The sequence below is a fragment of the Virgibacillus sp. LDC1 genome (assembly GCF_025792345.1).
In the GTDB taxonomy this organism is placed as follows: Bacteria; Bacillota; Bacilli; order Paenibacillales; family Paenibacillaceae; genus Paenibacillus_AQ; species Paenibacillus_AQ lautus.
This window is the reverse complement of record NZ_JAOXLZ010000001.1, coordinates 1,095,759-1,211,101: the sequence shown is the minus strand read 5'-3', so window position 1 is coordinate 1,211,101 and position 115,343 is coordinate 1,095,759. Positions and strand designations below refer to the sequence as shown.

The following is a 115,343-nucleotide window of genomic DNA, read 5'->3' as shown; positions in this document are numbered from 1 at the left end:
AGTATTTTCATAGATTCATGACGAGGCAAAACTACCGCGCAGAAAAAAAGCCGCACGTGTGCGGCTTTCTCGAAATCATACACTTTTAAATTTATAAACCCGTTGCGACGTGTCTCCTCCCTAATTCTCCAATGACAGATCGACGTCAATCGTACAGGCAGAAGGCGTGTGTCTACGTTACACGTTCAGCGAATAGGACGACCGAGCGATCTCCGTTGCTTGGACCATGTTACGGAGAGATGCGACCGTTTCTTCCTTACCGCGTGTTTTGAGACCGCAGTCCGGGTTGATCCAGAACAGCTTCGGTTCCAGGACCCGCAGTGCACGCTCGATCATACTTGTCATCTCTTCCACACGAGGTACCCGTGGACTATGGATATCATACACGCCAAGTCCAATCCCTAATCTGTAGGTATTGACTTCGAAGCTATGGATCAGTTCGCCATGACTGCGCGAAGTTTCAATCGAGATGACATCGGCATCCATCGCCTCAATCGAATCGATCATGTCATGGAACTCGCAATAACACATATGCGTATGAATTTGCGTGGTCGGCTGAACCGTGCATGTAGTCATACGGAAGGCTTTAACAGCCCATGCAAGATACTCCGCTTGGTCTTCCTCCTTCAGCGGCAGCCCTTCGCGGACCGCAGGCTCATCCACCTGAATCATTCCGATGCCCGCCTGCTCCAGCGCCTCAACTTCCCGTCTTAAGGCATAGGCCAGTTGATAAGCAATCTGTTCCCGCGAGATGTCTTCGCGGACGAACGACCAGTTCATGATCGTAATCGGGCCGGTAAGCATCCCTTTCACGGGCCGGTTAGTCTTCGATTGTGCATATTTCGTTTCCTTCACCGTCATCGGTTTCTCGAATGCCACATCCCCGAAGATCACGGGCGGTTTCACGCAGCGTGAGCCGTAAGACTGAACCCATCCAAACTGAGTGAAGGCAAAGCCCCCAAGCTTCTCTCCGAAAAATTCAACCATGTCCGTTCTCTCGAACTCGCCGTGCACAAGCACATCCAGGCCGATCTCTTCCTGCAGCTTGATCCAAACATCGATTTGCTCCTGAATGAATCGCTCATACTGCTCATGATTCCATTCTCCCTTACGCCACGCCTGGCGTGCCTTGCGCACCTCGGCTGACTGAGGGAAGCTGCCGATCGTCGTGGTCGGAAGAATCGGCAGCTTCCACTTATTCTGTTGAGCGACATGACGCTCTGTGAACGGCAGACTGCGAGCCGGATTCTGAGCACTAATCTCGGCAACTGTCTGCTGAATGTCATGTCGATTGCGCTCTTCGGATTGTTTAAGTGCCTGAAGCGCAGCCTCGCATTCCTCCAGTTCCTTGGAGATTCGGGCTGTGCCTGTAGAGATTGCTTTTGTCAAAAGTACCAGTTCATTCAGCTTCTCGTCGGCAAAGGCGAGCGCCCCTTTTAGTTCAGGCTGCAGTTTCGTTTCATTGTTCACCGTCACTGGAACATGCAGCAAGCTGCACGAGGATTGAACGATCAACCGTTCAGCGGCTACGTATGTCGTCAGCTCTTCCAATTGCGACAGCTTCTCGCGAAGCGACGCCTTCCAGATGCCCCGTCCGTCGATCATACCGGCGCCCAACACTTTATTCGCAGGAAACCCTGACTGTTTAATGGCTTGCACATTGCCTTGGTAACCATGCACCAGGTCAAGTCCGATGCCGCTAACCGGAAGCTGAATGATATCCTGATAGTTTTCTACGGATTCAAAATAGGTTTGCAGCATGATGTTTAGGCCAGGCGCCGAAGTCGCAAACGTTTCATAGATGGTTGTTAAGCGCTTCAGATCGGCTTCGCTTAATTTCGTTACCAGGATCGGCTCGTCAATCTGTACCCATTGAACGCCTTCTTGAGTGAGCTCCTGAAGGATCTGAACGTACAGCGGCAGTAATTTATCAAGCCAGGCATCCGTTTCCGAGGCTTGGTAGCCTTTGGACAACTTCAGGAAAGTGAGCGGACCGACAATAACCGGCTTGCCTTCTATCCCGAGTTTCTCCTTGGCCTCTCGATAAGCTGCCAGCGGTCTGTTCTCCGTCAAAACTGGAGCCGCCCCATCCAATTCTGGTACGATATAGTGGTAATTGGTGTTAAACCACTTGGTCATTTCACTTGCTGTAGCGTCCTTCGTTCCGCGAGCTATACCATAATATACTGACAATGGCACAACACCGCCCTCGTAAGCGAAGCGCTTCGGTACGATACCGAACATCGTCGCGGTGTCCAGAACATGATCGTAATAACTAAAATCATTGACGGCGATCAAATCAATTCCGCTCTCCTGCTGCTTGCGTAAATGATTCAACCGAATCTCCTGCAGCTGCTTGTGAAACTCCGATTCTTCGAGCTTGCCCGCCCAGAATGCTTCCAGGGCTTTTTTCCATTCCCGATCAGCGCCAATACGCGGATATCCCAGTACACTGCTCTTTGCCATCTATGTAACACTCCTATACAAATTGTTACAAGAAAGATATCACGTATTGATCGGTATAGTGTAACTCATATAAGCTATATCTAGTTATAGCCTACGGCTATAGCTAGACAGGAGTATATGTAAGCTTGTTTCACGCCAATAAAAAAAACGTGATATGGACACGTTTTTTTTCATAAAAGTGTTTCTATGGCTATTAAAGGCGATTTAAGTCAATCACATGCGATTAAATCACGAATGTTGGAGTCCGTTCGCAAAAATTAGTCCTATTCTCTGATCCAAGCATCCAATAAACGGAAAGTTTCTATAGCCGAGTTAATAACCACGTCCGAATCCTCCGTGGCATTGGAAAGCAGTACTTCCCGGAATTCGGTCCATCTTAACTTGGTCTCTTGACCATATGCATAAAAATAACGGCTGCCCGACTCGGGGCCCAGTGGCAAGAACTTCATCAGCTGTTTCGTAATAACTTGGCCACCAAGTGTAGATCCCTCCAAAACGTACAAATACCCCAATATTTGCGCACGGGTTCTCAGCTCGGGCAATCGGCTGCACGGCGGCAAATGTGTAATCTCATCAGGAGTCATTCCCAGATGGATAAGATCATCTTCCAATAGCTTCGACTTCATCCGAATCCCCATATCCAATCCCATATGGTTCAGGGCTTCATCCTCCATAAGCTGCTCTTCGACTGGTTTAATGAATCCGTAAAACTTTGCTAAATAAGACCGATATTGATCAATGGTCAGGGTCTGATCGAATGCAGCTTTGGCGTATGGATTCTGTTCGATTCGTTCATGCTGCGCTGCCGTCTCTTCTCGTAACCGTTCTAAAATCCGTGTGCTCATGGATAACCCCCTCAATGTTTCGAGCTGTAATACCAGGACAAGCACATCTGTAGCAAACCGCGAGTTTTAGGTGCCGGTCAGTCGATGAACCCTGCGATTAATATATCATAACGAGAATAATATGAATACTTAGCAGGCTTAACGGCAGCCCTGGTGATCCTTTCTAGACCAGAAACTCAAACTCTACCTTGCAGTCTCTCGGATGCGAACACCATGGATCGGATACGGAGATAGTATTTGTTATGCATGTTGAAACACCCTATAATGGGTTTACTTAGGACCGCAAAGGAGCTTATCTATGAAGACGATTGGACTTATCGGGGGAATGAGCTGGGAATCCTCCATTGAATACTACAGAATCATAAATGAGCAGGTGAGATGCCGCTTCGGCGGCCTCCACTCGGCCAAATGCCTTATGTACAGCGTGAATTTCGAAGAGATTGAACGCTATCAATCTGAGGGGAACTGGAAAAAAGCCGGTGAAACATTGGGCGAAGTTGCGCTTTCTTTAGAAAAGGGCGGCGCCGATTTTGTTGTGATATGTTCGAATACGATGCACATGGTACTAGAGGATATCGAAGAAAAAATAAATATCCCTGTGCTGCACATTGCCGATGCCACGGCAAATCAAATCCGTGAACAGGGAATTCGCACAGTAGGCTTGCTTGGAACCAAATATACGATGGAGCAGAATTTTTACAAGCAAAGATTAGAATCTAATCATATCAAAGTGCTTATTCCCAATGAACAAGATCGAGAGATCGTAAATAAAGTGATATATGAGGAGTTATGTCTCGGTAACATCCAATCGGATTCAAAAGCTTACTATAAAGAGGTTATTGAACGGCTGATTCAAGATGGAGCCGAAGGAATTATTCTAGGCTGTACGGAGATCGGATTATTAATTAAACCCGAGGATTCCATAGTTCCTCTGTTTGATACAACCTTCATACATGCCATTGAAGCTGTTCATACATCGTTGGAAGGCTGACTCTTCATGGGCTGACCTTCCCGATTTCGAGAAAGGGCGCCGATGCTTCTCGGCCCTCTCTCATCCAGCGAGTTCTTCATTCAAAATCGGATTTCTTTACAAGTTATCTATGCTGTTCAGCAACAAGATCAGCCCGGCAATGCACAGCACCCATGACAGAATCGATCCGGAGCTCTTCGCGATTCTCAGGCGCAGCTTCTCCAGCGGACGCTGCATCATGCGACCTAATACGAGGTGTAAACCGAGCAAAATGAATGGAGGCAGCACCATCACGATATTGTATGCAGCCAGGATGGGCATCCATTGAACTGTAGTTAACTGCGCCTTAGTCATGAGTCCGATGGCCGCAAAATACGGAAGGGCTGTTGCTACCTCCAGCAGGGAGGTCGTGAAACCAAGCCCGATCATGGCCCCGAAGCTGTTGGATCTTGGACGGCGCGGCTCGGACGATTTTTTTGTTGGGATAAAGAAGCTGGCAACAAACAGGACTCCGCCGATCACGGCCATGACCCAGCTGAGCGTTCGATTCTGAAAGATGCCGGTTACGGATTGCAGAACAGCATCCAAGCCCAGCATAAGCGCTGCTCCAACAAGGAAGTAGAAACCCGCCACTGTGAATAAATAAATGAATAAACGCGGGATTAACCGGTCCCGTTCGGTCATGAGCAAATACACCGTTACGCCAAGCGTGGCTGGACTCAGCATGTCCAAGAGTGATAAGGCTCCAATGGAGAGCAGCAGTTCCAGCGTCAAGTAGTCTCCCCCTCTTCAACTTGTTTTTTATCCTTTTGCAATACATAAATTTCAAAAGCCTGTTCCATGAATTGAAGAAGTTCATCCTCGATGGGATATAACCCCATCTGCTCCGACTGTGCCCGGGATTTACGGATTTCCCACAGCTTATCTACGAAGGGATCTTCATCTTCAAATACCTCCAGTCGTTTCTCATCCATCCGACGTACAATTCGTTGTACATCCGGTGAGTCGGGTCCGTCCTGCATCCGCCGTTTGAGCTGCCCCAACAGCGCAATCCACTCGAGAGAGTCGGGATCGGTGCTGTTCATATTGGGAAGCAGACTAAACAACTCTACTTCGCGCTTCTCAAACATTTGTTGCCTTAATGAATGCTTTAACGAGGGGTCTCTTCCGAAGAGGTGTATTAATTTCTGAATAACATCCCAGCTTGTCTCACCTTCCACCGCGATGCTATGAAGCACAGCCCGCAGCGCCGATTCCATCTGGTTCAGCTTTTTTTGTTCGTTCAACACGAAGTCCAACTGATTCATCAAACTGGTGGACCAGTTCCATTCCGGATTTGAAATCATATCCGATATTTCTTGCAAACTGAAGCCCAGCTTTTTTAGAAACTGTATTTGCTGCAGCTTCTTTAATTCATCATCACTGTATATACGATGTTTGCCCGGTGTTTTGGCGGCAGGAATCAGCAAGCCAATCTGGTCATAATAGCGCAGCGTTCTTACCGTAATCCCCGTCTGTTTGGATAATTCTTGAATGGGAATCGACTTCATCACCTGCTTTCTTAATCGTCTTTGATACTTTCAGTATATAAGATGACGTTACGTCACTTTCAAGCTTTTTAATTAAAAAATAGTACATTTATGATTCGATGCAGCCGGCACAAAAAAAGCCCGAGGGATCGGGCATGGTTCTAAAACAATCTGAAATTCACTTCGATTTGAGGATTTTCGTTCTGGTTAACCCGATCAGATAAAGACCCATGGGAATCACCAACAAGTGGAGAAGGGCGTAACTCGACCACACATTCTGAATGATATCAGCAACATAAACAGTGTTGATGTATGTATTCCAGGCCACGATGATAAACAGCACGGACAACGGATAGATCAGCGGATTTTGTTCCTTCAGTCGGAACACAGTCTTCATTCCTTGAAGAATGGAAAGATACAATAGAGAGATCTTGATAAAAAAAGTCAGGATCCAAAGCGTAATCAATATGCCTTCAACACGTTGAAAGAAGTTTCCTAGGTTAATCGTCTTCGCGAGTGCAAATGCCGGAAACGTGCTATTCTCCGTCTGTTCAATTCCCAGAATCAACACACTGAGCAGGACGATGATGCTCAGCACGAATCCGCCTGCAGCAGCTCCCCCCATCCATGCCCTCTCCCCTTTTTTCTCCCCCTTGACCAGAGGCAGGAACACCATCAGCACAATCAGTTCCTGAAACATGGAGGCATGATATCCGGCCTTGGCAACAGGCATCCAGCCTTCCTCAAGCATAGGTTTGATATGGTTCCAACCGATCTGGGGAGTGAGCGAGAGGACAAGAACCATAAACAGAAATACAATCCACGGAAACATTAATTCACCGACACGGGCCAAAAGAATGATGCCCATCCTGGCACACATGACGGCCGCTATCAAAAACAAGATTTGAATGGCTTCGATCGGCGTCTCCGGCATCATTTCGCTGCTCAGAAAAAAACCCAAGTTGCCGAGCAATGTGCCCGTAAGAATTAAAAAGTAAAATAGATAAATCAGCGAGAGGATCTTTCCCAGCAGCTTCCCGAGCACCTTCTCATGGATCTCGAAGATCGTTTGGCCTGGATAGACACGCGCGATGGCTATGTACAGCCCAACCATAAGGAGGTTGATGAAGATACTGAAGAGGGAGGCTATCCACGCATCTTCCCGTGCGGTATGTGCTAACCCGGAGGGGGTAACCAGGATCGAGGTTCCGATGGTCAAGCCGAAAGTCAGTATAAAAAATTGCCGTGCGGCGATATCCTTGTATTTGATCACGTGTTACCATACCCTTCTTCATTATGAGATTAACCTGTTCAGCGGCTGCATCAAGGCGCGGATCCAGTCCAGCGGCCTTAAATAAGGGACCTCCATCATATCCCCGAACAAGGCCAGCAAGGTTACTCCCCATACCGCATAGAACACGATCGTGTCCCTAAGGGAGCGCAGCTTCATAAGATGCCGGGTTTCCGTAATGAATACGATGGATAGGAACAATATGAATAACCAATGCCAATTCACGGCTCATCCACCTTTTGGTTTAAGGGTTGTATGATGGATCCGATCCGGCGGATCGCTACATCGGTATCCACGCGGATCCTCATCGTTTTAAAGGTTTCTCCCCAATGATTCCGGTATTTTTTCCAAATGTCCGGATATTTTCGGTGCAGGACCTCGCCGAATCCAAAAACATCGGATCCATAACGCTGCTGCACCAGCCCGATGTGCTTCCGAATGTTGGTGCTGTATTTATCCTCGATATCCTTCTCTAATTCGTCTATGACAGCTGGTTGACTGATATCAATCGGACATTGAACGGCATTCACGTCGGCCTCGACCTCCAGCTCGGCTGAAAATTCGGGAATCCCCTCCGCATTGAGCGTAACATCAAGCGTTGTGTCTGCCCGGTTCACCGCGAACCCGACAATGCCGCCATCCGGACATGAAATATATCCCGCTGTATTGTCGACTTTATTGAGGACATAATTGACGGCCTTGCTGGGCGGTTCCCCCAGCCATCCTACAAGCCGGTCCCCTTTAAACACGCCGAGGCCCGTATGTTGAAGAAGCGTTGAGGGATTGATTTCCTTCACATTCTCCATAGACTGTCCTTCGGCTAAACTGCCGTTTAATTGGACACCGGATAATACAGGATCTGAGCCGTTGCGTTTTAACTCCGTCACAAACTGCTGCAAGGTGACTTTCCCCGTCGCTGCCCATTTTTTTTCCGATATCAGAATGGAGGAATAGAGCGAGTTCGCCGGAACATACTCAAATGGCGTAACGACCTCCAGGATCTCCGCGGCCTTTCCGTTCTTGGCAACGAGCATGAAGAAATCCGTTCGAAGCTCATGATTTCGGGAGATATAATCGAGGACATCGCTGACCCCTGTCCGGGCCATCTCTTCGCCAAATACCAACACGCGAACGTGGGACAGATACAGTCTCCGAGGTGCCATGCTTAACATGCGCTGAAGGGCGTCGGGGATGGTTTTGCCGACTGACTTATAGGTGACGACCGGAAGACTCCCCATCGATCCGCCTTTTTTGGAGCCCGCCTCTGCGGAATTGAGCACTTGAGCAGAAATGGCATACCCATTCTCATGCGTATCAATTCCAAGTGCCATGACGACGGCAAGCTCATTCAATTCTTTTCTGCTCCAGCATCCAGGTGTTACGGCCAGGCTTAATATGAGCAGGACTGAAAGTATTTTTCTTTCCAACATACATAACCAGTCCCATCTATATGAAATAGAGAACTCAAGTCATAGCTAATTGACGGCTCATGTCTTGGATTTGGTTAAATATTTCTTCATGCTATGACGCGACATTCGCAGCAAAGCATCCTTTTGACTTCGCCAATGTAAAGGCGCAAAAGTAGACATATAAGGAACCCCCATGGACTGCAGGCTGCATAGATGAAGGCCAATCATAATCATGCCGATAATCATCCCGTACAATCCAAACGACGCTGCTATTCCCATTAGTCCAAATCGCAATATCCGCACCGAGATTCCAATATTGAAGGATGGCAGCGCAAAATTGGCAATCGCTGTCATGGACACAACGATAACCATCGCAGCCGATACGAGACCCGCTTCGACAGCGGCCTGCCCAATGACCAAAGTGCCAACGATGGAAACGGATTGGCCAATCGATTTAGGCAAGCGAATGCCGGCCTCACGCAGAATCTCGAACGTGATCTCCATGATCAGCGCTTCGATAAATGCGGGAAAGGGCACCCCTTCCCGCTGGCCGATTAAGCTGGTCAGCAAGTTGGTCGGCAGCATTTCCTGATGAAACGTGGTAATCGCAATATATAATGAGGGTGTAAGAAGCGCTATTCCGAAGCAAAAGTATCGAAGAAGTCGAACAAGGCTGGCAAAATCCCATCGCTGGTAATAGTCCTCACTCGATTGAAACAGTTGAACGAACAGCGCCGGAACCACCAGCACAAAGGGCGTTCCTTCCACAAAAATCGCAATTCGTCCTTCCAGCAAAGCGGATGCAATGACGTCAGGCCGCTCTGAATTATATACCGTCGGAAAAGGGCTGTACCGATGATCCTGAATCATCTCCTCGATATAATTGCTCTCAAGGACGCTGTCCAGCTTGATTCCATCCAATCTTCTGCGCAGCTCATCAAGGACATCGATATCATATAATCCATCCACGTACATCACCGCCACTAGCGTATTGGTGTGCTCGCCTACCGTTCTTTCTTCAATACGAAGCTTAGGGCTTTGAATTCTTCGCCGGACTAGAGCCGTATTCTCGCGGAGTGATTCGGTAAAGCCTTCCCTCGGCCCTCTTACTACGGATTGTGAGCTGGCTTCCTCAACTCCGCGCTGCTTCAGCGCTTCAGTACCAACGTACAGTGAGGTTGATGTTCCATCCATGAAAATGATTGTATTCCCGGACAACAATTTCCCTTCCACTTCTTGAAAGGTGTTGGCTTCTCCCACTTTCCCCATTGTGATCGTGAGTTCTTTGAGCATGTTCATGCGTACTTCCGGTGACTGGTTTGGAAATTCAATAAATAGAGGTAAATCTGCATGAATCGCTTCGATTAGCAAGCGGGGATCTCCCATCCCTTCAATATAGACCATCACAGTAGGGAAAGCGCCCAAGGTCAACTCCCGGTAGATGATATCTCCGCTCTGCCCGAATCGATTCTTCATATTTTCGATAAATTCCGCTATGGAAACCGGCAATTTTTCTGGTGAAACATGATTGCGCGTGGTTTTATTCGTCATGTAAACGACTCCTCGTTTTTCCCTCATGGCCAGCTTTGCCTTACAAGGAATTCAATGACCTTCATTTATCTTTTCCTTTACTGTTCCCGCAGCTGGATATTATATACTTTTTATACGGACTACTGATTTTCATTCGATATTCAGAATGAACTTTCAAATAACAAATAACGCCTACCGAAGACTCGGGGAGTCCGCAACAGGCGTTAATTTGATCAAAATTTTCTACCACTTTAAAGTTGTTAATTGTTAATGTGTCTGCCCTTTTGCCTGCAGATACGCTCGCTTGTATTCGGCCGCTTTTTGGGCAATCAAGCCGTAGTCCTGCCGCTTCAAAGCTTCGCTTGTCAGATCGGAGCCAATTCCGACGGCTATCGCCCCGGCCTTGATCCATTCGCCAAGGTTGTCGAGTGAGACACCACCGGTCGGCATGATATTCGCCTGCGGCAGCGGACCCTTGATCGCCTTGATCATGGATGGATCATACAGGTTGCCAGGGAACAGCTTGACAATGTCCGCCCCCAGTTCCAGTGCTTCCTGGATTTCCTTGATTGTCATTACCCCCGGCATGACCGGAATCCGATAGCGGTTGCACAACATCACGGTATCCCTGCTCAGGCACGGCCCAACAACAAACTGGGCACCGCTCAATATCGCAGCACGCGCGGTTTCCGGATCAAGCACTGTACCTACCCCAATGATGGCGTAGGAGGAAGGGTCTTGGGCGTTCCATGAATATTTACGCGACAGCGTTTCAATAGCCCGGAGCGCAAACGGTACGGTCATCGTCACCTCAATCACTTTGATGCCGCCGGCAATCGCCTGCTCGGCCATCTCCACAACCTGCTCCGGCGTATCGCCGCGCAGGACGGCGACCACGCCTTCTTCCGCAATTTTTTGAATCAGCTGCAGTTTCTTCATCTTAACTCCTCTTTTCTATTCGATAACTACACAGAATACAATTCAAACGTACACTCCGCCCCATTTATCGTTCTCGCTGAGCTGCCTGAAGCCATAACCTTCAGATGTAGCCGATCCTCGGTCATCCATCCTGTATACACAACCTCATGCCCGCCGTCTGTTTTGAATTCCGGTCTGTGTTCGGACATCCGCCGCGCAAACGCCGCTAGCTGTCCGATGCCCCTGTGCTCCGCTTCTTGAACGGACACCGCCTCTACGGTAAGACCGATTCCTGCTCCCTGACAAACAACCAAATGACAGCCGGACTGTTCCCTAATATCATAAATAGTCCCGTCACTCAAATGAACGGCAAAATAAACATCATCTACTTTGCCGTACAAAGCTTCTGCCTCATACAACCATTCCCCTTCCGGTAGAACGCCAACAACTTCTCCGCCCCCATCATCAGCTGATTCCGGCAGCGGATAAACCGCAAGCACCACATTTTTGTGGTACAGCACCTCCATCCACTCGCTTTGGTGACGGGGATCGCCTCCAGAAGGATCATATCCCTCTCCCGGGTGAAAAAAATACAGCTGATTGGCCTTGCCGCCGGTGCGGACAGGGAGGCTGAACATCCAGCGCAGCTGCTCATTGTCGAACTCACGAACCCGCTCCCACAATCCGCCCGCCGCAAAATATGCCGTCACATAAGCATAAGAGTGCAGCTGCCTCATCTCGCCGTCAACCGATTTCATCATAGCCTTGCGCACTTCCGTCGGTTCGCCTCGATTGAGGGCTAGGCGCCGTTTAGCTTCCGGCGCTTCGTGGAACAGAAAACCGGCATACTCCGTGCGCGGCATCTCCTCCGGGAGGCTGAAATCACCGAACTGCACATAGTCGTGAAGCACATTGGCATCCCTCGGCGCATCATGCGGCCATCCCCTGGAGCGGGCTCCTACCCAAGCCCCTTTCAAATAATAGGCCGTGCGCAGGCTCCACAGCTCATCCAACAGTTCATTAAGCTCCCGCTTCAATTCCGGCTCCTCCGCTAATTCCAGCGCACAGGTGAACGCCTGTGTCCAATGCCAGAACCACGGCAGGCACCCATACTCAGCCATACCTTCCCGGCGGAGCAGACTCAGAGTATCCCGAAGACTTTGTTTTCCGTCTTCCAGAAGTTCCGTATCGCGAAAGAGCTGGCCGAATATTAACTTGGCCGCTGTATATTTAGCCTCATGATGATTGCACACGGTGAGCGGCTTGCGAAAAAAACCTCCGTGGTAGATGTGTTCCAGCGCAGCCTCAAACTCCGCCGCCAAGCTCTCGCTCATCTCACTTTCAAACTTACGATGGAACAAAACCATCAAGCTCCCCATCAATTCTACCGGCAGCGCATGCGGACTCGCCTCTTCCGGCTTCGGCCCAAGGTTCAGCGGCCAGTGTCCGTACATTGGACTCTTCGCGTCCCTGTTCTGCAGCCGAAGCACACGACCCAGAACCTCCTCTGCCATCCCCTTGCCTTCCCGCCGGTTGAACCGCGGATCATTCTCAAAGTCTACCGAAGCAGCAAACAGATAGGAGGCATAATAGAAGTTATCACGCACATCCCTATGAAACCACAGTCCGCTGGATTGCAAAGGCTGTCTCCATGCTTGTTCCGCAACGTTCTGGACAATCCGGTTCATTCTATCTTTATAATCGTTCATGTGTTCTCCTTTCCCAATCCGATAGGTAAAGCTGCGTCCCAACATAATGTAAAATTAAAACGAACATAAAGAAACATCATTTGAACCTATATAAACATTAAATACCTAAATAAACAAAAAAGGAAGCTATATTTCAGAACCCATGCCATCATTTATCTTATTTGCAGCAAAAACCCAACCAGAGAGATTCTCTGACCGGGCTCGTTGAACTTGGTGAACCGTACGATATCGGTGTCTTTATGGACTATTTGTCTTCTCCGTCCTGTACGAAATTGAGCACAGCTTCGTCCACCGCCGCGGTCTGTCCGAGGTCCGGTTGATCCGACAGTTCTACTTCGCAAGATTCGGGACGGCCATGCAGTTCGAAAAGAACCAGTTCGTTGTTCCCTTTACGCAATAAAGGGCCGGGAATATACAATGCCTTTTGCGGCCCCGCCTTCCAGTACCGGCCGAGATTGAAGCCATTGATCCAGGCAACACCCTTAGTCCAGCCATCAAAGCGAAGAAACGTATCGCCGATGTCCTCCACCTCAAAGCAGCCGCGGTAAAATCCTGGCAGGCCCGCGTTTACTGACTCCGGCATGGACAGCTCTTCTTGCTCCGCCTGCCCTTCATCCATAACCGGTTTATAAGAGAGTGAGGCCAGCATTTCGGGCTCCAGCGGCAGGGGCCGGATCGTCCAATCATACAGGAACTGGTTATCGATTCTCACACCTTCCGTGATTCCCTTGGGATCACGGATAAGCGGCCCATAATTGATCCGGCCCATGTTCTCGACGAGAATATCCAGCCTTGCTCCGTTTGCGGGAACGGTAATATCGAGCGGCTCTGAATTCCAACGTTCAATCACGCCGAGCGGCCGACCGTCCAGAAATACCTGGGCGCGATCTCGGACCTCCTGGATATGCAGCTGCTGTCCTTGCCGCGGTCCCTGAAGAAAGGTGCTGTACAATATAAAGCCATAGGACTGTCCGAATTTTTCCATCGGCTGGATGCATACGCTTTTTATCGGTTCTGAGAGATGCTGTAGATTGGCTTCCGTAAATAGACCGGCCATTTCAGACAAAGCAACCTTTCCGTAGGCTGCCTTAGGAACGGTCTCCGGGAAGACACCACCTGGCGCAAAACCATGCTTGCTGAGGACCGACCGTACCGCCTCATATTTCTCTGTCTTATCCCCCCATTCCGTCAAAGGGGCATCATAATCATAACTTGTCGTTGTTGGCTCATATGCCTGGATGTGATTCGCTCCACTGTAAAAGCCGAAGTTGGTTCCACCATGGAACATATACATATTGATCGAGGAGCCCTTCTGGAGCATTTCATCCAGTACGCCGGCGACATCCGCCGCATCCCGCACATGATGGTCCTCCATCCAGTGATCAAACCAGCCGTTCCAGAATTCCATGACCATCAGCGGCTCTTCCGTTCGATATTCCCGGTATTTGCGGAAGGATTCTTCTACCCTGGAACCGAAATTCACAGTCGCATGCACATCGTCAAGTGACCCGCCTAGCAGCATTTCGTCGGTTGGTCCGTCGGAGGTAAAGAGAAGCACATCAACGCCCCGCCGGACCAGCCCTGCGCGCAAATACTCCAGATAGGCGTGATCGTTGCCATAACTACCGTATTCATTTTCGACCTGCACGGCCAGAATCGGCCCGCCGTTTGTGGACAGCAGAGGAACCAGTCTCGGGATCAGCTCATCGTAATAATGATCCACCTTGCTCAAATAGAGCGGGTCACTGCAACGAAGCTGGACTTCTCCATAACCTAGCAGCCAGCCCGGCAAACCTCCAAATTCCCACTCCGCACAGATAAACGGGCTTGGTCTGACAATAACGTGAAGGTCTAATTTCCCGGCTAATTCGATAAACGATACGACGTCGGCCATACCGCTAAAGTTAAATTTCCCTTCTTTGGGTTCGTGCACATTCCAGGCGATATATGTTTCAACGGTATTAAAGCCGCAGGCCTTTAATTTTAATAGCCTGTCCTCCCAATATTCAGGAACGACACGGAAATAGTGAATCGCCCCCGATATAATCCGGTACGGCTGCCCGTTCAACAAGTATTGTCCGTTCTCCCAAGTGAGCATTCCCATTACAGATCCCCTCCACCTCATGTTTAAAACCCCAAATTTATTGCCCGCAGCGATAAACCGCTATATTTTTGATTTTCGGACTTGCTGCATATTGCAGTACCCGTAAACGCACCTTGTCGGCAGATACTGGAGAGAACGCATCGATTTTTTTGTGACCGATCGCGCTGCCGCGTGTAAGCTCAAGCCACTCTCCATCGATGAGGGCTTCCAGCACATATTGACTTACCCGTTCTCCGTAAGCAATGTCCTCCATGACAACAACATGATCGATCACGCATGCTCCAGGAAGGGGGAACTCAACGACCTCACCCGATCCCGAGCTTTCAGCCAGGGCATGACCAAACCGACGCTCGATCTCTCTGCCAAATGCCAGCAGCCGCTTTACATCGGCTTCCGGGAGCAGCCCTCGATGGTCTGGAGCGACATTAAGCAGCAAGGTCGCCCCATGTCCGACCGATCGATAATAGATTTCCATTAACTGATCAACGGACAACAACAAGTGTTCTTCGTCTGGATGCCAGAACCAGCGGTCTTTGCGAATGGGAACATCACATTCCGCAGGTACCCAGCCGGGCGTCTCCGGCAGCCACTTCAGCGATTCTTCGCTGAACATGCTGCCCCGCGAAGAATCGGCCGTGTTCCAGCAAGGATACGGAGCTACACCATCCTCATTGCCGACCCAACGGATCGTCGGCGCGCCCATATTAAACACCATGGCGCTGGGCTGATACCTTTTAACGAGATCCATGATTCGGGGCCAGTCATATTCGCGGCCTTCCGACCCCGCACCGTCAAACCATATTTCTACCAGCGGACCATAGCCGGTTAAGAGCTCCTCCAATTGTTTGCAGTAAAAGTCATCATATTTCTGCGGGTCGGCATAACATGGCTCATGCCTGTCCCAAGGGGATACATAAATACCGAATCCGATCCCCTCTTCCCGGCAAGCATCTGCGCATTCTTTTACGACATCGCCCAGCCCATCCTTCCACGGGCTCGAGGCTACCGAGTAATCCGTTGTCGCCGTCGGCCACAGGCAAAAGCCGTCATGGTGCTTGGCCGTCAATATGAAATAACGGAATCCCGCTTCCTTCGCGGATCGGACCCACTGTTTGGCATCCAGGCGGTCCGGATTAAACAAAGCCGGAGCATCCCTCCCTTCCCCCCATTCCTGGTCACAGAACGTATTGATTCCAAAATGGCAGAACATCCCGAGCTCCATGTCTTGCCAGACTAACTGCTCTGGGGTCGGCAAAGCCGCAAGATCATCCGTATGCTGCTTCAAATCATCATTCATCTGTATTCACTCCCTCACATGAGTTTTGCTTCAGTATGAAACTTAGATCCAATAGATTAAATGACATGGTTCATTATCTTTTTAAAACAATCTGATAGGTCTCTCCCCCCTCAGCCGCAAACGTATATTGATAACCCAAGCCTGAGCTTAGGCATGTTATAGGTACAGGAACATGCGTGGAATCAAGTATTACAAGCTGCTGCCCGCTAAATAAAACACAATCCCGGAAATTCTCCGAATAAATCTCAGCCGCTTCAAGCTTGCCTTCTTTCCAGCAAATATTTACGGTATAACCGCCCCTAGCACGCAGTCCCTTCACCGAACCACTTGCCCATGAGGACGGCAGAGCAGGAAGCAAACGAACTTCGCCGCCATGGGATTGCAGCAACATCTCCTGGATCGCGGCCGCTCCGCCGAAATTGGCATCAATTTGAAAAGGGGGATGGTCACCGAACAAATTCGGATGTACGGCCTTGACCAGCAGCTCGCGAAGACTGTCATGTGCTTTCTCTCCCTCGCCAAGTCTGGACCAGAAATTCGTGATCCACGCTTGACTCCAACCGGTATGTCCTCCGCCATTCTTCAAGCGCCGTTCCAGCGTTGCCTTGGCAGCCTCTCCTAACGCGGGCATTTGATGGGGGATAATCTGTTCTCCCGGGTGCAGAGCGAATAAATGTGAGATATGGCGATGACCCGGCTCAAACTCTTCATAATCAACAGCCCATTCCATGACCTGTCCGTATCGGCCGATTTGAGGCTGAGGAAGTTTCGCCCGCGCACCACTCCATTGTCTACTCCACTCCTCATCCAGCTCCAGGATCTCCGCTGCTTCAATACAGGCGGTAAATAACGCATATAAAATTTGTGAATCCATCGAAGGACCAGAGCATAAGGAACCGATCTGTCCTTTCTCGTTAATATAGCTGTTCTCCGGTGAGAGCGAAGGCGAAGTAACCATATAGCCGTTCTCATCAAAAACAAGAAAATCAAGAAAGAACAAGGAAGCCTCCTTCAGAACTGGATAAGCCCGTTCACGCAGGAATGACTCTGACAGGCTATAGCGGTAATGCTCCCATAAATGAAGTGCCAGCCATGCCCCGCCCATCGGCCAGAAAATAGCGGGTGTCCATGCTCCAAACAAGCCGCTCTCTGCCCACAGATTTGAAGAAGTGTGCGCCGTAAAACCTCTCGCCCCATACAGAGATTTCGCGGTCTTCCGCCCGTTGATGACCAAACGATCGATAAAATCGAACAAAGGCTCGTGACATTCTGGCAAATTACCTGTCTCGGCAATCCAATAGTTCATCTGCAAATTAATGTTCAGATGATAATCACTCTCCCAGGGTGGCGTGAAACTTTCATTCCAGATTCCCTGCAAATTGGCAGGTAAACTCCCCGGTCTCGAGCTTGCCATCAGTAAATACCGGCCATATTGGTAGAACAACGCCTCAAGCCCAGGATCATTAACCCCTTGCCGATAAAGCTGTAGTCTCTCCGAAGTAGGTTTATCAACAAGTGCATCTTCTGCCTCTGAAGCGCTCTCGTCCGTTACCGGAGTTATCCATGTATCAGCCGCTTCGATTTCCAGACTTACTCGCTCAAATAAAGCGCAATGATCAGCAATATGCGCTTCCAGCAATGAGCCATATGGCAGCAATATAGCGGATTCCACTTGTCGCAGCGCCTCCCGGTAAGGCTCATCACAGCGGAACGATGTTTGAGCGGCGAGCAGCAAAGTAACGACATCCGCAGACTGGATATTGAGGTAATTGCCAACCGTTTGACATTTGCCGCCAATCGTATAAGCATGAAGTACTGCCGCGTAATTAACACCATCCGGCCCACATATGCCCTCCATCGCCAATGTACGTTCATTTTCTCGCTTTATGTTTCCATCGAAGGGTCGCCTGCTTAACCGGGCTGATACATGAATAGCTGCAGGTTCCGATGCGGAAATACGAACGACCAGCACTTGATGAACAGCGCTAGCAAAGACTTCTCGATCATAGAGAATGCCGTTGTCTTCCCAGCTTACGGAAGCAACGCCCGTCCTCAGATTCAGCTCCCGCCTGTAATGATTAACTTTTGACGTGCCGGATTTGAACTGAAGCAGCAGCTCCCCCAACGGTTGGTAAGGTCCAAAGTATTGCGGAGCATTCGTAAAATGTGTAAGCGCCAGCTGCTCCCCCTCTTGCAGCTCCCCACAGCGAAGAAGAGATCTGATATCATCCAGCTTTTCTAACGCCTCTGGATTGTCATGCTGTTTCGGTCCGCCATACCAGACGGAATCTTCATTCAAACCGATCCGCTCCGTGGAGACACCACCAAATACCATCGCTCCGAGTCTCCCGTTGCCGATGGGAAAAGCCTCCGTCCAGAGCTGTGCAGGCCGTCGTTCTACAAGCTTTCTATTATCGTTGATCATCGCTTTGCTCCTATTTTTGAATATCACAATAGAATAAGGGCTGCCTCAGATGTATGATCACTGAAGACAGCCCTTCCAATCCATAGCTAAGCATCAACCTTGCGGTTTTTGTCAAGGCCCGATTATTTAACTAAGCCTTTTTCGTTGATGATCTTCGTTGCTTCGTCAACCATCCATTTCTGCACTTCATCAATCGGCTCATTACTGAGCATGAATTTCGCAAAGCCGTCATCAATGATCTTGGTCAATTCCGAGGTAGCCGTCATCATGACTTTGGCTGCATCCAGATACTGGATATCATCGCTGAACAGCGTATATTTCAAGGAATCCATGTCGTACTTATCCTCTTTACCGGCAACCAGCTTCGTCAGTAATTCTTCGTTATTCGCCTTCTTGTAGCCAGAGAACTCAAGTCTGTTGTCTGAATCGGCTGTTGTCATGAATCTCATAAGCTTGAAAGAAGCTTCCTTGTTGGCGGAATTGGCGCCCATCGCCAGCATGCTGCCGCTCGTGAAGTATTTGCCTTCATACTCTTTAGGTTCCCAGCCAGCAGGAGGCACAGGTACAGGAGCAAAGGCTGTTTTGAAATCATGTGGATATTGCTCTGTGTTGCCTGGATCCGCTATCGTAAAGTTGCCTGTAAGAATCATAGCGGCTTCTTCATTGAAAAATTCAGTACGGTAGTTCAGCTTCGCGGCAAGCACGTCACTGTAAGGTTTGGCCGACTTGTCCGTCTCCTCCATATCTTTGCGGAGCTGGAAGAAATACTTGTAAGTCGGATCGGAGAGAATGGTCGTTCCGTCCTCGTATACGAACGGATCTTTCATCATGGTTTGCGCCGGAGCATTCATATAAAGCTCCCACGTGTGGAAGTAAGACCCATAACGCTTGTCAACGCCTTCGCCCTTGGTCAGCTTTTTGGAGTATTCGCGGTAATCATCCCACGTCCAGCCGAATTTCGGAACTTCAAGTCCCGCTTCATCCAGAGCATCCTTGTTGAGCATCACATAGTTCATGCTCTTGGTGTACTGCATGCCATAATACTTGTCATCTACCTTGGCATTTACGAAGTACTCGTCTTCCGGAACCAGACTTTCATGCTCATAGAACTCGTTCAGGGGAGCAAGAGCTCCGCGTGTAGCCCGTTCGAGAACTCCGCCCAAGCTTGGGAATTGAATAACGTCGATCGCTTCACCGGAAGAAATCAGGAAATCAAGCTTTTTCAACATTTCCACGGAATCGCCGGGAACCAGAACCACGTGTTCGACCTTGATATTCGGATTCTGGTCCATAAATTCCTGGAGCATGGCGTCCGTACCCGCCTGTTGGGCTTCGTTATCCCAGTTGTAATACTTGACGGTAACCTGCTTGTCCGTCTGACCGTTTCCGGCGTTTTTGCTGTCACCGGTTTCTGATCCGGACTTCCCGCAGCCGCTTAATACCAGGATGCTCGCCAGGATCGTGCTAAGAATGACGGATAATCTGTGTTTGCTTTTTTTCTTCATCTTACTTCCCCCTGCACAGATAAATTAGTTGTCGTGCTGTTTTCATGTTCATTATAGGCACCAGCAAGGCCGATCAAGTGCAAAATTTTGAGGTTCTAGGATTACATTTTTGACTTTCCGCAAACTTCTGATTTTTGACTTTAGACATAGTATCAACCTTTTACCCCGCCTAAAGCAATGCCGTTTATGACCTGCTTTTGCAAAGCAATGAACACAATGACCAGCGGAATGATCGCCGATACCGCCGCCATCATCATAATGGCATAGTTGTTGGTGTAGTCATCACGGAACAGCGTCATACCCAGCGGAATCGTGTATAAGTCCTTGTCCAGCAGGAAGATCAGCGGATTCTGGTAATCGTTCCAGGTCCAAATGAACTTAATAATCGCTACCGTAGCAAGCACAGGCTTGCACAGCGGAACCATAATGGAAGCAAATGTCCGCAGATGACCCGCTCCGTCAATTCTGGCCGCTTCCAAATACTCATCGCTGATCCCGATCATAAATTGTCGCAGCAGGAACGTGAAATAGATCGAGAACATACTCATGAAAATGATGGCCGCATGCGTATTGTAGAGACCAAACCAGCGAATCAGCAGAAATCGCGGAATCAGCGTCGCCTGATCCGGAATGATCATGAACGAGAGCAAGGCCATAAAGACCAGATTCCGTCCTTTGAATCGAATCTTCGTCAGCGCATAAGCTGCCATGGACGAGATAATCAGCGTGATTAAGGTCGTAATAATCGCTATTTTAAAAGAGTTAAAATAGAAATCATAGAAGGGAACTCTTCCCATCCAGACCATCTTGAAATTGTACGCCAGATTCACCTTTTCCGGTATCCATTGAATCGGGAATCGCATAACATCCTTCTCATATTTAAAAGCCGCGGAAATCATCCAGATGAGCGGAACGAGAAACACGATGGACAATGCCCCCATGAAAAGGGTGATTACCACTTTGGACATGTTTTTTCGAAGCAGCTGCATGTACATTCCTCTCCCTCCTTATTCTTCATTTCTCATTTTCCAGGTGAGCGCGGTAATCAGACCGATTATCGCGAACAGCAGCCAGGAAATAGCCGAAGCGTATCCCATATTGTAGTATTTAAAGCCTTCCTCATAGATGCGGAATACCAGCACGGTAGAAGAATTGTTCGGGCCGCCTTCCGTTAAAAAGGCAATGATGTCAAACACTTTAAACGAGCCAATCAGCATCGTAATCAACAGGAAGAAGGTCGTCGGACGGAGCATCGGAACCGTGATCGCAAAAAACTTTTTAATCGCACTGGCACCGTCAATATCCGCCGCTTCGTAAATTTCATTCGAAATGTTCGTGAGCCCCGCCATATAGATAATGATCGTGTAACCCAGGCCCGCCCAGGAACTGATAATCGAAATCGCCAAGAGCGACGTTTTCGGATCGACCAGCCATTTCGGCGGACTGCTGATCCCGAGTTCCATCAGAAACTGGTTGATCGGCCCCAGCGATGGATGGAATAATGCGCTCCACACCGCCGCAACTGCGATGATCGATGAGATATAAGGAATAAAGAATGCAACTTTAAAATAACTCTTGAAGAACACGCTGTTGTGAATCAATACCGAAAGCACCAGAGCGATCGCAATCGGGATCGGCACTGTAAGAACCATATAAATCAAATTGTTCTTTATCGCTTGAATAATGGTCGGATCATGGAACATCTTGATGTAATTATCCAGTCCGGTAAACTCAATACCCTTGACGCCCGACAGCATATCCCAATCGGATAAACTCAAATACAAAGAAAATCCAAGGGCGAATACGTTTAATAGCAGCATCCCGACAATCTCCGGGGCCAGAAACAGCCACCCGATCAAAGCCTCTTTCCGTTTGGGAGTCCAAAACTTCCGCCGGCTCTTGGGCACTGGTTGTTGTACAGCCTCCATGTAGCATCACCTCAACAATTTGTAAGTTGTCATTATAGTAATACATCCGCCATCGGCAAGAAGGAGGGATTATGACCAGCCCTGTGCAAGATTTTGACCTAAAAAATGCCCCACAAAGTGGAGCCCATGCCTCGATGCTGATTCTAAAAACTTAAAAAAACCGCCCTTGTCGGGCGGCTTACTGCCGTATATGTTAATTGGGCTGTATCGGTCCTCTTATTTTCGCGCGGTGTACTTCGCTTTATATTCGCTGGGCGTGGTCCCCACGTATTTTTTAAACACCTTTGAAAAATACGTCCGATCCGAATAACCTAATCCCATGGCCAGTGACTCCAGATTTTGTCCGGACATTCTGAGCATTTTGGTGGCCATCTTCATTTTGTATTGATGCACGTAATCCGTGAAGGTCAACCCCGTCATCCGTTTGAAATATCGCGAAAAATAGCTCGGATTCAGAAACAAATAGCGTGCCATGTCGATCGACGTGATGTTATCGTCAAGATGCTGATCGATATATTGCTGGATCACCTGCAGCTTCGGCTCATTCGGGGAGCTTCCCATTCCCGTATGCCGGGTTCCGATCATCTGGGTCAGCTTTCTCTCCACCAATTCCATCATATCCTCCAGGGTGCGAGCCAGAGCAAGATAGGCGAACAGATCCTCATCGAATTTCAGACTGGAAAACATCAACTCGATACCGCGAAGCATGGAGGATAGATCCCTGGTAAAGTCGCCCGGATCAATCGACAGCTCTTTTGCGGTCCCGGCGATCTTCTGCAGCGTGGCGCGTATACCATCTAGATCCTGCTTGATAAGCATCCGTTCCAGCTCTGGAACATAACCGTCAAGAAACCCCTGAGGTGCGGCTTGAAACCACCGCGCCCTTATTTGCGAAACTTCGGATATCGTATAGTCGGTATTTTCGTAGAACTCGCACTTGCCATGAAGGATTTCCTGATAGATGGAGCCAATCGAGCTTAATTCCATTTTGTCCGTTACCGTGGTAACGCTCGGTTGAATTTTAAGAAAGTGGACGCACTGATAACGCAGCCGCTGCAAATAATTATGCAGATGCAAGCTGGCATTCTGTGCGAGATTCACCCTAAAGTTATGCAGAATCACAATGTTCCCCTGCTCCATGAACGGCGTAATTCCTTCATACGATTCGGACAATTCCATCGCGATATTGTAGACAGCGTATAAAATCAGCGGAAATTCCGTTTGCCTGAAACGCTTGTCAAAGCTGGAAAGCTGAATGCTGACCAGCCCCAACATAAACCACGGATAAGTCCATGAGATGCCGATCTGCGAAGCGTAAGCCAACGTGGCCTCGGACGGCGAGCCCTTGATCACCCTTTGCAGTAAATCCTGCCGAAAGAGCTGGCTGTTGTAACTCGCCGCCTCGCGATGAATCAGACCGGCCCGAGTCTTTAACAAGTTCATGGATTTGCCAAGGCTCTGTTCCAGCTGCTCAGCTGTAAGCTGATCTTTGATCAAATAATCATCCGCTTGCAGTTTTACGGCTTGCTGGGCATAATGAAAATCCTCATGACAGGTCAGGAAGATAATCCGAACCTCCGGCTTCATGCGAATAAAATGGTCCGCCAGCTCCATGCCGTTTTTCTGCGGCAGTCCGATATCCGTAATGACAATGTCCGGCCGGACTTCCTCAAACATATGCAGCGCTTTCGCGCTGGAATACGTACTGCCGGCAATCTGCAGATTGTTTGCCTCCCAGTCAATCATCTGTTGCAGTACCTTGAGCATAGGAACATCATCGTCAATGAGCATTACTCTATACATCATTCTTCCTCTCCCTCCGGTAAAAAACCATGATGATGACTTAGGGGCAAGTACAGTGAAACTGACATGCCTCCCTGCGGAAGGTTGGCGAGTGTCAAACTTGCTTCCTGTCCAAAGGTCAATCGGAGTCTTTGGACCACATTCATAAGACCTACTCTCTCATAAGCCCCATCCTGCTCGCCGCTTGCTGTTCCCAGCCTACGGTTCAGACATTGGAGCATTTCTTCTTCGGCCCCGGAGCCGTTGTTTGCAATCTCAATTATGATTCCGTCCGGGTGGCTTCGGGAACGGATCTCGATGCGTGGAGTCTGATGATCGACAAGCCCGTGGACGATGGCATTCTCAACGACAGGCTGCAAAATAAGTTTCGGCAAAATGAGCCCTTCGGTTTCCGGATCCAGATCAACCTTTAAATGAAGCGGGATTTCATTGCGGATTTTCATAATGTCGACATAATGGCCGAGCAGCTTGCATTCCTCGCGTAAAGTGGCAGGCTCATTGACCTTGAGATAGGCTCGGAGCAAACTCATCAGTGAATCTATAATTCCGCTGTGAAGCGTATCCTTCGTCAAGATCAGGCTGCATTTGATCGAATTCAGCGTGTTAATCAAAAAATGAGGACGAATTTGCATAAACAAGGCTTCGAGCTCCATCACCCGCTTCTGTTCCTGCTCCTGTTCGATATCGTGAATCAGCCGCTGTAATTGATCGAGCATCGTATTCAGCGTCTGCCCCAATTCGGCGATATCATCCTTCCCCTTGACCTCCAGTCTGACATCCAGGTTTCCCATTCCGAACTGGCGAACAACCCGCTGCAGCTTGAGAATCGGACTGTGCAGCCTTTTGGCGATCAGGATGGACATCCCGGAGAAAACGAGAAACAGCAGAAGAACCCCTGCAAGACCGGTATAAAAAGTCCGGGATATCTGCCCCGACCACTCTTTTTCCGAAGCCTCATAGGACAGCTTCCAGTGCGATTTCAAAATGGTCCTGTCCGTTCGGACACTGCCCTTAGTCTCCGTATGATGCGGGATCAGCCCCGAATCGCCTGCGATGAATTCCCCGGCTGTATCAAAGAGCGCCACCTTGCCAAAGTCGACCGTACCGAGCAGCCTGTTGAAGTACGAATCGGAAATGGCGCTGAGCAGAACGGACACTTGCCTCTTCTCGCGGCTGTCATAGATGACCCTGGCGATATAGTAACTTTTCCCCTTTCCTGCCGAGTCGCCGCCCGCCATCCCAAGCCATTGCAGGCTTTCCGGTTTATTGAGATCGACGCGCTCCATGAGCTTGTCGACACTTCCGTTAATGGCGGTTAAATCCTCCGTACCGGAAGAGATGACGAAATGCTGACGGTTGACCAAGTACATGCGGACGTTATTGTTCAGCGGCTTGGAGTTAATCAGGGAAAATACATCCTGAATTTGTCTAAAATGCACATAATCCTGATAAGTAGCCAGCCGTGTTGTGTCTGCAAATGACTTCAAGATATTGCGCACATTCGTATCGTTCACGATAAAATGGGAAGCAAACGTGACATCGTCAATGGTCTTGCTCAGCTCATCCGTCATGACGTTCAGGACATTCTCGTTGCTGAGCTGCAGCTTCTCTACCATCGTATCCCGGATCAGAACAAACGAAATGATAGAAACCGCAATCAGCGGAATAAAGATCAGCAAAAGAAACGACAGCTGGATGCGTTTGTAGTAGGTAAATTTAAACATTTTTCTCTGCGCCTCTCTTATGCTCTTGTCCTCTTTATTCTATCAGTCCTCTGTGTCGGAAGCATTCATTAAATGATCACGGTTGCTTGCTTTTTTCTGTCTTGAAGGATTATCAGCACAACCTCTCCGAAGATCTGCATGCCCTCCACTACATAAGAATCATAATGGCCGGACGGCGCACGGTGACTAACAACGAGAATAAACTCCACTTCCATACCCGGGAGCTGCACCCCGCATGCCTCAGCTTGTCCGTCATGAACCCGCTCGCCCGTATGACGATATACAGACACTTTACGGACTCGAGGTAGGACCGTTTCGCCTGGACGATGTGGATACAGTACCTGCATGATGCTGATGAGTCCTTTCCCTGTCCGGGAGTATGAGACATTCGAATTTGGGTCCAGCAGGTTATATTCGCGGGATATCACGCCCTCGCCCACTTCCGCATTCAGGCCGTCTGTGGTTACCGGGATAATGGATAGATTCGCCTCCCCGAGGGTGTTTGTACGGCATATCAATGACTCCGCTTCCACCCCGACTTCTCCGGGCGGGTGCGGAAAATGAAAATGCTGAGTAAAGGTATGCTGCTCAAGGCACACCAAGCTGTCGATCAGCAGCCAATAATACGGCTTGATAAAGATGATCCTTCGGCGCGGGTATAACGGTTCATTCCCATAGAGATAGCCGTCATGCGCCCCCTCGACATAGTCAAACTCCGGTCTGCTGATCCATTTGCAGCCTAGCGGCCCGGCAATCCGGTCGAAGGACCAGGTGTCCTTGACCCCGGTAAATCCGATTCCGTCGACAACCGTTGTGTTATGGGCTGCGCTCTCCTTTAATGCTTTTCTCAGCGGTGTATGATCGCTATAATTGTATCTTCCTACATCGGTGAGCAGATCACGGCCGTAGGCATGGAGATCCATATGCAGCATATCGGCATGCCCGTGGCCTCCCCCGAGCGGACCGCAGTGAAAATAAAGGTACAGTGCTTCTTCGTCCCAGCCCGTTCGCATCGTATAATGACCGGAATGGGTAAAAGCTCGGCTCAGGTATGGCGGCTCCGCGGGAGCCATCGCTTGGTAATCCCGGATTCCCTCTATGCCGAACAGCCAGGCATTATCATAATCGGGCCGGGCATTACCGCCAAAGCGCAGAACGGAATCCCCAAATAACCACGCAGCATAGGTCAGAATGGAACGGATATCGCTGTCGTCGCTGTCTCCCAGCATCGGCTGCCTGTGATTCGGCTTCGCCCAGTACAAGGAGGCTCCGGCCATCTCGCGGACCGTACGCCGAAATGGACCATCAAGCTCCAACCCGTTGAGATTGGCGAGGTGAACGCAGTCAAGATAACAAGCCAGCACCTCATGATGGTACGTGGGCGATTGCTCCCAGTGAATGCCATCCGCCATGATCTGGAGCCGTGCCGTTTCCTTCAGTCTCTCTTCCCCCATTTCCCGCCACCGTGCCGACTTGCCGAACTCGGGGAAGAACAGTGCAATATGGTATAAACCGCAAGTTTCCAGAACACCCCAGTTGCTGATATGCTTCCAGCTGGTGAAGGAAGCAGCCAGATACTCCCCATGCTCGTGAAGCGAAACCAGCGCTATACCGAGCAGCGACGGAGTCAGGGATGGACTGCCGATCATGTATCGAAGTGCCTTGATCCAGTTCACGCTGCGCAGACCCGCTTCGATCGGGCGCCATGTCAACGTATCCGTCGTAGGTTCTCCAGGAACAGGATTCCGATTGATCCAATCTTCAAGCTGGCGGCAAAATGCCGCCGCATACTCCTCATCGCCTGTCATCGCATACGCTTGTCCCAGCGCCACCCAATAGCGGTGGCGATTCAGCATGTAAGCCCACTCCACGTCTTGATCGGGAATATGGCACCAGTCTATATCACCGTCAAATGTAACCGGAATCACGCTCCGTTCCATATCCCATGGAAAGCGGAACAGGAACGTCTGCCGCACCACCTCATCCGCCGTCTTCATCACGGTTTCCAGCTCATCTCCACAGTATTGCTTCACATAATCCGTGATTTTCTGCTTATCCTCACTGCTCATCCACCATCCGGGTGTCCTCCGGCAAGAGAAGTGTTGATGCAGCTTACACAGGATATCGTACCGATGGCCTTGATCGTCTCCAACTTGCATCGGACCCATAGCGGGATCCTCCAGATTCATTATCGCCAAAACGGCATCCACCGAAGCTTCCGTGGCATCAGCGTTCATACCAGTACCCCTTGCGCCCGGTCTCCATCCGAATCAAAGCTTCCAGGTAAAAATAATCCCCCCAGATCATGAAATCATCCGGGGACAATCCGCCGCGCACATGATAAGAACCATGCTGCAGCAGGCCCTCCGCCTCTTTGCCGATCGTGGAATAATCTCGTACCAGCGAGGTCATGGAATCCTTCAGTCCTTGTTCGAAGCCCTCTCTTTCGGGATCCTCTTCTTCCAGGTGTCCAATCAGTTCCAGCAAGCCTGCTGCCACAATGGCGGAGGCCGAGCTGTCGCGATAGGTTTCGGCGGTTACGGGAGCATTAAAGTCCCAAAGGGCGACATGATCCTCCGGTAAGTGCTTCAAGAAATACCTCGCCATTCTTTTAGATGTATCGAGGTATACAGGATCTCCTGTATATTGGTAAGCCAGCGCGAAGCCGTACACCCCCCAGGCTTGTCCCCGCGTCCAAGTCGAACCGTTCGTATAGCCCTGATGCGTGGCACCTCCGATCGGCTCCCCGGTACGCGGATCAAAGAAAAAGGTGTGGTATGAACTGTCATCTCCCCGCACCAGATAACGTCTTGTCTTCTCCGCCTGCATAATTGCAACCTCCCGATATACGGGATTGCCGGTTTGCTGTTCCGCCCAGAACAGCAGCGGCAGATTCATCAAACAATCGATGATGATCCGACCACCCTCCTGTTCATCTCCTTCAGGACCCCAGGCCTGAATATAACCTCCGCCCGGACGCCAGCGTTTCAGCAGCAAGTCCGCAGCCTGAAGCGTCAACTGGCGGGCACTCTCGTTCTTCTCAACGATCCACTCCGCTTTGGAAGACAAGGAATACAGGAATCCGATATCGTGATGATCAAGCACCTTCTTATCGGCAAAGCGTTGGCGGAAATCTTCTACCGTTCGCACTGCCCCCTGTCTGAAAGCCTCGTCACCTGTGTATTCATAACATAGCCAGAGAAGGCCGCTCCAGAAGCCGTTCGTCCAGTCGTCATTGTCATTCAGCAAATAAGATCCGTCCCTGCTGACGTGGGGAAATCTGGTCCCGAAGGTATCCATGTTTTTTCGGATTTTCTCTACGGCATCTTGAATCGCACTGCTCCACATAACCTCTTACTCCCTTCAAATCGATTCTGATTACGATTCATGATAAGGAGAGTCACCCGGTTCTTGTAGAGCCGATTTTTGCCTTGATGTGCAATATTTTGACTTCTGTGTCCCAAGGGCGGTAAAAAAGGATTAGATCTGTCCCTTTTCGCTGGAAACCGACTAAAAAAAGGGGCTATTCCAAAGATCCTAGATCTTGCGGAAGGCCCCCTTCTTGCTGTTAGAAGACGCTCCATGTACGAATCGTTCCTCCCATCGCTGCTGCCCCCAAATTTCTTGGAATGGTTCTGAGCAAGGACGAAATGTAGGGACAAAGGCGAGCGCTGACGCTTGTCCGGAATCGATTCAATATACCATGGACCAACTCTATCTGATTAAACTGAAGCCATAGCGGTGTGGGAATAACATCCTGAGCACCACCATGGCTTTATTTGACACACTTTTTGTTTATGAGAGCCGTTCATCAGGCAACTAAATCTATATAGGACGGTCCCATATGTCGCCAAGCGATATGGTCTAGCCGTCGTACTTCTTCCACTTTCTGATTTGGGTTCTGAAGCTTTTGAAAGGGGCGACTGAATTGATATGCAGCCATTTCCACATCGGCCAGTTGGCACTGGTTACCGTCCATTTTCGAACGCCCGGACGAAACAACTCTTCCTCGGTCAACCGGTTGATCCATTCGCACCATTCATCCGTCCTCTGCTTCAGCATGAAACGCAATTCTTCCAAAGAATAGGCGTCATAGGCAAGGTAGAATTGCTGATACAACGCTCCCAATTGGTTCCATTTATAGTCAGGGGTTGGCGTCGTGACTTCTTGGCCCGCTAATTCATCCTTCTCCCAGCTCATCACCAGCGTTAGCCATCCAAGCTGATAGGCGATCATCTCTTGCGGCGTTCTATCGACTTCGCCAATGCGATGATTCTTTTTATCCTCCGGGACATCATCAAATTCTTGGTCAAACAGCTTATACGTTTTTTGAATTTCTGCGATGAAAGCCTCTTTGCTCTGATACGTTTGCAATGTACCCTCTCCTCCATCATTTACATGTTCCACTTAACAGGCACATCCAAATTATACCATGCCCAGGAACCATGTACGGTGATGGATATCATCTATGCGCTTTTCCTCCGGTAACACTGTAAACCTAAGCATATATAAGCGACGACAGCTACTAAACCACTTACTCCAGCAGAGATTGAGAAGGACTTTTGACAATCTTCTATTCCACTTACAAAAGATTTCACCGCTCAAACAATAGCTTCATTCAAACAGCTGACAGACCTCTTCTTATTTCCTAGACTCTATCTCGTTCCGAAGCCGTTCGATTACTTGATCTATGGAGCTTTCACCAAGTTCGCCCTCGCCCCGTTTACGGACCGATACGTGATCGGAGTTCATTTCCTTCTCCCCAAGGACCAGCGTGTATGGCGTTTTCAGCAAACCCGCTTCACGGATTTTATAACCCAGCTTTTCATTTCTTACATCGACGTTCACCCGGATGCCGGCATTCTCCAGACGCTTCTTCACCTTTAACGAGTAATCGATATAATGGTCCGATACCGGTATAATCATAACCTGTACGGGAGCCAGCCACATCGGGAAAGCCCCGCCGTAATGCTCTGTAAGAATCCCGATAAATCGCTCGATGGATCCAAATACCGCCCGGTGAATAACAACCGGCCGATGCTTCTGGTTATCTTCTCCGATATACGAAAGATCGAATTTTTCAGGGAATTGGAAATCCAGTTGGATGGTGCCGCATTGCCAGCTTCGCTTTAAGGAATCAAGGATATGAAAATCGATTTTCGGTCCGTAAAACGCCCCATCCCCTTCATTAATCCGGTACGGCAGCCCTAGTTGATCCAGCACCTGCTGCAGAGAGGACTCCGCCTGCTCCCACAATTGTTCAGACCCCATGGAATCTTCCGGCCTTGTCGATAACTCGATTGTATATTCAAAGCCAAAGACTTGATAAACCTGGCTGATAAAATCGATAACCAGCTTAATTTCTTCCTGGATCTGATCGGGTCTTACAAAAATATGTGCATCATCCTGACAAAACGTACGCACCCGCATCATGCCGTTAAGAGCGCCTGAGAATTCATGTCGGTGCACCTGACCAAATTCGGATATACGAATAGGCAGCTCTCTGTAGGAATGCAGCGAATTTTTGTAGACTAACATATGCCCTGGACAGTTCATCGGCTTCAGCGCGTACTCCGTCTCGTCTACCTGTGTGAAATACATATTGTCTTTGTAATGATCCCAATGACCGGACATTTCCCAGAGCCGCTTGTTCATCATCAGCGGCGTGCGCACCTCATCATAATCGCGATGGAATTGAAGTCCTCTTGCGAATTGCTCCAGCTCATTGCGGATGATCATCCCGTTCGGCAAAAAGAAAGGCATGCCCGGTGCTTCCTCCGAGAACATAAAGAGCCCCAGCTCTTTTCCCAGCTTCCGATGATCCCGTTTCTTGGCCTCTTCAAGCAGTAACAGATGTTCCTCGAGCTGCGACTTCTTAGGAAACGCCGTTCCGTATATCCGTTGCAGCATTTTATTATCCGAGTTCCCCCGCCAATAAGCTCCCGCCACACTCATTAATTTGAATGCCTTGATTCTACCCGTTGATGGAAGATGCGGCCCCCTGCACAAATCAACGAATTCCCCCTGCTCATACACCGAAATGACCTCGTCCTCCGGCAATTCACATATCAGCTCCATCTTGTATGGGTCATCTTTGAAAATACGTTTGGCCTCCTGACGACCAACCTCCCTGCGAATAATCGGCAGGTCTTCCTGAACGATCTTCTGCATTTCTCGCTCAATGGCAATCAAGTCATCGGTTGTAATCGAATGCCCCAGATCCATATCGTAATAAAAACCATCCTCAATGACAGGTCCTACCCCAAAATGGACAGATTGGCTGCCATACATCCGTTTAACGGCCTGGGCCATCAGATGAGCCGCGCTGTGCCGATACACGTACAACCCATCCTCTGAATCCAGCGTGATGATGCTTACTTCCGCATCCTGACGCAGCTCATGATTCAAATCCACGAGTTTCCCATTCACTTTGGCTGCAACAGCCTGTTTCCTCAGACCTGAATGAATGGATTCCGCGATCTGGCTCATCGTCGTTTGTGCGGGATACTCCCTTTTACTTCCGTCCGGCAGCGTTACTATAATTGACATTGTTATCCCTCCATCAAATTTTGATTGAACGCAAAAAAGCACTCGATCCCTAAGGGACGAGTGCGTTCAGCTCGTGGTTCCACCCTAATTTGATCGAAAGTTGCATTCGCTCATACGGCCAGCGTGCTCTTTTCGATCCTCATTCAGACATCCGATAACGGGGATGACTCGGTGTTTTCTAGTTCCATATCTCGATAGTCAAACGACCGATCAGGGTTCAAAAACACAGCTACAAAGGGGTAATTCAAGAAGCAAGCACGGAGGAAGCTTTCACCAATCGCTTCCCTCTCTGGGCAGGTTGTTCCAAGAATCATGTCTTTGATCGTTGCTGATAGTAAAGTACTATAAGTCAGTTTTTTCTAATTGTCAAACAATAATCTGACTGCTATATCCATGTTAACATGCATAACTTAATGTCTCCTCTAATACAACTTATGTCAACATCTCTATCATGGTTCCTTTTCTTCATTGTTCAAAGATATTTTAAGCAAATACCCAACACCTAAACCGACCAGAACTCCTGGAAATGCACTGCCCAGCGCTAAACCGATCCCCGCTCCAATGATGACGCAAGCGTAAATAATGACATCTCCCTTGTTCATTCCGACCATCTCCCTCTGTATGTATTTATGACGTAGACCGTAATTTTCTATGACAAATACATCTTACAAGATGACGTCGCGTCGCTTTCAAGGGGTTAGCGTAAAAAATTTAGGTTCATGAATGAATCCATTGCTGAACAGATCAAAAAAAGCCGCTGCTAACAGCGGCTTTCGTTCATTACAGATGATCACGGGATGTTGTTTATTACACCGATAAATTGTTCTTGACTCTGGGAGTTATAATGCTGGGGTAGTTTCTCCAACAACTGATCGACGCTGCTTTGCAGCGCGATGAACCGGCCTATCCCACTGTCTTCTAACAAGTACACGGACATTTCGTTGAACATCGATTCTTCAATTGAAGAAAGTATGATTTCAACACCATTCATATTCAAATTCGTAGTAGACATCGAATATTTGAATTCTATCAATGATCTGCTTGCCAGATGTAATCTCTCATCTGCATTAATCAATAGATTCATATTTTTCTCCTTCACCTGATCGTCATCCAATTGACTAAGAAATTGACTATAAAACTTTAGTCCGTGAATAAACGTTCTGTATGAACTATTATCTCCCACAGCATGTTTGTTATGATCCGTTATGTAATGGTTACCGAAAACCAAGACTCCTAGAATATTAATCATAGCTGATATAATCAATACCGTTCTCAAAAAGCGATTCTTCACGATTCCCATCCCAGTCCATTAAAAACTCCCGTTTCCCGGTGCTCCGGCCAGCTGAATATACCAGAGAGACAGTGCGAGTCATCGTATCACAAGCGGATATTCCTTATCAACAGGAAAGGTTTCCCTATCCGGTTAAATCTCCCTTGTTTCTGCTTGAAGCCAAAGCGTTTAATATCTTACCATATTACATTAACGCTGAAGGAGGGTTGTCCATGGATATGTTTATCGATTTAGGAGTCAAACTGATCATCAGCTTTTTCGGGTTATGGATCATCACGTTTGTTACGGGGAGAAAAACCATCAGCCAGCTTACACCGCTTGACTTCTTATCTTCCTTAATTCTGAGTGAAATCGTCGGGGCAAGCCTTTATGATGATAAGGTAAACATATATCATTTGTTATTCGCTCTTGCGCTTTGGACGACGATGTCTTACCTCTTCGAGAAGGCAACCACCCACTTTGTTAAGTTCGGATATTTAACGGAAGGCCGGGCGGTACTTCTGATCGATAACGGTAAACTCAACCAAAAATTGTTGAATAAATACGATATGGAATATAAACAGCTGTTATCCATGCTGAGACGGCAAAGCATTTTCTCGTTAACTGAAGTTAAATACGCCATTCTGGAAACGGACGGATCGCTGTCTGTCATGCGCAAACCCGAGTACGAGCCGCCAACAGCCCAGGATATGGGCATGGAAGCCAAGCCGGACACCTTTACGGTAGCGGTCATCGACAAGGGAAAGCTGCTCGAGGAATCGATGCTCGGCATGCACATTGAACACAGCGTGATCCAATCGAAAGCGCGGGAACAAGGTTTTGACTCCCTGGAAGATATCGCTTACGCGGAATATGGAGATGACGGGAAGCTCTATGTTTATTCCAAGCGGGAGGTTCAGGATTGAACCTGTACGCTCCGCTAAAAAACAAAAAAGCCTGAGTTGTCAGGCTTTTTTTGTTTCGTCTCTACTAACTACAGTGCGAATTCAACGATAGATTGTTTGCACACCGTAACATATCCCAGGGACTGATATAAACATATCGCGTTTACGTTCTTCTCCAGCACTTTCAGATACACATCGGGAGTGATTGATTGCACGCCCCTTACGGTTCAATTCCGCGCACACTTTCTTGCCGTCCCCTTGTCTTCTCCACGCCGTATCCGTGCCGATATTGCCAAGCTCCACATAATCATCGCTCCGAGAAGGCGTAGAAAGCTCTCCATATTCTGAGAACTGCCCATAGTGAACGGTATGTTTCTTCCGGAACGCCAGGTAGGAATAATATAAGAAATGCTGCTCTCGGTTTATCGTTTCTAAGAGACGCCCCAGTTCTTCAGGCAACAGTCTGCGAATCACCAAGTCTTCTCCCTTTCTCAAAAGAAATCCATGAGGTAGGCTTGACCCGCAGGAATCATCGTCTCCAATTGTGTTATGGCCTTTGGATTTCCTGATAGCCGATGAATGGCATGCAGCGCCTGCGGCCTTTTGTATCCCGTAAACAGCGCCGATAACGTCTGAATATCGGTGGACAGGTCAGGCTGCTCCCCATGATCAGACGGAAGCTCCGACAACTCCGCTTTCCCCTCTTGATTAACGGACAACCTCCATCTGCCCGCATTCCAAGGCGCAACGGAATCTTCCACCTCTATGGTCATTACGGCTTCCTGATGCGCTTCAAAAGTGTACTGCTCCACAAAGGATTTCAAATCTACGATACGGGCCATGAAGTATGGGACGATTTCCTGGGTAACGCGTGGATCCGGCAGCATGAACGGCAGCTGATCATCCCCAGGCACCATTGTCATCGTAACCTGCTCAATCCTGGAATCATGGTTTCCAAAGAAGGTCCAGATTGCGCTTCGGGCTTCTTCATTCAGGTATACAAATTCGTCGCACACGAGATCTTTGTCTTTGAGCTCATATAACGCGTAGCCCGTTGGTTTGCCCTCAGCTGAATAATAAACAACGCTGTGACTGTCCCCCTGCAGCACGAATCTTGTCCACCAAGTGTCATCCCGCACAAGCGTGCCGTTATAGCGGCTGGCATAGGCTTGATACATGCCGTCCAGTGTTGGAATATCGGTTACGCCTCTTACAATGCGGCCAGGCACTTCCACCTTACGTGGGAATTTAGGGACCGGAATGATGTACTTTTTATATTCCGCGTAAAGTTCCCAGCCAAATTTACGATAGAACGGGATCGAAAACGGATGCAGGAAGGAAAGGGTCTGGCCTTTGCCCTTCATCTCCTGCAATGCATGCTTGAGCAAGGTGGATACATGCCCCTGTCTGCGGTTCTCGGGCCAGGTTGCCACACCGGCAATACCGCCCATCTCGAAAAGGTTTCCATGCAAATAAACTTGCAGCGGGATGATGGTCAGTTTCGCTTGCAGCTCTTCTCCGTCAAAAACCCCCCAGAAGCGTTCAGGTTTAAAATGCTTTTGATTGGACTCTCGCTGTTCTGGTGTCAGTGTATATTGAAAGGCATATTCGGATAATTTTGTGCTGATCTCAAACTCGTCGGACCTTAATTGTCTCAGTTCCATACTTGCTTCACCTCTCCAATCTTTATATGTACTATAAGTGCTGAATTACGCGTGTTTTCTCTGCACGGGAATTTTATTCCAGGGCACATGATCAGTATAACATTGCTGCTGCCTATACGGTACAAAACACGTCCGAATCAGGCACATATCCAACCGTACTTGGAAGCACAAAAAAATCGGAATATTTTACACAAACTTTTTGTAAGCTACTTGACAAAGTTAACCCCCTAAGATTATGATTAGCTCATGCAAAATAACAAACACATCACGATAAAAATATATTCAGAATGATCGGGAGGTAAGAACAGTGTCCAAATTGAATATCGGTATCATTTTAGGCAGTACGCGTCAAGGCCGTTTAAGTCCACAAGTAGGTGAATGGGTTAAACGTATCGCTGATGAACGCGGAGATGCAAACTACGAAATCGTAGATATCGCTGATTACAAGCTCCCGCTTTTGGGCGAAGCTGATGCTACAGAGCAAGCTACCGCTTGGAACAATAAGCTGAACAGTCTTGATGGCTTTGTCTTCATCGTACAAGAATACAACCACAGTATTTCTGGCTCTTTGAAAAATGCACTCGATTTTGCTCGAGAGCCATGGAACAACAAAGCTGCAGGTATCGTGAGCTACGGTTCTGTTGGCGGCGCTCGTGCTGCCGAACATCTGCGTGGAATTCTGGGCGAATTGTCCGTAGCGGATGTTCGTGTACACCCGGCGCTCTCGTTATTCACGGATTTTGAGAACGGTTCTGTGTTCAAACCAGCTGATCTGCATCTCGTCAACCTGAATGGTATGCTTGACCAAGTGCTTGCATGGAGCGGAGCATTGAAAACACTCCGTTAATCTCTGATCCAAGGACTGTCCCCTTCATCTTCCGATGAGTGAGGGCAGTCCTTTTTATTTTTCGGGTACCATAGGTCTTTCAGCGACCATAAGTCTATACCGCAGCCCGTTCCCCGTTCCTACTCCATATCAATCTGGAATGTTTCTTTCAATCCCTTCTTGCCTTCAGGCGTGATGGTTATGGCCCTTGTTCTTGGCAGGCGTTGTATCCAATTTAACTCCAATAACCTTTCAAGCAAGGCATGGCCTAATGCGCCGGCAAGGTGATGACGTCTTTCACTCCAATCCAAGCATCGATGCGTGAAGGAGCGGCGTTTTCGCTTGACTTGTTCCAGATCAATCTGAAATGCCTTAAAGAATACTTCCCCTTTTTCTGTAACCGTAAATTGATTTTCCGTTTCGGATATGACTCCTGCGTTAAGCAGCGAATTCGTCAGTTGGATTCCCAAGCTCCCTGCAAGATGATCGTAACAAGTTCTTGCCTGACGTATGGCTTCATGCTCCGTAGCTTGGTTTAATGATCTTATTTCGACAGGAGGCGTAATCGACAGAAGGGTTTCCAGGATTTGCGCAACCTCCTGGTTTCGTATTCCGTAATAACGATGCCTTCCCTGTTCTTCGACGGTGACCAGATTCGCCGCTACCATTTTCGATAAATGGAAGCTTGCCGTTTGCGGTTTGATTTTTGCCATGTACGCCAGCTCGCTTGCCGGATGATATCGCCCATCCAATAAGACGGTTAATATAGCCGCTCTCGATGCATCGCTTACGAGTGAAGCTACTTGTGCTACGTTTGGATTCGCATTCATCTTCATTCCTCCTGATGTAATCCATATTTCGATGTGCATCGAATCTTTTCTATTTTACAATGATTTGAGATAGAACAGCTACTTAGGAGGACATTTCATGAAGGAACTTACTGGCATGATTAACACGGACATCATTAAACCGACAATTCTTTACTATGGAACCCCGGTTATTTTACTCAATACGCTAAATGAAGATGAAACCGTCAATATTAGTCCCATATCCTCTTCATGGGCGCTCGGGGAATACATTATTTTAGGAATCGGACTCGGGGGTAAAGCGATAGAGAACTTGGAAAGGCATCCTGAATGCGTCATCAACATTCCCGACCCTTCCTTATGGGAGAATGTTGAGCAATTAGCCCCTCATACAGGAAAATATCCGGTTCCTGATTATAAGGCAAAGAACGGATTTACTTATGAAAAAGATAAGTATGCGATAAGTGGATTAACTCCTGCGGATTCCGTCGCCGTAAAGCCTACTCGCATCATGGAGTGTCCTATTCAAATCGAGGCGACAGTGAAAAACATTCGGGTTCCTGACTATTCTTCCATGTTTGCCATTGTCGAAACACAGGCGATCCATGTTCACGCCCATAGCAACATCATCATGAATGATCATCACATTGATCCCGGCAAATGGAGTCCGCTTATATATAATTTCCGGCATTATTATGGCCTCGGCAACCCGTTAGGCAAAACATTCCGGGCCGAAACATAACCATCGTGATGATGAATGAAAGAGAGGCCCGCAGCATATGCGGGCCTCTCCCTCGTACACAACCGGCTCGTGTTGATAGCGTCGCTATCGCAGCTACAGCTTGGGATAACTCTTAACATAATTCAAGAATCGCTTCGTAGCTGGAGATATCTCCCGCATGGAGTTTACGGCAATGCCGAGCGATCTAAAGCTCTTCTCCTTCAATTCGATCAACCGTATATTCCGTTGCTGCCCTCGCAGCACAAGTTCTGGAAGAATACTGATGCCAAGGCCCTTTTCGACCATGGCCATAATGGCATAATCGTCACCAAGCGTATATTTGATATCCGGCTTGATCCGGGCCTTCTCCAGCATTCGGTTCACATCATAATCGGAACCTTGGCTGGGCATAATAAACGGTTCATTCTCAATCTGGGACAAGGTAATCGAATCCTCCGAACGGAGCGGATGTTCCATCGGCAGCAATACAAGCATCGGGTCTTGGTGCAGGGGAATCACATCGAATAAATCCGACGTTGGAAGTGACAGGAACCCGCAATCAATCTTGCCTTCCGCGATCCAATCCTCAATTTCCCGATAGTCTCCTTCAACCAAACGAATCTCGATATGGGGATAATCCCGCTGGAAATCCTGAATAATGCCCGGCAGCCAGTGAACGCCAACGCTGGTGAAGGTCCCGATGTGTATGGTTCCCAGCTCGATTCCATGAATGGAAGCCACCTGCTGCTCCAAATGTTCGTTCCATTTCAATATTTCCCGTATCGTCTTCAGAATCTCCTCGCCATTGGTTGTCAACTTGGCGCCCGACCGGTTCCGGACCAGCAACGAGAAGCCGAATTCATCTTCCAGGCTGTTGATCATATGGCTGACACCGGACTGCGTAAATCCCATCACTTCGGCAGCTTTGGTCAAGCTTCCGAGCTCGACGACCTTTAGTAGAACTTTAAATTTATTGATACTCACGGGAATTCCTCCTGATCGCTAATGCATGAATTTTTCTCATATATATTATGAAAAACATTCGTTTTACTTGTCTATTGTACGTGAGTATACTGATTCTGTTCAATCACTTGAAGGAGGAAAAAGAACTTGAAACCGCTGAAGGCCGATCTTATGATTTTGTTCATCACCATTTGTTGGGGCTCGTCCTATCTTTTTATGAAAATGGGACTGGATTCGCTAGGAGAGTTTAATTTGATAGCCCTACGCTTTGGATTGGCCTTTCTACTTGCAGGAGTGATTTTTCTCCCTCGCTTGCGCCAGGTTAACGTACAAACGATTCGGTATGCCATGCTCCTGGGCTTTATATTATTTATTATGTTCACGGCGCTTACCTTCGGTCTGAAGACCACGACCACATCCAATGCCGGGTTTCTGGTCAGTCTAACGGTGGTGTTTGTCCCCTTATTACATACGTTTCTATTTAAGAAAAAAATAGAGAACAAAGTGGTTGTCAGTATTTTGCTAGCCTTAACCGGCATCGCGCTGTTAACCATCCAGCTTCCTTTCACATTGAAGATTGGTGATCTGTTCTGCATAGCGGCGGCATTATGTTATGCGCTCCATATCAATATGGTAAGCACTGCCGCGCAGAAGGTTGATACGCTAAGCCTTGGCATCCTCCAGCTAGGGTTCACGGGATTGTATGCGTTCATCTCATCCCTGCTCTTTGAAACTCCAGTATGGCCAAGCACGACCAACTCGTGGATTGCTGTCCTTGTTCTTAGCGTGGTATGCACCGCAATCGGGTTCATCTTCCAGACGATCGCCCAAAAATATACAACCGCTACCCGGACGGGACTTGTATTCTCCCTGGAGCCTGTATTCGCGGCATTGGTCGGGTTCTGGTTTGCTCACGAGATCATGAATTCCAATCAATATGTAGGTGCTGCCCTTGTGTTCCTTAGTGTTGTATTATCGAGCGTTAATGTAAAAGTGAGACAACGGTCTACCATCAAGAATAGACCCGTTCCAATGGAGACGTATTCTGCTGAATTCAAGTAAAAAAGCTTGACTTATTCCTCAAAAATTTATATCTTTATATCACGGCTTAACTGATGACGATATCAGTTATGCAGGAACGTGATTAAAGGGGAGTAGCTGACACAACAAAGTCGTCATTCCGGGAAAATTCCCCGGCTTTGTTGGCAACGATACGTTGTTTGCGAGACCTTTACCACACTCTGTGGTGAAGGTCTCTTTTTGATTATGGAGGGCCTTCACCTGCCGGTGGAGGTCCTTTTTGTGCCTTCAATTATACAACTAGGAGGAATTGGTATGGAGCTTTTATTGGAGTATGGGTGGGTACTGTTGGTGCTCATCGCACTGGAGGGGTTACTCGCAGCAGATAATGCGCTGGTCCTTGCCATTATGGTAAAGCATTTACCTGAGACTCAGCGTAAAAAGGCTTTATTTTACGGGTTGCTCGGAGCGTTTGTCTTCCGCATCGGATCGCTGTTCTTAATCTCGTTCCTGGTGGACGTATGGCAGGTGCAAGCTATTGGCGCACTCTATCTTCTCTACATTTCGATCAATCACACATTGAAACACTTTATCAAAGGCAAGAAACCAACGGAAGACGCCAAGCCGCTACCGGACAAACCTAAGAAGCAATCCGGCTTCTGGATGACCGTCTTCAAAGTGGAAGTTGCAGACATCGCGTTTGCTGTAGACTCGATACTTGCAGCCGTAGCACTGGCTGTGGCACTGCCGCCAAGCGGTCTGGCGAACATCGGCGGCCTGGACGGAGGTCAGTTCATCGTCATCTTCCTGGGAGGATTCATTGGTCTGATCATCATGCGTTTTGCGGCATCCTACTTCGTGAAGCTGCTGCAGCAGCGCCCCGGACTTGAAGTGGCAGCATTCCTCATTGTCGGTTGGGTTGGGGTCAAACTTGCAGTCATCACCCTTGCGCATCCGGATGTGGCCCTTATCGACCATCACTTCCCGGAAAGCTCGATCTGGAAGGCATCCTTCTATATTGTTCTTGTGCTGATTGCCGTTATCGGATGGTTTAGTTCATCGAAGGAGAAAGTGCAAGACGAGGACAATGCAATCAAGGAAGTGGAAGACCAACAGCCTGGGAAAACGCTTCAAGGATAAATTCGGTTTCGGATTGGAACAGGACAACGCAACAACGCAATCTATAGATTGATCCAACTACAGACAAAGGCGATTTGCTGACGGTGCATAAACCGTTCACAAATCGCCTTTCTTCCTGCTTATATGGTTAATTGCATATTATATAAATTCGCATAAGCGCCTTGACGGGCAATTAATTCATCATGCGTGCCCTGTTCCTCAATTCCGTCCTCGGATAACACGACGATTCGCTGCGCATTCCGTACCGTTGTCAGGCGATGAGCGATGACAAGCGTTGTGCGATTATTGCTCAACCGTTCCAGCGACTCCTGGACGGCTCGCTCGCTTTCATTATCCAGGGAACTGGTCGCTTCATCAAAAATAAGAATCGGCGGATTCTTCAGGAACACGCGTGCAATGCTGAGCCGCTGCTTCTGTCCTCCGGACAGCTTGACGCCGCGCTGCCCGATATCCGTATCATAACCGTCCGGCAGTGCCATGATGAAATCATGGGCATTCGCTCTTTTTGCCGCTTCAATGATTTCCTCCTCGCTGGCCTCCATATTGCCATACCGGATGTTATCAAAGACGGTTCCCGCAAACAAATATACATCCTGCTGAACAATCCCGATATGTCTCCTTAACGAGTGCTGCGTGATATCCCGGATATCGCGTCCATCCAGCATAATGCATCCTTCACTTACTTCATAAAAACGCGGAATCAACGAACACAATGTCGTCTTGCCGACGCCGGAGGGACCTACCAATGCCACATACTCTCCGGGCTTAATGTCCAGCGATACCTGTTTTAGCACATAGCCATAGTTATCTTTGTATCGAAAGCTGACGTTCTGAAATGTAATATTCCCCTGAACCTGCGTGATGGCCGCAGCATCAACGGAATCCTCGATATCCGGCTCTACCTCCAGAATCTCCATGAAACGGTCGAACCCCGTAATGCCCTCCTGATACAGCCTGGCGAAATTAACCAGTCTCTGGATCGGTTCGATCAGGATGCCGATGCACAAGAAAAAGGTCAGCAAATCCGCCAGTTCCAGCGAGGCATCCACGATTGCGGCTCCGCCAAACACAATGACCGCTATCGTAATAAGTTGGGTAAACCCGACCAACCCTTCGTGAAAGTAGGTTTCACTCTTATACCCTTCCCTTCTGCTGTCCACGAACCGCCCGTTAGCATAGGCGAACTTTTTCCTCTCCACATGTTCATTCGTAAACGACTTCACCACGCGGATACCCGATAGAGAATCCTCCACCTGGGCGTTGATATCCCCGATCCGATCCTTGCTAACCCGCAGCGCCACATTCATCTTCTTATTAAAATAAAAAGCAAACACAGCCATGACCGGCAGAAAGAGAAATACGATCAAGGTAAGCTTCACGTCAATATACATTAAGATGATGAATGCACCCAGGAACTTCAGAACGGAAATGACGATATCTTCGGGCCCATGGTGATACAATTCGGTTAGCGATAGAATGTCATTAGTTGTGCGGGTCATGAGCTGTCCTGTTTTGTTCTCATCGTAGAAACCAAAAGACAGCTTCTGAAAATGGTCAAACAGCTCCCGTCTCATGTCACTCTCCATATAAGCCCCCATCATATGTCCTTTATAGGAGATGAACATATCGCAGAAAGTATGAATGAGGACCATGGCCAGCATGATCGCACCCACCGCATAGATTTGGTTCAGCGGATTCGGGGAATTCCCTTCCAACACGTTAATGGTGATATACCTTATACACAGCGGAAGCATCAGTGTAATTGCCGAAACAACAAAAGCGCATGCCAAGTCTGCAACTAACAACCCCAGATACGGTTTATAATAGGACAAAAATTTCTTGGTTCGAGAATTCAAATATATCTCCTCCATAATGTCGGAGGGTTAAATGCTCATATCCCTCCAAACTTGATTCATGATGTACTCGATTGTTTTTCTCATTCCCAACACCCTTCCTTTTACTTGATGACTCCATCATACCCAAAAACGGTACCACCCCGGAGTGTAAGAATCATTTATAATCAAAAAATCCCCTAAGGGTATAAAAAAGGCAGACATGGATTCTAACCAAGCCTGCCTTTCGCATATTCATGTTTTAACGATTCCAGCGTTCGTTAAGCAGCTCACCATTGATGGCTACAGCAGCCATAGCTCCCATCGAAGCCGCGGCTATGACTTGATACATTTCGGTGGCTGCATCACCGGCGCTGTAGACGCCTGGCACGCTCGTTTTGCCGAAGGCATCAATGACCACGTTTCCGGCTTCATTGATATCACAGCCGATGGCGCCCGGCAATTCAGAGCCGGAGACCAGCTTCGGCGCGAAAAAGATACCCGTGCAAGGAATAACCTTTCCATCCTCCAGCACGACTTGCCGTACCATCCCTTCGTTCGACTCAATGCGATGAATCGGGGAGCTGAATACGGGGATGTTATGCTCCTCCAATTCTTGTCGTTGTTCATCCGTCAGTTCATCCGGTCCATGGGTACAGATTGTATAATGATCACTCCAACCTGCAATGACTTTGGCAAGGTGCGCTGCACCCGCACCCTTGGCAATCACGACAAGCGGCTGATCCCGCAGTTCCCATCCATCGCAATAAGGACAGACGAAGGCACTTTTTCCATATACGTCTGCCAATCCGTTAATATCCAAGGGGCTATCTTTCTTCCCGACGGCAAAGAGGAGCTTTTTACTGCGGTATACCGTCCCTTGCCCTGTTGTAATTTGAAAATCACCATCAACACCTGTAACCGAAGCGGCAGTATCCTCTACAAAACTTACAGAGGGATAAACGCTAATCTGTTCCCTTGCGATCCTGCGAAATTCCGATGGGCTGACACCGTCTCGGGTAAGAAAACCATGGGACTCGCGGGTAACCCTATTTCGCGGCTTCCCTTCATCAATCAGCACCACATGTTTCCTCGCTCTCCCCAATACCAATGCAGCATTCAAGCCTGCCGGCCCCCCGCCAATAATAAGGACATCATGCATTTGTTCACTCATTTATACCAACACCTTTCTGGATCTTTAATGTCCATAATAAGAACGCAAGAAGACAAGACTTCTTGTTTCTTTCTCCGCGCCCAAGGAAGATTGCCATGGACAAATATCATTATAGACTTATGACATCCATTATAGACAAACAAAATCTATAATGCAATCCAATTTCTTTATTACGATTTAAGAAGCGAATAAAACCTCAGCCATTCGTCGTAACCTGAACGGTTTCCGCAATCAAACGCTGTAGATCATGCATTCGATTGGGTGTGGCCAAGCTGGAATGGGTTAACATATCGCACAAGGCAACCAGATCCTCAAGCTTGGATAGGATTGTCCAGTGATCATGCAGAACCGCTCCTCCCTCACGATATGCACGAATAAAGTTCGTTTCAAATACAGATCCATTGCGTTCGTATCGAAGCATATTGGCAATATCTACGTATCGGTTCCATGAAAAAGCCTCCTCCCAATCAAGCACTGCCGAAACCTCACATCCTGCAGCACCATTCCGCATCAATATATTTAAGCCGTTATAGTCCGAATGAACAAGAACGGGTGTATCTTCAATCTCCGACAATAAATGACTATACGTTCGGCTGAAGGACCATACCGATTGAGCCAACTCTTCCCCGAGCCATTGGCCGCATGGATCCTGAAAGAGGCTTTGTTCCATAAATACGAGAAACCGTTCCCCGTCCATCCTCATCGGATCCTGGACTTTCATGTCCCCATTGATGAAACCGGACTCCGTAAATGTGTGCTTGTGTATGTTGGCGAGAATGCGTCCGGCGGAGGCTGCGGCGGCGATGAGATCCTGCTCGCTTCCGTCGCGCATCACATCACGAAGAAGAACGCCTTCCTTCCACTCCATTACCGCCCATGGTTTATCGAATTCGCTGCAGGTCATATCGGCATAGAGATAATCAGCAACAGGAACGGTTTGGCGTACCTTTCGAATGATAGCCAGTTCTTTGTCGGCAATCTCACGACCTTTCCTGAATAAGCGCAGCACGTAAGGCTCTGCACTGTCTTCCAGACGAATTTTGTAGTTGGTATTGCTAAGTCCGGTACCGATCCGTTCAGCGGCTGCTACTTTTTTACCGGGGAATACGGGTGCCATCATATCTTGAATTTGTGTGATGTCTAGTTGCATCGGGGGAACTGAGCGTTCCCATCCCTCTTTCATCTTGATGCCCTCCTATTATGAAAAATTTAACAAACCGCAAGGCGTATCCGTTATTACCTGTACCAATCGCCCTCTCGCCTTACCAACAAATGGCCAACAAGCATCGAAACATACAAATTCTGGCGATCAGGTTCTGGCGTGTAGTTTACATAACTGAATCAGAAGAATAGATAAGAGCCACTCCATCAAGTGGCTCTCATTCATACAAAGCGAATGGTTGTCTCATTTCACATAAACACCGTAGTCCAATATGACATTCCCCTGTTCGTCCGGCGTCATGAAACGGATATGGTGATAGCGTTCGAAGAACCACGGGTTCTCGTCCAGGATCCAGCCTTGTTCGGCGATTTTAGCCATACATGCGTTATGGGGTTCCATACCGAAGAGCTCACCGTTATCCCTATTGCCGTATAACCAACAGATCCCCACATCGCCTTCCGCCAGATCCGCATAATCAAATCCGTCCGGAGCTTCCGTGTGCTCCGGGAACAGCATCCCGATCCAATATTCAAACTGATTTCCGCTCATTCGCATGATTCCGTATGAAGAACCCTCAGATTCAGGCAGTGCGCCAAGCTTCCCGATCTCTTCGAACCAGCCATTGGCGGACCATTCATCCCATCGGTCCGCGAAGCTTCCTGCCGCATTCCGGTGCTCATCGGAATACCGTTTGCCGATCAAGCGTGTTGACGGGATATGTTCTTTATATACTTTGGTTACTTCTGCTGTCACGATCCTCACCCTCCTGCTTCATTTTTCGTTATGTACATCTAATTGAATTCTCGCGCTAGCCTGAGAATCCTGCAAAGGATAGACCCAATATTTCAACTCGAGATGGGCTAGTCTTTAGACATGGGAGTAAAAGCTTGGTTTGTTCAAATCGGATGAGAACGGGTAAACAGAACCATCGGCTTTCAATCTGATCTATTCGAGACGCGTCTATTGGGGGAGCGAGCGATCTGCATGCGCGGAGAAGAAGCGGCCAGGCTTTTTTATGACCAGGAGAAGTTTGTTCGAAGCGGTGCAGCGCCGAAACGCGTGCTGAAAACCCTGTTCGGTGAAGACGGTGTACAGACGCTGGATGACGAAGAGCATCATCATCGCAAAGCGATGTTCATGTCCTTGATGTCCAAGGAAGCTCTTCGCAGCATGAGAGAAATCACGCGTAAACATTGGGAACTGGCTGTAAGTCGATGGGAATCCGAGGATAAGGTCGAGATGTATGAGGAAGCTCAAGAAATGTTATGCCGGGTGGCCTGTGAGTGGGCGGCTGTGCCGCTTCCTGAAGCTGAAGTGAAAGAGAAAACGGGCTGGCTAGCTGCTATGATCGAAGCAACAGCCGCTTTTGGAATCAAGCATAGGAAAGGAAGAAATGCCCGTGCCAAAGCGGAAAAATGGATACAAGAGCTCGTAGTTGACGTGCGCAGTGGAACAATAGACCCGAAGCAAGGCAGTACCCTGCATACGATGTCCTGGCACCGCGATCTTAGGGGCGAGCTTCTGGATAAGGAAACCGCAGCGGTAGAAATCATTAACATTCTCCGCCCTATCGTAGCGGTTGCCATTTACGTATGCTTTACTGCTCTAGCTGTCATTCAGCAGCCCGAAGAGCGTGAACAATTGATGACGTCCGACGAGAAGCAGCTCAAGAATTTTGTTCAGGAAGTGCGGCGGTTCTACCCATTCTTCCCCTTTGCGCCTGCGCGCGCACGGAAGGATTTTACCTGGAAGGGATATGCATTTGATAAAGGTGTGCTCACGATCCTTGACTTATACGGAACGAATCATCATCCCGGTCTGTGGGATCAGCCGGAGCTGTTCAAGCCGGATCGTTTCGATGATTGGAACGGGAGCCCCTTTAACTTCATCCCTCAAGGAGGCGGAGATCATCATACGGGACATCGCTGTGCCGGGGAGTGGATTACGCTTGAGATCATGAAGGAGAGTCTGGACTTTCTGGCGAACAAGATGAGTTATGAAGTGCCTGTACAGGACGTAAGCTTCAGCTTTCACGATATGCCGTCTCTTCCCCACAGTCGAATCGTTATTCGGAAAGTCAAAGCGTTGTAATAAAAACTACTAGGATATGAAGCGGTAGTCAGGGGTGACATCATGCGTGCCTACTTAAGCATTCCAACTACCGCTGACTTTTTCCTTTAGGCGTTAATGGTTATGGTTTAACCGACCTTATCCTCATCGCTCAATCCGCTGGCTTGAAACGCTTGTTCTTTCCCATCATAGCGAGCCAGGGAATGCACCTTGCGGTCTTTAACGCACAATACCGTAAATACGATCGCTTCCCCCTTGATACGGCCATCCTCATCAAGCCAAGTCCCATGCTGCTCCAGTACGATCCATTCATCCTTGGCGTAACGATTTAGCGTAGCCATCTGCAGATTCGCTCGTTCCAGCCACTCTTCCAAGTCCGCATTATTCATGAACCCGGCGCCTCGTGGACCTGCAATCTCAATTTGGGGTGCGGTTAAGCCAAGCAGTCCTTCCAGATCTTTATGGTTGGATCGATCCACCCATTGTTCCGCCGTTTCAATCGTCATCAACGTCTGATGGTGTGCCGAATTACATTCCATTCCAATATCACTCCTTATGCTCGGATGCCGTTCAAATAATGAAGCGTAGTATACTTCACAAAATCTGCATGTGACATGCTATCTTCCCTGACCAGGATGGAGTACACAAGAGGATCCAGTAATTGCATAAGCTGCAAGGCAGAGAAATGCGTCGGCAAATCTTCGGTGAATACCCGCTCCTTCTTCCCTCGCTCAATGATTCGCTCCAAACAGTCGATCACTTCATCCTGAACGCTCTGGAGCTCTTTAGCCTTTGCATCCGCGAAGATGGCACCCATATCCGGAAAACTCGTCAGCACAAAGGTAAAAAACGAGCTGGATAAAGCTTCGTCTATGATCCGTTCCACCTGTTGAACCGGATGGAAATCCTCGCTAACCGTCGATTCCACGATCTGCCGGAATTCCATTATTTTAGGTTTAATGAGCTCAAATACAAGCTCCTCTTTGGATTTATAATGCAGATACAATGTACCTTTTGCTATCTCTAACGCATCTGCGATGTCACTCATTTTTATGGCATAATAACCGTTGTCCGTAATTAGCCGCTCAGCTGTTTGAAGGATTAGCTCTTGCCTCGCCTCAAATTTCTGTTCGCGTTTACTCAACACATCACCCAACTTCTCATTGAAATTGACCCTTCAGTCATTTATGACTCGTGGGTCATTTTATTTCAAACGAACTCTCTTGTCAAATTTAAGCTTGTACACCTTGCCCCCTGCATGTCACAATAAACTAGAGACTGACAGCACAATCAACCTATTTTGAACGGGAGGACCTTAATCATGAAAACGATGAAGCTTGGAAGCAGTTCACTGGAAGTACCTGTTGTAGCCGTTGGTTGCATGCGTATAAATTCGCTGGAAAAAGCGGAAGCCGAGCGTTTCGTGTCATCCGCACTGGAGGAAGGCGCTAACTTCTTCGACCATGCCGACATATACGGCGGCGGAGCTTGCGAGGAAATTTTTGCAGATGCGATACATATGAATGCAGAAGTCCGCGAGAAGATCATTCTGCAATCGAAATGCGGGATTCGTCAGGGCATGTTCGATTTCTCCAAAGAGCATATCTTGAATTCCGTCGATGGCATACTGAAAAGACTCAAAACCGAGTATCTCGATGTACTTCTTCTTCACCGTCCGGATGCGTTAGTTGAGCCTGAAGAGGTGGCTGAAGCATTCGATAAACTCGAAAGCTCCGGTAAAGTGCGTCATTTCGGCGTATCCAACCAGAATCCGATGCAAATCCAGCTTCTGAAAAAAGCAGTGAAGCAGCCGCTCGTAGCCAACCAGCTGCAGCTAAGCATCACGAATACCACCATGATACAGAGCGGGATCAACGTCAACATGGAGAATGACGCCGCAGTTAACCGTGATGGCAGCGTGCTGGATTTCTGCCGACTTCACGACATTACGATTCAGCCTTGGTCTCCTTTCCAATACGGGTTCTTTGAAGGCGTATTCCTTGGAAGCGACAAGTTCCCTGAGCTTAATCAGAAGATCGATGAAATTGCGGAAAAATACAACGTAACGAATACCACAATTGCCATCGCATGGCTTCTTCGTCACCCTGCACATATGCAGCCGATCATTGGGACGATGAACATCAGTCGTTTGCAAGACTGCATTAAAGCCGGCGATGTAACGCTCACCCGCGAAGAATGGTATGCGATTTACCGTGCGGCAGGCAACATCCTGCCTTAAGGCCCGTTACAACACAGCCTCCTATCGACTACGATAGGAGGCTGTTTCATTATAATGCCGCGTTGTTTGAGGATGACGAAGGTTTGCGCTTGTTCACCGAGCTTAGACAAACAGGTATCATCACCAGCGACAGCAAACCTCCCGCAATCGAGAGTGTACCGTAACTGGTATGGGCAACCACCATACCGGATAAAGCGCCGCCCGATGCTCCGGCCAAAGCAATCAAGACATCCACCGTTCCCTGTGTTCTGGCGCGGGCGGAAGGATGGGTAGCATCTATGATGAGCGCCGTTCCGCTGATGAAGCCAAGGTTCCAACCCAGCCCCAGCAAAGCCAGCGCCGTTATGATCAGCGCCATGGATTCGGCCGGAGCCAAAGCGGCTAGAATCCCGGAGCTCAGAAGCACGGCTCCGGAAGCGATTGACATGCTGATGCGGCCAATTTTGTCCACGAGGAAACCTGTGATTAACGAAGGCAGGTACATCGCTCCGATATGAATGCCTATCACCAAACCGACCGCACTCAGGTCATGGCCGTGATGTTTCATATGGACGGGCGTCATGGTCATGATGGAGACCATGACCACCTGAGTCAATATCATCACGCAGGCTCCAACCAAGATTCCCCGTTTGTTTCGTTCTGATCCGTTTACCGTTCCGGCCGAAGAATCACCGGAAATTTTAATTTTAACTTCCTCAATCGCTTGGGCAATCGCATAGGGGTCCGGGCGCAGGAATACTAGCAGGATCAGGCCTGCCAGAATAAAAGCCACGGCTGCCAGAATAAACGGTCCCGCCAATCCAGGAATCCCGAAGGATTCCGCAACGTTCCCCATAACCCCCACCAGATTCGGACCCGCAACGGCACCAAAGGTGGTGGAAACCATCGCCATGCTGACCGCTCCCGCCCGCTGTGCAGGTTTAGCCAAATCCGTGCCTGCATAACGAGCTTGCATATTCGTTGCGGTACCTGCACCGTATATTAACAACGAAGCGAACAGCAGATAGATATTTTGATAAACAGCAGCCAATATGACTCCGATCGCGGCAATCCCACCCGCCAGGAATCCGGCAGCCAAACCCGGCCCTCTACCATATTGCTGGGTAAGCCGGCCAATATACCAGGCACCCAGAGCGGAACCGACCGTGATTAGGGCAACAGGGATTCCTGCATAGCTGTCGGTCTTGAGCATATCCTGTGCCAGAAGCGCACCGACCGTCAATCCAGCAGCCAAGCCAGCCCCACCGAATATTTGCGAGAGGATCACAACGATAAGGGTCTTTTTATACAGCTTGTTCTGCAAATCTGGCAAATCTATGTAAGATTGAATATGGGATAGCCGTTTTGTCTTGGTTTCAGCAATATCCTGATCATGGGACATGGACATTCTCCTTTCATGTGCTACCAAACAGAATACCATAAACGATCTTACGATAAGAAGAAATTTTCATTTCACTTGGCAAGATAGGAATTGCCCGCTAAATTAAATCTGCCGTGCGTTAACCGAAACATGAATGCCCTATCACCAGAGCCTCGCAATGCTCCGGCCCGCCTGTCTCCCTGTGAACAGACAGCCTCCCAGAAACGTTCCCTCCAATGCACGGTATCCATGAACGCCTCCCCCTCCGAATCCCGCAACTTCTCCAACCGCGTAGAGTCCGGGAACCGGCTCGCCGTTTGCATTCAGTACCCGGCCAGATAGATCCGTCTGCAGCCCGCCCAACGTTTTCCTGCTAAGAATATGTAAGCGTACCGCGATCAAAGGGCCATGGGCCGGATCCAGAAATTTATGCGGCTTGGCTACGCGTACCAGACGATCGCCGATGTAATTCCTTGCACCTCGAAGCGCCGTAATCTGCAGATCCTTGGTAAATGCATGGTCCATCTCGCGGTCTCTCGCAGCCAGCTGACGCTCCATGTCCACCTGCTTGATCAGATCGCTGCCTGTCATTTTATTCATGCCATCCACTAGCTCGGGCAGTGAATCGGCAACAACAAAGTCCTCTCCATGATCCAGGAATGCCTGCACCGGCCCCGGGATACCTGAACCTACTCTGCCTAACACCTTGCGGATGCTCTTTCCGGTCAAATCCGGGTTTTGCTCTGATCCGGACAAGGCGAATTCCTTCTCTATCACTTTTCTGGTGAGAATGAACCAGGAATAATCAAAGCCGGTATCCTGAATGGCTTTCAGGGTTCCCAGCGTATCGAAGCCCGGGAAATTCGGGGCAGAGAGCCTTTGCCCTTTGGCATCAAGCCAAACAGAAGAAGGGCCCGGCAGTATCCGGATTCCGTGCTTTGACCAGACCGGGCTCCAATTCTTAATCCCTTCGGTATAGTGCCACATCCGGTCTCTATTGACGACCCGCCCACCTGCTTTCTCCGTTATTCCGAGCATCCGTCCATCCACATGCTCGGGAACGCCAGAGAGCATCGTTTGCGGAGGATGACCGAGCCGAGATGGCCAATGCTGCCGGATCAGCTCATGGTTGGCACCGATTCCTCCGCTGGAGACAACGACGGTCTCTGCAAAAAACTCATAGTCGCCGACCACCTCCCGCGTGCTTGCTTCGCCGCGATAAGCCGAACTCGGAGCAAGGACTGAGCCTCTTACGCCTGTAACGGCACCCTCCTGCGTGATAAGTCCATCCACTTGGTGACGGGGGCGATAATCAACCATTCCTGAGCGTATGGCGTCTCTGACCCTGGACTCGAATGGTTGCACGACTCCAGGACCTGTTCCCCACACAATATGAAAGCGCGGCACGGAATTGCCATGCCCCTCCGCGAGATACCCGCCACGTTCGGCCCAGCCTACAACGGGAAAGAATCGGACCCCTAAAGAATGCAGCCATGCCCGTTTCTCGCCGGCCGCAAAATCAACATAGGCCTCTGCCCATTTCCGCCCCCATCGATCCTCGTCATCCTCCCGATCGAAACCAGCGGCTCCCAGCCAGTCCTGCCACGCCAGTTCACGGGAATCCTTGATGCCCAGTCTTCGCTGTTCCGGCGAATCAACAAGGAATAACCCGCCAAAAGACCACCATGCCTGCCCGCCCAGCGAGCTTTCCGGTTCCTGATCAAGCAGCAGCACCCGCTTGCCGGCCTCGGCTATCTCCGCGGTTGCCACAAGACCGGATAACCCCGCTCCCACCACGATTACGTCATATTTCATACGTGCACCCCCGTTTATCGGATATAAACAAGCAGGACCTGCAACACTCTGGCAATAGCACGTCTGGTTGTTTAAACATGATATTCTCCGAATTGGAAGCGTTTCCCTCTTGCTGCGAATCGGAATCGCAGAACCTCATGTCGTATTCATATAGTGTATGCCTTCCCTGTGCCACAAACTTGTTTAACACCAAAAAAAGTGAACCCCAAATGGATAAGGGTTCACTTTATGGTTAGCGTATCTGCGTTTCGTTCCAATGGATTAAACGATGTTCATGCTTCGTCATGCGATCGTCCTCACGCCTGCATAAGCTTTATCCTGTCCGTTCCTCCGCCTCCGCAGCCAGTTTCAGGAGCTGATCCCTCACTCGTACAACTTCGCCGATGATCAGAAGCGCCGGATTCTTCACGTTCATAAGATGGGCAATCTTGTGGATGGTTCCGAGCGTTCCCGTTATGGTTCGCTCCTCTGCCCTTGTCCCCTGTTCAACGATAGCAACGGGAGTTGACGACGGCTTGCCATGAGCGAGCATCTCCTTGCAGATGTCGTCCATTCTGCTGACGCCCATGTACACCACAAGTGTATCCACACTGTGAGCCAGCAAGTCCCACCTCACGCTTCTCTCGTTTCCATGGCAGCTCGTTCCGCTGACAAAAGCTACCGAAGTGCTGGCTCCACGGTGGGTCAGAGGTATCCCTGTGGAGGAGGCTGCTCCCAATGCCGAGGTAACGCCGGGCACGATCTCGAAGGGAATGCCTCGCGCAGCCAATTCGCACGCCTCTTCGCCACCTCGTCCGAAGATCAGCGGATCACCTCCCTTGAGTCTTACGACATCATGACCGGCAAGGGCATAAGTCACCATGTTCTCGTTAATTTTCTCCTGCGGAAGGGAATGGCTGCCGGGGGCCTTACCGCAGAATACGAGCAAAGCATCCTTTTTTGCGTAACTCAACAGCTCATCGTTCACCAGTCGATCGTACATAATGACGTCCGCTTCCTGAATACGCCGAAGGGCTTTCAGCGTAATCAGCTCCGGATCTCCCGGACCTGCGCCAACAATATACACCATGCCCGGCCTCATCGTCTTTTATCGACCGGAACTGCCGTCGCCTCCATAACCCTGAGTCCATGATGGGCCTTCGCAACCGGATTAACCTCGCTGCGCTTTCCGAATCCGAATTGGGATAAGTGCAACATCGCCCCGGTAAATACCGCTCCGCCAATAAAATTACCTATTAGTACGGGGATTTGGTTCCAGAGCCACCAATCGGCCACACTGACATCCGCCCCGAGCATCATGCCCGCCGGTATCACAAACATATTTACAACCGCATGCTCGAATCCTTGACCGAAAAAGATCAGGATGGGCAGCCACATCGCAGCGATTTTTCCTATCGTTGAGCTTGATGTAAACGCCATGACAACGCCTAACGCCACCATCCAGTTGCAGAGCATAGCCTTGATCACTACCAGCAGCATGCCGCTCACGCCCAGCGCCTTATAGCCGAGTGTCTTTGTCTCGCTCGTGTCGACAATCATCTGAATAAGCGGATGGCTCATATCCGTCCCCATCTTGGTCGCGGTAAGCGCATAGAGCCCCCCATAAATCAGACAGCCTATCAGATGTCCGAGAATAACCCATCCATAATTCGCAAGCATGGAGGCACTTGAAGCTTTCTTTTGCAGGACGGCTAATGGCAAGAGCGCAAAGCTTCCAGTTACCAACTCTAGGCCCAGCAGGACAATCATCACAAAGCCAACCGGAAACAGGACTGCGCCCACCATCGGGATATTCGTTTGGTTCGAAGCCGTAAAAGCTAGCGTGGTGGCGCACGCCAGGATGGCGCCTGACAGCATGCCGCGGGTGAGCATTTGCGAAGTCTTCAGCCGAGCTTTCGCGGCTCCGGCCTCGATCATGTCATACATGACCTGATTCGGTTTCACATAATCCATATCGTGCACCCCCTCTTATGGAATCCATCTTTCGCGTTTAAGCCGTACGATCCTGAAGGTATATCGCGCCGCTTACTGGATCAACTTCAACCTGATAGGTGTTTACGTTGCCCGTATCCGGCTCTTGAACCTGCCCGCTGCATAGGTCGATCTTCCAATCATGCAGAGGACAGTGCACCTGCTTCCCGCACACCATTCCCTCCGAAAGCTTGCCTCCTTTATGCGGGCACTTGTTCTCCACGGCCAGTATATCCCCATCCGATAAACGAAACAGCGCGATTTCCGTTCCGTCGATCTCAATGGTCCTTGAGCCCTTATGATCAATTTCGTTCACGTATCCTACATGAAGTTTCGTCATTTTTGGATTCCCCCTATTTCGTCACAGGTTCAGCATCAGGCAAAGGCACGAAGTTTTTACGAAGCCCGCTGTCCGACGTAATTTCCTTCCACGGATCCTTCTGCTTGCTTAAAGCCAGCTTTATTCTCGAGAAGAGCGCGACGCGGTCCTCCTTCTTCTCTAATGCTTTTTTCACATGGTCCAAGCCTACTCGTTCGATCCAAACCGATGTCCGCTCATTCCACTGCGCGTTTTCCCGATAGTATTGGATAAATGCCCCGGCCCATTCGAGCACCTCATCTTCCGTCTTCACGATGCATAATAACTCTGTTGCCCGAACATGAACGCCTCCATTGCCGCCGACGTGCAGTTCCCATCCGCCATCAATCGCTACGACTCCAAAATCCTTGATGGTCGCTTCTGCGCAGTTGCGGGGACATCCGGAAACCGCGAGTTTTACTTTGGCCGGTGTGCTCAGCCGCTCAAACTCTTTCTCCAAGCGAACACCCATGCCAATGGAATCCTGGGTGCCGAATCGGCAAAACGTGGACCCCACGCAAGTTTTAACGGTACGGAGGGCTTTACCGTAAGCATAACCGGAAGGCATATCCAGCTCCTCCCACATCTTCGGCAGATCCTCCTTCTTAACGCCAAGCAAGTCGATCCGTTGTCCGCCTGTAATCTTGACCATCGGGACATCGAATTTTTCCGCAATCTCTGCGATTTTCTTTAACTCCGAAGGTGACGTTACCCCGCCATATATTCTGGGAACAACGGAATAGGTGCCATCCTTCTGAATGTTGGCATGGTACCGCTCATTCGTGAAGCGGGATTCCTTCTCATCCACGTAGGATTCCGGAAACAGCATCCCCAGATAGTAGTTCAAGGATGGCCGGCATTTGGAACATCCCTCTGGATTGTCCCATCCCAGCACATTCATCACTTCTTTGACGGTTCCAAGTCCAAGACGGGTTATCTCGCTAATAATTTCATCCCGTCCTAGCGATGTACACCCGCATATCCCTTCTTTCACGGGCTCCCCTGCTGCATCTCCGGCGTATAACTGAACCAGTCCCTCAACGAGCGGTTTGCAGCCGCCGCAGGATCCCGATGCTTTTGTACAAGCTTTAACGGAAGCCACGGTGTTGCAATTTTTCGTAAGAATGGCATCTTTTATCGCTTCCTTCGATACGCCGTTACAGCCGCAAATGATCTCATCATCCGCCAGCTGAGCCAGCCGCTGTTCCGTCGATACGGTACCGGCATGACCCGTGAAGCCTAACAGAAGCTCCTTCTCTCGGCCCTTGATGGATTCGCCGCTTTTCATCAGCGAGAACAGCTTGGGTCCATCCCCTGTATCTCCGAACATAACGGCTCCGATGAGCCGGTCTTCGCGAATCACGATTTTTTTGTATACTCCTTCAACTTCATCTTGATATCGCATCGATCTTGTTCCTTCCGGTTCAGCAAAATGACCTGCAGAGAACACATCCACGCCGGATACCTTTAATTTCGTTGACGTTACGGATCCGGCGTACCCGCTCGTCTCCACACCCGCCAGATGCTTGGCTAGCACAGCCCCCTGTTCGTATAGCGGTGCCACAAGACCATAAGCGATTCCGCGATGCTCTGCGCATTCACCCACCGCATAGATGCCGGGAATATTCGTCTCCATATAGTCGTTAACAACGATTCCGCGCTTGACTTCAATCCCGGAGGATTGTGCCAAGGAAACGTTCGGCTTGATTCCGACGGCCATCACGATCAGATCGGTCTCGACACGGCTCCCATCCGTAAATTGGAGTGCCTTCACCCGCTTCCGCCCTGAGATGGACTCCGAATTTTTATTCAGCAGAAATTTCATTCCTTGGGTTTCAAGTTCACGCTGCAGCATTCTGGCCGCCGTTTCGTCCAATTGTCGTTCCATCAGATAGGGGTTAAGGTGAACCACGGATACATCCATGCCCAAATGCAGAAGCCCTCTAGCAGCCTCCAGACCCAGCAGACCCCCGCCGATAACCACCGCTTTCTTGTATTGCTTCGATGTCTTCACCATCGTTTCACAATCCTTGATATCCCGGAATGCGATAACGCCTTCCTTGTCGGCACCAGGCAAAGGCAGCATAAATGGATTGGAACCGGTGGCTATAATCAATACATCATAGTCAGCAGCAGCTCCTTGATCGGAAAAGACTTGACGATTCTGGGTGTCGATCCGTGTCACCGTATGACCCGCATATAACTGGATCCGATTCTCCTTATACCAATCCCAATCATTAATGATGATTTCCTTCATATCGGTGCCTCCTGCGAGGACAGATGACAGCATAATCCGGTTGTAGTTCGGATGAGGCTCCGATCCGAATATCGTAATCTCATAAGCATCCGGCGCAAGCTTGATCAAATGCTCGATTGCCCGTACCCCTGCCATACCATTCCCGATCATTACTAATTTCTTTTTTGTCATGGTTTGCGCTCCCCTCCGTCTAACACCTTAGAATATACTTGTTCATTCATCAAAAGCCTTAAAAACCAAAATAGCCTGCATTCGCTCCAGTAGAGTAGGCACACTCTTACCGGGAACGAAAGCAGGCTTCTTTGCCGCTAATGGGATACACCGTTGTATCCGGGAGATATAAAGTTTCTTGAGGGAAATATACACCACATCCGATCTGTCTGTCAACATATTTGACATGAAACGGAGAAATTTAATTAAATATCGACATCACCCTGTGATATATGTTATATAATTTAACATAATAACTGCTTTGTGCTAACTGCTTAAACCCTGAGAGGATATCATTTATGAAAGGAGCGTCAATCCATGCGTTCATTGCTGGTTATCCACCATCCGGTCCCTGCTTCAGAGCGAAGCGACACAGATGCCAGGGCGCTTCTTCCGGAGTTTATCCTTCGTTCATACGGCTACAAGGTCCACCTAGCCCGCAGTGAGAAGCAAGCGCTGGCCGGCATCATGGAAGCAGACGGAACGGTTCTCCACCTCCCGGTTGCCGCAATTAAATCGTGGTCCCGCACGCTCGAACAACAAAAGCGCGTTCCCGTTCTGTGGTGGTGCAGCGATCATGCCGCTTCGCAATCTCTCGAAGCATGTGAAGATGATGTTATAATTGATGGACTTTTATTCCCCACCATGAAGGAGCATGAGCTGCATTGGACACTGCATTTTAGTTCCAAGCATTTTTACGAACGAGAGCAGTGGCATAATGAAAGAACGCAGCTTCTTGCCCGCATTGAAGAGCGAAAATGGATTGATATGGCCAAAGGCATTCTGTGCAAGATGAAAAATATTTCGGAATCCGAAGCATACGATGTCCTGCGCAAACAGGCGATGAATGAAAGAAAAAGAATGGTGGATGTCGCAACCTCGATCGTCAAGTTGTATCAATTGCTTCAGGAGACCGGCTCAGGAGGTGCAAAAAAATCATGATCCACTTATTAAAAGAAGTCGGCCGCGGCAAACGGGGTGCACGGGACCTGACTTACGAGGAAGCGCTGCAGGCTGCAGAATCGATTCTCGGATTGCAGGCAACCCCTGCACAGATCGGTGCCTTTTTCATTGCGGAACGCATCAAAATGGAAAGCGTGGAAGAATTGGAGGCATTCGTGAAGGTCGGCCGTGAATATGCAGACCGTTCATTTGTACATGAGGGTATAGATTGCGCAGGACCTTATGATGGCAGAAAGTCCTCCTTTTTCTCTACGTTAGCCACCTCGTTTGTGCTGGCAGCCGCCGATCTGCCTGTCACTCTGCATGGGACCGCATCACTGCCCCCGAAGTGGGGGATCACATTGTCGGATATACTTGCGGCCAAGGGGATAATCGGACCGTTACTGGCAAAAGCATCATGCGTCCGCGCTGCCCAGCAATCGGGCGTATTATATGTACATGCTGAAGAGTGGTGCCCCCCGCTTAAGAATCTTCGCCCGATCCGGGAGGAGCTGGGTATGCGGACCGTGCTTAATACGGCCGAAAAGTTTGTGGATTACTCTCATTCCCCTTTCTTAACCTTCGGCGTATACCATAATACGGTCTTTGACCGTTTAAGCCGACTGATCATGAAACTCGGTTATCGGAAAGCGATCATCATTCAAGGCAGTGAAGGCTCGGATGAACTATTCATTCACCGGCCCACGCGGACTTACCGAGTTGAGAAGGGTGAAGCCAGCCTCCAGATCATCGACCCGGAAGCGTACGGACTCGATACGCCTGTTCCAGACATAAGCTGGACCCCCTCCGAACAAGCTGACGTTACCGAGCAGGTTCTGCAGGGTACGGGGGACATCGCTTTTATCTACCAGGTTCTGCTAAATGGAGCCGTTCGCTTACAGTTGGCGGATAAGGTCAGCTCCGTCGAGGAAGGGATCTATACTTGCAAGGCTCTGCTGGACTCGGGTAAACCGTGGGAGTTATATGACAAGTGGCTGTCCTTGCTGTTAGAACCCATCCCGAATGACGGTTGGACTTCACCCATCGTCAGACATGTTTCGCATTGAACAGAAGAAACCCGCACCGGGCAAGCGGTGCGGGTTTCTTTTACATTACCTATTAAACTCCAAATCCAAATCCGAACGCAGAAACGATGATGACCAAGAGAATAAAGAGAACCAGTACTGCTCCAACGGATCCATATCCTCCGCCACCGTATCCAGCAACTTCACCCATTGTTCCAACCTCCTTTACTTTTCCGAACACAACATCCTATGCTCGTAATATCAAAGAGCGTAGACTCTTGAGGAAAAAATAAAAACAGACAGGAATTGGGTCAACATAAATCTGGATTTTTTAAGAAGAAGCCTTATTTCGCAATCATTTTCTTGGCATAGTTCAGCACATCCGATTTGGCGCTCTCCGCCCAAATGCTGTACCGAATCTGCTGCTCTTCATCCACCCAATCCAGGTGATCCCTTCCCTTGGAGTCGGTTGTGTAGATGCATTCCACTCCGTTAATGGCGATGGTTTCCTTTTTCTCGTTCGGTTTCTTCTGCGGCACTGGCGTTCCGCCCATTGGCTGTTCAGGTACAATATAACTCGCAACGACCTGAAGCTTTACTTTTCCCTTATCAAAATTCAGGATGGCTGCGGATGCTTCATTCGACTTCATGATGTCGGAGTACACGAACTTCTCCCCGCTTGCGGCCTTCGCTCTCAATTCCTTGTCCAGCTTCTCGTATAGACTCGACGTTCTTTCAGGACTCTTTAAGTATATAATCGCGTTCTGGAATGAATAACTCTTCGGCAAGTCAGAAGGTTTGGTTAGCGTTGGAGCGTTCAATGCCTTCGCCTTCGCCACATAGTCCGCATACTTGGTATTAACAAAACCCATGGACGTAAAGTAAATTTCATCTAGCCGGTTATATTCCTGGTCCGCAACATAATACGCAACCATCTGCCCTGCTTTAAGTTTGTTACTTAACTCCTTGATACGATCATCAAACGAAACGGATGTCTTCTCCGGTTTGGCAGTAGAAACCGCTACCTTCGCCTGTGGAACAGACGTGCTTGCATTGCTTGCTGCGTAAACATTCGCGGATCCGACCATCATCGTTGCTGCGAGAAATAAAGCGACCTTCATCTTGTTTTTCATCATGGTAAAATTCGTACTCCTTTCGGCGGTAAGGCCTTTTATGTTAATTTATAAATACATCACATATAACACCTTACCGACAACAAAAGGGACATTTTGTAAAAAATGAAGGGAAACCGTTTATTCCGATATAAGACCGGCTGCAATCTTCGCAAACTCATCCTTGGACAGTGGATCCTTTGGATCATCTGTAATCACATACAGAATCTCTTCACTGTCGCTAAGCCAAGTCAAGCTGCGAGTTTCAGTAGTCGAATTGGCGGACAGTATCATTTCTTTCCCGTTCACCGTCAGTTTTACGGCTTCGTTTGTGAGCACCCCAGCTTTTGAGCCTTTCTTTCGGGCAAAAGCCAGAATCGTGATCCGATTTTCGCCTTTACGATATTCCATTCCCGTAGAAGCAATCTCGAACCAAGGGACAATCTTATAGAACAGTCCCTGTTCTTCATCCGACTTTCCAGCCTGCTCTTTGAGTTCATTCAGAAGACTTTCATACTCCGGTGTTCCCCATACAGGTTCATTTCTAATTTGAATCCTTCCAAAATCAAATCGATACCCTTCGGGAACATAATCAGGTTCTCGAAGTAAGGGCGCACTCTTCTCTTCGATTTCTTTTGCGAGTTCTTGATAATTCGGATGCTTTGTCGCCATATAAAAATAGTTCAGTGGATATTTTTTAGTGGATGAAGTTAGATGCTGGTCCTTGATATAATATACCGCCTGTTCACCCGGCTTTAACCTCTTGCTCAGCTCTTCTTCCGTCTCTTTTATACGTTTGGCGTTATATTCCGATTCGGAATATTTCCATGGCTTCATGGTAGACAGAATGACTTCGCCTTCCTTGTTCTTGATCTGAATCAAGTAATTACTTGCGTAAACACTAAGAGACGAAAGAATCAAAATCGCAGTAAGCATTGCAATAATCAAGGTTTTCTTACGATTGCCGGTATGTCCCCTGTGGTTCTTCTGGTGAATTTGACGCACCTTGTGCATGATGGCGGGGGTCACGTCCAACTCTTCTTCCACGGAGTGCAATTCCATGCTTCTCAGAATTCGATCTTGCTCCGGCTGTCCCGAATCTCGCATAACCCCGTCCCCTCCTTCTCCTGGATCAGCTTGATGACTTTCTGTTTCATCCGAGCATACTTTTTCTTCACTGCACTAAGATTCTTATCCAGAATCTGTGCGATCTCCGTGAACGGTTTATCTTCGAACACCCGCAGCACGAGCAGATTCCGCTCCTCCACCGAGAGCTTCGTCATGGCATATTCCAGTGGTTCGCTGAACCACCGGCGCTCCAGCGACTGTTCCACGCTATCAGCATGCCCTGTCGATCGAATGAGTCGGCTCACTCGCATGCGAACTTGTCGCTTGCGAAGCAAATTAAGACAATGATGATAGGCAATCTTGTATAACCATGATGAGAACGAAACCTTCGCTTCATAGGTATGAAGCTTGGTGAATGCTTTAATGAAGACATCCTGGACGGCATCCTGCGCGTCCTGCTTGCAGCCGAGCATCCGGCAGCAATATATGTAGATTTGTTTTTTGTACGTTTCGACGATAGGCTCGAAACCATCCACCTCACCGGCCTTAACGCGCCTCACGCACTCCTCTATCGAATCCAATTCGAAGACGCACCTCCGCGTAAATCTTATTTACGTATGTATAACACCTCTTCTTCCAAAAAAGGGACTCTATATTAAAAATAAAAAAACAACCCATACCTTAAGTATGAATTGTTTTGTTGTAATGTCGATCTTTTCTTTTATCAGTAACGTCTTGATTATCCCACGTCTCGCTTATATACCTGAGGGCATATACTCCTGCCATAAAATATATTTTTAATTATATTTCTTACCATCTAAAATGAAATTACAGATATCAATGGATAGGATGAAGAGGTCTCGGCCCATAATGCAGTACAAATAACAGGAGGTTATATGCAATGTCCAACATACATGAAATTCACAAGGGACTAGAGGAGCAGGAAGGTCGCATCATTAGACAAACGATTGCCGAAATGGAAGCTGCATTTAATCAACATGATGCCGATGCCTTGGATCGTCACTTTAGTCAAGACTCCACTTGGGTCAATGTCATAGGGGAGATGCTCTCAGGCTGGGAGCAAATAAATAACGCACATCAAGTTGTTTTAAAGGGGCCGCTTCTTCATGCATACGCAAAGTATTTCATTGAGAAACTTGTATTCTTGCACCAGGATGTGGCCATCGCGCATATACGTCAGTATCCGGCTACATCGAAGGGGGAACTCATCGAAGACGGACAAGGAAGTCTGGCCATCTATGTGATGGTCAAGAACCAAGACACATGGCTCCTGGCTGCTGGTCAGAATACTTTAATCCAAGCGCACCGTAAAGGATGATCACATTAAGATGGAGTCTATCATCCAAGCAGCTTACACATCATTCCCATGGTAAAACCCAGGTTCTCGATCAATAGAATCGGGGACCAGGGCCATCATCTATGCCCGCGATGATTCAAACTGAAAGATCAACTTCTCACTGTCGTCCCTCGTAGCAATAAATTCCTGCACGCGTGAGTCCGAAACATACTTGTTCATCGTCTTTCTCCAGAATGCTTGCGCCCGCTTATTGCGATCCGTGGCATTCGTCTGGACTTCCCAGCTGCCGGCATGCTTGTTGAACACTTGTGATGCAGCATTCTCCGCAACATGTTTGCCTCGGAAGGGTTTCATAACAAAAAACTCATTCATGTAAAATTCACTGCCAAAAGTGTACGGCGGGGTTGCTACCAGAGCAAATCCTGCCGGGATGCCATCCACCCGAATCAGGTAAGGAAACAAAATCGAGGGCTTCTCCCACCATATATCAAAAACTTGGATCTGGTCATTCAAGGTTTTTGTGTCATCATCCTCATAGACGCCATATCGATTCGGCTTCCATCCCCATATCCCTGATAAATCATGCAGATACAGCGGATATATATTATTAATGATAAATTTGGTGGAAGTATCGCTTAACTCCACGGTAACTTTCATATGTTTTCCTCCGTCCTAGACATAATCCAATCTCTTGAAATCCTGCATTTTGCTATCTATAAAACCTTCATTGAAGTCGGCAATCCCCACAAACTCCGAATCTTGAAAACATAGACCTAAGAGCCATAGCTGCCGAATGGCAACAAAAACTGGGACCGCAGCAAGATCATTTTCGCTGAACGATCTGACACTACAATACCCTCTCAGAAAGGCGTCCCATAATCTTTCCACTTCCTCCGGGTCATGTCCGCTGTGTAGTTCTCTGGCAAGCCTAAACTCCGCAACATCGTAAGCTCTCCAGCCGTAACCGCAAAAATCAAAATCATAATGGGTCAGCTTTCCGTCCTCTGTAAATGCAGCATTCGTATTGCCATGCAAATCTCCGTGGCACACGCACCAATCTAAACCACGAACCTTGAGTTCCGAGGTTCGTTTCTTTAGTTCCTTTACCATTTGACTTAGGTAGTTATAATCCGCCAACCGATGCTCCATATAGGGTCTGATAATGGATAAAGGCTTATCTATTAGAAACTCCATATCCAGCTGCTCCCTTGCATGACGACTTTCAAAATGATCCATCGCCTTATGCATGTGGCCGATGGATTCACCGAATCGGTAACTGTCGACTGCGATGTGAATCGGTCTCTCGTGCCCTTCCGCATATTGAAATAGGACCCCGTATCGAATTCCCTCCATAACGTTAAACCCTCTAAGGTATGCTCCGTCTTTTCCCGGAATCGGCTCTGAAACGATGATCCCCTTCGCACTGAGAAACCGGAGCAACTCCAATTCAAACTCGATGTCAGACCCGCTTCTTCGATCAGCCCTGTAGATACGGAAGATATACTTATCAACATCCGTTTCTACTTCGTACGCATCGTTCATGCCCCGCAAAAAATACTGAATTTTTACAACGGAACCAATCTCATAATTGTGTTGAATATGTAACCCTACCGCTTGTTTAGACAAAAGCGAGTAAGTGACAGGAAATAAACGCAACCCCAATCCCTCCTTGCACTCAAGGGTATCATCCTCGACAAACTCTTACATATAGGCTGTATGATTATAATTATTTTTTATATAAACCACGGTACGTTGTAATTTACAAAAAAAAGCAATAAGCTCTGTCTTCTTTAAGACAGGCTTACTGCTTAAAATCAATTAGTCTTCAATCATGATTTGCTTGTAAATCCCATAAGCTCTTTCACATGCAGGGTATTTTCCAAAGATGTCAGCTTTTCCAGCAAAGTGAAAGCCACATCAAAAGCCGTTGCCGGGTTACATGAAGTGATCAGATTCCCATCAACAACGATTTGTTGTTCCATGACATGGGCACCGAATTCTCGCAGCTGTGATTTTCTGATGCTGGTTGGGTGATCATAAGTCGTGGCTTTTCGTCCCTCCAGCACGCCGGCTTTGCCAAGCGTAAGGGCTGCAACGCAAATCGTAGCAATCCATTTGCCCTGCGCATGAAACTCCTGAATGATCTTGGAGAACCTGGAGTCGTATGCATCGTTATAAAAGCCAGCTTCCTCGAACCCGCCGGGAATCGCCAGCGCATCATAATCGTCCACATTAACCGAGTCCAGCGTGATCTCAGGAATAACGGTAAAGTTCCACGTGCACTTCAACCGGTCATGCAGTCCCGCGGTCACAACCTGGGTTGTCCCATCCCCCTCCAGCTTGTTCCAACCCAGTACATCGGTAAACACACTAGCCTCCACAGCTTCAAATCCATCCGCCAACAGTAAAAGCACTTTCTTCATAAGCCATCCTCCCCCGTCCTTGTCACTCTATTATCATATGAAGAGACATCCCGATCTTTTGGATTGTGTACTATCATAACTACACTTATCTCTAAATTCAACTGAAAAACAAATGAATAACAAAAAGAAGCAGCCCGATGACTGCCTCTTTTTGTTCAATAACCTGCATATCGGAACGGATGCTGAATTAATGATTTAAATCATATAACCCAGGTGCGTGCTCGTTCGCCAGCTCAGGCATTATAGGTAACGGAAACCCTTCCGGAGGTTGAACCACTTGCAGCTCTCCGCCATTTCTGCTTGGTGTTTGACCGCTAAAAATCTCGCCGATTCGCGTATCATCCAGCCTGAAGTTGAACTGTGCGTTATGGAAGCCCATATCTACGTATTTTTGGCATTCCGGATATTTATGGATGTCGTAATTCGGAACAGGGAATATATTACCCCATTCAACGCCCAGCGTCTCCAGTGCTTTGGCAAACGCATTTTGATGCGCATTATCCCGCACAATCAGAAAAGCCAACGTCTCACGGAACGTTTTGTTTGTGCTCATCTCATAGATTCGCGTTTTTTGAAGCACTCCCGTTGATTCGAGAACAACGTTATCGAGCAAGTTACTAACCAAATTTCCGTGATCATAGACGTAATTTCCCTGCCATGGGTTTCCTGCGGCATCAACAGGTAAAGAACTTTGGGCTCCCATGATAAAGTGATGCGGATTCGCATGCTTGATCGCTTCATCGAGCGGGGCCTCGTCCATACCGGAATTACCAGCGCCTTCAGCGCCAGCGCCGGTAAGCAGCTGATTGATTGTATGTTGAACCAACTCGACATGGCTTATCTCTTCCAAGAAAACGCCACGGATCAGGTCGCGATATGGAATGGCATTCCCACGGAAATTGTTGCTCTGGAAGAAGAATTGCATCATCGTCCGCATTTCGCCGAATCGGCCGCCTAACGTTTCCTGCAGCACCTTTGCAGCTGCTGGATCAGGTTGATCTGGAACGATCAGATTGATCAGATCCTCTTTATAAAAATACATGTAATATCCTCCCGCTTCCTCAATATAGTCACGAATCCAGTTTGCGTTTACATCCCATTTTCCATGCACTGCACTCGTCACAATAATTTCTTGGAAATTGCTAGGTGCCTATTCTGCTTATTTCGAAAGAATTAAACAACTATCTCTTGCACATAATGACTCTGTTTGAATAAATCTTAAAGGAGCGAATAAGATTGGGAATTTTAAGCGGTAATCCTAAAAATGAGCCCATGCATTATGGGGAAATATTTAGCGTATGGTCAGCATCCATGTTGGCAAAAGGCATGGTATCCTGCTACGAGGCTTATTTGAATCATGCAGGCGATAAAGATCTCAAAAAAATTCTGAATGATCTGCTGGATCAATCCAAGCTTGAGATTAAAGAATGTGATGAATTGCTTACCGACAACGGAATCGCCCCTGCACCGGGACTTCCCGAAAGACCCCCGGTTAAACTCGAGGATATTCCGGCTGGCGCAAGATTCACGGATCCGGAAATAGCAGCCAAAATCGCAGCTGATACATCACTCGGATTGGTATCATGCAGTCAAACCATGGGACAATCCATCCGGGAAGATATCGGCGCGTTATTCGCTAAATATCATCTCACCAAGACGGCGCTGGGTGTGCGTATCCTTCAGATGAATAAGGAAAAAGGCTGGCTCATTCCGCCGCCGCTTCAACTCAAGAGACCTGAATGAGTATAGTGTAATCAATCAAAAAAACACTCTGATCTGATGTGGCTCAGAGTGTTTTTTTGATTTAATCATGTATTCGCACATTGAGCTTCTACTCGCTAAGCCTGCTGCTTCTTAACAGGCTGATGATCTCGAAGGAGCCAAATGTGGAAGAAATATTCAAAGATTCCAGATAAGAAGCAACGCCTATCCCCAGTGCAGCAATCACAGCTGATGCAAACGTGGCATTCGAAAGCCCGACGATGATGGCCGTAATCATGGCGCCATGGACCAAAAGCTTAACCAGTAACTTCTCCATCCTGATCACTCCTATTATTGGTGTAACAACATCTGCTTGTATAATTTATAACCCCATTTTATCCTTTCAAACTTTTCCTTTTCTATCTGTCCTTGGATGCTGCTTCTTTTTTGTTTTTAACTCATTCCCTGACCCTCGCCGATGATTCCAGGTTCCGGCGGGAGTTGTGGGGCAACGGGTTGATTGCAACCTGTTGCCTACCAATGAGGAACATGCCTAGGATGACCAAGATGCCGCCGCACCATTGCTCCCATCCTGCGGATTCTTTTAATACGATGACCGATAACAACAAAGCCGTGAAAGGCATCATGCCGGAAAAAGCAGCAGCTGTTGATACATGGCAGCGCTTAATGCCGGCATACCACAGCATGAAGGCCACGGCCGTCACGATCGGTCCATACCAAAGCAGCGCAAGCCATTCCTGCAATCCTATTGCTGCCAGTGAAGCCACCGGATCCTCGAACCATGCGGGGATCAAGCATAGCAACAAGGCGATCACCGAGACCAGCGTCGTCTGGACCATAGGATGAATGGCTTTGTTTGGTGAAGCCGTTCGCTGCATCGAACCGATGCGGGAAAGCAGATTAAAGCCGGATTCACTCCATGCAGCGCAGAGCACAAGCAGGTTACCGTACAGATGTTGTGCCTCGAATGCATGGCCCGGCGTGAGTACCCCTTGTATGATCATAATGCCTACCACCGTGGTAACAATGCCTACCAGCTTATTGCCGTTCACCGATTCTCTCAGGAGCCCAAATGCCAGCATGACGGTAAAGGCGGGTGTAGCGCCTGTTAGAATTCCTGCTTCTGCCGTGCTGGTATGAAGAAGTCCTTGCAGCAGCAGCATCCGAAACAGAAACATTCCGAGTATCGCCTGAAAGAATAGAACCCCCCAGTCTCGGAATGTTAACTGTCGAACCGTCTTCACCAGCTCCTTCCTACATAGAGGAAGCAGACATAGCAGAGCCAATACCAAGCTGGCGGCTGTTATCGTAAATGTCCCTAATTTCCCGTTCAAAAACCACGCCGTGATGACAGAAGTCCCTGCAAGCGTGAAAGCCCCGCATAAATAAAGCATCCCTTTCCATCGTTCCAAAAAAATCACATCCCCCAGTTATTACAGATCGACAGCGACTGAATCTATGCTACAATCATAGGGAAAATACTGGTATGGTTACAGATCCAGTTAAGCGCAAATTTATGCAGACCAGTTGGAGGATGCTCTTATGTTGGGAATAAGACTGCACCGTAGCAGCGAAGTATCGCTTAAACGACAAATTTATACAGCTATAAGGGAGAGGATTGTTCAAGGAATCCTGCAGCCAGGAGAAGGCCTGCCCTCATCCCGTCAGTTGGCGAGAGAACTCATGGTATCTCGTAATACGGTCAATGAAGCGTTTGACATGTTGAGCGTCGAAGGCTACGTTATAAGCCGACAAGGGGCACCTACACGGGTCGCTAAAGGCATTGCACTGGATATCCTGGCTAACCTTGAACCGCCGCCGCGGAAAGAAGCTCCTCCTGATTTCGCAGCAGATTTCCGCACGGGACAGCCTGAACTCCGGCTATTTCCACGGTACGCATGGCAGCAGATTTCAATGAAAACCCTTGGCGACATGAGCTCTGCTCTGCTAGGTTATACGGGTCCTCAGGGGTTGCCTGCACTTCGAGAAGAAATCTCATTGTGGCTTTATCGTTGCAAAGGCCTTAAGGTATGCAGCCAGGATATATTCATAACGGCAGGTGCAACACATGCGCTGAAAATCCTTGCCGACTTACTCTATCAGGAAAATCAGGAAATTTGGTTTGAAGATCCCTGCAACATCGAGATGCTGCAGACGTTCATCAACAAAGGATATCGAATCCATCATGTTCCCGTAGATGAACACGGGATTCAGACCGATCACTTGACCGACAAGTCTGGATGTCCCGTTTATGTTACACCCTCTCACCAATTTCCGCTTGGAGGCATTCTGCCGGCGGATCGGCGTGCTGCGCTCATCCGCTACGCCAGAAAAAACGGCAGCTATATCATCGAGGACGATTATGACAGCGAGTTCCGATATAGCGGAGATTCGGTCGCACCTTTATATGCCATGGATCCCGATAAGGTCATTTATGTCGGCACGTTCAGCAAAGTTCTGTTCCCGGCGCTTCGGATCGGGTATGCGATTGTGCCCCGTAAGCTTCAACAGCGCTGGGGGCATTTGCGTACCCATACGGATGTGCAGAATCCCCCTTTTGAGCAAGCTGCCTTAGCCGAGTTTTTGCGCACCCGGAAATTTGACAGGCATATCGGGAAAATGCGAAAGATCTACGGCGAACGGAGGCAGGTCCTGTTATCTTCGCTACATGAGTATTTCGGAGATACTTGGCGTTCCTGGGGCGATGCAGCCGGTCTGCATCTGGCTGTAGAATTTCCAGGGGCGATCTTTGACGAGGCTTTCAGGCAGAGGACCCGGCAGGATCGGATACGCATCACGCCACTGGACTATCATGGTATTCAAAAAGGGATCCATGCAAACAAGTTATTGTTCGGCTACGGTCACCTGGAGGCAGGCGAAATCCGCGACGGAATATCCCTGCTGCATGCTTATTTGAAGGATCAAGGCTGCTTATAACATCTTCAAGATTTCTTTATGCTTCCATCCAAACAGTGAAGGCTGCCATCAGGCAGCCTTTTTTATGCTTCGTCACCGTACTCCATACATCCCATTCCTATTTAATCTTTATCGCAGCCTCCGTGCTCGCCAGCCGTTTCGCAGCTTCTTCGGCTTCCAGAAAGGCCTGTTCCAGAACTTGGTTCCGATCCAGAATCGCATTTCCCTGTGCCCGAATGATCTGATAATCCATTACTCCCATAAAGTTAAACATGGACTTAAGGTATTTATGCGAGTACTCCACCTCGGCGTACCAGTCATGATTTGTGTAAATGGCGTCACTTGCCTGAATGACCAGCAGACTGCGGCCATCGGTTAGCAAACCTTCCGAGCCGTTCTTCGTATATTGGAATGTCTCACGCGCAATGAGGATATTATCGATATAATCTTTAAGCTTGGACGGAACGTTGAAATTGTGCATCGGCAATACGATGACATACTTCCGTGCCGCCTTAAATTGCTGCAGAATGGCGGACATGCGGTCCGATATCTGCTGCTCCTCTTCGTTAAGCGGCTCCCCTCTACCCTGTTTGTTCCAAAGCTCTAAAACCATATGGTCTATGGCAGGTATAGAATCACGGTATAAATCGATTTGTTCTATAGCACCTGCCGGGTTGCATTTCGTGTACGCCTCCAAAAAATGCTGAAGCACCCGCAAGCTGACCGAAGTCGCTGACTCCACCCTCGGATGTGCGTTGATAATGAGTATGTTCTCCATCTTATATCTCTCCTTTTTCGACTATTTCATAATGTAGACAAACAAGGCGGTCCAAGTGTGACATCAATTCTGATTTTATGCATAAATCAAAGGCTGCGATGGAAAGGATATCTAATATATGTGTCGGGGGAGTGAAGTTATGGATCTCAAAGAAAGCCTGGCTGAGTATTTCAAAGCGAATGCTGATTTTTTCAATGTTGAAATTCAATTGCTTCAGTATCAAGTTCAAGTGATCGGTTTAGATTCTTTAGTTGATCTTCCCCAGAGTATCGCTTCACTGCAAATCCAAACCTCAAATATGATTGAAAATTCCCTGTCGCCCGCTTCACTTCTTAAAAATCTAGGCGAGCTTGTCGAACCCAAACTGGAAGCGGTTATTCCTGACATCATGAAGGGCAACCTGATCGTCCTGGAACCCTTGTCTGGAACTTGCAGCGCCGTCCTTCCGATATCGAAAAGTGTCACCCGCTCAGTCTCATCGCCAGAAACGGAAAATACGTTATACGGCTCAAGCAGCGCTTTTCTGGAAGATATCAATACGAACATCGGCATTCTTCGAAAACATTGCACCGGATCCTCCTTGCAAGTCGAAACGTACACCGTCGGGAAGAGTCATCCCAAATCCTTATTGTTAATCTATCAGGAAGACCGAATCGACCCCCGGTTACTGCAATCCATTCAAGCGAAAATCAAGGCGGGTCTGGATCAGGAAGTTCACCATATTCAGCATCTCGAGAACATGCTGGGCGTAAACACGTGGTCGCTCGTAACCAACTTCACCATGACGGAATTGCCGCAAAATGCGGCTCACTCCCTTCAGCAAGGCAAGGTTGTGTTCATGCTGGACCGTTATCCGTTCGCAATTATTTTACCCAGCCTTGTCATGGATATGTTCTGCATGAAGGACGATCATAATTATCCTCTCCCGTTCATGTACCTGATCCGACTCCTGAGAGTTGTCGGCGTCTTGATCGCGACCATTATTCCCGGGCTTTATGTGGCCTTGGTGTCCGTCAATCCTGAAATTCTGAGGCTTCAGCTGGCCTTATCGATTGCGAACAGCCGGCAGGACGTCCCTTATCCCGCCTTTGTCGAGACGCTGCTGCTCCTCATCGTTCTGGAGCTCATCTTGGAAGCGAGTGTCCGTCTTCCGAAAAGCGTGGGACCCACCATTACGATGGTGGGCGGTATTATACTGGGCCAAGCTGCCGTATCCGCCAAACTGGTCAGCAACCTGCTAATTATCGTGCTGGCGGGTACAACCATTGCTTCTTCCACGGTAGTGGGATTTCAGAACTCTGTATCTGTTCGCGTGTTCAAATATCTGCTGATCATTTTATCCGCCATCTATGGCATGTTAGGGCTGCTTGCTGGAATCGTTGTCGTCTGCGCCTATATGGGCCATCAGAAAAGTATGGGGATTCCTTACTTATCATTACCTACATTAAATCAGAAGGATGAGCGAAATGGATAAAAGTGGTTATCATGCAACCATCCTGTACGTGGTTTGTCATATGGGGCTTATCTTTTTTCTCTATCCCTCCGATTTGTTTTCAGGCATGAAAATGGGGCACTGGATCGGAATCTCCATAAGCTATGCGCTGCATGCAGTCGCCCTCTTCATGTACATTAAAGGCCTGCAATGGGCCGCCCAGCGGAATGTCGTGAATATCGTGGATGTGTTCCGGAGCGCCGGCAAATATCTCGCGTGGATCTTTTTGCTTCCTGCCTTCTTTTACTTTGGTATCGCTATTATCATCACGCTTAGGGCCTATTCCGAGATGTTGAACCTGGTCTTTTTATCAACCACGCCGCTGTGGGCGATCCAGTTGTTATTGATTGCTATTGCTTTTCTCATGGCTTGGCAAGGCATGGCCAGCATGGCCCGAACCAGCATCCTGCTGGTCATTCTGTTCACATTCCCCATCATTTTTGTTCTCTGCTTTAGCTTTCAAAACGTGGATTGGTATTATTTGATGCCGATCATAGACCCTGAACAATCGTTCCATTTTCTTGCGAAACCCGATTTTCTAGTCAGTTTATTCGTCTATGCTGGCGGCTTCTTTTTCCTGGGACTGTTACCGCCATCCATACATATTAGCATCAAGAAAATGATGCTGGGCTGCCTTCTGCTGCTTCCCATGTTCTTGTTATCGGTATATTTGCCGCTTCTGACCTTTGGGCAAGCGACCGCCGAGTTATACCAATTTCCCATGCTGATGACCATAGACACCGTGAATATCACTTGGCTGTTGTTCGATCGGGTCACGATTTTTTTCTTATTGAGCCTGATGGCGTTTGCGCTGCTGTACTTGGGAGTGACATTATGGGTTCTCGTTACGCTTACCAAACGGGCTGCCCCAATGATTCCCAATATCTATCTACTGATTGCTTTGACCGCCGGTTTGTTTGCCATATCCATCGCCATCCCCAACTGGGATTTCCTTAAGAAGCTGCAAGTGTGGATTATTCCTCTGCGACTGTATATTTTCCTGGTTCTTCCGCTGATCACGTTTATCATCGGATGGCGGCACAAGCATAAAGCAAACCGTGCAACGGAGGTAACATAAAATGGACAACCCGGTCATCATCCGCCATGCCTTGAAGTGCTTTCTCATGCTGGCCGCCCTGGTTCCCTTGCTTACCGGCTGCTGGGATATCAAAGACATTAATCATCGCTCGCTTCCGGTGATCATGGGCATTTCGTTAACCGAGGAGAATCAATACAAGGTGTTTTTGGATATCCCGGCAACGAATGATACAAGCACCGTAAATATCGTTTCGGATACGGGCGATACCATCAATGAAATCATCGATCATATAAGCATGAACATGGAGACTCAAGTGGATCTGCTGCATTTGAAAATCGTCATCGTGGATAAAAAATTTGCCCGAAACGGCATGGAAGATATCATTTCCGCATTTAATCGTTCCAGAGATATCTCCTCCAAAACGCTTTTTGCTATCAGCGATCAAGGGCTGGATCAATTCTTTTCGGATATGGCAGCGAAATCCGAACACAGCGGTAATATCGTTTATGACTTTTTCGAAAAAAACGCCGGCTGGAACCCTCAATTAGCGGATACGAGGGTATGGCAAATGTTTCGCAGCATTCATTCCTATACGCATGATGTCATCGTCCCCATTATACGTTCAGGAAAATCCACAAGCATCGAATGCATGGGTTCGGCCATCATTAAGAATGGCAGGATGACGGGCCGAATCGGACCCGATGAAACGCTTGTGGCTAATGCCTTTTATGGAAAAAGCGCGTTCGGCAAAGTCGAGGTCATGGAAAGCGCCACCGTACAAATCATAAGCAACAGGCTTACCCATCACAGCTGGATGCAGGATGGCAAACCTTATCTTCGAAGCCATCTTAGACTGAAGGTTACCATCCTGGACTCTAGGGGGCATCCGACGGAAGGGCAGATCACCGAGAAGCTGGAAGAACTGCTCACCCTCCGGCTGAATCAGATGTTTCAAGAGACACAAAATGAACAAGCGGATATCTTGGCTTTGGGCCAATTTTTCAGAAATCATCTGACCCGAGAACAGCTGCGGGATTGGAGAACGACTTACTACCCTAATCTGGATTTCAAGCTGCGAGTAACGACCGTCATTGAGAATCGAGGTAATCTTAAAGATTTGTAAGTCCAGGATACGGATTGGACCACATAACAATCCATCAAAAAAAGGACCGCACCTGCGGTCCTTTTGATATTTCGCATACCTGCTCTTGCTGCTGGCTTTTTTGCCGGATGACCAGCATCCCCTATAACGCTTCATACTTACCATGGGTTACGTTGTATGCATTAAGACTTCGCCCAAAGCATCCAGCAGCTCTTGATTTTCTTCCGCCGTTCCTACCGAAATCCGGATATGCCCAGGCAGTCCCCAACCTTTGGCGTATCGGACGATAATCCCCCGCTCCAGCAGCTTATGGTACAGGGTATCCGCATGTTCTCCAAGCTCTGCCAGTATGAAATTGCTCATGCTCTCGTCGTAAGGAATCGATAACCGACTCAGTCCCTCATAGATTTGTTGTCTGCCTTGTTCATTCATCCGGCATGATGCCTGGACGTGTTCCTCATCCCCAAGTGCCGCCGATGCCGCTGCTTGCGCCAACGCATTGACATTAAACGGCTCTTTAACCTGAAGCAATGTGCGGATAATGCCTGCTGAAGCTGCTCCGTAGCCGACGCGAATACCCGCAAGACCATAGATTTTGGAGAAGGTATTCAGGGTGATGACCGGATATCCCATCTTGATGAAATCGATCCCGTCCGAGTAATCAGGCGCTGTCGCGTAATGGCGATATGCCGTATCGATCACAACCAGTACGCGAGTAGGAAGACGGTCCAGAAGCTTTTTCATTTCAAGCTCGGGAATATAGGTGCCTGTTGGATTATTGGGCGTACACAGATACACGATTTTGGTTCTTTCCGTAATCACGGACAGTATATCTTCCGCAGAGAAGGCAAATTGTTTGCGCAGCGGTACCCTAATGACCGTACTGGACATAAGAAAAGCACCAAACTCATATTCGCTGAATGTCGGATCAGGAACCACGATCTCGTCGCCAGGCTCAAGGTATGCCCGAGAAATCAGCATGATCAGTTCATCGCCGCCGTTTGTCACAATGAATTGATTCGCCGCCAATCCCAAGTGCTCGCCAAGCGCTTGCGCGAGACCCGAAGAGCGTTCGTCGGGATAACGGTGCAGATCAGACAACCGCTCCTGAATGGCTTGCAATGCTTTGGGCGAAGGACCGAGTGAATTTTCATTGGAAGCCAATTTGATGACGCGATCCAAGCCGTATTCCTGCTGTACTTCCCAGATGGGCTTTCCTGCCGTGTAAGGCTTCAACCGTCCTAATGCCTGCCGCGGCGTGACCTGCAACTCTTTATCTTCCCCTGCTTGATTCAATGTGTTCGCCCTCCGTTACCGCGTATTCATCTTCTACACTTCGCTGTAATCGATCTCCAAAAACTGTTCCACTTCCTTCTTCCAGCGGTTCTCGACGAAATCAACATGCTGCGGATGCACATTATAGGCTTCATAATCGGCTTCGTTATCAAATACCATCGAGAAGCCGAAATCATATGTATTTTTAGGACTGATTTGTTTAAATACCTTAAACGCTTGAACCGTTGGAATCGTACTGAGGGCAGATCGTCCATCCTCCAAAAAACGATGCTCCTCCGCCGATCCTTTCTCATGTTTAAGTGAAAAAATAACGGAATGAATGATTGGGTTGGTTGTCATGTTTGTCCAGCTCCTTATTAAGATTCGTATGAGGCTGATGATCTTGTATAACTTGAAGTACTGTGGCTAGAGTTACATCATATTATAACGTCAATCGTCAAATAAATCGCTACGAAAAAGGCACCCTTTTCCATGAAATCGAAAAAGAGTGCCTACTATCTTGCAAATTTCACAACAATGGCATCGTCATAAAACATGACTGTATAGCCCTTGCTAATTATTTAGTCTTCTGAATGTGATTCGTCAACAAATCAAGTAGATATGCTTTTAGGTCAACCATTCGTAAATTCGCCGGCTTTTCGTTCGTTCCAACAATGATCAGTGGGACAAGCGACTCCATACGTCGGATCGAGCCATGGCCCCCGCCCCCCTCATGCGTTGGTGAACTGCGGTCCGCCAATTCGTATCCCGGTTTAGCCGTCACGACCAAAAATTCACCTTTATGAGAGTTCAGCGCCCCGGACAGCCTCTCCAGCACATCGGGATACTGCCCGTAATCCAAGGTCCGATCATCGGCATTCAATTTAAGGTCCAGCACCTCGGCATCCTGCTTCACGGTCCATGTCTGTTTATAGCGATCGACCAGGTTACCTTTCGCCTTATATCGGAGTTCTTTCGAAGTAGATCCCTGAATGGCATGAATCCATTCATTTTCTTTCCAAGCAACAAAATCGATGCGGTCGTCCTTGCTTAGGATATCCGCTAAGCTTCTCAAAGAACGACTCGATTTGAAATTATATACATAAGCCATCGTTTCATTGACTGCGAGGGCGACCTCGGTCTCCGCTTTCACCTCTTCGCCCGGCTTTAGAACGGAGATGCCTTTCAGCATAGCGGGCATATCAATCTCCGAACGTTGTTCCGCCGGAAGAAGCTGTGTCATTCCGCTGTCCCCAGCGATGACGAAAATCGCTTCGTTAAACGCTTTTTCCGGGGATCCGAAGGCATTTAATAAGGATTGGAGCTGCTGATCCACCTTTTTGACGCCTTCGAGCTCTGACGGACCTTTTTTATGAAGCTTCTGGTCCAGGTCCGGTAAATAAACATACAAAAAATCCGGAAGCTTGTTGGCTTGAATCAGATAGCTAACGGCTTCGATTCCATACTTATTGTTCAGCCCCATCCGATCGTTGAGATCATCAGGCAGATTCTCTTTACCTTCTAGGGGGTTCGACAAGGCTCCCAAGGTTAAAAAATCCGGGCCTTTGACTTTTATTTTTTTCTGCAGGGAAGTCGGACCTTGAATCCAATCCGGGATCGTCAGCGTATGCTCGGTCGTTCCACGATAAATCAGGCCGTTAATCGATCCTGATTTCAAGCCGAGCCGGGCTAATTCTTCGTGGATTGTACGTGAATTCGGATTTAGATGTTTTCCGTTCAAATGGATTAAAGCATCGGTCAGGACCGGATTGATGCCTTGCCTGAGGATTTCCATCGGTCCTGTTCCGTAGTTGATCATCTTTTTATCGTCGGATGAATACCATAAAAGCCCCGGTACGCTATGGCCATTCGGATATTTTCCCGTCAACATCGTGCTGTCAATCGTGACGGACATCGTAGGAAAAGAGCTGACCAGATCCTTATAGTATTGTCCATGTTCAATCAAATATTGAAAGGTGGGCAGCTGTTTTTGAGATATGCCCTTATCGATCGCCTGTGCCATTAATGAGTCGACCATCAGAAATATGACTTTCTTATGAGTGTTCCCTTGTTCGGATTTAACCCTCAGCAAATCCTGTTCGGCAGGTTTTTGATGCTGGCATCCCGTTACCGTGATCAGCACAAGGGACAGCATTACGATGAACATCCTGTTTATCCGCATTTCGCATTCACCACCTTAGTACATTTTGTCACTAAAGTGGACATGTCATTCGAGGGATATTTTGCATATTTTCTTAAGCATGCACGTCCAAAAAAGAGAGGACTTTCGCCCTCTCCCCAATCACCATATCAGCTTTCCACTGCTCTCCCTTGTGGTTTCGTCAGTTTGAAAAACGAGGCCGCACCCAGCACGGAGGTGGCAAACAAAATGGCTCCCATCGGCACAGCTGTGGATTCGTCAATGCCAACCAGCGGTGACACGATCGAACCCAGCATCAAGGGCAGTAACCCTATGACAGCACTTGCGCTTCCTGCTCGATGACCTTGTTTCTCCATGGCCAAAGTAAATGTGCTGGTCGCTACCATTCCAATCGTGATCATATAGATAAAAATCAATATAACGATAAAGGCAAGAGGCCCTTTGAGCATGGTCATAATCAGAAGCAGGAACGTGGCACTTATTGCAATAATGACTCCGGCACGAAGCAAACTCCGTTCATGGATGATGCCGCCAAGGCGGCCAATGATGAAACTTCCCGAAATAATGGCGATTCCATTAATTCCGAACAGCACGCTAAATACCTGCGGCGACACACCGTAAATTCCTTGGTATACAAACGGCGTCCCCGAAACGTAAGCAAAGCTTCCTCCGTGAATAAAGCCTACTGTCAACGCATATCCGATAAAGGATCGATCTTTGAACAGGCTTCCCATCGTACGTACGGAATGGGTAAGAGAGCTTGGGGTTCTTCTCTCCCGCGGCAAGGTTTCCTTCAACTGAATAGCAATTATCAATACGATGACTGCACCGAACACGCTTAAAAAATAAAAGATCGAATGCCAGCTTGCACCCGGCAGAAGCAAAATCGCTCCACCGGACATCGGTGCAACCATGGGGGCAACCGCATTAATGACTGATAATAAGGCAAAAAACTTCGTAAGCTCGCGACCGCTGAACACATCCCTTACCACCGCGCGCGAGATGACAAGGCCCGCGGCTGCCGTAAATCCCTGTAAGAATCTGGCGATGATAAGCACCGTAATATCGGGTGCCAATGCACAGAATAAGGAAGAAAGGGCAAACAAGGCAAGCGATATGAGCAGCGGTCTTCTTCTTCCCTGCGCATCGCTGATAGGTCCGACTATGATTTGGCCTACCGCAAGGCCAATCAGACAGGATGTCAAGCTAATCTGTACGAGCGATGCCCGTGCGCCTAAATCATCGGCAATGTCGGGAAAGCTCGGCAAATACATGTCGATATTGAACGGTCCTAATATGCCAAGCAAGCTGAGGAGCAAGGCTAATCCGAGGCGTTCTTTTCCCGTCGGGTTATGAAGCATATGTGTCAAACACCTCTACTCTACTATTGTTTTGTATTCATATAATGTATCAGGTTTGTCCAAAATAGAATAGTCCACCTGCTAGGTGTATAGGGTTTACGTCGGAATACCGAACAAAAGAAGAGCCCGGTTCTAATCAAACCTGGCTCTTCCTGCTTTGATAAAGGATTCGGTTCACCTTCTCAGAGCTCAGCAGCATGATCAGCGCAAACAACAAAATGACGACGGGAAACAAACCTATCGATACATGGGCCGCAACGATACCAAACAGTGGGGGCAATATCGTGGTGCCGGTATAGGCAACAGCCATCTGATAGCCCATGATTCTGGACGATTGGGCTTTGCCGAAGCGGGCCGGCGTTTCATGCAGCAAACAAGGAAAAATGGGGGCAAGCCCAAGTCCGATGACAATGAGTCCGATGAGAGAAAGATAGGGATGCAGCGGCAGCAATAACAGGATAGCACCGGCAATGGCCGTCACTTGCCCTGCACGGATGAGCGTCCGATTGTTAAACCTCAGCGTTACGAACCCGGTAATGAATCGCCCGAGCGTAATACCTCCATAATACAAGGATACCCATACTGCTGCTGTTTCCGGAGGCAGATTTCGGGTTCCTACGAGAAAGCTCGCTCCCCATAAACCGACGGTCGCTTCCACTCCGCAATAAAACAAAAACGCCAACAGGGTTATCTTTACTCCTCTGATGTGAAGCGGCTTTCCTTGCTTCCGGACCATGGCTTCATTGCTATCCGTTGATTCATTTCCTGTTTGGGCTTCATGCATGCCTTGAGGCTGCTGATGCTTGCCCGCCACGATCCTCCAGAGTGGGAGCGTGAGCAGCAGGATGAAGACCAGAGCGAACTGCAGCATCGATACGGTATAATATCCGTCCCTCCATGCATCATTAGTTCCTATGGAATAGGACATGATAATTGGCCCTAACGTTGCGCCTACACCCCAGAAGCAGTGCAGCCAGCTCATATGGTGGGCCTTATAGTGGTTTGCCACATAATGGTTCAACCCTGTATCGACCGCCCCTGCACCTAAACCAAGCGGAATCGCCAGTAGAATGAGCCAGAACAGCGATGGCGCATACGAAAAACCGAGCAGCGCACTCGCCGTTAACAAACAGCTGACAAGCGTAACGATACCCGTCCCGAAGCGTTCGATCACGCTCCCACTAAATAAGCTGGACACAATCGTGCCTCCGGTTACGACCATGGATAGCAACCCTGCGGATTCGAAAGCAGCACCGATATCCGGCTGCATGGCCGGCCAGGCGACCCCGAGCAAGGAATCCGGAAGCCCTAAACTAATAAAGGCCAAATAAATAATAAGAAGAAAAAATGTTACCACAAATGAAAGTCCTTTCTACGCTATGATCATGAACATAAGTAAGGGTAGTTTTCATCTATTCTAAACCTTGTTCGGTCATATGGAAAGTTTCGGCACGGCTTTAATTCTAGAAGATGAAAGGTTAGGCATGAAACGCATTCCAGAACTCACCCTCGGTATTGATCATGTCCTTGATCTGAGCAAAAGGAATCGTGAACGTCGGAAAACCCGCTGCGTAAGGGGCGATCTCATAGGGTGCAAACACCAAATGAAGCGCGTTCTCAGTCACATAGAAGGTCTGATCGGCAGCGATACCCGTATAACTGTCCGGAAATACGTACGAATACTGAGGATCCTCTTGTATCTGCTTGCCAACGATCCGGCTGAGCTCCTTCACATAAGCGCTGCCCGGCTTAAACAAGTCCTTCAATTCATACATCCTGCCGTTCTCCAGATTGATAATGGCATATACTCTGGTTGGCATGCCATGCGCGGCACCGAAGGGATATTGATAACCGTTCAACTCCAGTTCGAGCAGGTTCTGCTTATAGAAAATGACGTCAAAATCGCCTGAATAAGAATAATCAAGCTGTTGATTCTCAGGAATGAATTTCACCTGTGACATTTCCTTAAGCTTCGTATTCAGCGTTTGCTGAGATGCTTGATCCCTCATTCCTTCGATCTGTGGATAATAGACCAAGTAATCCGGATTGGGTTTATACTTTTCTTCCATGACCTTATATGGTTGTTGCAGCGGAATCACTGTATTCTGCTCCCATATGACCTGGCCCGACCGATTCAGGTAAGACAAACGCTGATTGACCAGGGCTTTAATCAATCCGCCTGCTTCCAGCGTAAGCGAACCGCTGCCGTTCACTCGGGGATACCTTGGCGCCGGTCTGCCGGTTCGATCAATAAAATACGTCTGCTTCGCATCATAAACCGAGGCCAATCCGTGCCTATAGTCCGATACATCGCGATACGTAAAATCGGATAGCTTCTTCCCATCCCAATCTGCTATGGCATAGATCGAGCCAATATACGGCTGCGCAGGATCCATCGCACGTCCAAGCGCAAACCGGTCTTCATTCAAATCCCGAATATCATTATATTCCGGCTGGATTACCCATTCGCCCTGCTTATTAATGACGCCATACTTCGACTTGTAATCTTCGGCCGTGTTGACGATGGCTCTGCCATGATGAAAAGGAAATGCCGAAGTATATGTCGGCGGAATGGCAATGTTCCCCTGCTCGTTGATATAGCCGTATTTGCCAGTGCTATCCTTCTGAAAGGCAAGCAAGCCATCGCCTGGCGGTCCGACATAGGCGAACGGATAGTTAGCCAATCGGCGGCCATGGAGATCAATGAGCGCGTAATGATGGTCTTTTATTTTCACAACAGCTTTGCCATCGACAAAATCATTCGCTTCCTCATATTGCGCCGGGATCACCTCTTGGCCCGCGGAGTCGAGGTATCCGTAGCGGCTGTTTGCGCCATCTCCACTGCCATTATCGGTTACATAGTAAACCGCCCTTCCTTCTTTAAGCTCTGACATATACGGATATCCTCGTCGTGTCAGCACTTCCCCTTGTTCGTTGACCATCTTAAACCCTTGATCATCGATCACGGTCGCTCGACGCTCCGAGAAAGGGCTGATGGACTGATATATAGGCTGTACTACGAAACGGTCAGACCTGTCGATGAGACCATACTTACCGTTTACGCCTACAATCGCGAGACCATTGTCCTGAAAATCCTGCGCATCATCATACTTAGGTTGAATAACCAAATTTCCACTACGATCCATGTATCCCCACTTCGTTCCGTCGGTTGTCTTCACAGATGCCGGAAATATCCCGACAAGCTGCTGTGGCTGCCCTCTGCTTGCCAGCATCTCCTTGATCCGCCTCTCAAGTTCAAGCAGCGTTTCACGCGCCGGGTAGGGTTCTGCAAACGTGAGTGCTTTGCGGACCGACACAAGGGCCGCCTCCGGCATCCCGGCCCGATATTGTGCATCCGCGAGGTAATACCAATAATAAGAATAATCCGGATGTTCTTGCGTCAGTCTCTCGTAGTACCTTACAACGACAGGGAAATAATAGGGGTATACATCCGGTGCAGTCACTAACGCCCCCTGGCTCCATCTAACGACCTCGACTCGATAAGCTTCGCCTGTATCGTGAATCCAAAGCGCGATTTCAGCCTGGGCATCCGGGCCTGAAGCACCCGGCATATCCGCAATATCGATATAACTGTAATATATATCAGCAGGTGCGATATCTTGAAGGCCCTCTGGCGTCCAGGCGTATATCGACAATTTTGACCAGATGGAACCGAGCTGCCAACCTACGATTAATTGATTCATACCTGGGTTCAACACAGGAGCCGCCGTCAATGAAGTAACCCCATATCCCTGTCCCAAGACGTTGGCAACGACCTCATATCCGCCATTGCGGTAAAGCAGCACAAATAAATAAAGCTCATGATCCAATCGGGACACACCGGCTATCTCTGGTATGTGATCTCCCGTGACGTCGGCTGCGATAACTGCGGGATGTTCGATAGGCGTATCGATTCGTACAAGTTCAGCACCTTGTGGCAGATAGGCCATAGCTATTTGTGCCAGCTGCTGGTCGTTAACAGACATTTGGACATCCTCCCTTGTTCAGAGCTTTCTCGCCTAATCGTATGCAGACGATGGTCAAATATGCACCTGAAGGCGTTGAGGGGAAGCACTTCTGACGCCCTAAGTTTCCATTGTCGGTTGACAGGCAAATCCAAAAAACGACCTGATCACCTTAGGCAATCAGATCGTTCTCTTCGCTTCAAAATGGCTTGCTGACCATGAAATACAATATAACGACCGGCAGCAGCGTGGCTATCGTCCCGCCTACCGCCCAATATACCGATGCTCTTTTATAATTGACTGAAATGACCCCATCCGTTATGGATTGTTTACTATGCCGAATCATCCCTTTTTGCAGCGGAATCAAAAAACCAGCCCACAGGATCCCCGTAATGCCAAACAGGATCAAGGAAGCCACCAGCCAGCTCATTCCGCCCATACCATATCCGGCTTGAACAGCCATCACAACGCCTGAAATGATGATCAGCAGCAAACCTGGCAGGGTAAATACCATATCGGCTAACATGACATTCTTAACCGTGTTATGGATTTCTGCCGGATCCCCTTTCAGATCAGCTCTTACTTTCCAGAAAGCCGCCGTAATGATATTGCCGAGGAATAACACACATCCGGCGATGTGCAGAAATAACCATAACGTCATAAGCCATCCTTCCCCTCTTCTTGGTGATTGGGACGGAGAATGTCGATGATGAAATCCGCATAATCCTTCGTGCTGAATACATGACTATCTACGCCGATAAGCCCCCGCATCCGTAGTCCGAACGATAACAGCTCAAACAGCTCAGCCGTCCGTTCCGCATCGATGGATTCCGGTATGACCCCTGCTTCCTGGCCTGTAACAATCCATTTCTTCGAAGTTGCAGTCGCTTCCCTATAGAAGCCAGCCACAATATCGGCGATCTCGGGCTGATCGCTTTTGCCAATAAGGTACATTAAGATCAGGTTGCTGACATCGTCACGACTTTCCAGTCTCGACATGCTGTTGGTAATGGTATTCATCGGTCCGTCAAACTGCTTGATGTCCCCCTGCTTATTCACTTCGCTCATGAACTGCTCGTTCTGCTCGGCAAGTTTCGCTCGTAATACGTGCACAAACAGCTCATCCTTGCTTGAAACATAATGAAATATGGCCCCTTTGGACAAGCCGGAACGTTTCATAATGTCATTAAGGGTGGTTTGGCTGCAGCCTTGCTCCCTTATCAATTCTTCCGTGGCTTCAAGCAGTATTCGCTTGGTATGCTCTCGCCTTTCTTCCTGCTTCATCTCATAACTCCTCCCTGATGATCATGGATTACCCCTGTGGTGGAAGCCATCCCGCCATGAGAACCGCTGCCAGAAACACGATTTGCAGCATCGTTCTCGGTCCGATTGGAGTGACCGGCTTGCCGCCGAGTGACAAGTGGTGATTCGCTGCGTATACATTGGCAGGAAACATGCCTGCCAGCATCAGGGCCAGACCTGCAGATGCCAAAGCTGTGGTAGCCGGAATAACGATGAGAATCGCGCCTGCAATCTCCAGCACCCCGGTGATGGTAACCATAACTGCAGCTTTAGGTATTCCCGGCGGGATCATGGCGATCAGATCGGGTCTTCGTTTTCCCCAGTGGGCAGAAGCTGTTACCAGAAATAGGACCGCAACCGCCAACCTGAGCGAAATGACCCAATCATTTACATACTCCCAGCCTGCGAAACCCAGCGTCCGAAACAAAAGCAGCGAAACCAACATGGCAACAAAGGGTATCATCAACCTCACCAACCTTCCGAATTTCGTAACTTCATTATATATACCGACCATCGGTTTGTAAATATGAATTTCAAATTTATTCCTTTGAAGGCTTCTGGCTCGTTCAGTATCTCATTCAAAAAAGAGAGCAAGCCTGCGGCTGTTTTCCAACCGGGCCAACTCTCATTTTCTACTCTCATATCATAGACCTGTTATGCAGCGCCTTTTTCTTCTACATATATTCGAAATAGCAGGATATACAATACCACGCTGATTAATGCCGATATCAAGATAATGCTGAATATCCCCATTGGCGGCAGCCAAGCAGACAGAAATACCGTCACCGGCGCCAACAATCTTCCGATCGTATACTGCAAGCTGTCAGCTCCCATATACTGCCCTCTTGCATGCTCCGGGGCATAACGACTGATGAAACTTTGCGTCACCGGTGAACGAACCATTTCTCCGAAAGTGAAGATAATGGTTACGAAGAACAAAAACCAGATGTTCGTGTTCAGCCCGAGTGCAAAAGTACCTACACCGGATAACAAGGAAGACAGTACGAATACGTCACGCTCCTTCCAGTTCCGAAACCACTTGGTTACCGGAAGAATAAATAGAACGAACAGGAGCCCGTTAAGGCCCAGCACCCACCCTAAAATCTCCGTGCTCGATAACATTAGCGAATGGCCGTTCCAGGAGAACAGCGTCTGGGAGGGCACATAATCGATGACATATACCGCCAAATACAGGTCCAGCTGCATGATGGTCACAAGGGCAAATATCCCTGCCAGTATGTACACCAGAAACACTTTATCCCGAAAAATGATGCCATATCCCTTCCACTGTTCCTTGAATACCTGAAGAATTGAACCCGTACCCGTCGGCTCTACGCTTTTCGCAGGCGCTGGCAGGGTTTCATGAACGATGAAGTAAATCGCGATGAAATAGATCAACAATACGAAGGAACAAGACCACAGAAGCTCTTGCCGATACTGAAAAAAGAAAATGGCTCCAAGAGCCGGACCAAGCACGGCCCCCAAGTTGTTCGCTGTCGTGAACGTTGCAAATACCTGCCGTCGTTCTTGAACAGGAACCAAATCGGCGACCATCGCGGAGCTGGCGGGTCTATAGATGGCTCCCCCGAATCCGATGCCGATAAAAGCGGCATAATCGATCCAGTGCGAAGGCGACAGCGCGAACAGCGCAAACATGACCGTCTGCAGCGAGGCGCCAAGCAGCATGACGGGGCGACGTCCCATCCGATCGGCTAAAGCCCCGCCGAGCAGGCTGCCGATGATACTGAATATTGGAGGAACCGTCATGAGGATTCCCGCGATATGATTGCCTAAAGCCGCTCCGAAATAAACCGTTATGAAGGGAAAGTACATCCAAAACAGCATATTAAACAGCGCTTCACCCAATAATCGAACCTTTAAATTGTTATCCCATAATCGTATTTGCACAAAATTCCCTCTCTCCATCCGAACAGCACAAGTTAATAAGCTTACGATATAACACGTTTCCCGGCCGGGTATTACAAACTATAAAACATTTCCCTGGCAAAATATAGACTTATAATGAGCGCTGAGCTATACTAATAATATGAAAGCCGAATACTGTCCATTTCAATTTAGATGACCCACAAAACGAACATTTGTTCCATATAGGAAAGACGCTCCCGCGGGAGCGTCTTTTTTCGGTGCATGGATCTGTTGATGTATCCTTCCGTTGGACCGGTTTGGATATAGAATACGCTCATCAGGTTGGCAGCCTGGATGCAGGATGCTTTTCTCAATGGGGCTTAATCAGCCAGTTTCTTCAATTCATGCAAATGATCGAAGATCATCTGGCAAACCTCAGAGACCCGCTCCCGATCCTTATACGTTAGCCAAGCCAATTCTTCGATTTCCGAAGCCGGACTTAGCTCTCCTTCATACTCCGCCGTGTAACAGGACATCGTTACTCGAACGCCCTCCGATTTTCCGTGAGCGCCCGCTCGGAAGCTGCCTGCATTCGCCGCGGTCTCCGGTTTGATACGAACGGACAGCTCCTCCTTAATTTCCCGCACCAGTGTATCGATATCGGATTCTCCCGGTTCCCGTTTTCCTCCCGGCAGGTAGTACGTATCCTTCCCTTTGGAACGAGCGCCCAATATGCGTCCATCCCCAATGTGGATCCAGGCGACTTTGTCAATCTCCGTTATCATATGGATTCCTCCCCTTATCATGTAAACTTCATGCTAAGCCGTTTCTTGTTGTTCCCGTTTCCCGCCTAATTTAAATATGAGTATCCCCCCGACAATCACAAGAACACCGATTAGCTGATTCATGGTAAACGAAACCTTCTCTAACCCTAACCATCCCAAGGAGTCCCACAACAGCGCGAAACCGAGCTGCGAGGTCATGACAATTGAAATGGCGAACGTGGCACCCAGCAGCCTTGTCGCATGCACCAGGCAAATCACCACGCCGACCCCAATCAACCCGCTAATCCAGTACCATGGCTCCATGTTTTGAAACGCGAACGTTCCTTTGCCTTCTACAGCAAGACTCATGCCGAACGAAGCCACGAAGCCCATGCCTAACACCAACGTCGTTGTAGACCAGGAGCCTGTCTTCTCATTCACTCTATTATTGAAAATGTTCTGCAAACTAACCAATGAACCCGCGATGAGGGCCAATACCAATCCTGCTAACATGTTCCATCTCCTTGCTTCATGATTCATCATCACTGTGTGTTATTCTTCGTAAATATTGCCCCCCGCCACACGCGTTAACGCATCCCGGTCTTTGATCAGAATGTTCCCCTTATGACGCTCGATCAGCCCTTCCTGACTGAATTTCAGGATCACCCGGTTTAAATGCCGATAGCTGGTTCCAAGCAGATTCGCGATATCGGTCAGGTTGAACGCGGCCGGGTTATGGGTAGCCAACGTATCCGACTCCTCCTCCGAAACGGACAATAAATAGCTAGCCAGTCGTACCTCCACCGGATGCAGCAAATTAAAACTCAAAAAATTGGATTTAATATAAAATTTCCGGGTAATGATCCGCAGCAAAAATTGAAGCAGCGGCGGATGCTCTTGTCCGTATTTGCGAAGCCAGCGATAATGCACGCCGATCATATAGACCGATGATACGGCCTGTACCGTATTAATCAACGGATTGCCTTGAATGTATTCAATATCTCCGATCACCTCTAGCGGTGTTTTGAAAGATAGAACAAGCGCTTTGCCTTCCGCTGAGGTCGTGAAGATTTTAATCTTCCCTTGAACCAGGATATACAGCATCTCGGCCGGCTCGCCTTGCGTGCAGACGATGTCGCCCTGATCGAAGTGATATAACACCAGATAATGCATTAAATCATCGTGAAATACGGACTCGATCTGATTGCTCAGCAACAAATGCTGCATGAGCTCCGCATTATGAATTTCCTTCACGTCCCTCACTCCTTTCCCCGAACACTCTATCTAATGAACCGAATTTTCCATATCACAATTTGATAATCACGACACCGGCGATCATCATTCCGATCCCGATGAATTGCGGCAAGCTCATTCTCTTTTTCACCACGCCAAACCATCCGTTGCTGTCGATCAGGAACGTTAAGAATAACTGGGCGATCAATAACGCGGATATCGTTAATGTAACACCGATGTTCTGAATCGCTGTCACCTCGCTGAATATAATGGGTGCCCCCAAGGCTCCTCCGATTAGATAGAGCGGCTTCACTTGTCCAAATCCTTGTCTGCTTCCGTCGCGAACGAACAGCAGAATAATGAAAGCCATAATAAATCCGGTCAACTGCGTAACCGCGGCAGCTTGCCAGGTGCCCATATCCTGACTAATTCGGGCATTGGCCACCCCTTGCAGCGTAATGCAGGCACCGCCAATGAATGCAAATAAGATTCCTCTCACGATACATACTCCTTCTTCTATAGGTCTGTATACTATTAAAAGTGAATACCCTAAACTCAGGAAAGGACATATGTCCTGAAATGACGTAAATTCCAAATAAAGCGATGTCCCAGACACGAATTTCATTATATACTATCGGTCAGCTTGGCAGGTAACATACAAAAAGCTGCCGGAATTTCCTTGGCAGCTTAAGGGATTATCACGATGACGTGACTTATACATATTCAGGATGCCCATGCCGCTTGCAGCCGAACCAGTAACATGCGGTTAGCGTGGAGGGCTGATGATACGTGATGGGATAATACCCTTCGGTGAAACGAGAAAAAATCGTTTGGTAATATGCGTATGGTGCATTACAGCATCTGGGGTTTCTGATTTCAACCCATTCCCGAGGTATAAAACAGTTTAAACCAAGATTGCATCTATGACTCTATGAACATTTTGTTTTAAAATAGAACTAGATGTCACTCATTGACGTAACACCGATTTGGAAGGAGCTCCTCTAACGTTATGCTAGACAAACAAGAACAAGTCCCCAATGAACTGGGCGGATTACAATTACAAGCGGATTGCGAACGCTGCTTTGGATTATGCTGCGTCGCTTTACCCTTCGCCGCCTCCACGGATTTTGCCATGGACAAAGACGGCGGAACCCCTTGTCACCATCTGCAATCCGACTTCCGCTGCGGCGTGCACAGCAGCTTGAGGCAGCGAGGTATGAGAGGCTGCACCGTATACGACTGCTTCGGAGCAGGCCAAGTGGTTTCACAGGTCACGTATAACGGTCGCGACTGGCGGCAGGCTCCTGAGACCGCAAAAGAAATGTTTGACGTATTCCCGATCATGCGGCAGCTTCACGAGCTGTTATGGTATCTGAACGAAGCCCTGGCTTTGCAACCGGCTCAAGACATTCAACCCGATCTGAGTTTATCGCTAAAAGAGACGCTCCGGTTGACTCAGCTTCCTCCCGAATCCCTGTTACGGCTGGATGTGGCAGCTCATCGGGCAGAAGTGAATCAGCTGCTTCTACGAACCAGTGAGCTTGTGCGGGAGGATGCGCGAAAGAAGCATAAAGGGCCACCTGTGCGTCAAAAGATCGGAGGCCGCGGTGCTGACTTGATGGGAGCTAAGCTTAAAGGAGCAGACCTGAGATACGCCAATCTGAGAGGAGCTTATCTCATTGCCGCGGACCTCAGAGGAGCCGATCTGCGGGCTGCCGATCTGATCGGTGCCGATTTAAGGGACGCAGACCTTAGGGGGGCCAATCTAGCAACCAGCCTCTTCCTTACGCAATTCCAGGTTAACGCAGCGAAAGGAGACGCCAGCACCAAGCTGCCCCCCTCCTTATCTCGACCGGGACATTGGACGCGTTAACGCTCAATATATTAGGAAAGAACAGATGATGATTTACTATAAACACTAAAAATCCGGCAGCTGACTGGCTGTCGGATTTTTGATGTTGGCCAAACGACTTTAAGCGCGCTTCTTCCATGAATCCTTCAAAGGAACGATACGGTTGAACACCAGCTTGTCTTCGGTCGTATATTTGGAATCCACGCAGAAATAGCCGTGTCTGATGAATTGGTATGTTCGGTTCATCGTCGCTTTCAGCATAGAAGGCTCCAATATGGCGTTTTCGATTCGAATCAATGAATCGGGGTTCATCAGATCCTCCCAAACATTATTCGATTCTGATAACTCGGCTGATTCCTTCAGCAATTTTTCATACAAGTGAAGCTCCGCCGGGATCCCGTGCTTCGCGGATACCCAATGCAGCGTTGCTTTCACCTTCCGCTCATGAAATCCGCTTCCGCTCTTCGTTAATGGATCATACGTGCAGTGAATCTCCATGATGTCTCCCGTTGCTGGATCTTTCACGACATGTTCGCATTTGATGAAGTAGGCTCCTTTCAGGCGCACTTCCTTGCCAGGGGATAACCGATGAAATCCGGGAACCGGCTCCTCCATAAAGTCCGCTCGTTCGATGTACAGCTCTCGTGAAAAAGGAACCTGCCGCTCACCCAACGTTTCATCTTTTTCATGATTCGGTATAGCAAGCATCTCGGTGCAATCTTCTGAAAGATTGGTGATAATCACCTTCAGCGGCTTCATGACGGCCATCGCATTAAAACACCGTTCCTTCAAGTCTTGACGGATATAATGGTCGAGCATGCCCGAGTCCACCAGGCTGTTGCCGCGAGACGCCCCGAGTTCTCCCAGGAAACGCCGGATGCCCTCAGGAGTCACGCCTCGCCGCCGTAATCCTTTCAACGTTGGCAGTCTGGGGTCATCCCATCCGTCGACAAAGCCCCCCTCCACCAGTTCCCTCAGGTATCGCTTGCTCGTTACGTATCCCGAGATATTCAACCTTCCGAATTCCCGCTGCTTGGGAGGCTCCGTCACTTCCAGCTCCGTAAGCACCCACTCGTATAACGGTCGATGATCTTTAAATTCGGCTGAGCACAGCGAATGGGTAATTCCTTCAATCCAGTCTTGGATCGGATGGGCGAAATCGTACATCGGATATATACACCACGTTGTTCCCGTACGGTAATGCTTCGCATGAAGGATACGATACAGAACGGGATCTCTCAGGTTCATGTTGGGAGAAGACATATCGATTTTGGCTCGAAGTACTTTTTCCGACGTTTGGAATGCCCCTGCGATCATTTGCTCAAATAACGCCAAATTCTCCTCGATGCTGCGCTCCCGAAACGGGCTGTTCATGCCGGCTTCGGTCAGCGTCCCCCGGTATTCCGTCATTTGTTCAGGCGTGAGATCACAGACGTAAGCCTTTCCTTTGGTTATGAGTTTCTTGGCGGCTTCAGCAATTTGATTCGCATAATCCGACCCGAAATAAACGTTCGGCTTAAGTCCAAGCCACTCGATATCCTCCTGAATCGCATGCACGTATTTGACATCTTCCTTCAACGGATTCGTATCGTCGAACCGAAGGTTGAATGTCCCGTTAAACCGGCTGGCAATGGAATGATTGATGTAAATTGCATAGGCGCTGCCGATATGCAGATAACCGTTCGGTTCCGGTGGGAACCGAGTAGCCACCGGCCTGTGGTACACGTTGTTCTCTACATCCTCCTTAACCATCCTGGTCAAAAAATCCACCGTTTCTTCTCCCCTGTTTTTATCGTCTCTCATACCTAACTCCTCCTTACGTAGTTTTTTCAGCCGTAACTCCGTAAAAAACAAAAAAATCCCGCCTCCAAGACATAAGTCTTGGGGACGAGATTGGTTTCGCGGTGCCACCCCTATTCGCCGATATCTCACGATACCCGCCTTATCAGGTACGGCCATCACGCGATCGCTTATACCCTAGCTCTGTAACAGGAGCTCCTGTCGCACCATCCCTTATCCATAAGTTCCGATGCGCCGCTCAGAGGCTTGGTTCAATGAATGGCTTCCAACTCCTTTTCAGCTTACCGGAGCTCTCTGTGGGGATTCCTGTTCATCTACTCTTCTCTTCATGGCGTTTACAATTTGATCCATAGTATCATCTAAATATAAAAAAGTAAACCATGGCACTTTGCTAAAATGAAACGCCTGAACATGCGTTCCGTCAGCTTAGTTCGGCAGCAGCTTCACCGTAGCCTGCTTGCCGCTGACCTGAATGCCCGTCTCCTTTTTGCCTGCCTCAGCCAAATCTTGAACGAGTCGCTCAAGCAGCTTGCGGGCGGCTTCGCCCTCCTTGCCTTGAATACGAATAACGGGCTGGACAGCTTTGCCCGCTGCCAGCAGCTTATGCATTTGCGACAGCTTGGTGTCATAATCATGCTCTTCAATATGTACGGACAAACGGAATTCCTTTACTTTCATCGGACCGGATGTAGCTGATTGGCCCTTCTTCTCTTTTACGGCCTCCTGCTTCGCCTGACCCCGGCTTACGAGCTTGCATGGCGGGGGACTGCTGAATAACGAGGTACACACCAAATCGGCTTTGTGACTTTTCGCCAGCGCAAGCGCCTCATCCCTGGAGACGACTCCCAGATCTTCGCCGTTTAGGCCGGTCAGTTCTACTTCGCGTGCTTTTATCTTTTCATTCATAACTAACATGAACAGATCCTCCTAACGAAAGTCATGTAGATATTCGTTCATTTCATTTCTCTTCCTCTACGTTCACATCATTGCGAATGAAGCGAACAGAATGCGTTCGGTATTCCTGCTCTTCCGTGATTTCCAAGCAGTTAAGCTGTTTACCGTACACGCACGCTCCATCGATACCGATTTTGTCCCCTTCGTCACAAAACCAGATCCCCTCCGAATCATGCAAGTTCATGGCCGGCGTATGACCGAACACCACCGTTTGGTTAAGGCCCGTCGGATAATTGAAGAATGGATCACGAATCCAGATGAAATCATGATGAGGCTGCAGCTTCCAGTCATCCACACCCGGATTGATCCCTGCATGCACGAATATATGGGTGTCTGTTTCATAATAGAGGGCCAGCGTATCGAGAAAGGATAGATGGTGCCCAAACTGGTTTTTAATATAGGCTTTACCTTCGTTATATCTGGCACGATCCATTTCACCCTCAAAAAAATCGGCGCCGCAGTAGCTTTCTATCGTATGTCGAGCTCCATTGCGAATCCAGCGTGAGTTCACTTCATCCGTATCAAGCATAATGGCATCCAGCATCATCTGATCATGATTTCCCCGAAGAGTGACAGCCCCTGCATTCCGCAATTCCATCACTTGCTCAATGACTTCCCTGCTTCTTAATCCGCGATCCACATAATCCCCAAGCAAGATCAGCTGGTCCTTAGCGGGATTGTACTGCACGTCAGACAATAACTGGTTGAATTCATCGTAGCAGCCATGAATGTCGCTAATTGCTAATATTCGAATCGTAGTCCCCTCCTACCCTAGTCATAATACCACTCTGTTCTCCAGCAGGTTCTTCAGGCTGATTCATGATTTTGACGGACCCATGCCTGCAATCGAATCCTGAAAGTCAGCAAGCTCTTCCACCGATGTTACTCCTTGTCACTTATAATTTAAGGACATCCAATCCGAGTTACTTTGCTATTTAGGTATAATAGCATATTCTCCTTTACACCAACATCACTTGAATACGGAGCAACGCCTTGTGAGGAACCGAGCACCCTCCCGCTGGGCGAACCTCCGCTTCTGGTGAAAAATGCACTCGTGTACAGCCCGAACGGTGAAGCAATTGAATTGTTAGAGGAGGCTCAATTCATTGTGCACCCATAAAGATCGAGCTAAAAAAGCCGTGCGTTTTGCCATAGGAAATGGTTGAACGCACGGCTTTTCTCTATTCAATAAAACTATATTTAGCCATCACGTCTCCCCAAGGGGCAATCCCGGCTTCTTTAAATCCGATTTGGGAATAGAGTCTTTCTGCACGCTCATTCTCGGGTTTGTAACATAGCATAACATCGTCCGTCGTATCCGGCGAGCTCCGAATCTTCTCGAGAACCAAACGAATCGCGGGTTTGGCATAATGCAGTCCCTGAAACTTACCGTCGATCATAAACCGGTATATCCAGTAGTTATCATCGTGCGGGTGCAGACCATACATTACAAATCCAATCATCTCTTCATCATGGTAGATCGCACGCGTTTCGAAGCCCTCCATGAATTGAGCTTCCGCTATCGAATATAGATTCGGGGCAATCCACTTCTCCTGTTCAGGTGTGGGTTTAAGACGGATGCAATCCTCCCAATTGTCTTTATCTATGGCATGAAGTGTTATCAAATGCAAGACTCCTTCATATAGGGTGTATGCCTTTATCCTAATCCAATGCCGACCATTTTTCACGGTATTAAATATGTAAACTCAAATAAGACGCTGCACGCTGCCGGATATAGAGCAAGATAATGAATGATTATAAGCATTGTTTACATATTCCGAATATCTCTCAATGGATAAACTAGAAGTAACTTTATTATTATGGAGGCGATATTGATGCGGCAATTGAACGATAACATCCAACGGAAAGGACAACTAACCATGAAACGAATGAGGGTAATGATATATGAAGAAAATATTGAATATTGGAGTTTTGGCCCATGTTGATGCCGGTAAAACCACACTAACGGAGCAAATCCTGTTCAGGTCCGGCATTATTGATCAAGCGGGCTCCGTTGACCAAGGCAATACCATCACGGATTCGCTGGACATTGAACGCAGACGAGGCATCACGATCAAATCCGCTGCGGTATCCTTCATGTTGGGGGATCTAAAAATCAATCTGATCGATACGCCGGGACATGCCGATTTCATCTCGGAGGTCGAGCATTCACTAAGTGTGCTGGATGGCGTCATTCTGGTGATTTCCGCGGTTGAGGGCGTCCAGGCCCAGACACGGGTGCTCATGCAAACACTGAAAGAACAAGGGATTCCCACCCTTCTATTCATGAACAAAATCGATCGAATGGGCGCGAATTACCAGAATGTCTATACCATGATACGGCATCTGCTGGATGAACATATTTGCGAGATGAGCTCTATAACTCATGAAGGCAGCGCAGCCGTTCGGGTGGACGTGGCCGATCCCCATAGCGTCGGCTGGATCGAAATTTTGGCATTGGCCAATGACGATCTGCTGAACGACTATGCCCAAGATATTCCCATCACTCGCGAGCGGCTGCAGGAGGCATTACGCAGGCAAACCCAGCAAGGTAAAGTGTACCCCCTATTTGCAGGATCGGCAGCCAAAGGGATCGGCATCGAGCCGCTGCGCCAAACGCTCGGTGAGTTTTTCCCCGTTAATGACGCCTCGGTGCTTCAGCATGAAGCGTTATCCGGCATAGTGTTCAAAGTAATTAAACTTCTGAATGGGGAACGGAACGTATACCTCCGGCTGTTCGCCGGTAGTATTCAAGCACGAGACGAGATTCCGGTGATAACGCAGAACGGCAACACCACCATGTTCAAGGTAAAACACCTACATGCTCTGCACCATGGCAAATCCATGTCGGTGAATCAGATCGATGCCGGAGACATTGCGATTCTCATGACCGATGAACTCAAGGTGGGCGACGTTATCGGCACTGTTTCCGACAGGATGAAGAGGGTCCACTTTCAGAAACCGCCGATTCAAGTCCAAGTCTCGGCCAAGGATCCAGAGTATGAGCATCAACTTCATACTGCCCTAAGCGATCTCACCGAAGAGGATCCGTTCCTGCAATATATCCAGGATTCGATAACCAAGGAACATATCATCCACGTATTCGGCAAAGTCCAGCAAGAAATTCTGCTGGAAACGATCCAGCAGCAATACGGCATCGAAGCTGTATTTTCAGCTCCGCGGGTCATTTGTATCGAGAAGCCTGTTGCCACCGGAGAGGCTGTTGAATATATGGGCGAGTGTCCTTTTTATGCAACGGTGGGCATACGGGTCGAACCCGGCGAGTCAGGAACCGGACTTCAGTACCGCCTGGAAGTGGAGCTGGGCTCCCTCCCCCTATCCTTTCAAAAAGCAATTAAAGACACGGTGTTCGAGGTGCTGCAGGAGGGGCTGTATGGATGGTCCGTGACCGATATGATTGTCACGTTGACGCATACCGGTTACGCAAGTCCGGTTTCGACGGCAAAGGATTTTCGCAGCCTGACTCCGCTCGTCCTCATGTCTGCGCTCAACGAAGCCGGAACGGAAGTATATGAGCCCATGAACGTGATCCAATTCATTGTCCCGGAAACCAGTTTAAGCAAAGTGTTATCCAAGTTGGCGGCACTGGAAGGGACCTATCAGGAACCAACATTCCACAATAATGCTGTATACGTGCATGGTACCATCCCCGTGCGGACAACCGACTTGCTGAAAGCCGAAGTCCATTCTCTGACAAGCGGTGAGGGCATGCTCTCCGTTAAACCAGGAGGCTACGTGAAGGCGCAGGCCCCTTTCCCTGTGAATAAACGGCGACAAGTCAACCCGCTGAACCGCGGTGAATATATGCTTTACTTGAACAAGATTATGTAAGAATCCAGGTGGAAATGCGGCTGATGGAATTGAATGTTGGTATATAATTCAGCGTATTTCGCGTTAGGCGGACCACCCGCATAGGATGTAAAGACTGATAGCGGTGTCGAGAGAGGATCTCGCCCGCTATTTTTCTTCTTCTACTACTTCCCGCACAAAATAGCCTGCGCATGCCCGCTATAAGCGATTGCATGCACAGACTAACTCGAACCCATCCCCGTACCTTCTCATTCAGGTTCCCAGATGCAAATAAAGAATGATGGAGAAATCAATCTTCCAGATGCTTTACAATTAACGCCTCGATCACCATCTCGCCATGTCCCCCGCTCCACTCGACGGTATTCTCATTCCCGGCATTCAGCACAACCGTAATTCCCGTGTATCCTGTTCTTTCGTGGATACCTCCCGTATCCAATGCGTTAACAAATGAATAATCTTTACCGTTAATGCTCAATCTCAGTTTAGCCAAACGTTCCGCTGTACCGTAGACGATACCAACTTCAGCCCTACCTCCTGTCGAGCCGCCATTTACATCTTCAAAACGGCAGCATGCCGTATCGGATTGCAGATTGGTTGCAACGGTAACACCATCTTCGTTCCGCCTAAGCTCGGCACCGCCGCCCACCAGGCATATCGCTGCGTCATATACCTCCAGCTTCGGAAAAGACGAAGACCGTCCCGGAACGGACTTAACCCCCTCGATCGTTTGGCCCACGGTCTGGATCGTGCCATCCTCATTGAAGTGAAGCTCGTCAATACATACGCTACGGAGAGTGCCCTCACCTGATATCGCTTGATTATGATAGAACAAATACCAGCTTCCTTTGAACTCGACAACGGACCCATGGGACGTTGAACAGCCGGTCGGCTCCAGGAATATGCCCTGGTATGTCCACGGTCCAAGCGGATGGTCACTGATGGCATAACGCATTCGGTTATTTCCTTCCAGATTGTCCGCGTAAGTCAGATAATATAGGCCCTGTCTTTTGAATACCCAGGCTGCTTCGTGAAAATCCTCCAGCCCTTCCATAACTTGAACGTCCCTATGAATCGTCATCATGTCATCGTTCAACTCGACCCCGGCACACACGCCGCCCCCGCCGTAGTACATATACGCCCGGTTGTCATCGTCAACAAATACGGCAGGATCAATCATCGCAAAGCCTCCCAGACCTTGGATGTATCCTTGGTCGATAAACCCGCTGGCAGGTTTGTCGCTCGTGGCGACTCCAATCTTCCAGGTGTCGTTCCAATCCGATCCGCTCGGGTGAGGATAATAGAAGTAATAGGTTCCATTTCGATAAGCGCAGTCCGGCGCCCACATAAATCCGCCTTCCGGCCTACCCCAGCTCACTTCATCGGAGCTTAATATTTCACCTTCATCTTGCCAATGCACCATATCCTCCGAAGAGAATACGTGATAGCGGTCCATCAGGTCACAGCCTCGGGGTGGATCCACATCATGCGAGGCGTACACGTAGATTTTGCCGTCATTCCACACATGTGCCGAGGGATCGGCCGTATAGATGCTGGTAATAACGGGATTCATCGAACTTGTTTTATGCTGTGTCGTTGCATATGGATGCATGTACATCTGTTTCATAGGTGAGATCCTCCTCCGGATTCTATTGATGAAGCCTCTTAAGCGCGCACAGATGGCAGCTAAGGCTGGGTATAAGGATTACATGTAGCTTGGCAACAGATTATACAAGCGGTACAGGAGCACTGCCGTCTCTGCCCGGGTCAGCGTTTTTTCCGGATGAAAATATCCGTTTGCTCCCTGCAGCATTCGTGCATGCATCAAGATATCGACGGCTTCGCGCGCATAGGCTTGGATTGCCCCCGCATCCTTGAATTCTGGTAGCGCGGATCCAGATTCGGCATTGGAAGGCATATCGATGACTTGCATCGCGCGATGGATCATAACGGCAGCTTCCTCCCGTGTAATCGGGGATGAAGGCAAGAAGCGATTACTGCCATCGCCTTGAACGATGCCGAGCGCTCTCGCAATTCCTGCAGCACGACCATAATACACGTGCTCCGGTACGTCGGCAAAAGACGTTCCAGGACTACCGTCATCCACGTGTAACTCGAAGGTTTCGACTAGGAGTATTAGAAAATCCGCTCTGCGGATCGGCGTTTGCGGTTGATATTCTTTATCCGTTATCCCGTTAATGAGACCCTTGGCGGCAAGCACCTCGATGGCATGCCGTGCCCATGTCAGATGGTCGATATCCCGGAACGTCTCGTATGGTGTGTAATGGCGTAAGTTCCCGTCCGCTGCGCATGGAACCCGACTTGTTTCGAAGACTCGATATATCGGCCACTTGGAATGGAAGTGATTTGCCCCCGATCTCCGAGCAAACGCACGGAAAGCCGCTCCGTGTCTTGGATTTCGCTGGAATTCGGCTGATAAGGGATCCTAACCGTCATAGGAACCTCCGCATCTTGCCACTCCACGGGCTTGCCGCCCGAAGTAACAGACAGCGAGATGGCGGGTCTCTCTTCGAACCCGGCTTTTTGTTCCATGCTCCACTTGCTTCGATCCGGTTGGCTTAGAGTCAGGGTGATTGATTTCCCGGGTAGTTCCGGCGTGTTGGCAAGCAAACTTCCCGGAAGTAACAAGCTGCCCCATATGGTTCTCATCTCCAGCCATCCAGCATCGGACTGCTCCTTCACAAGCTCAACCGGAAGTATAAGTGCATATCCCTCGGCTCTGTCCACCCTTTTGACATCGATAATCAACTTCTTCTTACCGTCTGAGCCTGGCTTGATCCGCGCAAGTGCCTGATCTGCGTCTTTACGGGCGAGTTCGACAGTCGCCAACTTGTTGGCTGGATCCAGTGTGGGCAGCAGCAGCAGCGGACTATTCGATTCATGGTCGGGTTTAGATGTCGGACCACTTGGAACGCTGCCGTCGCTTGATCCCGTGCCTCCGCCAGTCCCTGATCCGGAACCGGGGCCGGGACCCGGATTTGGATCGGGTCCCCCGGGATTCGGATTTGGCCCTGATGCTATCACTTTTAGTCGTGACTGCAACCCGGACTTCAATGAACCCTCCAAAAGCAGATTGACGAAGTTGGTCGCGGCATCGATTGAAGTAACGTCTTTTTTATGTTCGGCTGATTGGACGCTGGTTAAAGCCGATGATTCCAGCAATTTCGAATAATCCACGGAGAGCAGGTGCAGATTGCCGTACAATCTTGCATCCTTGCTAGTGCCGATGCCCTGATTAAACTCCATGAAGCCCGAGCGGCCTTCCCCATCATTTTCATTCACGAGCAATGCAAAGCCGATCGGTTGGTCCATTCGGAAGCTGTATCCGTCGCCATGCAATGCTTCGAATGGAATCGTAAGATCATAACGCGTTATTTTCAAGGTTTCATCGCGTGTAACGTTGGCATGCACGGACTGCAACGATCCAGGTGCAATCCCATCCGGCGCTCTCCATCTCCACTTGGTTATGGCACCCGCTTGATTCAACGCAAATCCAAGCTCATTGACATGCTTGCTAGCCGCACCGTCCTGTTTGGCCAAGTCGATGCCGAGCTGTAAGCTGTCCCCCTGCCAAATATCGCCCTGCGTTAAGGTTTGATGGTGAACATCGTCTTGAACATCAACCCTTACATACAGGTTTTCCTCATCCCAGCTGACTTCCGAGAGAATGCCGAGATCATCTGTACCTCCCCAGCTTCCGCCAACGCTGTTGTAATGTTCAGGGCCGGACACTTCAATAGAAGGAACAGAGCCGGCCGCATCATGCCTGGTTGCGAAGGATTGCGAAAGCTTGACCGAACTTTCATAATGGTACCCATTCTCGAGCGTTACTCGGAACGCGAGCAAGTCACTCGATAGATAGGGCAGCGGAATGTCCAGACTCTCACCGATCCCCAGCCCCTCGAAACGAATCGGAGTAAAGTTCTGATGATACACACTCGGCTGAATCAACTCGATCTGCCCTTTAAGCGAAGTGGTGCCCGCCACATTCGTTAAGGACAGTTTGGTTCCGGTATTACCGGGATCAGCAGGATTAAATCCTTCCTGGATCAGCTTGAGCGCTACCGGAAACAGGTTCGTTCCCGTTACCTTTCCAGGAGGCGCTTCATTCCGGATCTGAAAGCCTCCCTTGAACAAGTTGTTGGAAATGGCCAGCTTCTCAATACCCGGACCTGCGTATACATGATCGGTACGCGGCTGCTGAAAGTATGAATTATACAGCCGGATGTCACCACCGATAGCATGGATGCCGATTTCGCCGACATTCGTGAAGTTGGCTTGCTGAATGCGAACATCTCCACCGTAAATATCAAAAGAACGCGTTGTATCCCCCCACATGGATGTATTAAAAAACACCGCTTTGGAGGCAAAGCTGTCCGACACCTCCACGTATACCTTGTCTGTGGTGCTCATGGATACCAGCTCCGTGTTGATAAACGACAGGCCTGCCGAGCCAGCACCTTGCAGCACCGCTCCCTTCTTGCTGCCATCGGTGCCATGGCCGATCACGACGGCTTCCGGTCCATTGCCGTTCTGTTCTTCAAAATGAATTCCGAATTTCGAGCCATAAACAAACGTGTTGAATATGATCTGATTTGTAACGTCCCCAATCCGGAACGCATTCAGGTTTTCCTTCTGATAGTTCCAGATCATGTTGAACTCGGCGTCGTTCGACGGGTGGTTGGGATAATTGCTGCGTCCATAATAATGCGGGTTGAACTGGACGTTCCGCATATATCCGCCGTCAGACCCGCCGCCAAGGTATATGCCTTCCATAAGCGGCGAGCCTGCGACGTAATCGATATAATGGCCGCTTGTATCATGGCTCCCGAAGTCAACGGCCTTATACGGATTGACCAATGTCGTATCGATCAGATACACGCTTTCCCCCAATCCCTGCACGGTCCAAGCGTATGGTTTAACCGGATTCGCTTCCGTCCAGGTCTGCTGATCGTAATAGACGGACAATCCGCGAAGTCCCGCCGCAGCTTCCAATTGTATAAAGGCATCGGCTTCCGGAGCGTTCTCCCCGTAATTCGTAAAAATCACCGTGCCGTTTCCGATCGTATGATGCGGCACATCATAATTGCCACGCAGTTCCACGCCGGACGGCACGACCAACGGCTGCTCGACCCGGTAAATGCCGGCTGGCATATACACCGTGCCGCCCCCTGCCGCCCCTGCGTCACTTAAGGCGCGCTGAATGGCTTGCGATGAATCCGCATTCCCTGTAAGGTCCGCTGCATAGGGCTCTTTCACCACGTTATACAATTCGCGTGTTCCAGGTTTGGGCCGTGCAGCGATCTCCACAGACGGAACATCTGGAATAGTCTCTAATGCAAACCCTTCATCCTGATGGATGTTCAGCTCGGCCGCGGCACTATCATCGTTCACCGTAAGTTCCCCTTGATAACCTGAATTGATGGCATGGATCGTTTCCACATTCCCCTCAAGCAAAAGATGCCGATCCGGTTTAGCGAAGCTGGAACCGCCTAATATTAGCGAGCCGTTTTTAGCCGCGATGGCATAGTCGCCGCTGCCTTCTCCCCAATTCTCGAAGGTGCTGCTTTCAAAGGACAATGTCCCGCTTCCCTCATTCACGACCGCATTCGATGGAGTGCCTCCCACCGTAACGCTGTTAAACTGTGCGATGGAGCGGAAGCCTTCCGATGCGTAGATGGCAACAGGGGCATCTCCAACACTTGCTTCGAATCGACTGTCAGTCACGAGCAATCCATAATCATTGACTCCTTCTATTTTGAGCGCGACATGACAATCTTCGATATGGATCTTATACAGCTGGGCATTCGCTGTTTCGAGGCTTCCCGTTCTTGTTGTAATCCGCATTCCAATCTTATATCCAGAGATATGGATACTCGACATATACTCCCAGTCGGAACGGCCCATCACGATGCCCTCGGATTGCCGGGTCATGTATTCACGCAGTTGAGTGCGTTCGGGTGAACCTGGCAAACCTGAATCGGCCCATACGTCCGGGGACAGGTGAAGCTGTTCCAGTCTCCCGATGTCTGTCGTGAAATCTAGGAAAATACCGGTTTTCAGCGTGGTGCCGTATAGGTCCTTCACATAATGGAGTTCGTTCCATTCCGGCCCGATTTTGATGCCTTGATAGGCGTTGACGAGTGTCACATTCTTAACGGTGGCACTGTCGCCAGGAAGCTGCTCAATCGTCCATGGGTAAGCTACCGGTGCAGAAACGTCCTGCTCGGGATACCAAATGGACATATGCGTAACGCCGCTGGAGGGCTCAAGCTTCATGAAGCTGGTTCCGTTTTCTTGTCCTTTGCCGCTGTATACGGCAATAATCGTTCCTTTCACCAAACCTCCGTGCTCGTCCGGATTCCCCCAATCACCGCGCAAGGTAACCCCGGTAGGAATGACGAGCTCACCCGTCAGTTTGTACGTTCCTGAAGGAACGAAGACCACACCGCCCCCGCGATTGCCTGCCTGCGCCAAGGCATCCCGGAACGCTTGGGTATCATCGGCGGTTCCGTCTCCCTTTGCTCCATAATCCGTTACGCTCCGGTCCGCAATCACGATATCTGACGTTTGGTATTCAGTATCGTAGACCTTGGTTTCGGACTCACCGCCGCCAAGCCGCGGCTGTTTATGAACGGTCACCTGAGCGATATAAAGTTCCGGATTCGGCTCCGGGGCTCCTGCGCCGCTTACCCCGATCCGAAAATCTCCTCCATGGGTCCGATTTCCGAAGTTGGCGTCGCTCAGCTTGAAGGTATACGTGTTCCAGGTTTCGGTGTTCCCGTACCGGAACAGCGCCGCATCCTTGAAGCTGGATTCCTTCGAATCATACTGAAGCACCATGGCACCGCTTCCGCGATCGAAATAATCAACCGATACGAATACATCCTGATCGGTATTTTCGAACAGAAAGTCATCTGCAACATCGAAATAGAAATATAATATGTTGTCGCCCGGGTTGTTCGGGTTAACACTTTGATTGGTTTGCCAATACCCTTTGCCGTCCAGCGTTCCAACCTGCAGCCCTTCCGGCGGGCCATCGCCAGGACGCCCGGAAATACCTTCCTCCAAGGGCGTCTCACCCAGGGTTATCTTTACGGATTCCTCCGAATCCATAGGGGGCATCCCATCTGGCATAACGTCTCCACTTCTGCCGGCTTCTTGCAGCTCTGCGGCTGCAAATGCCGGTACAGGTGTAACGAAGACACCCGAACATAACATAACGATAACCACCATTCGCGCGATGGCGCTCCTTACCTCTAACCATAATCGACTGTTCACGATTATACCTCCCATGCTTGATCATGATATCAAGCTGCTCGAAAACAAGCCTGTTCGATGCGGGATCATGATTGTATTCGCTCTCGATCGGCAGCAAAGGCGAAGCAGTTCCCATGCAGGTCTGCTTCCACAATGGATGGACGACAGGATTCTAAGTTTTCCAATATAAATGGTCCGGGTCTTGGTTATTCCTCATTGCATGTCTTGCTGTCCAACCGCTTCCCTCCATGAATGCACCGGCTTCCAGTTCAGCCGCTCTCGCGCGCGCCGATTGGATACGAAAGCGGTCAATTCCTGAATAGAGGTCCCTGACAAAGGTACCTGTGGATAATATTGCCGTGCCAGTTCTTCCAAACCAATATCGCTGAGGATATCGCTGGACGTCACATCCAGGCGGCAGGCCTCCAGCGCTTCATTAGGTCCTGTTTCTATCGCAAGACGGCATGCGGTGGCTGCATCTCTCGCATCGATGTAACTCCATAGAATGCGATGATGCCTGGAGGTATCGGAGAAAGCAGCAATCTCGCGGCTATACTCTTCCGGAGTCAGAACCAAAGAAAACCGCATGGCGAATACTTGCATGTCCACCTGCCTGGCAAATGTGTCGCCAATCAGCTCGTTGGTCTGTTTGGATAGTCCGTAGCTCTCCTGTGGCAGCAGCGGATGGCCTTCGTCAACGGGAAGATAGTGAGGCGCAAACGGATGCTTCGCCCAGCAAAAGCCGTAAGCCGACTCGCTGGACCCGAAAACGACACGCTGGATACCCAGCTTCGATGCGGCCTCCATAACGTTAAAGGTGGACATGACATTGTTAGCGAATATCCGCTCAGGCGAATAACTGACAGGATTCGGTATGGCCGCCAGATGAATCACGGCATCCGCCTCGGCTAATAATCCATATACCTCTCCGAGTTGATTCAAGTCCCCTTGAACATAACGGGCATACCGGTTCCTTCCGCTGGACGGGCGGGTATCCGTGCCAATGACCGTGTAACCCGCCCGGTTCAGCTCTTCCACCACGTAATGTCCGAGTTTGCCTTCCGAGCCTGTGACGATGATTTTGTTCATGATGATGCCTCCTTGTCATTAGCCTTACGGCCGAAGTAGCGTTCCGTCCGGCTTGCGGTCCAGCTTGTATGGGTGGTGATAGGATGTGAGGCGTTTTGGATCACGCAGTAACGCTGTCGCTTTGGCCTCATCGATATCGATCCCGAGCCCCGGCTTGTCGTTAACCTGCAGATGCCCGCTTTTCAGCACCGCATGTCCGGGAAAGACTTCCTGTTCCTCTGCAAGGAAATGATTGCTTTCCTGCACGCCGAAACTCATGATGGCCATGTCCAAATGGGCTGCGGCCGCTTGATTCACGGGATCATTCTCCCCGCCTTCCTGCCATGCGGTCCGCACGCCGAACGCTTCGCAGACGGCGGCGATTTTGCGGCAGGGGGTAATCCCCCCGACCTTGGAGACACGCATTCTTACGAAGTCAATCAAGCGTTCTTTGACCAAGGGCAGCCATTCCAGAGGATGTACGAACAGCTCGCCAACGGCTTGCGGGGTTGTGCTGGTCAACTTCACGCTGCGATACCAGTCCGTGTGCTCCGACGGAAGCAGATCCTCCAAGAAGAACAAGCGATATGGATCAAGCTGCTTGGATAGGGCAACCGCACCTGAAGGCGTTAAATGCTCATGCACGTCATGCGTAAATGACAGATTCATACCAAACCGCACACGCAGTTTCTCAAACATGGCCGGAATGGCCGTGATATAACGGGCTTCATCAAACCGGTTGGCAGCAGGGAATCTGGACGACTGCTGTCGTCCGGATACAAAACCGCCGCCGCCGTATCCACCAAGCTGGCAGCGGATCACGTTATATCCTTGCTCTTGATAAGCCAGCACCTCTTCCTCAAGCTCCTCATAGGAGGAACCATTGGCATGCGCGTAGCAAGGAACCGCCGTCCGGACAGCGCCGCCGAGCAGCTGATATACCGGCAGCCCCGCCTCCTTGCCCTTGATATCCCACAGCGCCATATCAATCCCGCCCATCGCCGTATGAAGCGTAGAACCGTTGCGCCAATACCCGCTGGTATACATGGTTTGCCAGATGTCCTCGATCTGGCTCGCGTCCCGGCCGATCAGAAGCGGCTTCAGCAATTCTTCGATAACGCTGACAATCGCCCCGGGCTGGTATATATCGCTGGCAGATCCGATCCCGTACAGGCCGTCCTGGTCAGTCAGCACTTTGACGATGACCCAGCTTCCGTCATGCCGGGTGCGAATACATTGAATGTCTGAAATGATAGCCATGCCCTTCCCTCCGTCATTAAAAGATTCCATCGGATCTGCATGCAGCCGATTGAATGCCGATGGTCTGGATTTTCGCCGGGCCTACCTTCAGCATGTAACCGGCTTCATCCCGACTAATCGGTCCTCCCTGATCTTCCATAATCGTGCTTTCATATACCTGATCGACATTGAATGATGGAGTTATCTTCATCCAAGTTGCTTCCGAGGACACATTGAAGGCTCGGAACAATATATCATCGCTCTCTTCACCCCGTTTTAACGCACTAAACGCGAGACCTTCCCCTTCCCATCGCAAAAACGCGTGTGACGATGGCAATGGACCTTCATGCACTCCTGTCTGCTGCACCGTCCATGGAACCGAGAATTGATATGCCTGCACATAGGCACCGGAGTTGACCACGTCCAGACCATGCGGAATCAGCTCCATCTCAGCGATGTGCTGCCCCAGGCACTGGGCTTCCGGGGTCGCGAATACTCCCCAATCCCCAAGCTCACGCACTCCACGCAGCAGCGTGATCGCGAGCACGTTCTGATCCGCAAGCACTTCATACTCGTTTAGACCCTTGTTTGCAATCGTCAATCCCTCATGGCCACTGCTTATGCTGACAAACGAGTTCTGATGCTGGGTATTGCTCGGATTGCTCCATTCCGCCTCCGGTTGAATTCGACGTTTTGCCAGCTCATAGATGGAGTCAACCGTCGCATGTTCCGCCTCAAGCCCAGTTCGAAACAGCATACGGATGCGATGATCCCGCACCGTATTGTCAATGTAACTCTTGATGCCGACCGAACGGCTATCCTTCTCAAGGGTCAGCTCTGTTACAAGCCGGACCTCCGCCATTTCGCTCACCCGCCGGGATTGACGGAACCGGAACGGTACCATGGACCGAATCTCTTCATCCAGCAGGTCATCCGCACGGGTCGGAAGCTTCCAGGTGTGTTCGATCCGGTATACCACCCTCAGCCCTGTATGTTGCATAAGCTTAATGTTCGCTGGGAGCCCTTGAGTGGTCAGTGGAACTTCGTCATCCGGCTGCCTGTACATATATTCATTTCCAATGTCGCCGGTATCCTCATAGATGCCAAGTCCCTCATACATGCGGTCATTGATTTTGTCCGATAACGAAAAAGATCCGTCTTTGGCAATCACAATACGGAGAAACTGGTTTTCCATGACCTGATCGCCTGCGACCAATTGAGAGGATACGGGCGCTCTACACGCCTTCTCACCTTTGACATCCTTGCGGACCAGGGCAAACGTGCGGTATCCGATCCCTGGAATATCTTGAACGTAAAGCTCCACTTCCACTTGATAAGCCCAGTAAGGCTGACGGAATCGGTCATCCGGCAGATCATAGCCAAACACCGGACCTATTGAAATAATCACGGCCTCCACCTGTTTCCCGTTCCCGTCTGTTACGATCCACTCCTTCGGATCAAATGTTTCAAATTGCTGTTTGAACTCCTGATACTTCAAATGTGGCGGCTGGTGGTCAAAATACCGCCGCTCCACATCCACTTTTGCCCTAACAACTCCTGATCGGCTGTGCCCCGAGGTGTTTAATACTACGAATGGGCGGGCCGCTCTCGGATCGAAACCGGAGGTATTTACCGATTCGGCTATCCAAGCCGCACTCTGCGCCGCAACCGATTCGGCAACCTGCTGGGATTTGGCAAACCTCGTCATCATCTCCCGGTGCACCTCGTCGATGCTGCAGCCGCAGATGCTGTCATGCGGATGATTCTGAAGCAGCGTCTTCCAGGCATATAACAGCTCATGCCGCGGATACGCCGCACCGGCCAGCGATGACATGACGCCCAGCGGTTCGGCCACTTTCTCCAGCAGCGTTTGCGTTTTCGCATTTTGCTGCTTGATATATACACGGGCGGACGCCGTATTCACGAGCGTAATCCAACCGTCGGTCCATTGGCTTCGAAGCTCGCCGCGGATGACGTCCAGCGATTCCGGGCTCGCACTCCGCAAGGCGGCGATATACTCCGGAAAGCTGGAGTGACGGAACGTCACGCCAGGCACGAGGTTGGCGGCCGTTTGCAACGCCAGCGTCAGATCCTTCTGGAGCGGCTGATGGTCGCAACCGTTCATGAACAGCAGCTCCGGGCTTGAAGCGAATTCCTCGGCTTCGGCAAGCTTCTGAGTCCAGTACGCTTTTGCCTCATCAGGCTCCGCCGGAATCTCCATCCCGTTGTTGTACCAATTGGCGAACAGAATCGCCAGCACCCTGGAACCGTCCGGAGACTCCCAATGCATCTCCGAGTATTTGGAGGTATGCTCGCTGCCGGACTGGATTTCATTATTGAATCCCACGGGCTTCACGCCGCGTCCATAGACGGCTACTTCTATGCCCGCCTGACGAATCAGCTGCGGCGCCTGCCCCATGTTGCCGAAGGAATCCGGAAAATAACCGATCCTCGGGTAACCGCCCATTTTCCTTGAAGCGATGATGCCGATCATCAGGTTGCGGGCGTTGGCTTCGCTGCTGACCAGGAATTCATCCTGGAGGATGTACCAAGGGCCCACGATCAGCTTGCCCTGTTCAACTAAGGATCGGACCTGATCCGCCCTGTGCGGCATGATCTCCAAATAATCCTCCAGCACGATATATTGGCCATCCAGGTGAAAGCTTGTAAATTCCGGGTCCTTTTCAAACGTCTCGATTAAATCTTCCATCAGCCGAACCAGCTTCAGCCGGTGCTTCTCATATGGCAGATACCACTCTCTATCCCAATGCGAATGCGCGATAACGTGCGCTGTTTTTGTAGTCATCCAGTTCATCCCAATCTTGTAAGGTTTAGTTCCGGTTAATTCATTTGTCGATGATTACGAATCCAAGCATTATTACATTTTGACCGAGCCGACCGTCATCCCCTTGACGTACATCTTCTGCATGAACGGGAACGCGACCAGAATCGGAATGACCGTAATCAAAGCGCCCGCCATCAATTCATTCCATTTCTTGAATGAGGAAGAATCCAGGTACATCAGGCCCATAGGCAAGGTGAACATATCCCGGCTGTCCACGATGATCATCGGCCACAGGATATTGTTCCAGCTGCCGATGAAGTTCAGGATGGCAATCGTCCCGATTGCAGGCAAAGCAAGCGGCAGGTAGATCCTGTAGTAGATTTTGAAGTTGTCGCAGCCGTCCAGCACGGCACTCTCGTAGAGCTCATGCGAAATCGTGCGGAAATAGCTGGTGAACAGGAAAATGGCAAACGGCGCAGCGCCGTTGATCATGGGCAGGATCATGCCGACGTACGTATTTTGCAGCCCCAGATTTGTCATGTTGATATAAAGCGGGATCAGTGTAGTTACCCCCGGAACAAGCAGCAGCGCAATGAACATGTAGTAGATGAATTTTTTGCCTCTAAATATAAACTTCGCAAACGAAAATGCCATCATGGTGTAGATCAGGATGACGCCGACAATGACGACCGCACTCACGATCACGCTGTTGACAAAAAACTGATAGAAGTTCAGTTTGTTCCAGACCTCTCCGAACGTGGACCAGGCCGGAGCGGCTTGCGGAAACGGACTTTGCGGATTGGCCAGCGCATCTTGCGACGTTTTCAGCGAGGTGCCGATCATCCAGACGAAAGGATACAGGCAGGTCAATCCGTACAGGATTAGAACGACGTGTTTAATAAGTTTGACCATGTGATCCTCCTTTAGATGTCCGCCTGGAATGAACGGATGCTGAAGATGGCGATAACGCCGGTAATCAGAAAAGATACCCATCCAATCGCGCTGGCCAGACCGTAGTCATTGTTCAGGAAAGCTGTTCGATACACCAGGGTGCCGATAACCTCCGAGCTTCCGGCCGGTCCCCCGCCCGTCATGATGAATACATTCTCGAAGGCCTGGAAGGCACCGTTCACCATCTGGATGACCGCAATGAGCGTAATCGGCTTCAGCAGCGGCCACGTGATTCTCATGATCATCGTAGATTTTTTGGCGCCGTCTACGCTTGCCGCTTCGTAAAGGGTGGGATCGATGGACGTCAGACCCGCGTAATACAGAATCAGCGTTCCAGGCAATCCGCCCCATATGGATGTCAGAATAATGCCGAGCAAGGAGGTCGATGAACTACCGAGCATCCCCCCGGGCACCGCCAGAAAATCCAGCCCCAGCCAGAGGAACAGCGAGTTGAACGCTCCGCTTGGTTCAAACAGTCCTTTCCATACATAGAAAATCGCTACACCGGATGCAATCATCGGCAGGAAGTAAATCGTCCGGTACCAGGATGCCGCCTTCGTGTTTTGCAGCACAAAGGCCAGGACAAGCGCGATCGGTACGACGACTATGACCTGGGAAACGGCAATCACCAAGTTATGGAGCACCGCGTTATAGAAATTCCGGGTTACGATCGGATCATCGCCAAGCAGGAATTGACGGAAATTCGCGAGACCTTCAAACCGCGCCGTTGAAAAATCAATTCCTGACCAGTTATAAAAACTGAGCATGATCGAGAATCCGACCGAGTAAATGCCGATGGCAAGAAACAGAAGTACTCCGGGCAGCAAAAAAAGATAAGGCACCCACTTATTTCGACTCTTTATCATGATCCATCACCTTTGGCTTCTCAATTTAGCGATCGACTGAACCCGTGGTGGGTCCGGTCGATCGCTCCGGTATGCGGCTTAGTTGCCGCTGGCTTTCAGACTTTCCATCGTGTCGTCGAATGTTTTGGCCACTTCTTCGGCCGTCATTTTCTTCTCGATCATGGATTGCATCGATTGGGCGTATACTTCCCACTCTTTATGCTTGCCGCGATACGTATTGATCGCCGGGGACGCTTGGCTGTACGGCCCAGGCTCCGCTGCGAACGCATCCGATATCGACTTCAGGTTCGGGTCCAGATCCTGCGCGCGGTCACCCAGATTCAGTGCCGGTACGGTATACGCTGCATTAGCAAACGCAACGGCAGCATCCGGATCGGCGGTCAGGAATTTAATGAAGTCGAGCGCTTGATCCTTGTTCTTGGAATTCTTGTTCACGGACAGCATCGTCAAAGTAAAAGGATCCGTCGTCCAGCTCGTAATTTTCGATCCTTCCAGCGGCGGCACCGGGAAAGTAATGATATCCTCCGGATTCATCCCCATGGCCAGCAGCGTCGACATCGTGAAGGAACCCCCCAGGTCAAAGGCAGCTTTGCCTGCGGCAAATGCCTGATCGGCACCATCGATATCCGTCGAAAGAATGCCCGGCATTAACAGATCTTTATTGGCTAACGTTTCAACCGCTTTCACCACCGGTAAATTAGCCGAATCGCTCATTTTGGACTTGCGTTCGAGCAGATCGATATAACCTTGCGGTTCATTCAGCATGATGGACAAAGCCGATCCGGCCCAGTTCTCCCACAAATCAGGAAGCTTGGCTCCGAATACCAATCCGGGCGTTCCCGTCTTCTCTTTGATCGTCTCCATCATCGTGACGAATTCCTCCCAGGTCTTTGGCGCTTCCGCCGTCAGACCCGCTTCTTCAATCAGCTTCTTGTTACCATAGAAGGTAAAGAATCCGCCGATATCCAAGGGCAGTCCGTAGAACTGGCCAGCCTTCAGCGACTTTTGAATCGTTGTGGCGTTCTTGTCTTCCTGCCAGGAATCAACCTGACTCTGCGTGACGATGATCGGATCCATAGCTGCACTGTAGTAGGTGCTCAAGATATCGTCGCCTACCTCTCCCGAGAGCTCCATTACAGAGTTCTCGATGGAATCGCCGGCAGTTGCCCACCAATTCACGATATCCGGCAGATTCTTGGAGTTAGCGGCAGCCTGAAATTTCTGGCGGTACGTATCGTCCGGCGTGAACGTCTCCAATTTTACTTTGACGCCTGTTTTCTCCTCGTACAGTTTCGCGGCAGCCTCGATTCCCGGCGTATAAGCCACCTTCCAGGTCCACATCGTCAGTTCTTTATTAGTGCCCGAATCAGTTCCGCTTGATTGGCCTCCACCGCAAGCGCTTACAAATAGAGAAAAAACAGTCAACAGCGTAATCATCATTCCTGCTCTGGCTTTCATTGTGCAACCACCCTTATCTTCGATTTTTGAATGTCCTTCAGTTACGAACTCATTATGACTAGCCATATCCGGATAAAAGCTGCTACACCTCCTTTTGATCTCAAGGAACATTCATGCGACCTGTCATTCATATGAGATGAATACGTCGTATTGGAAACGTTTTATCCAATAACTTTAATAACAATATAAACAACATATTTTTTGATTTAAATGTTTATTTTTTAATACAACCTAGGAGCTGGATCCATCTGACATTTTCTTTAACAATAAGACATCTCAGGTTTAACAGGCATGAACAAAGATTGACTCTCATTTTTATCCTCATGATAACTTGATATAAATAAACAACACTTGTATATGTTGTATTTTTATAATATATTTAAATCGGATCTATTAGCGATTGGAGATAAATGCCATGGTAAAAAAATTCACGCCCATGTACAAGAAAATCGAAACGTTTATCATTGAACAGATTCAAAACGAATATTGGAAACCTCGCAGCCGCATTCCTTCCGAGAATGAACTCGCAGAACAATTCGGCGTCAGTCGAATTACGGTGAAGAATGCACTGACGACACTGGTGGATAAAGGAGTAGTCTACAGACTGCAGGGCAAGGGCACCTTTGTGTCCGACCACCACCCGGAGGATATATCAAGTATCTCTTCAGACGAAAAAGCGACTCACACAGTGCCGACAATCGGTTTTCTCCTGCCCCGTCTGGACAACCGGTTCACCGCCAATCTGCTGAGCGGAATCGAAGATACCCTGTCCGCTAACGGATACCAGCTCTTATTCGCGAAAACCAATGACTCCCAGGAACATGAAATTCTGAGGATCCAGGAAATGAAGCAGGCCGGAGTAAAAGGTCTCATCATTTATCCCGTGGAAGGAGAGCACTACAACAACGAAATCCTGTCGCTTACGCTGAACCGCTTCCCCCTTGTCCTGCTTGACCGCGAGCTAAAGGGAGTGGACACCAATTCGATCAGCTCGGATAACTATGCGGCGGCCATACAAGCCGTCAACCATCTGCATGAGCTCGGTCATAGCCAAATTGGGTTTATCTCTACACTTGTTGAAGGAACTTCAAGCATCGAAGACCGGTTACACGGCTACGAAAAAGCCCTTGAGGACCGACACATTCTCATCGATCGCGGCATGCAGATGACAAAACTGACGATGACCAGCAGTGACGAGGAGGTTATCGCCATGATCCAGCAGTTTTTAAAGGCGAATCCGCAGATGACGGCTCTCTTGTCCTCTAACTTCAGCCCGCATGTCATTCAAGCTGCTTTACAACTCGGCATCTCCGTGCCGGAGGATCTATCGGTTGTATTCTTCGATGATGTGGAGTATCCAGACTACTGCATCATTCCCCCTACGGCCGTCGTCCAGCAGGAGCTCGAACTCGGTCGTGAAGCCGGCAGGCTGATTATAAAGCAAATAGAGAATCAAAGCAGCGAATACCAGCAGATCAAGCTGCCCACGGTTCTGGTTCCCCGCCAATCAACGGCAAAAGCGAGGGAAACGAACCGAACGCCATAGCATGTCGACTATCCATCATCAATGCGTGTTCACTCTCGATTCTGTGGACCTACTGAGCCTAACAACCCAAGCACTGTCCTTCCATCGTGAATAATATGAATGCGTAGCCGATGATCCATCATGAACCTTCAGGAGGCAAGAGGCCTATGCATGCCATAATCGGGATTCTCTCCATCATGCTGATGATACGCATTATCCGGCGCAAATCCCGGAAAAATAATCGATAGCATACGATAGGTGGAAACACGATTTGGAGGCTGCTTATCGACGTTTGATATATAATTACAAAAAACCGCCGGCCTGCCGCCAGCGGTTTTTGTGTTTTATTCGAATCTATCTTTCTTAGTCTGGTGCAACTCTTTTTGCCCCTTGTCACTTATTAAGTGATAGGAAAAAACGTTGCTCTAGACCCACCCCTGCTCTGCTTGGTAATATAGTCAGGTACTATTTTTTGGGGCGTGCGGAAGGAGTCGGCTAGATTTGGAACAACAACGTTATCAGGATTTAAAATTGGGTGAAAAAGGTGCCATCATCAGTATCATTGCTTATATCTGTCTATCTGCAATCAAATTATGGATAGGTTACACTGCCAATTCCGAGGCCCTGCGGGCAGACGGATTAAATAATGCCACAGACATCGTGGCATCCATTGCTGTACTGATCGGACTGCGATTATCGCAAAAACCTGCGGACCGGGATCATCCATACGGTCACTGGAAAGCGGAAACGGTATCCTCCTTGATTGCTTCCTTCATCATGATGGCCGTCGGGATCCAGGTCCTGTTCGGGGCCGTAACTTCCATGTTTGAAGGAAACCATGCATCGCCTGATCTTATATCCGCGTGGACCGGCATGGGCTGCGCCATTGTGATGTACTTGGTCTACCGCTACAATAAGCGCCTAGCCACCAAAGTAAACAGTCAGGCCGTTATGGCGGCTGCCAAGGACAACCTGTCGGATGCCTGGGTCAGCATCGGTACGGTCGTCGGTATCATCGGCGCCCAATTTCATCTGCCATGGCTCGATCCGCTTACCGCCGTATTGGTAGGCTTCCTGATATGTAAAACCGCTTGGGATATATTCCGG

The 115,343-nt window shown here is 49.1% G+C and carries 99 protein-coding genes and 1 other annotated feature (1 of these 100 only partly in view); of the genes, 20 read left to right on the top strand and 79 right to left on the bottom strand.

Annotation, left to right across the window (positions count from 1 at the left end; translation table 11 throughout):
- Positions 1–177 precede the first annotated feature (177 nt).
- Positions 178–2,466, bottom strand: coding sequence for a 5-methyltetrahydropteroyltriglutamate--homocysteine S-methyltransferase (gene metE, locus OHJ21_RS05705; protein WP_486019489.1), 2,289 nt, complete (start codon positions 2,464–2,466; stop codon positions 178–180).
- 263 nt (positions 2,467–2,729) lie between these two features.
- Positions 2,730–3,311 carry a biliverdin-producing heme oxygenase gene (locus OHJ21_RS05700; protein ID WP_100536739.1) on the bottom strand — a complete coding sequence of 194 codons (582 nt, stop codon included), beginning with the start codon at positions 3,309–3,311 and terminating at the stop codon, positions 2,730–2,732.
- Positions 3,312–3,609: 298 nt separating this feature from the next.
- Here OHJ21_RS05700 and OHJ21_RS05695 point away from each other — a divergent pair, with 298 nt between their 5' ends.
- Complete coding sequence (locus OHJ21_RS05695) at positions 3,610–4,302, top strand: aspartate/glutamate racemase family protein (protein ID WP_486019488.1); 693 nt, start codon at positions 3,610–3,612, stop codon at positions 4,300–4,302.
- A 96-nt stretch (positions 4,303–4,398) separates the two neighbouring features.
- On the opposite strand, the gene OHJ21_RS05690 is transcribed toward OHJ21_RS05695, so the two are convergent.
- From OHJ21_RS05690 to OHJ21_RS05585, 22 genes are all read right to left on the bottom strand, one after another.
- On the bottom strand, positions 4,399–5,055 hold the full coding sequence (locus OHJ21_RS05690) for a GAP family protein (protein ID WP_486019487.1): 657 nt from the start codon (positions 5,053–5,055) through the stop codon (positions 4,399–4,401).
- Entirely contained in the window at positions 5,052–5,831 is a 780-nt protein-coding gene (locus OHJ21_RS05685) for a MerR family transcriptional regulator (protein ID WP_486020999.1), read from the bottom strand. The genes OHJ21_RS05690 and OHJ21_RS05685 overlap by 4 nt, the downstream gene beginning before the upstream one ends.
- A 157-nt stretch (positions 5,832–5,988) precedes the next feature.
- Positions 5,989–7,083, bottom strand: coding sequence for a GerAB/ArcD/ProY family transporter (locus tag OHJ21_RS05680; RefSeq protein ID WP_486019486.1), 1,095 nt, complete (start codon positions 7,081–7,083; stop codon positions 5,989–5,991).
- A gap of 21 nt (positions 7,084–7,104) precedes the next feature.
- Entirely contained in the window at positions 7,105–7,326 is a 222-nt protein-coding gene (locus tag OHJ21_RS05675) for a hypothetical protein (protein ID WP_100536734.1), read from the bottom strand.
- Positions 7,323–8,531 carry a Ger(x)C family spore germination protein gene (locus OHJ21_RS05670; protein WP_326117587.1) on the bottom strand — a complete coding sequence of 403 codons (1,209 nt, stop codon included), beginning with the start codon at positions 8,529–8,531 and terminating at the stop codon, positions 7,323–7,325. Before OHJ21_RS05670 ends, OHJ21_RS05675 begins: the two co-directional genes overlap by 4 nt.
- Before the next feature lie 57 nt (positions 8,532–8,588).
- Entirely contained in the window at positions 8,589–10,061 is a 1,473-nt protein-coding gene (locus OHJ21_RS05665; protein ID WP_486019485.1) for a spore germination protein, read from the bottom strand.
- A gap of 246 nt (positions 10,062–10,307) precedes the next feature.
- Entirely contained in the window at positions 10,308–10,979 is a 672-nt protein-coding gene (locus OHJ21_RS05660; RefSeq protein WP_486019484.1) for a bifunctional 2-keto-4-hydroxyglutarate aldolase/2-keto-3-deoxy-6-phosphogluconate aldolase, read from the bottom strand.
- A 26-nt stretch (positions 10,980–11,005) separates the two neighbouring features.
- Complete coding sequence (locus OHJ21_RS05655) at positions 11,006–12,667, bottom strand: hypothetical protein (RefSeq protein ID WP_486019483.1); 1,662 nt, start codon at positions 12,665–12,667, stop codon at positions 11,006–11,008.
- Between the two features lie 244 nt (positions 12,668–12,911).
- Positions 12,912–14,771: a glycoside hydrolase family 35 protein gene (locus OHJ21_RS05650; protein ID WP_486019482.1), complete on the bottom strand. Its 1,860-nt coding sequence runs from the start codon at positions 14,769–14,771 to the stop codon at positions 12,912–12,914.
- Between the two features lie 37 nt (positions 14,772–14,808).
- Positions 14,809–16,068 (bottom strand): alpha-L-fucosidase, encoded by a 1,260-nt coding sequence (locus OHJ21_RS05645; protein WP_486019481.1) that lies wholly within the window; start codon positions 16,066–16,068, stop codon positions 14,809–14,811.
- 73 nt (positions 16,069–16,141) lie between these two features.
- Positions 16,142–18,493 carry a glycoside hydrolase family 95 protein gene (locus tag OHJ21_RS05640; protein WP_486019480.1) on the bottom strand — a complete coding sequence of 784 codons (2,352 nt, stop codon included), beginning with the start codon at positions 18,491–18,493 and terminating at the stop codon, positions 16,142–16,144.
- 122 nt (positions 18,494–18,615) lie between these two features.
- The gene (locus tag OHJ21_RS05635) at positions 18,616–19,998 is read right to left on the bottom strand and encodes an ABC transporter substrate-binding protein (protein ID WP_486019479.1); all 1,383 of its coding nucleotides are present in this window, start codon (positions 19,996–19,998) and stop codon (positions 18,616–18,618) included.
- A gap of 152 nt (positions 19,999–20,150) precedes the next feature.
- Positions 20,151–20,987, bottom strand: a complete 837-nt coding sequence (locus OHJ21_RS05630) for a carbohydrate ABC transporter permease (RefSeq protein ID WP_164817335.1) — start codon at positions 20,985–20,987, stop codon at positions 20,151–20,153.
- A gap of 18 nt (positions 20,988–21,005) precedes the next feature.
- The gene (locus tag OHJ21_RS05625) at positions 21,006–21,926 is read right to left on the bottom strand and encodes a carbohydrate ABC transporter permease (RefSeq protein WP_100536724.1); all 921 of its coding nucleotides are present in this window, start codon (positions 21,924–21,926) and stop codon (positions 21,006–21,008) included.
- Positions 21,927–22,142: 216 nt separating this feature from the next.
- Entirely contained in the window at positions 22,143–23,732 is a 1,590-nt protein-coding gene (locus OHJ21_RS05620; protein ID WP_394056408.1) for a response regulator transcription factor, read from the bottom strand.
- On the bottom strand, positions 23,729–25,453 hold the full coding sequence (locus OHJ21_RS05615; RefSeq protein ID WP_486019478.1) for a sensor histidine kinase: 1,725 nt from the start codon (positions 25,451–25,453) through the stop codon (positions 23,729–23,731). The genes OHJ21_RS05620 and OHJ21_RS05615 overlap by 4 nt, the downstream gene beginning before the upstream one ends.
- A gap of 68 nt (positions 25,454–25,521) precedes the next feature.
- On the bottom strand, positions 25,522–27,690 hold the full coding sequence (locus OHJ21_RS05610; RefSeq protein WP_486019477.1) for an alginate lyase family protein: 2,169 nt from the start codon (positions 27,688–27,690) through the stop codon (positions 25,522–25,524).
- Positions 27,680–28,801 (bottom strand): glycoside hydrolase family 88 protein, encoded by a 1,122-nt coding sequence (locus OHJ21_RS05605; protein ID WP_486019476.1) that lies wholly within the window; start codon positions 28,799–28,801, stop codon positions 27,680–27,682. The genes OHJ21_RS05610 and OHJ21_RS05605 overlap by 11 nt, the downstream gene beginning before the upstream one ends.
- 516 nt (positions 28,802–29,317) lie before the next feature.
- A complete protein-coding gene (locus OHJ21_RS05600; RefSeq protein WP_486019475.1) occupies positions 29,318–29,827 on the bottom strand; it encodes a ClbS/DfsB family four-helix bundle protein in 510 nt (169 codons plus the stop codon).
- A 267-nt stretch (positions 29,828–30,094) separates the two neighbouring features.
- On the bottom strand, positions 30,095–32,002 hold the full coding sequence (gene thrS, locus OHJ21_RS05595) for a threonine--tRNA ligase (protein ID WP_486019474.1): 1,908 nt from the start codon (positions 32,000–32,002) through the stop codon (positions 30,095–30,097).
- 449 nt (positions 32,003–32,451) lie between these two features.
- Complete coding sequence (locus OHJ21_RS05590; protein WP_486019473.1) at positions 32,452–32,604, bottom strand: hypothetical protein; 153 nt, start codon at positions 32,602–32,604, stop codon at positions 32,452–32,454.
- 188 nt (positions 32,605–32,792) lie between these two features.
- Positions 32,793–33,014, bottom strand: coding sequence for a hypothetical protein (locus tag OHJ21_RS05585; RefSeq protein WP_133120303.1), 222 nt, complete (start codon positions 33,012–33,014; stop codon positions 32,793–32,795).
- Positions 33,015–33,505: 491 nt separating this feature from the next.
- Between OHJ21_RS05585 and OHJ21_RS05580 the strand changes: the two genes are divergently transcribed.
- Positions 33,506–34,198 carry a DUF421 domain-containing protein gene (locus OHJ21_RS05580; RefSeq protein ID WP_326112607.1) on the top strand — a complete coding sequence of 231 codons (693 nt, stop codon included), beginning with the start codon at positions 33,506–33,508 and terminating at the stop codon, positions 34,196–34,198.
- An 81-nt stretch (positions 34,199–34,279) separates the two neighbouring features.
- Here the strand turns inward: OHJ21_RS05580 and OHJ21_RS05575 are convergent, their stop codons facing one another.
- Together OHJ21_RS05575 and OHJ21_RS05570 are read right to left on the bottom strand one after the other, a co-directional pair.
- Entirely contained in the window at positions 34,280–34,651 is a 372-nt protein-coding gene (locus OHJ21_RS05575; protein WP_486019472.1) for a hypothetical protein, read from the bottom strand.
- A 17-nt stretch (positions 34,652–34,668) separates the two neighbouring features.
- Positions 34,669–35,841 carry a GNAT family N-acetyltransferase gene (locus tag OHJ21_RS05570; protein ID WP_486019471.1) on the bottom strand — a complete coding sequence of 391 codons (1,173 nt, stop codon included), beginning with the start codon at positions 35,839–35,841 and terminating at the stop codon, positions 34,669–34,671.
- A 307-nt stretch (positions 35,842–36,148) separates the two neighbouring features.
- Between OHJ21_RS05570 and OHJ21_RS05565 the strand changes: the two genes are divergently transcribed.
- Positions 36,149–36,688, top strand: a complete 540-nt coding sequence (locus OHJ21_RS05565) for an NADPH-dependent FMN reductase (protein WP_090911314.1) — start codon at positions 36,149–36,151, stop codon at positions 36,686–36,688.
- Between the two features lie 119 nt (positions 36,689–36,807).
- Here the strand turns inward: OHJ21_RS05565 and OHJ21_RS05560 are convergent, their stop codons facing one another.
- Entirely contained in the window at positions 36,808–37,497 is a 690-nt protein-coding gene (locus OHJ21_RS05560; protein WP_326117570.1) for an ArsR/SmtB family transcription factor, read from the bottom strand.
- A 97-nt stretch (positions 37,498–37,594) separates the two neighbouring features.
- Here OHJ21_RS05560 and OHJ21_RS05555 point away from each other — a divergent pair, with 97 nt between their 5' ends.
- Entirely contained in the window at positions 37,595–38,215 is a 621-nt protein-coding gene (locus OHJ21_RS05555) for a flavin reductase family protein (RefSeq protein ID WP_486019470.1), read from the top strand.
- 93 nt (positions 38,216–38,308) lie between these two features.
- Here OHJ21_RS05555 and OHJ21_RS05550 read toward each other — a convergent pair whose 3' ends face one another.
- Positions 38,309–39,178 carry a LysR family transcriptional regulator gene (locus OHJ21_RS05550; RefSeq protein WP_486019469.1) on the bottom strand — a complete coding sequence of 290 codons (870 nt, stop codon included), beginning with the start codon at positions 39,176–39,178 and terminating at the stop codon, positions 38,309–38,311.
- A 126-nt stretch (positions 39,179–39,304) separates the two neighbouring features.
- Here OHJ21_RS05550 and OHJ21_RS05545 point away from each other — a divergent pair, with 126 nt between their 5' ends.
- Together OHJ21_RS05545 and OHJ21_RS05540 are read left to right on the top strand one after the other, a co-directional pair.
- Complete coding sequence (locus OHJ21_RS05545; RefSeq protein ID WP_486019468.1) at positions 39,305–40,219, top strand: DMT family transporter; 915 nt, start codon at positions 39,305–39,307, stop codon at positions 40,217–40,219.
- A 273-nt stretch (positions 40,220–40,492) separates the two neighbouring features.
- On the top strand, positions 40,493–41,317 hold the full coding sequence (locus OHJ21_RS05540; RefSeq protein WP_100536709.1) for a TerC family protein: 825 nt from the start codon (positions 40,493–40,495) through the stop codon (positions 41,315–41,317).
- A gap of 119 nt (positions 41,318–41,436) precedes the next feature.
- On the opposite strand, the gene OHJ21_RS05535 is transcribed toward OHJ21_RS05540, so the two are convergent.
- The 4 genes from OHJ21_RS05535 to OHJ21_RS05520 all read right to left on the bottom strand — a co-directional run bounded on the left by OHJ21_RS05535 (position 41,437) and on the right by OHJ21_RS05520 (position 46,238).
- The gene (locus tag OHJ21_RS05535; protein ID WP_486019467.1) at positions 41,437–43,173 is read right to left on the bottom strand and encodes an ABC transporter ATP-binding protein; all 1,737 of its coding nucleotides are present in this window, start codon (positions 43,171–43,173) and stop codon (positions 41,437–41,439) included.
- A 238-nt stretch (positions 43,174–43,411) separates the two neighbouring features.
- The gene (locus tag OHJ21_RS05530) at positions 43,412–44,323 is read right to left on the bottom strand and encodes an NAD(P)/FAD-dependent oxidoreductase (protein ID WP_486019466.1); all 912 of its coding nucleotides are present in this window, start codon (positions 44,321–44,323) and stop codon (positions 43,412–43,414) included.
- Between the two features lie 196 nt (positions 44,324–44,519).
- Positions 44,520–45,506 (bottom strand): phosphotransferase family protein, encoded by a 987-nt coding sequence (locus OHJ21_RS05525; RefSeq protein WP_326112618.1) that lies wholly within the window; start codon positions 45,504–45,506, stop codon positions 44,520–44,522.
- 222 nt (positions 45,507–45,728) lie between these two features.
- A complete protein-coding gene (locus tag OHJ21_RS05520) occupies positions 45,729–46,238 on the bottom strand; it encodes an AraC family transcriptional regulator (protein ID WP_326112619.1) in 510 nt (169 codons plus the stop codon).
- A gap of 174 nt (positions 46,239–46,412) precedes the next feature.
- On the opposite strand from OHJ21_RS05520, the gene cypC reads away from it, so the two are divergent.
- Complete coding sequence (cypC, locus tag OHJ21_RS05515) at positions 46,413–47,576, top strand: CYP152 family fatty-acid peroxygenase CypC (protein ID WP_486020998.1); 1,164 nt, start codon at positions 46,413–46,415, stop codon at positions 47,574–47,576.
- Positions 47,577–47,683: 107 nt separating this feature from the next.
- Here cypC and OHJ21_RS05510 read toward each other — a convergent pair whose 3' ends face one another.
- Together OHJ21_RS05510 and OHJ21_RS05505 are read right to left on the bottom strand one after the other, a co-directional pair.
- On the bottom strand, positions 47,684–48,094 hold the full coding sequence (locus tag OHJ21_RS05510) for a hypothetical protein (protein ID WP_326112623.1): 411 nt from the start codon (positions 48,092–48,094) through the stop codon (positions 47,684–47,686).
- A 14-nt stretch (positions 48,095–48,108) separates the two neighbouring features.
- Positions 48,109–48,702 carry a TetR/AcrR family transcriptional regulator gene (locus OHJ21_RS05505; protein ID WP_394056435.1) on the bottom strand — a complete coding sequence of 198 codons (594 nt, stop codon included), beginning with the start codon at positions 48,700–48,702 and terminating at the stop codon, positions 48,109–48,111.
- A 174-nt stretch (positions 48,703–48,876) separates the two neighbouring features.
- On the opposite strand from OHJ21_RS05505, the gene OHJ21_RS05500 reads away from it, so the two are divergent.
- On the top strand, positions 48,877–49,794 hold the full coding sequence (locus OHJ21_RS05500) for an aldo/keto reductase (RefSeq protein ID WP_100536702.1): 918 nt from the start codon (positions 48,877–48,879) through the stop codon (positions 49,792–49,794).
- Positions 49,795–49,843: 49 nt separating this feature from the next.
- Here the strand turns inward: OHJ21_RS05500 and OHJ21_RS05495 are convergent, their stop codons facing one another.
- The 6 genes from OHJ21_RS05495 to nirB form a co-directional block, all read right to left on the bottom strand.
- Positions 49,844–51,175 carry an MFS transporter gene (locus tag OHJ21_RS05495; protein WP_486019465.1) on the bottom strand — a complete coding sequence of 444 codons (1,332 nt, stop codon included), beginning with the start codon at positions 51,173–51,175 and terminating at the stop codon, positions 49,844–49,846.
- A gap of 141 nt (positions 51,176–51,316) precedes the next feature.
- Positions 51,317–52,969 (bottom strand): FAD-binding dehydrogenase, encoded by a 1,653-nt coding sequence (locus OHJ21_RS05490; protein ID WP_486019464.1) that lies wholly within the window; start codon positions 52,967–52,969, stop codon positions 51,317–51,319.
- Positions 52,970–53,282: 313 nt separating this feature from the next.
- A complete protein-coding gene (gene cobA / locus OHJ21_RS05485) occupies positions 53,283–54,038 on the bottom strand; it encodes a uroporphyrinogen-III C-methyltransferase (protein WP_243390640.1) in 756 nt (251 codons plus the stop codon).
- A gap of 8 nt (positions 54,039–54,046) precedes the next feature.
- Positions 54,047–54,922, bottom strand: coding sequence for a formate/nitrite transporter family protein (locus OHJ21_RS05480; protein ID WP_100536698.1), 876 nt, complete (start codon positions 54,920–54,922; stop codon positions 54,047–54,049).
- 37 nt (positions 54,923–54,959) lie between these two features.
- Complete coding sequence (gene nirD, locus OHJ21_RS05475; RefSeq protein ID WP_100536697.1) at positions 54,960–55,280, bottom strand: nitrite reductase small subunit NirD; 321 nt, start codon at positions 55,278–55,280, stop codon at positions 54,960–54,962.
- A 13-nt stretch (positions 55,281–55,293) separates the two neighbouring features.
- Positions 55,294–57,726, bottom strand: a complete 2,433-nt coding sequence (gene nirB, locus OHJ21_RS05470; protein ID WP_100536696.1) for a nitrite reductase large subunit NirB — start codon at positions 57,724–57,726, stop codon at positions 55,294–55,296.
- A gap of 357 nt (positions 57,727–58,083) precedes the next feature.
- Between nirB and OHJ21_RS05465 the strand changes: the two genes are divergently transcribed.
- Both OHJ21_RS05465 and OHJ21_RS05460 read left to right on the top strand, forming a co-directional pair.
- A complete protein-coding gene (locus OHJ21_RS05465) occupies positions 58,084–58,707 on the top strand; it encodes an ANTAR domain-containing response regulator (protein WP_100536695.1) in 624 nt (207 codons plus the stop codon).
- Positions 58,704–59,774, top strand: a complete 1,071-nt coding sequence (locus OHJ21_RS05460) for an anthranilate phosphoribosyltransferase (protein WP_100536694.1) — start codon at positions 58,704–58,706, stop codon at positions 59,772–59,774. Before OHJ21_RS05465 ends, OHJ21_RS05460 begins: the two co-directional genes overlap by 4 nt.
- Positions 59,775–59,826: 52 nt before the next feature.
- On the opposite strand, the gene OHJ21_RS05455 is transcribed toward OHJ21_RS05460, so the two are convergent.
- The 4 genes from OHJ21_RS05455 to OHJ21_RS05440 form a co-directional block, all read right to left on the bottom strand.
- A complete protein-coding gene (locus OHJ21_RS05455; protein WP_218033639.1) occupies positions 59,827–59,943 on the bottom strand; it encodes a YjcZ family sporulation protein in 117 nt (38 codons plus the stop codon).
- A 133-nt stretch (positions 59,944–60,076) separates the two neighbouring features.
- Positions 60,077–60,868: a hypothetical protein gene (locus OHJ21_RS05450; protein WP_486019463.1), complete on the bottom strand. Its 792-nt coding sequence runs from the start codon at positions 60,866–60,868 to the stop codon at positions 60,077–60,079.
- Between the two features lie 117 nt (positions 60,869–60,985).
- Complete coding sequence (locus OHJ21_RS05445; RefSeq protein ID WP_486019462.1) at positions 60,986–61,951, bottom strand: hypothetical protein; 966 nt, start codon at positions 61,949–61,951, stop codon at positions 60,986–60,988.
- Positions 61,912–62,472: an RNA polymerase sigma factor gene (locus OHJ21_RS05440; protein ID WP_243390638.1), complete on the bottom strand. Its 561-nt coding sequence runs from the start codon at positions 62,470–62,472 to the stop codon at positions 61,912–61,914. The genes OHJ21_RS05445 and OHJ21_RS05440 overlap by 40 nt, the downstream gene beginning before the upstream one ends.
- Positions 62,473–62,813: 341 nt before the next feature.
- Here OHJ21_RS05440 and OHJ21_RS05435 point away from each other — a divergent pair, with 341 nt between their 5' ends.
- Positions 62,814–63,251 (top strand): SgcJ/EcaC family oxidoreductase, encoded by a 438-nt coding sequence (locus tag OHJ21_RS05435; RefSeq protein ID WP_486019461.1) that lies wholly within the window; start codon positions 62,814–62,816, stop codon positions 63,249–63,251.
- A 99-nt stretch (positions 63,252–63,350) separates the two neighbouring features.
- On the opposite strand, the gene OHJ21_RS05430 is transcribed toward OHJ21_RS05435, so the two are convergent.
- The 4 genes from OHJ21_RS05430 to OHJ21_RS05415 all read right to left on the bottom strand — a co-directional run bounded on the left by OHJ21_RS05430 (position 63,351) and on the right by OHJ21_RS05415 (position 66,695).
- Positions 63,351–63,887: a GNAT family N-acetyltransferase gene (locus OHJ21_RS05430; protein WP_486019460.1), complete on the bottom strand. Its 537-nt coding sequence runs from the start codon at positions 63,885–63,887 to the stop codon at positions 63,351–63,353.
- Positions 63,888–63,902: 15 nt separating this feature from the next.
- Complete coding sequence (locus tag OHJ21_RS05425) at positions 63,903–64,886, bottom strand: phosphotransferase enzyme family protein (protein WP_486019459.1); 984 nt, start codon at positions 64,884–64,886, stop codon at positions 63,903–63,905.
- Positions 64,887–65,059: 173 nt separating this feature from the next.
- Positions 65,060–65,653: a DJ-1/PfpI family protein gene (locus OHJ21_RS05420; RefSeq protein WP_326112637.1), complete on the bottom strand. Its 594-nt coding sequence runs from the start codon at positions 65,651–65,653 to the stop codon at positions 65,060–65,062.
- Positions 65,654–65,840: 187 nt separating this feature from the next.
- A complete protein-coding gene (locus OHJ21_RS05415) occupies positions 65,841–66,695 on the bottom strand; it encodes a manganese catalase family protein (RefSeq protein WP_486019458.1) in 855 nt (284 codons plus the stop codon).
- Between the two features lie 194 nt (positions 66,696–66,889).
- On the opposite strand from OHJ21_RS05415, the gene OHJ21_RS05410 reads away from it, so the two are divergent.
- On the top strand, positions 66,890–67,396 hold the full coding sequence (locus tag OHJ21_RS05410) for a DUF3231 family protein (RefSeq protein WP_100536686.1): 507 nt from the start codon (positions 66,890–66,892) through the stop codon (positions 67,394–67,396).
- Between the two features lie 88 nt (positions 67,397–67,484).
- Here the strand turns inward: OHJ21_RS05410 and OHJ21_RS05405 are convergent, their stop codons facing one another.
- Both OHJ21_RS05405 and OHJ21_RS05400 read right to left on the bottom strand, forming a co-directional pair.
- Positions 67,485–67,691 (bottom strand): hypothetical protein, encoded by a 207-nt coding sequence (locus tag OHJ21_RS05405; protein ID WP_486019457.1) that lies wholly within the window; start codon positions 67,689–67,691, stop codon positions 67,485–67,487.
- A gap of 121 nt (positions 67,692–67,812) precedes the next feature.
- A complete protein-coding gene (locus OHJ21_RS05400; RefSeq protein WP_486019456.1) occupies positions 67,813–68,796 on the bottom strand; it encodes a DMT family transporter in 984 nt (327 codons plus the stop codon).
- Positions 68,797–68,917: 121 nt separating this feature from the next.
- Between OHJ21_RS05400 and pdxR the strand changes: the two genes are divergently transcribed.
- Positions 68,918–70,312: a MocR-like pyridoxine biosynthesis transcription factor PdxR gene (gene pdxR / locus OHJ21_RS05395; protein ID WP_486019455.1), complete on the top strand. Its 1,395-nt coding sequence runs from the start codon at positions 68,918–68,920 to the stop codon at positions 70,310–70,312.
- Positions 70,313–70,409: 97 nt separating this feature from the next.
- Here the strand turns inward: pdxR and OHJ21_RS05390 are convergent, their stop codons facing one another.
- On the bottom strand, positions 70,410–71,069 hold the full coding sequence (locus OHJ21_RS05390) for an FMN-dependent NADH-azoreductase (protein WP_326112646.1): 660 nt from the start codon (positions 71,067–71,069) through the stop codon (positions 70,410–70,412).
- 139 nt (positions 71,070–71,208) lie between these two features.
- Here OHJ21_RS05390 and OHJ21_RS05385 point away from each other — a divergent pair, with 139 nt between their 5' ends.
- Genes OHJ21_RS05385 through OHJ21_RS05375 form a run of 3 tightly spaced genes read left to right on the top strand, consistent with a single transcriptional unit; the run spans position 71,209 to position 74,723 of the window.
- Entirely contained in the window at positions 71,209–72,543 is a 1,335-nt protein-coding gene (locus tag OHJ21_RS05385; protein WP_326112647.1) for a spore germination protein, read from the top strand.
- A complete protein-coding gene (locus OHJ21_RS05380; protein WP_486019454.1) occupies positions 72,536–73,639 on the top strand; it encodes a GerAB/ArcD/ProY family transporter in 1,104 nt (367 codons plus the stop codon). Before OHJ21_RS05385 ends, OHJ21_RS05380 begins: the two co-directional genes overlap by 8 nt.
- A gap of 1 nt (position 73,640) precedes the next feature.
- Entirely contained in the window at positions 73,641–74,723 is a 1,083-nt protein-coding gene (locus tag OHJ21_RS05375) for a Ger(x)C family spore germination protein (protein ID WP_394056449.1), read from the top strand.
- Between the two features lie 147 nt (positions 74,724–74,870).
- Here OHJ21_RS05375 and hisC read toward each other — a convergent pair whose 3' ends face one another.
- The 15 genes from hisC to OHJ21_RS05300 all read right to left on the bottom strand — a co-directional run bounded on the left by hisC (position 74,871) and on the right by OHJ21_RS05300 (position 89,128).
- A complete protein-coding gene (gene hisC, locus OHJ21_RS05370; RefSeq protein WP_100536679.1) occupies positions 74,871–75,998 on the bottom strand; it encodes a histidinol-phosphate transaminase in 1,128 nt (375 codons plus the stop codon).
- A 33-nt stretch (positions 75,999–76,031) separates the two neighbouring features.
- Positions 76,032–76,337, bottom strand: coding sequence for a Dabb family protein (locus OHJ21_RS05365; protein ID WP_100536678.1), 306 nt, complete (start codon positions 76,335–76,337; stop codon positions 76,032–76,034).
- A 217-nt stretch (positions 76,338–76,554) separates the two neighbouring features.
- A complete protein-coding gene (locus tag OHJ21_RS05360) occupies positions 76,555–78,159 on the bottom strand; it encodes an alkaline phosphatase family protein (protein WP_486019453.1) in 1,605 nt (534 codons plus the stop codon).
- Positions 78,160–78,287: 128 nt separating this feature from the next.
- Positions 78,288–79,499, bottom strand: a complete 1,212-nt coding sequence (locus tag OHJ21_RS05355) for a Bcr/CflA family efflux MFS transporter (RefSeq protein WP_486019452.1) — start codon at positions 79,497–79,499, stop codon at positions 78,288–78,290.
- A gap of 136 nt (positions 79,500–79,635) precedes the next feature.
- A complete protein-coding gene (locus OHJ21_RS05350; RefSeq protein WP_486019451.1) occupies positions 79,636–80,856 on the bottom strand; it encodes an MFS transporter in 1,221 nt (406 codons plus the stop codon).
- A gap of 121 nt (positions 80,857–80,977) precedes the next feature.
- Positions 80,978–83,485 carry a WG repeat-containing protein gene (locus OHJ21_RS05345; RefSeq protein ID WP_486019450.1) on the bottom strand — a complete coding sequence of 836 codons (2,508 nt, stop codon included), beginning with the start codon at positions 83,483–83,485 and terminating at the stop codon, positions 80,978–80,980.
- A gap of 178 nt (positions 83,486–83,663) precedes the next feature.
- Positions 83,664–84,125, bottom strand: a complete 462-nt coding sequence (locus OHJ21_RS05340) for a DUF2269 family protein (RefSeq protein ID WP_100536645.1) — start codon at positions 84,123–84,125, stop codon at positions 83,664–83,666.
- Positions 84,122–84,748 carry a TetR/AcrR family transcriptional regulator gene (locus tag OHJ21_RS05335; RefSeq protein WP_100536644.1) on the bottom strand — a complete coding sequence of 209 codons (627 nt, stop codon included), beginning with the start codon at positions 84,746–84,748 and terminating at the stop codon, positions 84,122–84,124. The genes OHJ21_RS05340 and OHJ21_RS05335 overlap by 4 nt, the downstream gene beginning before the upstream one ends.
- Positions 84,749–84,776: 28 nt before the next feature.
- Complete coding sequence (locus OHJ21_RS05330) at positions 84,777–85,229, bottom strand: DoxX family protein (protein ID WP_486020997.1); 453 nt, start codon at positions 85,227–85,229, stop codon at positions 84,777–84,779.
- A gap of 191 nt (positions 85,230–85,420) precedes the next feature.
- A complete protein-coding gene (locus OHJ21_RS05325; protein WP_486019449.1) occupies positions 85,421–86,674 on the bottom strand; it encodes an MDR family MFS transporter in 1,254 nt (417 codons plus the stop codon).
- A 167-nt stretch (positions 86,675–86,841) separates the two neighbouring features.
- Positions 86,842–87,006, bottom strand: coding sequence for a hypothetical protein (locus OHJ21_RS05320; RefSeq protein WP_486019448.1), 165 nt, complete (start codon positions 87,004–87,006; stop codon positions 86,842–86,844).
- A 6-nt stretch (positions 87,007–87,012) separates the two neighbouring features.
- Entirely contained in the window at positions 87,013–87,417 is a 405-nt protein-coding gene (locus tag OHJ21_RS05315; RefSeq protein WP_100536641.1) for an NUDIX hydrolase, read from the bottom strand.
- Positions 87,418–87,450: 33 nt separating this feature from the next.
- Complete coding sequence (locus tag OHJ21_RS05310) at positions 87,451–87,909, bottom strand: DMT family transporter (RefSeq protein ID WP_486019447.1); 459 nt, start codon at positions 87,907–87,909, stop codon at positions 87,451–87,453.
- A gap of 39 nt (positions 87,910–87,948) precedes the next feature.
- On the bottom strand, positions 87,949–88,650 hold the full coding sequence (locus OHJ21_RS05305) for a Crp/Fnr family transcriptional regulator (protein ID WP_486019446.1): 702 nt from the start codon (positions 88,648–88,650) through the stop codon (positions 87,949–87,951).
- A 52-nt stretch (positions 88,651–88,702) separates the two neighbouring features.
- Positions 88,703–89,128 carry a DMT family transporter gene (locus tag OHJ21_RS05300; RefSeq protein WP_127590553.1) on the bottom strand — a complete coding sequence of 142 codons (426 nt, stop codon included), beginning with the start codon at positions 89,126–89,128 and terminating at the stop codon, positions 88,703–88,705.
- Between the two features lie 510 nt (positions 89,129–89,638).
- Here OHJ21_RS05300 and OHJ21_RS05295 point away from each other — a divergent pair.
- Positions 89,639–90,502 carry a pentapeptide repeat-containing protein gene (locus OHJ21_RS05295; protein ID WP_486019445.1) on the top strand — a complete coding sequence of 288 codons (864 nt, stop codon included), beginning with the start codon at positions 89,639–89,641 and terminating at the stop codon, positions 90,500–90,502.
- A gap of 99 nt (positions 90,503–90,601) precedes the next feature.
- On the opposite strand, the gene OHJ21_RS05290 is transcribed toward OHJ21_RS05295, so the two are convergent.
- The 4 genes from OHJ21_RS05290 to OHJ21_RS05275 form a co-directional block, all read right to left on the bottom strand.
- A complete protein-coding gene (locus OHJ21_RS05290) occupies positions 90,602–92,284 on the bottom strand; it encodes a glutamine--tRNA ligase/YqeY domain fusion protein (RefSeq protein WP_486019444.1) in 1,683 nt (560 codons plus the stop codon).
- 77 nt (positions 92,285–92,361) lie between these two features.
- Positions 92,362–92,620: a binding site (T-box leader), on the bottom strand.
- An 87-nt stretch (positions 92,621–92,707) separates the two neighbouring features.
- Positions 92,708–93,196, bottom strand: coding sequence for a translation initiation factor IF-3 (gene infC / locus OHJ21_RS05285; protein WP_100536635.1), 489 nt, complete (start codon positions 93,194–93,196; stop codon positions 92,708–92,710).
- Between the two features lie 43 nt (positions 93,197–93,239).
- Positions 93,240–93,983 carry a metallophosphoesterase family protein gene (locus OHJ21_RS05280; protein WP_486020996.1) on the bottom strand — a complete coding sequence of 248 codons (744 nt, stop codon included), beginning with the start codon at positions 93,981–93,983 and terminating at the stop codon, positions 93,240–93,242.
- Positions 93,984–94,416: 433 nt separating this feature from the next.
- Positions 94,417–94,860, bottom strand: a complete 444-nt coding sequence (locus OHJ21_RS05275) for a GNAT family N-acetyltransferase (RefSeq protein WP_486019443.1) — start codon at positions 94,858–94,860, stop codon at positions 94,417–94,419.
- A gap of 280 nt (positions 94,861–95,140) precedes the next feature.
- On the opposite strand from OHJ21_RS05275, the gene OHJ21_RS05270 reads away from it, so the two are divergent.
- A complete protein-coding gene (locus OHJ21_RS05270; RefSeq protein ID WP_486019442.1) occupies positions 95,141–97,087 on the top strand; it encodes a GTP-binding protein in 1,947 nt (648 codons plus the stop codon).
- Between the two features lie 268 nt (positions 97,088–97,355).
- Here the strand turns inward: OHJ21_RS05270 and OHJ21_RS05265 are convergent, their stop codons facing one another.
- The 9 genes from OHJ21_RS05265 to OHJ21_RS05225 all read right to left on the bottom strand — a co-directional run bounded on the left by OHJ21_RS05265 (position 97,356) and on the right by OHJ21_RS05225 (position 112,711).
- Complete coding sequence (locus OHJ21_RS05265) at positions 97,356–98,690, bottom strand: family 43 glycosylhydrolase (protein ID WP_486019441.1); 1,335 nt, start codon at positions 98,688–98,690, stop codon at positions 97,356–97,358.
- Between the two features lie 78 nt (positions 98,691–98,768).
- On the bottom strand, positions 98,769–99,284 hold the full coding sequence (locus tag OHJ21_RS05260) for an S-layer homology domain-containing protein (protein ID WP_486019440.1): 516 nt from the start codon (positions 99,282–99,284) through the stop codon (positions 98,769–98,771).
- Between the two features lie 23 nt (positions 99,285–99,307).
- Positions 99,308–104,365 (bottom strand): glycosyl hydrolase family 28-related protein, encoded by a 5,058-nt coding sequence (locus tag OHJ21_RS05255; protein ID WP_486019439.1) that lies wholly within the window; start codon positions 104,363–104,365, stop codon positions 99,308–99,310.
- A 192-nt stretch (positions 104,366–104,557) separates the two neighbouring features.
- The gene (locus OHJ21_RS05250; RefSeq protein ID WP_486019438.1) at positions 104,558–105,433 is read right to left on the bottom strand and encodes an NAD-dependent epimerase/dehydratase family protein; all 876 of its coding nucleotides are present in this window, start codon (positions 105,431–105,433) and stop codon (positions 104,558–104,560) included.
- A gap of 24 nt (positions 105,434–105,457) precedes the next feature.
- Positions 105,458–106,672 carry an enolase C-terminal domain-like protein gene (locus OHJ21_RS05245; RefSeq protein ID WP_486019437.1) on the bottom strand — a complete coding sequence of 405 codons (1,215 nt, stop codon included), beginning with the start codon at positions 106,670–106,672 and terminating at the stop codon, positions 105,458–105,460.
- Positions 106,673–106,688: 16 nt separating this feature from the next.
- Positions 106,689–109,457 carry an alpha-mannosidase gene (locus tag OHJ21_RS05240; RefSeq protein ID WP_486019436.1) on the bottom strand — a complete coding sequence of 923 codons (2,769 nt, stop codon included), beginning with the start codon at positions 109,455–109,457 and terminating at the stop codon, positions 106,689–106,691.
- 72 nt (positions 109,458–109,529) lie between these two features.
- Complete coding sequence (locus OHJ21_RS05235) at positions 109,530–110,348, bottom strand: carbohydrate ABC transporter permease (protein ID WP_394056526.1); 819 nt, start codon at positions 110,346–110,348, stop codon at positions 109,530–109,532.
- An 11-nt stretch (positions 110,349–110,359) separates the two neighbouring features.
- Complete coding sequence (locus OHJ21_RS05230) at positions 110,360–111,253, bottom strand: carbohydrate ABC transporter permease (RefSeq protein WP_394056528.1); 894 nt, start codon at positions 111,251–111,253, stop codon at positions 110,360–110,362.
- A gap of 78 nt (positions 111,254–111,331) precedes the next feature.
- Entirely contained in the window at positions 111,332–112,711 is a 1,380-nt protein-coding gene (locus OHJ21_RS05225; RefSeq protein ID WP_486019434.1) for an ABC transporter substrate-binding protein, read from the bottom strand.
- Positions 112,712–113,126: 415 nt separating this feature from the next.
- Here OHJ21_RS05225 and OHJ21_RS05220 point away from each other — a divergent pair, with 415 nt between their 5' ends.
- A complete protein-coding gene (locus OHJ21_RS05220; protein ID WP_486019433.1) occupies positions 113,127–114,257 on the top strand; it encodes a GntR family transcriptional regulator in 1,131 nt (376 codons plus the stop codon).
- 480 nt (positions 114,258–114,737) lie between these two features.
- On the top strand, positions 114,738–115,343 hold the 5' portion of the coding sequence (locus tag OHJ21_RS05215; protein WP_486019432.1) for a cation diffusion facilitator family transporter. 264 nt of this gene lie beyond the right edge of the window; 606 of the gene's 870 nt are visible here — the first part of the coding sequence; its start codon is at positions 114,738–114,740; the stop codon falls past the right edge of the window.

Excerpts from the sequence above, each read along its gene's own strand:
- metE (WP_486019489.1), bottom strand. The coding sequence starts at position 2,466 with ATGGCAAAGAGCAGTGTACTGGGATATCCGCGTATTGGCGCTGATCGG.
- OHJ21_RS05700 (WP_100536739.1), bottom strand. The coding sequence starts at position 3,311 with ATGAGCACACGGATTTTAGAACGGTTACGAGAAGAGACGGCAGCGCAG.
- OHJ21_RS05695 (WP_486019488.1), top strand. The coding sequence starts at position 3,610 with ATGAAGACGATTGGACTTATCGGGGGAATGAGCTGGGAATCCTCCATT.
- OHJ21_RS05685 (WP_486020999.1), bottom strand. The coding sequence starts at position 5,831 with ATGAAGTCGATTCCCATTCAAGAATTATCCAAACAGACGGGGATTACG.
- OHJ21_RS05670 (WP_326117587.1), bottom strand. The coding sequence starts at position 8,531 with ATGTTGGAAAGAAAAATACTTTCAGTCCTGCTCATATTAAGCCTGGCC.
- OHJ21_RS05665 (WP_486019485.1), bottom strand. The coding sequence starts at position 10,061 with ATGACGAATAAAACCACGCGCAATCATGTTTCACCAGAAAAATTGCCG.
- OHJ21_RS05660 (WP_486019484.1), bottom strand. The coding sequence starts at position 10,979 with ATGAAGAAACTGCAGCTGATTCAAAAAATTGCGGAAGAAGGCGTGGTC.
- OHJ21_RS05655 (WP_486019483.1), bottom strand. The coding sequence starts at position 12,667 with ATGAACGATTATAAAGATAGAATGAACCGGATTGTCCAGAACGTTGCG.
- OHJ21_RS05650 (WP_486019482.1), bottom strand. The coding sequence starts at position 14,771 with ATGGGAATGCTCACTTGGGAGAACGGACAATACTTGTTGAACGGGCAG.
- OHJ21_RS05645 (WP_486019481.1), bottom strand. The coding sequence starts at position 16,068 with ATGAATGATGATTTGAAGCAGCATACGGATGATCTTGCGGCTTTGCCG.
- OHJ21_RS05640 (WP_486019480.1), bottom strand. The coding sequence starts at position 18,493 with ATGATCAACGATAATAGAAAGCTTGTAGAACGACGGCCTGCACAGCTC.
- OHJ21_RS05635 (WP_486019479.1), bottom strand. The coding sequence starts at position 19,998 with ATGAAGAAAAAAAGCAAACACAGATTATCCGTCATTCTTAGCACGATC.
- OHJ21_RS05630 (WP_164817335.1), bottom strand. The coding sequence starts at position 20,987 with ATGCAGCTGCTTCGAAAAAACATGTCCAAAGTGGTAATCACCCTTTTC.
- OHJ21_RS05625 (WP_100536724.1), bottom strand. The coding sequence starts at position 21,926 with ATGGAGGCTGTACAACAACCAGTGCCCAAGAGCCGGCGGAAGTTTTGG.
- OHJ21_RS05620 (WP_394056408.1), bottom strand. The coding sequence starts at position 23,732 with ATGATGTATAGAGTAATGCTCATTGACGATGATGTTCCTATGCTCAAG.
- OHJ21_RS05615 (WP_486019478.1), bottom strand. The coding sequence starts at position 25,453 with ATGTTTAAATTTACCTACTACAAACGCATCCAGCTGTCGTTTCTTTTG.
- OHJ21_RS05610 (WP_486019477.1), bottom strand. The coding sequence starts at position 27,690 with ATGAACGCTGATGCCACGGAAGCTTCGGTGGATGCCGTTTTGGCGATA.
- OHJ21_RS05605 (WP_486019476.1), bottom strand. The coding sequence starts at position 28,801 with ATGTGGAGCAGTGCGATTCAAGATGCCGTAGAGAAAATCCGAAAAAAC.
- thrS (WP_486019474.1), bottom strand. The coding sequence starts at position 32,002 with ATGTCAATTATAGTAACGCTGCCGGACGGAAGTAAAAGGGAGTATCCC.
- OHJ21_RS05590 (WP_486019473.1), bottom strand. The coding sequence starts at position 32,604 with ATGAACAAGGGAGATGTCATTATTTACGCTTGCGTCATCATTGGAGCG.
- OHJ21_RS05585 (WP_133120303.1), bottom strand. The coding sequence starts at position 33,014 with ATGTCTACTACGAATTTGAATATGAATGGTGTTGAAATCATACTTTCT.
- OHJ21_RS05580 (WP_326112607.1), top strand. The coding sequence starts at position 33,506 with ATGGATATGTTTATCGATTTAGGAGTCAAACTGATCATCAGCTTTTTC.
- OHJ21_RS05570 (WP_486019471.1), bottom strand. The coding sequence starts at position 35,841 with ATGGAACTGAGACAATTAAGGTCCGACGAGTTTGAGATCAGCACAAAA.
- OHJ21_RS05560 (WP_326117570.1), bottom strand. The coding sequence starts at position 37,497 with ATGAATGCGAATCCAAACGTAGCACAAGTAGCTTCACTCGTAAGCGAT.
- OHJ21_RS05555 (WP_486019470.1), top strand. The coding sequence starts at position 37,595 with ATGAAGGAACTTACTGGCATGATTAACACGGACATCATTAAACCGACA.
- OHJ21_RS05540 (WP_100536709.1), top strand. The coding sequence starts at position 40,493 with ATGGAGCTTTTATTGGAGTATGGGTGGGTACTGTTGGTGCTCATCGCA.
- OHJ21_RS05530 (WP_486019466.1), bottom strand. The coding sequence starts at position 44,323 with ATGAGTGAACAAATGCATGATGTCCTTATTATTGGCGGGGGGCCGGCA.
- OHJ21_RS05525 (WP_326112618.1), bottom strand. The coding sequence starts at position 45,506 with ATGAAAGAGGGATGGGAACGCTCAGTTCCCCCGATGCAACTAGACATC.
- OHJ21_RS05510 (WP_326112623.1), bottom strand. The coding sequence starts at position 48,094 with ATGGAATGTAATTCGGCACACCATCAGACGTTGATGACGATTGAAACG.
- OHJ21_RS05500 (WP_100536702.1), top strand. The coding sequence starts at position 48,877 with ATGAAAACGATGAAGCTTGGAAGCAGTTCACTGGAAGTACCTGTTGTA.
- OHJ21_RS05495 (WP_486019465.1), bottom strand. The coding sequence starts at position 51,175 with ATGTCCCATGATCAGGATATTGCTGAAACCAAGACAAAACGGCTATCC.
- OHJ21_RS05490 (WP_486019464.1), bottom strand. The coding sequence starts at position 52,969 with ATGAAATATGACGTAATCGTGGTGGGAGCGGGGTTATCCGGTCTTGTG.
- cobA (WP_243390640.1), bottom strand. The coding sequence starts at position 54,038 with ATGGTGTATATTGTTGGCGCAGGTCCGGGAGATCCGGAGCTGATTACG.
- OHJ21_RS05480 (WP_100536698.1), bottom strand. The coding sequence starts at position 54,922 with ATGGATTATGTGAAACCGAATCAGGTCATGTATGACATGATCGAGGCC.
- nirD (WP_100536697.1), bottom strand. The coding sequence starts at position 55,280 with ATGACGAAACTTCATGTAGGATACGTGAACGAAATTGATCATAAGGGC.
- nirB (WP_100536696.1), bottom strand. The coding sequence starts at position 57,726 with ATGACAAAAAAGAAATTAGTAATGATCGGGAATGGTATGGCAGGGGTA.
- OHJ21_RS05465 (WP_100536695.1), top strand. The coding sequence starts at position 58,084 with ATGCGTTCATTGCTGGTTATCCACCATCCGGTCCCTGCTTCAGAGCGA.
- OHJ21_RS05460 (WP_100536694.1), top strand. The coding sequence starts at position 58,704 with ATGATCCACTTATTAAAAGAAGTCGGCCGCGGCAAACGGGGTGCACGG.
- OHJ21_RS05455 (WP_218033639.1), bottom strand. The coding sequence starts at position 59,943 with ATGGGTGAAGTTGCTGGATACGGTGGCGGAGGATATGGATCCGTTGGA.
- OHJ21_RS05450 (WP_486019463.1), bottom strand. The coding sequence starts at position 60,868 with ATGATGAAAAACAAGATGAAGGTCGCTTTATTTCTCGCAGCAACGATG.
- OHJ21_RS05445 (WP_486019462.1), bottom strand. The coding sequence starts at position 61,951 with ATGCGAGATTCGGGACAGCCGGAGCAAGATCGAATTCTGAGAAGCATG.
- OHJ21_RS05435 (WP_486019461.1), top strand. The coding sequence starts at position 62,814 with ATGTCCAACATACATGAAATTCACAAGGGACTAGAGGAGCAGGAAGGT.
- OHJ21_RS05430 (WP_486019460.1), bottom strand. The coding sequence starts at position 63,887 with ATGAAAGTTACCGTGGAGTTAAGCGATACTTCCACCAAATTTATCATT.
- OHJ21_RS05420 (WP_326112637.1), bottom strand. The coding sequence starts at position 65,653 with ATGAAGAAAGTGCTTTTACTGTTGGCGGATGGATTTGAAGCTGTGGAG.
- OHJ21_RS05415 (WP_486019458.1), bottom strand. The coding sequence starts at position 66,695 with ATGTATTTTTATAAAGAGGATCTGATCAATCTGATCGTTCCAGATCAA.
- OHJ21_RS05405 (WP_486019457.1), bottom strand. The coding sequence starts at position 67,691 with ATGGAGAAGTTACTGGTTAAGCTTTTGGTCCATGGCGCCATGATTACG.
- pdxR (WP_486019455.1), top strand. The coding sequence starts at position 68,918 with ATGTTGGGAATAAGACTGCACCGTAGCAGCGAAGTATCGCTTAAACGA.
- OHJ21_RS05390 (WP_326112646.1), bottom strand. The coding sequence starts at position 71,069 with ATGGAGAACATACTCATTATCAACGCACATCCGAGGGTGGAGTCAGCG.
- OHJ21_RS05385 (WP_326112647.1), top strand. The coding sequence starts at position 71,209 with ATGGATCTCAAAGAAAGCCTGGCTGAGTATTTCAAAGCGAATGCTGAT.
- OHJ21_RS05380 (WP_486019454.1), top strand. The coding sequence starts at position 72,536 with ATGGATAAAAGTGGTTATCATGCAACCATCCTGTACGTGGTTTGTCAT.
- OHJ21_RS05375 (WP_394056449.1), top strand. The coding sequence starts at position 73,641 with ATGGACAACCCGGTCATCATCCGCCATGCCTTGAAGTGCTTTCTCATG.
- OHJ21_RS05365 (WP_100536678.1), bottom strand. The coding sequence starts at position 76,337 with ATGACAACCAACCCAATCATTCATTCCGTTATTTTTTCACTTAAACAT.
- OHJ21_RS05360 (WP_486019453.1), bottom strand. The coding sequence starts at position 78,159 with ATGCGGATAAACAGGATGTTCATCGTAATGCTGTCCCTTGTGCTGATC.
- OHJ21_RS05355 (WP_486019452.1), bottom strand. The coding sequence starts at position 79,499 with ATGCTTCATAACCCGACGGGAAAAGAACGCCTCGGATTAGCCTTGCTC.
- OHJ21_RS05345 (WP_486019450.1), bottom strand. The coding sequence starts at position 83,485 with ATGTCTGTTAACGACCAGCAGCTGGCACAAATAGCTATGGCCTATCTG.
- OHJ21_RS05340 (WP_100536645.1), bottom strand. The coding sequence starts at position 84,125 with ATGACGTTATGGTTATTTCTGCACATCGCCGGATGTGTGTTATTCCTC.
- OHJ21_RS05335 (WP_100536644.1), bottom strand. The coding sequence starts at position 84,748 with ATGAAGCAGGAAGAAAGGCGAGAGCATACCAAGCGAATACTGCTTGAA.
- OHJ21_RS05330 (WP_486020997.1), bottom strand. The coding sequence starts at position 85,229 with ATGATACCCTTTGTTGCCATGTTGGTTTCGCTGCTTTTGTTTCGGACG.
- OHJ21_RS05315 (WP_100536641.1), bottom strand. The coding sequence starts at position 87,417 with ATGATAACGGAGATTGACAAAGTCGCCTGGATCCACATTGGGGATGGA.
- OHJ21_RS05310 (WP_486019447.1), bottom strand. The coding sequence starts at position 87,909 with ATGTTAGCAGGATTGGTATTGGCCCTCATCGCGGGTTCATTGGTTAGT.
- OHJ21_RS05295 (WP_486019445.1), top strand. The coding sequence starts at position 89,639 with ATGCTAGACAAACAAGAACAAGTCCCCAATGAACTGGGCGGATTACAA.
- OHJ21_RS05290 (WP_486019444.1), bottom strand. The coding sequence starts at position 92,284 with ATGAGAGACGATAAAAACAGGGGAGAAGAAACGGTGGATTTTTTGACC.
- infC (WP_100536635.1), bottom strand. The coding sequence starts at position 93,196 with ATGTTAGTTATGAATGAAAAGATAAAAGCACGCGAAGTAGAACTGACC.
- OHJ21_RS05270 (WP_486019442.1), top strand. The coding sequence starts at position 95,141 with ATGAAGAAAATATTGAATATTGGAGTTTTGGCCCATGTTGATGCCGGT.
- OHJ21_RS05265 (WP_486019441.1), bottom strand. The coding sequence starts at position 98,690 with ATGAAACAGATGTACATGCATCCATATGCAACGACACAGCATAAAACA.
- OHJ21_RS05250 (WP_486019438.1), bottom strand. The coding sequence starts at position 105,433 with ATGAACAAAATCATCGTCACAGGCTCGGAAGGCAAACTCGGACATTAC.
- OHJ21_RS05245 (WP_486019437.1), bottom strand. The coding sequence starts at position 106,672 with ATGGCTATCATTTCAGACATTCAATGTATTCGCACCCGGCATGACGGA.
- OHJ21_RS05240 (WP_486019436.1), bottom strand. The coding sequence starts at position 109,457 with ATGACTACAAAAACAGCGCACGTTATCGCGCATTCGCATTGGGATAGA.
- OHJ21_RS05235 (WP_394056526.1), bottom strand. The coding sequence starts at position 110,348 with ATGGTCAAACTTATTAAACACGTCGTTCTAATCCTGTACGGATTGACC.
- OHJ21_RS05230 (WP_394056528.1), bottom strand. The coding sequence starts at position 111,253 with ATGATAAAGAGTCGAAATAAGTGGGTGCCTTATCTTTTTTTGCTGCCC.
- OHJ21_RS05225 (WP_486019434.1), bottom strand. The coding sequence starts at position 112,711 with ATGAAAGCCAGAGCAGGAATGATGATTACGCTGTTGACTGTTTTTTCT.
- OHJ21_RS05220 (WP_486019433.1), top strand. The coding sequence starts at position 113,127 with ATGGTAAAAAAATTCACGCCCATGTACAAGAAAATCGAAACGTTTATC.